Raw genomic sequence first — 113,669 nt, 5'->3', positions numbered from 1 at the left:
CGAACAGGGATGCGGGCAGCTGCAGGAAGTACTGCCGGAACACGAAAACGGCTGTGGAGTTGATCGCGAACGGCAGGATCATGCCGAGGTACGTGTCGGCCAGTCCGTAATCCCGCACGATCAGCACGTAGAGCGGAATGAGCAGCAGCTGGAACGGCACCATCTGGACCAGGAGCATCAGCGCGAAGACCACGCCCCGGCCGCGGAAGTGCATCTGCGCCAACGCGTAGCCAACGGGAATCCCGAAGATCACCGTGCACAGAATCACCCCGCCCGTGAAGATCCCCGAATTGATCAGCCCGCGGAACAGGTTGATCGATTCGTTGATGAGCACATAGTTCTGCCCGGTAATGTTGCCGAAGTTCGGGAAGGCTCCGGCAATCGAGGTATCCGGCTCTGTCTGCAGCGAGCCGATCAGCATGTAGTAGAACGGGAACAGGAAAACGAACGCGCCCAGTGCCAGGAGCAGAAAGCTCAGCGGCTTGAGGCCGTTCTTGCTCTTCTTCCGCCCCGAGGTTCGTGGGGGCGGCGCGGGCGAGCCGGGTGGCGTCGTCGTCGTCGTTTTGGTCATTGTTGGCTGGAAATCCTTGGCCATGTCAGTCTTCCTTCCCGCCGACGAGGCGTCGCTGGATGAGCGCAATGACAAGCACACCAAGTACCAGCACGACCCCGAGAGCGGCCGCCGTATCCGGGTTCCCCTGCAGGATTCCCTCCTGGTACATGAGGAAAACGGGCGAGGTTGATGCGCCGTCCGGTCCGCCGCCGCCGGTGAGCAGGTACGGCTCCGTGAACAGATTCGCGCCGGTGATAGTGGCCAGCAACGTCACCAGGACACTCGCCGACCGCACGCCGGGGACGGTGATGCTGAAGAACTGGCGCACTTTTCCTGCGCCGTCCACCGACGCGGACTCGTAGAGCTCCTCGGGGATGTTCTGCAGCGCCGCTAGGTAGAGCAGGATGAAGAATCCCAACTGCTTCCACGTCACATAGAGCGCGACGGTGGGCATGGCGAGCGTGGAATTGACCAGCCACGATGGATCCGGCGCCAGCGGCCCCAAAAGCGCGTTGACCAGCCCGTTCTGCGAGAACAGGAAAAGCCAGACGCCGACGACGGCGACACTCGCCGTCACGTACGGCACGTAGTAGCTGACGCGGAAGAAGGTCCGCAGCCGTTTCACCCGGTTCAGCGCATTGGCCAGGATCAGGGACAGCGCCACGGTGAGCGGAACGTTGATGATCAGGAAGACGCCGATGTTGAGGAAGGACCGGGCAACGTCGGGATCGCTGAGCACCTGGATGTAGTTCTGCAAGCCGACGAACGGGCGCTCAACCGCCACTCCCGGTGCTGTGAAGAAGAAATCGTGGAATGAAATGTAGACGGCGTAGCCCAGTGGATACGCGAGCACCGCGAGGATGAAGATCACGTACGGTGCGCTGAACGCCAGGCCAAACGGCTGCCGTCCCAGGAATCTCTTGCGCCGCCGGGGAGCGGGATCCGGGGTGGGGCCCGGATCCCGCAGCTTGCCGACGGCGGAATCGGTGGTCACCGTCTACACCTACTTACTCGGAGACCAGGGTGTTGATCTCTTCGGCTGCGCCGCTGAAGGCGTCCTCGATGGACTCGTTGCCGAAGATCACCGATGAGCCCCACGCATCGCGGAAGGTCTGCCAGACCTCAACCGAGTTGGGGACGTTGGGTACCTCGACGGCGCGGCTTGCCTGGTCCGCGAACTCAACGTACGCAGGGTTGGCCTCGAAGTAGTCCGGATAGGTTCCGGTCAGGTCCTGCCTGATGGGCATCTGGCCGGTTGCTTCCAGCAGGGCGCGGTCCTGCTCCTCGCTGGTGGCGAACTTCATGACTTCCCACGCGGTCTGCTTGTTGTCGCAGGCCGAGTAGATGGCCATGTTCTTCGCGTCCGAGAAGGTCGACGTTTCCGCTCCCTCTTCGAGGCCGGGGACCGGAGCTGTGCCCCAGTTGACCTGGTCGCCGTAGACCGGGATGGCCCAGGGACCGGAGATGGCGATCGCAGCCTTCTTGTCCACGAAGGAGTCCCCCGTGTACGCCTCCTGCGAAGACAGACCTTCCTCATACATGGTGCGCCACATCTCGGCGACGGCCAGGCCCTCTTCGGAGGTGAACGTCGCTTCGCCGTCTTCGACAAGCTGGGTGCCGCCGGTAGCTGCTGCATAGAACGGGTAGAAGTCGAACCAGGACTGGAAGAACTCACCGGCAGGCGAGGGCCACATCGCGTACTCCGCAGCACCGGACTCCACCAGCGTGCGGGAAGTTTCCAGCAGCTCATCCTGGGTTCCGAGCGGCGGGTTCTCCGGATCCAGGCCCGCTTCGGTGAACATGTCCTTGTTGTAGTAGAGGACTACGGGGTTGGATTTCCACGGCAACTGGTAGTACTGGCCGTCCGCTGACTTGTACTGCTCCGCTACCTCGCCGCTGCGGGATTCGATGTATTCGACGCCGTCCTCGAAGGTATCCAGCGGAACCAGCCCGCCCATCTGCTGGAACTGGGGTACGGCGACCGGCGCTGTGTTCATCACGATGCACGGAGCGTTGCCGGCGGTGATGGCTGCGGCAATCACCTCCTCGGAACTGGTGCCGGCGGGGATCTCCTGCGCGGTGATCTCCTGGTCCGGGTTGGCTTCATTCCAGGCTGCGACCATGTCCTCGCCCCAGGCGACCTCCTGCTGGTTGTTGGAATACCAGATGGTGATTGGCCCGCTGGTGAGTTCGCCGGCGTCGGTGGTTCCGGCGTCGCCTCCCCCTCCGCAGGCTGCCAGGCCAAGCCCCGTCAGCGCGGTGACTGTGAGAGCCAGGGTGCGTTTTGTGGTTATGCGCCTCATTGCGTTCTCCTCTTGTGATACTTCGGGTGTTTTATGCGGAAGGCTCAGCTGTTGAGCCGCGGACGATGAGCTGGGGTGCCGGAAGGATGACGTCCTCGCCGTCGTGCTTTCCCTCCAGCTGGTTGAGCAGGACCTGCGCCGCTGTGCTGCCCCACAGGAGCGGATCGCTACCGATGCTGGTGAGCGCCGGGTTGAGGTACTGCGCGAATTCGGTGTTGTCGTAGCCGGTGATCGATATGTCCGTAGGGATGCGGAGACCCTGCTGCTGGAGGTAGGACTGGCCGGCTGTGGCCATGATGTCGTTGGCGTAGACGATGGCCGTGGGCCTTTGATCCCGCTCCAGAAGCTGGGCGGTTGCTGCCGTGCCCTGCTGAGCGCCGAAGTCCGCTTCAACGAACATGTCCGTCGGCAGTCCATTGCGTTCAAGCGTCGCTTCCCAGGCAAGCCGACGGCTCAGGCCGTGAATATAGTGCTGGGAGCCGCCGACGTGGGCGATCCGGGTATGCCCCAGGTCAACCAGGTGCTGCACGGCGCTGCTGATTCCCTCGGTGTCGTCCATGCAGACCGCGGGAAACGGAGAGGCCAGCGTGGGCCGGTTGAGTGTCACGGCCGGTAGTCCCAGTTCCAGCAGGAGGGCGATGCGGGCATCATCGGTCCGCATGTCGCTGAGGATCACGCCGTCGACCCGGCCCTCGTGGACCAGGCGCCGGTAGCTTGCTTCCTCCGCGCCCTGCTTCGCAGCGACCGTGAGGACCAGGGAGTAGCCGCGGTCAGCCAGCGTGGTCTCGATTCCCGCAATGAAAGAGGGGAAGAACGGATCCGTACCGAGCAGGCGCGGATTGCGTGCAACTACAAGTCCAAGCGCGTAAGCCTTGGATGAGGAGAGAGACTTCGCGCGGAGGCTCGGGCTCCAGCCCAGATCCTTTGCGGCGGTAAGGATCCGCCGACGCGTTTCCTCGCTTACTCCGGCTTGACCGTTGAGGGCGTAGGATACGGCGCCCTTGCTGACGCCTGCGGCACGGGCAACGTCACTGATGGTTACCGCCATTGGTGTCCTCCTGGTGATACAGCTCACTGAACCGGTTCAGCAAATACTACTAAACCGGTTCAGTTCCGCGCTGTCAAGAGGCATCTCGCACGCCTCCCGCGCGATTCCGTGCAGGTCTGCCGCCCAAGACCCGGCAAACAGCGGCGTGTCGTGAGCAACACGCCGGTGCAGTCCGCCAGACCTGCACGGAATGATCGCGGAGAGCACCCAGCAGCGTCGCGTACCATCCGTCAGGTGGAACTGACAGCGCAGTGGTGGGACCGGATTCTGGCGGGCTTCGCCCGGAGCCAGCCGCCCGAGTTGAGCCTGACCGAGGTGGGAATCATCCTGCTCATCGCGGCGGCGCTGTCGATTCCGCGGGCTACGTGGCGCTATTTCGGCCTCTTCAGCACCGTTGTGCACGAACTTGGCCATGCCTTCGCTGCGCTGATGACCGGCCGCCGGGTGACAGGAATCCGGCTGAACTTCGACCACTCCGGGCTCACGACGTCGTTCGGCCGCCCCGGCTGGCGGACCGCCTGGGCGAGCTTCTGGGGCTACCCGGCGCCCGCCGTCGTCGGCGCCGTTCTTATCTGGGCAGGATTTGCGGGCTGGGCGCCGGCCACGTTATCGGTGGGAGCGCTCGTGCTGCTCGTGTCGCTGCTCTTCATCCGAAACGCGGGCGGAGTGCTGATCCTGCTGGGCGCGGTGGCGGTATCCACGGTCCTCGTGCTGGCAGTGCCTCCGGAATTCACCGGCCACGTTGTCGTGGCCCTTGGGATTGCGCTGCTGGTCGGCTCGGTGCGCGACCTCGGCAAGGTCGCCGCAGTCCACGCACGACGACGGCGGGACCGCGGACAATCAGACGCCCACCTCTTGTACCGCGCCACTGGTATCCCGGCTGCTGCCTGGCTGGTGCTCTTCGCCGTCGTGATTGCGGGGTCCCTCGCGTGGGCGTGGAACTCGGTAGCCGCAGGGCTCGGTCTGTGGCCGTAAGTTGAGATCTACTCCTCGCCGAGCGGCCCCTCCGGCTCAGTGATGAATCCCTGCTCAACCATGAAGTCGAACGCCACGTCAGCAGGCTCCTCGCCCTCTACATCCACCCGGAGGTTCATTTCCCGGAGCGCCTCGTCGGTGAGCGTCGGCGCAATCTGGCCGAACACCTCGGCCAGCTGGGGGTATTCCTCGAGCGTTTCCGTGTAGTACACCGGCGCGGCGTTGTAGGCAGGGAAGAAGCTGCGATCGTCCTCAAGAATGGTCAGGTCGAGGGCGTCAATCCGGCCGTCTGTTGAGAACACCTCGCCGAAGTTGCAGTCGCCGTTGTCCGTGGCGGAGTACACAGCACCGGTGTCGTAGATGCCGATGTTGTCCTCCGGGACACCCGTGGGCGTACCGCGTTCCATGCCGTAATGCGCGAGCATCGGCGTCAGACCGTCAGGCCGTGAGTTGAATTCAGCCTCCACGCAGAACGTCCGCTCTTCCACCGGCAGCTCGGCGATCTCCGAAATGGTGCTGATACCGCCGAGCTCCTCAACGGCCTCACTGCGCACCGCCAGCGCGTACGTGTTGTTCAGCGGAGCGGGTTCGCCCCAGGTCAGCCCGTTGGCGAGGTCCGCCTCGTATACCGCCTGCCACTGCTCCTCCTGGTCAGGGATGCCTTCCTTCTTACCGAGGTAGGTGAGCCAGGCGGTACCGGTGTACTCCCAAGTGACATCCGCCTGGCCGGATAGCATCAATTCGCGCACGGGCTGGCTGCCCGGCACGTTGGTGAGGTCGGTGACGTCGAAGCCAGCCGCCTGTGCTGCGAGAACCGAGATCTTCCCGAGAATGAGCTGCTCCGTGAAGTTCTTCGAGGTGACGGTCAGAGGCGCACCGTCCACCACCTCGGTGATGCTGCCTGGCCCGGCAGCAGGCACATAGGAGGTGGCCGATTGCAGCCCACAGCCCGTTGCCAGGAGACCGGCAGAGAGAACGACGGCGGTTGCCGCGCCTCGGCGGACGGCGCCGGGAAGTGCGGAGAAAAGCATCTAGAGTCCCTTCGGCCGGGCGACGTGTTCGACCACGCGCCCGATCCAGTCGACAAACAGTGCAAGCAGGGCCACCAGAATGGACCCGGCGATCAGGACGGTGGTGAGGCTGAGGTTCACACCCGTGATGATGAGAATCCCCATGCCGCCGCCATTGATGAAGGCCGCCAGCGAGGCGCTACCCACCAGCAGCACCAGGGCGGTCCGGATGCCCGCAAGCATCACCGGTACGGCCAGGGGCAGCTCCACCTTGAACAGCACGGCGGCGGCGCTCATCCCCATCCCGCGACCTGCCTCAACCAGACGCTGGTCGACCTGCGTAATGCCAACCATGGTGTTCCGCAGGACGGGCAGGATCGCATAGAGGACCAGTGCAATCATCGCGGCGGTGAAACCGAATCCAATAGCCATGGCCAGCAGCACAACGAGGCCGATAGCCGGTGCCGCCTGGCCGATATTCGCCACCGCGAGCACGGGGCCTGTGAAGCGTCGAAAGGCCGTGCGCGTGAGCAGGATCCCGAGCGGAATCGCGATCAAAAGCGTGATGAGGGCGGATACAGCGGTCAGAACCAGGTGATCCAGCGCATTTCCGAGCAGGCTGTCCGGTGCAAGGGTGATCAATTCGGTGTCCGACAGATCGGCTGTCAGGAGCCAGACCACCACCGCTGCAAACACCGCGAGGATGCCCAGCAACTGGGAGATGAGCGGACGCCAGGAGGGGCGCTTTACCTCGGAATGGACCTTGGCGGTCTCCTCCGGTGCCTGCGGCGGTGATAGCTGCGTGGTTGTTGTGTCACTCACCCGGGCGCTCCCCCACTGAAGCAGACTGCGCTTGAACGGCGTCGAGCGTGCCGGTGTTGATGCCCACCGGACGCCCGTCGGAGTGCGCCGTCATGGCCTGCTTGTGCGCCCGGGTGATGGCGTCCATGACCGTTTCGACGTCGATCACGCCAAGAAACGCATCGCGTCGGCCGGTCACGAGCGCGGCACCCGCGCTCGAAACCAGCATGGTGTCCAGCGCATCGTTCAGGGTGGCGCGGTCACCGACCACAGGAAGCTTGGCGTCGACGTCGTCGTTCACCCGCTCAAGGCGCGAGAGCTGCCGACGGGTGAGCCACTGGATGGGCCGGCGTCGCGAATCGACGACGACGGCGTGGTCGTGGCCTGCCTCATCGAGGCGGGAGAGCACATCGCTCCCGAGGTCGCCGATATTGGCGACGACCGCGTCGGCCAACTCAACCTCGTTGACCCGTGTGAGGGTGAGCTGCTTCAGGCCAGCGCCGGAACCGATGAAGTTCTCGACGAACTCGTTGGCGGGATCCGCGAGGATCCGCTCCGGCGTGTCGTACTGGACCAGCTGCGCGCCCTCGGTGAAGATGGCGATCCAGTCGCCGAGCTTTACGGCCTCATCGAAGTCGTGGGTGACGCAGACAATTGTCTTCTGCAGCTCTTCCTGGATGTTGAGGAGCTCATCCTGCAGCCGCTGCCGGGTGATCGGGTCAACCGCCCCAAAAGGTTCGTCCATCAGCAGGACCGGAGGGTCCGCTGCTAGCGCGCGGGCTACGCCAATGCGCTGCTGCTGACCTCCCGAGAGTTCTTTCGGGAAGCGGTCGCGGTAGGTGGCGGGGTCAAGGGAGACCAGTTCGAGGAGTTCGTCGACGCGAGCCGCGATCTTCTCCTTGCTCCAGCCCAGCATCTTGGGGACAATCCCGATGTTCGTGGCCACCGTCATGTGCGGGAACAAACCGCCGGCCTGGATGACGTAACCGATGCGCCGGCGGAGCGCGTCGCCGTCGATGTCGGTGACGTCATCCTCGTCAAGGACTATGCGGCCCTCGGTCGGCTCGATCAGCCGGTTGATCATCTTCAGCGTGGTCGTCTTGCCGCAACCGGACGGACCGACCAGCATTACGATCTTGCCCGCCGGGATCTCCATGGTGAGGCCGTCTACGGCGGGCTTTTCCTGGCCGGGGTAGCGTTTGGTCACCTTGTCGAGCAGGATGCTTGCGCCGGTGACGGCATTTCCCGTACTTGCGGGACCTGTGTTGTCGGGCTTCTGGATGGTCTCAGACACGGATACCTCGCGGGGTTGTGATGCGGCCGAGGCCGACGAGTAGAAGGTCAAGGATGAGGGCAAGAATGATCACGGCGACGACGCCGGTGACCACGGATTCGACGGCGTTCGCGCCGCCAAGCCGGGACAGGCCAGAGAAGATGAAGCCGCCGAGTCCCGGGCCCAGCGAGTAGGCGGTGATGGCTGCGATGCCCATGACCATCTGCGCGGAAACCCGGATTCCTGCCAGGATCACGGGCCAGGCCATGGGAAGCTCCACCTGGACCAGCGTGCGGACCCTGCTCATGCCGATACCGCGCGCGGATTCAACGACGCCCTTGTCGATCCCGGTGAGGCCGACGACGGCGTTACGCAGGATCGGCAGTGTGGCGAAGAAGGTCACAACGATCACCGCCGGTGTCACACCGAAACCGAAGGGTGCGATGAGCAGACCAATCAGCGCGAAGGACGGAATGGTTAGCCCGACGGCAGACACACTGTTGGCCAGTGACGTCAAAGCGCCGCTGCGATACACCAGCGCTGCAATTGCCACGGAGAGGACCGTGGCAAGGATGAGGCACTGCACCACCAGGCTCATGTGTTGCCAACTCGAGAACAGGATCTGGTTGAACCTGTCTCCTACAAATTCCAGCACATCAAGACCTTCTTCACAGTGGTTACGTATCGCTGAGCCGTGGCCGCAGGCGGATTTCCCGAACGAAGCCAGCGACCACCATAAGCACACGGAGGTAAAGGTTCCATCACGCAAGGATCACGGAGCGGTCACTATTTGAATCGTCAAACACTGGCGTTCGACAGCGGGACGGACATAGGCTCGAAGTCCAGGCCACAACTTTGCAGGAGGTTTCAGTGATCGCGAGCCACATTCCGCTCCGCTTCAGTACAGGCGCGTTCATCCTCAATTCCGGTTTGACCAAACGGAACATCGACCGTGACAGCGCGGGCTATCTGCAGGGTATGGCGGCCAACGCCTTTCCACAGGTGAAACAGCTGGACCCGGAGAAGTTCGGCAAAGTCCTCTCAGCAGTCGAGACAGGATTGGGTGCGGCTCTCCTGCTCCCGTTTGTTCCGAGCCGGCTCGTGGGACTGGGGCTCGCCGCTTTCTCCGGCGGGCTGCTCGCGATGTACTTCCGCACACCCGAAATGACCGAGGACGACGACGTACGCCCGAGTCAGCAGGGCACACCCGTCGCGAAGGACGTCTGGATGTTCGGCATCGCGCTGGCGCTGATCATCGACGGTGGTCGGCGGAAGTAGGAACCTCCAACCGACCGCGAGACTCTATCTGCCAAGCCCCAATTTCGGCGAGCAGTTCGCGTCGGCGCGCGTCAGTGATGAAGGCTGAGCGCACAGAGTTCCTGGCAAGCTGCGCCAACTGGTTGGCATCGAATGCGAAGGTGCCCTGAAGCTGGTTGAAATTCTCGTCCATATATCCCCCGAAGTACGCAGGATCGTCGGAATTCACCGACACGTTCAAGCCGCGTTCCAGCATTTGGGGCAAAGGGTGATCGGTCAGCGTATCGACCGTCCGAAGCCGCACGTTGGATAAAGGACAGACGGTCAGCGGGGTCTGATCCTCAACCAGTCGCTCCACCAGGTTTTCGTCCTCCAAACAGCGGATGCCGTGGTCTATGCGAGCAACTTTCAATAGGTCGAGTGCTTCGCGGATATATTCCGGCGGGCCCTCCTCTCCCGCATGGGCAATGCATTTGAGGCCGGCCGCATGTGCCCGCTCGTAGAGCGCAACAAAGTCCCGCGGCGGGTTGCCCACTTCGGCTGAATCCAGACCGATGCCGATGATTGGCGCATCCATCGCCAGCAGGTTCTCAAGCACAGCCAACGCCTCCTCGGCCGGCTCATCCCGCAGAAACGCTGCTATCAACTCAGTACTGACGCCGAACTGCTCCTCGCTTGTCGCCAGCGCCGAAGCAACACCATTGACGCAGGTCTCGAGGGTTATTCCACGGGATAGATGCGCCTGCGGATCCATCATGACCTCTGCATGCCGCACTCCGGCCGCGGCTGCCCGCCTGAGGTAGGCGCGCGTCATGTCCGCGAAATCCTGCTCTGTCTGCAGCACAGCCATGTTCTCGTAGTAGAGGTTCAAGAAGGACTGCAGGTCCGTGAATTGGTACTGTGCGCGCAAATCCTCAAGGTTGGCGTATGGCAGTTCGATACCGTTGCGTTCTGCAAGCGCAAGGATCAGCTCAGGCTCCAGCGTTCCTTCAATATGCAGGTGCAATTCGGCAGTGGGCAGCAGTGACATCAAGTTTTCCCATCCGTTGCGTGTGAGGAAGTAAGCGTAATACCCCGCGCTCGTAGGTACGGACGACGGTCGTCACCGCGGCGCGGACCACAATAGTGTTGCAATTATGGAATCGCCGATCGAACGTTACCTGCAGAGGATCCATCAGGAGATTTCAAGCCTCAAGGACGGAAAGCCTTACAGCACCATTCCGGCGATGGCCAACGTCAATCCCGACAACTTCGGCATCTGCCTTACTACGGTGGATGGATACATCTACGAGGTGGGAGACACTCGGGAAGAGTTCAGCATCCAGTCCATCTCTAAGCCGTTCACCTACGGGCTTGCACTGGCGGACCTCGGTCTTGAGGCGGTGGACGAGAAGGTTGACGTAGAGCCGTCCGGGGACTCGTTCAACGAGATGTCGCTGGCCGAGGGTACCGGACGCCCCTCCAACGCGATGATCAATGCGGGGGCACTGACCGCCACCTCGCTCATCAAAGGGTCCGGCGGTAACGCACGCTTCAAACGCGTCCTCAACACGTATTCGGCTTTTGCCGGGCGTCAGCTGACCGTGAACAACGAGATCTTCGAATCGGAGTTGGAGCATGGGCACCGCAACCGGGCCCTTGCCCATCTGTTGAGGTCCTTCAACATCATTGAGGATGACCCCACTCCGGTTCTCGAGGATTACTTCCGCCAATGCTCGGTTTTGGTTAACTGTCTGGACCTGTCGATCATGGCCGCAACACTGGCGAACAGCGGCCGGAACCCGATGACGGACAAACAGGTGATGGAAATAGTGCCTATTGAGCGCGTGCTTTCCGTGATGACCACCTGTGGAATGTACGACGACGCCGGAGCCTGGATCAGCACGGTTGGCATGCCTGCCAAGAGCGGCGTGGGTGGCGGTACGATCGCGGTGCTCCCTGGTCAGGTGGGGCTCGCCGTCTATTCACCGCCGCTGGACGAACATGGCAGCAGCGTGCGCGGCATGGCGACCAGCCAGCGGCTCTCCCGCGACATGGAACTGCACTTTGTGCGTGCTGCCCGCACCGGTAAATCGGCGATCCGTTCCACTTATGACATCACCGCGTCGCCGTCGGGTATCCGCCGCAATGACGAGGCCATGGAGATTCTTCGCAACCATGGCCACCGTGCCAGGGTCATCGAGTTGAACGGTGACCTCCTCTTCGCCGGAACGGAGTCGATGGTCCGCGAGTTGAGCGCGCTGGAAGAAAACGTCGAGCTGGTGATTCTGGACCTCCGCCGGGTGGATGAAGTTGCAGATGTGTCGCTGCGCCTGCTTGCAGAAGCCCGGGAGAATCTGGTTGAGGACGGACGGGAACTCGTCCTGATTGACAGTGAAGGCACCCTTGCCGAAACCTTTGAGGACGTCGACCGCGACGTACCGACCTTCGACACCCGAACCGCCGCCGTCGAGTGGTGTGAGAATCAGCTGATCACCAGATATGGCGACGAACTGAGCCTGCCGAGCCGCGTGGACATCGCCGAATGCCCGGCGCTGAACCCGCTGAGCACCGACGACGTGAGGAAACTGGCCGAGCGGATGGAACCGCGCGAGTACCAGGACGGCGAGGTGGTCCGCCGCATTGGGCAGCGGTTCGGTGGCGTGTTCTTCATCCTGGCCGGAAAAATCACCACCTCCGTGGCAGGTCCAACGGGCCACCGCGTCAAACTCACTACCCTCAGCGCAGGCATGACCTTCGGCGAACTGGCCCTCGGCAGCGATGACCGTCAGGAAACCACGGTGAAGGCCGCCGGCAATGTCGAAGTAATGGTGCTCACAGCGGAGGCGATATCGCGCTTGGAGTCGGAGGACCAGCGGCTTGCACTCGAACTATGGAAGGCCCTCACGCGGGACGCCTACACCCGGGTTGACCTATACCTTCGGGAGACCGCGATACGGATCCGGGACTAAGTCATCGTAGAACGCGGGTCTGCGGCGAGCAGACCCATCATGATGGCATCGATCCACTCGCCGTCCCAGTAGAGCGCGTCCCGCCGGCGGCCCTCCATCCGGAAGCCGCACTTCTCATAAACACGCTGCGCACGTGGATTGAAGGCGTAAACCTCAAGACCGATGCGGTGTACACCAACCACATCGAACGCGTGCATGACGACGGCGCGGGTCGCCTCTGTGCCGTAGCCCCTACCCAGCAGGCTCTCTCCATTGAGGGCAATCCGAAAACCAATTACGCTTCGACCTGCGGCTTGGTGAACTGCTGATGGGTACCGGTGAGCCGCATCGTTTCTGCGTCCTGTAGCGCCGCCCAGGATCCTTCGGAGTGCTCCGGGCCGAGCGGCTCCAGGCGCAGGCGCGCAGTGGTGAGCGTCGCGGGCGGAGTGAAGCAACTCATGGTGCCTGAGGCTACACCCTGTTCCCTATACAGGGTTTTCCGCGCTGGAAAGGCACGGTCCCCCGGCTCGAACCCCGCCGATGTTCACTTTCTGTTTGAGTGAGCGAAAACTGTGGATCTTGTTCAAGTGCAGTTGCTATACCTTTTCACACGGCCGTTCAACGAAGTCGCCGCGTCAGACAAAGGAGTTCGACATGAACCAAACCGCATCCCCATCTTTTTCCCGTCGCCGTCTGCTCGAACTCGGCGCCATCGGCGGCCTGGGCGGGTTGTCGCTCGCCGCAGGCGTTTCGCCCGGCATAGCCTTCGCCTCGCCGGGCAGGACCGCCGGCGGGGTGACCGTCACCGATCTGGGCCCCGCGGTGCTGAACTTCTCGTTGGCGGCCGGCATCCCGGTCGGCAACGACAAGGTCTATGTCGCCTCCCGCAACATCGAACCGATGCGGATTGTCGGTTTTGACCTCACCACCGAGAAGGTCACCAGCATCACGCCGTGCCCCGGGATCAGCACCCAACTGTTGGCGGCAGATCCGGAGGGCCGCTACCTCTACTCCGCCATCCGCGAGTACGACTCCGCACCCGGTCCCGGATTTATCCGACTGGATCTGTCGAAGGCAGGGGCCCCCAAGGAGGATCTCGCCGCTATTCCCGGGCTGGACCCGTATGCGGTCACAATGTCGCCCGATGGGGTGGTCTTCTTCGGTGGCCAGGAAAAAGGCCCCAAGCTGCGGCAGTACGATCCCAAGACGGGACAGCTCACCGTAGTGGCCACTCCGGACCCGAACGTGCCAATGATCCGCAGCCTTGCATCCACGGAGACTACTGTCTACATCGGCACCGGTGCGGTGCAGGGGGTCACCCCGACCAGCACAAAGGCCGGTCTTTTCACCCTGAACCGCGCCACCGGAGAAGTACGCTCCATCCTTCCGCCGCAGTTCGCGAACAAGATCGAAATCCGTGAACTGGAGATTATGGGTGGCGAACTGTGCGTCCACTGCCGGGGCGGGGGCTACGCCGCGCTCGCCTTCATCAACCTGGCTGACCCGACCCAACAGCGGGTTATCGAGGGAACTGGCGGCCGGATGCCGAAGAGGCTCGGCGACAAGATCTACTGGTCCGGCTCGGGTGGCGTTCGGGAGTACTCGCTGACCACAGGCGCGAGCCGGCTGATCACCCCCGCTGGGCTGGATATGGGTGAGCTCTGGGGACTCTGGATCCGTGGCGACAAGGTGGTGGTGGTCTCAGCTTTCGGGCTTGTAATCGAGATAGACCCGGCGACCACCGAGGGCAAGATCTATGACCTGGTTGCTGGTGGCGCGCCGGTCGGTCCGCAGCTGGCGATGTCGGTCGCAGCCGGCGCAAAGTCGGTCTACGTCGGCGGCACCAATGCTGTAGGTCGGCACGACCTCATCACCGGCGAGCAGTCCCGCATCCTTGCCCCGGGCGAGGCGAAGGACACGCTGATTTACAACGGGGTTGCGTTCTTCGCCCAGTACAACTCTGGTGGCATCCTGACCTTCAACCCCGCGGTCGACGACGGGACGGCACGCAAGGTTGCCAGTTCCTACCCGGCCCAGAACCGTCCGCATCAGATCGTCTGGGACGATGTAAATCAGATTGCTGTGGTGGGATTCCGTTCCGACACGCTGGACGGCGGATCGGTAATGACGTTTGATCCGGCGACGAACGCAACTACCAACGCGGTCAATCCGATCGACGCCAAGCAGATGGTCCGAGCCGTCGTCTGCCACGAGGGCATCGCCTATTTGGGCGGTCAGACCACGGACAACCGTGGCGGGACCGTAGTGGCCTGGGACCCGGTTGCGCAGCGCGAGCTGTGGCGGATGACGCCGCAGACCGCGCCCACGGGCGTCACCGGGCTGGCGGTTCGAGGTCGCCACCTCTATGTGATGTGCTTCCGCGGGGACTTCTTCGTGGTTGACCTTGCCACGCGCGAAGTCGTCCATCAAGGCAACCACGGGCCAATGGTGCCAAATTACGGCACGCTCCTGGTCAGTCGCGGTCAGGTCTACGGGGCCTCGAGCAAGGCGTTCTTCCGCTTCGATCCCAAGTCCTTTGCCCGGACCGATCTGGTCCCCGACCTCGACGGCGAGTGGTACGGAATCCCGCGGGCGGCTGTTGACGAGCGTGGACAGTTCTACGCAATCAAGGGCCGCAACCTGGTGCGGATCGCGGTGACTCCCCGAGCATGACCCACACGCTGCGAGCAACTGCCGAAAATTGACCCGGTAGAGCGACGGCAAGTGTCGCCTCGCTACCAAAGCAAACGACGACGTCGGCACCTGACCTGGGTGCCGACGTCGTCGTTTGTTCGTGGTTTCATCTAGGCCATGAGCAACAGGTCCTCCACGGCAACACGGTGGACCAGTTCGCCTCCCTCGGCCACGCGATTCGCTTCCTCGATTGCGGTGACCGCCAGGCGCTGCAGTTCCGTACCCAGCGAACCCGCGGCGTGCGGTGTCAGCAGTACATTCGGAAGGTCATACAGCTGATTGTCGGCCGGCAGATCCCACGGCGTGGTGACATCGAGGATGGCGTACAGGTCTTGCTTGCACAGACGCCGGATGAGGGCATCCTGGTCAACCAGCTCGCCCCGCGCCGTGTTGATGAACGTAGCGCCGGGCTTCATCAACCCGATGACCCGCTCGCTGATCAGGTTGTGCGTTGAGGCCAGGGACGGGGCATGGAGGGAGATGACATCACTCGTGGAAGCCAGTTCGTCCAACTCCACGAGGGTGACCCCCAAATCCCGCGCAACAGCAGCATCAAGGTAAGGATCGGCTACCACCACCTCAAGCGCGTAGGGTTTCAGGAGCTCGATCACGTGCCGGCCGATGCGAGATGCGCCAACCAGACCCACGCGCTTCTCGAAGTTGCCCATCTCCGGGAACATGGCATCCGGATTGATATGACCCCTTGTCGACTTCAGGGCGGCGTTGAGCTGCAGCACCTTCTTGTTCGCCATGAGGATGGCCGCGACGGTGTACTCGGCCACGGGTACGGCGTTGGCGGTAGCAGCCGTGCTCACTTCGATACCCCGGGCCCAGCAGGCGGCATCCAGATGGTGCTTCACTGAACCACCGGCATGGATGACGTACCGCAGCTTCGGTGCCCGGTCCAGCACGGCTTCATCCACCATGGGAGCACCCCAACCCGTGATCAGGACCCCCACCCCGGGCAGCACAGCGTCCGCCAGGGGCGAGCGGAAGGTAGTGAGGGGTTCATCAGCGAGCACCGGGAGGCTGGAGCCGAGATGTGCCCGCCTCTGCGGAGGAAAGATCCGGGCGAAAACATCCTCGCCCATGCTGAACGCGACGTTGAGACTCATTTGATGCTCCCTGCCGAAAGACCGGCTTTCCAGAACCGCTGCAACATGATGAAAGCAGCGATCAGCGGGATGATCGAGAGCAGCGAGCCCGTAATCACCATGGGTACGTAATCAGGTAGAAGCGTTGTATAGCCCTGCCAGGTAGCCATACCCAAACTTACGGGGAAAAGCTCCTGGCTGGACAGCATTACCAGGGGAAGCATGTAGTTATTCCAGACGTTCACGAACTGGAACAACGCAATAGTGATGAAACCCGGCATGATCATCGGCAATGAGATTGAGATGAATGACCGGATGGAACCCGCACCGTCAACGCGGGCGGCTTCGAGAGTTTCGTCCGGAATGTAGGACGCTGAGAACACGCGGGCCAGATAAACGCTGAACGGATTGCAGAGTGCAGGCAGGATCATCGCCCAAATAGTGTTGGTGGCATTCACCGTGGAAGCCAGCAGGTAGAGGGGAAGAACAGTTGCGGTGTTCGGAATCAGCACCCCGACCAGGACGAAGGCAAAGAGCTGGTTCTTGAAACGGAACCGGAACTTATCAAACGCGTAACCGGCCATCACGGAGATGAGCCCGCCGAATACTGCGCCTACTCCGGCGTACAGGAAACTGTTCAGGATCCAGCGGTAAAACAGGCCGTTGTCCTGGGTGGACACGGCAACCACGTTGTCGATGAGTGCGCCGCCGAAGCTGAGCGCGTTCAGACCGTACAGTTCGTCCACGCTCTTGGTGGACGCGAACAGCAGCCAGGTAATGGGCAGGATCATGTAGGCGGACCCAAGGATCAGCAGGGTGTTGACGGTGACCTTGCTGCCCATGGGCTGCCGGGTGGTGGTTTCAACACGCTCCGGCTCAGGACGGCTCTTGCGAGTGGCTGAAGTCTGCGGAGGTCTGGTTAGCGTGCTCATCCCTTGCTGCTCCTGGAACTGAATCGAGTGACGACGAATGAAAGTACAGCGGCCAGCAGGGCGATGATGATGGAGGCTGCAGCGGCGAGGTTCAGGTCCTGCCTGTTGAATGCGGCGTCGTACGCCCACATATTTGGAACGAAGGTGCCGGTCACCGCCGGCGTGGCTTTGGTGAGAATCTGCGGCTCGGTGAAGAGTTGCAGGGTCGCGATCGTGGTGAACAACATGATCACACCGAGCGCGGGGGCAATCAGCGGCAATTTGATGCTGATCGCAGTGCGCAGTTGGGAAGCACCGTCGACGACGGCGGCCTCCAGTACGTCGCGCGGAACAGCCTGCAGGGCGGTGAAGAGAATGATGACGTTATAACCCGTCCACTCCCAGACTCCAATGTTCACCATGGCCCGCAACACCAGCTCGGCGGAGAAGAAGTCGATGGTGATACCACCGTTGGCGAGAGTCGAGACAATAGGACTGACGCCCGGGCTGTAGAGGTAGGTCCAGATCAGTGCGGCGATTGCTCCGGGGACGGCGTGCGGCAGGAACAGGAGTACCTGGAAGGTTTTCTTTGCCCGTGCCACCACCGAGTCCAGCAGGAGTGCCAGGAAAATGGCTCCGCCCAGCATCAATGGGATGTACATCAGGCAGTACAGGCCCAGACGGACGAAGCCGCTGACAAAGGTTTCCGAACCGAGCACATGCTGGTAGTTCTCGAGGCCGACGAACAGTGTTTCCGCGCCGCCGAATCCCAAGCCGCTACTTCTTTCGGAGAAGAAGCTGAGCCCCAGCGAGTAGATCACCGGAGCGATCATCGTAAGGATGAACAGGGCGAAGAAGGGTATGAGGAATATGGAAGCTGTGCGGCCTCCGCCTCCCTTATCGACGTTCTTGCGCGGCTTCCGCGTCAGCGGCTTCGCTTTCGCTGCGCTCACCACGACCGCAGTATCCGGACTGGACATCCCAGATCTCCTTGTAAAGGTTGTCCCTTGCGTCCCGGGCCCAGCTCGAAGCGGGTCCGGGACGCATGTGGGATGTGTACTATTCGGTGACGGAAAGGCCGGACTGCTCGAGACCTTCCACGGTTGCCGCTTGGGCGGTTTCGAAAGCGTCAGCCACTGACGGGCCGTCCGGCGCAACCTTGCTGAAGGCATCCTTCAGGGCGGTGTTGGTGATCTCGTAGTTCGGTCCCCACTGCCAGCCGGAGTTGATCGTTGCTGCTGCGGCGTCGAACACTTCATAGATGTCGTTGCCAAAGAAGGTCGCGTCATAGGCTTCCTTGGCTGCCGCGGTCAGGTCCGGGTCGGCGAAGTAGGCAGAGCCGGTGTCGCCCCGGGCTCCTACAGCCGCCGGATTCGTGGCCGCATACTCAATGAACTTGGCGGCGGCAGCAGCGTTCTTGGAGGACTTCGGAATCACGAAGCTCGATCCACCGAGGAGGGACCCGCCTTCGCTTGGCAGCTGTGCAGCAACCCAGTTGCCTTCCTGGCCCTCAGCGCGTGCACGGATACCGGTTGCACTCCAGCTTCCGCCGAACAAACCTGCGACCTTCGAGTTTGTGATGTCGGCGGTCCATTCGTCGCTGAATGCGTTGACGACCTTCAGGATTCCCTGGTCGATCAGGCCCTGGTAGCGGTCAGCGACCTCGAGGGAGGCGGCGTCAGTAACGCCGACCTTCCAGGTGTCCTCCTCAGCGGCGAACCACTGCGCTCCGTTGGCCCAGGCCTGGCCCGCGAGCATGGGTGCTTCGTTGGGGTTGAAGGAAGCCAGCGCCACTCCGGGGAACTTCTCCTGCACAGCGAGCCCGGCTGCTTCGAATTCCTCCCAACTGGTGGGCACCTCCACGCCGGCTGCCTCCAGCATGTCTGCCCGATACCAAGCAACCATGGGCGGGGTGTCATACGGTGCAGCCCAGGTCTGGTCACCGAGGGTGACCAGGTCCTTGATCGAAGGCTCAATTCCGTCAACCATTTCGGCGGGCAGCACCTCATCCAGCGGAATGACGTTGCCGGACGTTACGAACTGGGGCAGGGATGCGTACTCGACCATTGCGACGTCGGGGGCGTTGCCGGCCTCGATGGCGGTTGTCAGCAGCGCGTTGCCGCCGTTGGCCGTGTTGGCTGCCTCTTCGAAAGTGACGGTGATGCTGTCCTGGCTTTCATTGAACGCTTCTGCCACCTTGTCCATGCCGGCGAGTGCGGACGAGAATCGGATTTCTCCGCTCGCATTGCCTGCAGGTGATGCGTCTTCCCCAGGGGCGCCGGCATCGCCGCCACATGCAGAGAGGAAAAGGGCGCCGACGAGAAGGCCGACGCCGAGGGTTGTTGAACGGGACTTGCGCATTGTGTTTCTCCTCACAACAAAGCTTCTAGTCCCACCATTGAATGTGTTCAGAACTGATCAGGTCAATCACATTGTGTTGAGTTGAACAATATTGAACATAAAGGTTTCGGTACTAGCCGTCTATGGTCACGGCGCTTGTGTGGGCAGCCCCAGTGGACTCGCGGACGATGAGACTTGGCGCAAGATTGACGCTGCGCAATACATGCGAGGCCGCGCCGCTCCCGCGGTGCGACAGCCGCTCCATGCACATGGTCACAGCCGAATATCCGACGTCGCGCTTCGGCGGTGCCACGGCGGTAAGAGGCACGCCGGCCAGTTCAGCCACCTCGTCGTCGTAGGCCACAATCGAGAGGTCCCCCGGAACCTCGAGCCCTGACTCCTGGGCGATGCCCACCAGCGCGATTGCCTCTTCATCGGGGAGCACCAGCACGGCGCGGGTGTCGCTGGCCACGCAGTCGTCGAGAAACGCTCGAAGGACGTCCCGGTTGTTCCCAATGCCCGGACCTGCTCGGGTGAACTCGATGACCGGCGCGTCCGGTTCGAGCCCAAGGCGCTGCACAGCCCTTCCATGGCCCTCTCTCAGCCATGGTGCCGTGGGACTGGTGGCTACGGCCAGACCTATCCTGTTGTGACCAAGGGAGGCCAGATGACGCACGGCAAGTTCCGCCCCGTAGCTGTGGTCGGACATCACCGATTCGAGGCTTGCCCCGGCAAGCTCAGCGCGACCGGAGCGTTCCACGAGCACCACCGGCACTCCCAACCTGGAGAGCAGTTCCAGTGTGGGCGAACCATCATCGGTTGAGCCGGAACTAGCCAGGAGTATCCCGTCCACACCGTTGGCGACGAGCCGCTCCAGTTGGCGGCTCTCCTCCTCAACTGAGTAGTTGCTGACCCCGAGCACGAGCCTGGCGTTGTGGACTCGTGCTGCCGCCTCTGCGCCGCGGATCACGGCGGGAAAGTAATAGCCCGACGTCGGCACGATGAGCCCGAGCGTAGCCACCGGCCGTGCGCGCCGTCCGGCGGCCGCGCCTGCGCGTTCAATACCGGCCGGCACCGCTCCCCCATGGACGCGCTTCAGCAAGCCCTGGTCAGCGAGGTGCGCAAGGTCCCGTCGGATGGTCATCCCCGACAAGCCGGTTCGTGCTGCAAAGTCATTGACCTTCAGCGTCCCCCGGAGCTCCAGTTCCCGGAGGATCTTTTCGTGGCGTTCTTCTCCGAGCACAACTACCCCTCTATCGACCTGCTGCTGTGTTCACTAATGTCCAGATGAGCATATCGCCCCAGAACTGAACATAGAAGTACCTGTTACTGAAACAGCCAAAACCCGCCCGTACCGAAACCTCTTCGGGACGGGCGGGCTTTGAAGGCAAACCCTGAAACCTGATCAGCGACGCGGGTGGTCGTCGATCCTGACCAGGTTTCGGCCGCGCATCGTGTACAGGTAACCGTTCTCGTCGTTTGTGATGTGTGAGCCGCTGTACCATCCGCCCTTAGTGTCAGCCAGCACTGTGCTGACCGCGAAGGTCTTGGGGTCGAAGCGGAAGACAGTCGTGTCCGAGACTCCGTAAACCACACCGCGGTTCGAGACCATTGCGGCGAACCCGTTGCTGACGGAGCGGACGTCCGCTGTGTGGACGATCGTGCGCTTGGGCAGATCGATGACGTATGCGTGCCCCTTGCGCGACAGGCCGTACAGGTAGCGCCCCTGGACCGCGAGCGCTGAGGTGCCGGCTCCAAGCTGCGGATCGATCCTCCACAACTCCTTGCCTGCAACAGGGTCGAAGGCAACGATCGTCCCCGGTCCTCCGGTGCCCGGCAGACTCCCACCCAGGTAGGCAATCCCTTCCCTGGTGGCAACCGCACGGACCAGCTGAACATTATCGATCGGATTAATGAAGGAACGGGATTCTCCGGTGGCGGGATCGTAGGTCCAGAGTGAGCCGCCGCCCTCGGTATCTGCCTGCGCCACAACCAGAACCAACTGGTTCACGTCGTCCCACACCACGTCCAGCGGCCTGTTCTGCGCTGCAGGGAACGTGGCCACCTGATGGATCGGCTTGCCGCTGCCCGGATCGTACTTCCAGATTCCCTGCGAGCTGTACTGGCCGGTGTAGAGAGTGCCGCCGACTACGATGGCGTCTTTCGCTTCGCCGGGCGCCTGCATATTGAGGACCTCGTCGGTGCCCAGTGTGTGCCGGGCAATGACGCCATTGCCGCCCACATAGGCGTACCCGGCGCCCGCGGCGATGCCCATGACCGTCTGCGGATCAGCTGGGGCACCTGCTTCGCCCAGATCCCACGCCACTGATGTTTTCGCAACCGGATCGATTTCGGCAATGAACCCATAGCCGGAGGTGACGAGGAGCTTGCCGTTCCTGCTGTCGACGCCCCAGATTTCACCCAAGGATGGTCCCTCGAACTCGAGCTGCGCGATCGCGTTGGTGGTCAGGGAGTAGACCATCACACCGAACTCGTTGGCGAAGTAGACGTTGTCATCGATGATGGCGAAGTTCTTCGCTGTCTTGCCGATAGAGGTCGCGATTGTGTAGGAGCCAAGGTTTGCAAGGTCGATTGCAGCAACCTTGGACGGTTCCAATGATGACGCCGTACCGACAACGAGCTTGTCGTTGAAGATGGCCAGGTCGCGGATGCTCGGATCCGGCAGCATTTCGGTAGGCGTGATGTTGGTGAATTTCCTGGCCGACCGGTCGTACGCATACAGGCAGGCCCGGCTCGTCTTGCCGCCGCCCGCGATGGTGCTTCCCGCGCCGAAGAACACTGTGGTGTCGGATGCGGCGACACCTCGGGCAAGGGTTGCGCCCGGGTCGGGGACGCCAAGATTCACCACCTGCCCAGTGACCGGTGAGTACTCCCACAGGGCCGGTGCTGTTCCACTGCCTCCACCGACCGCGTAGACCAGCCCATTCGGTGCGACGCTGAGGTCACGCACGTCGCGGTCTCCGATTCGGCCGATCGCCGCAATCGGGGTGCCGAGGGAAAACACGTCCCAGCGGTAGAGGTTCGCCTGGGGGCCGCCTGCGTCCTGAAGGACACCCGCATAGAGATAGCGTCCGCTCGGGTCAGCGGCCAGTGCCTGGATGGTGTGCCCGGTTCCAAGCTCAGTAGTGGCAACAACCGTCTGGGTGGGAATGTGGAACGCAACGATGCGAACCGGGTTCAGGTTACGGGAGCCGACGTAGAGGGTGTCGCCAATGCGCACAGCTGCCATCAGCGAGAACTGAACGACGGCGGGGCCAAGGTCAAGGATCTCAGTGCCCTTGGCTGGTCTGCGGAAGGCGCTGGCCCCAGTTGCTGTTGCTGGAGCTGCCGCTGCAAGACCCAGGGCAGCAGCCAATCCGGCTACGCCGCCAACCTGGATCGCTGCGCGGCGCGTCATTTCATGGTTGTGCATGTTCTTCCTTCTCTCGGACGGAGCCGATGAGACAGGGCGAGGATGCTGTTCTCATAATCGTCATCGGCTGTGATGCGTCCCACCATGCTCTGGCAAGCGTTCGCACGCTGTCCAGCGATTTTGCTCACTTGAACACCAAATGAACATATCTACACAGGTAGAAGGATACGGAAGGTCAGTGGGCGGAAGTGAACGACGGCGCGTCGTCGTCGTGGGCTGGCGACGCAGCGGGTTCGGGAGACGCAGCCGGCACGGCCGGAGAACCGGTTTCAGCAGGAGCTGCCGGCTTCCGCACGAAGAGCGCCGCAACCACAGCGAAGAGGAAGATCACCGCTCCGCACAGGAATGCCATCCGGATTCCGCCGGCGAGGGCCGGTATTTCGGAGGCGCCGCCGGCTGCCAGTGCGCCGCTCTGAATGGCCATCACCGAAACAAACAGGGCAATACCAGCGGCACCGGCCAACTGCTGGACGGTCCCGACCACGGCGCTCGCGTGCGAGTAGAGCTTGGGCTGCACCGACCCGAGCGCGGAGGTGAACAGCGGCGTGAACATTCCGGCGAGGCCCACACTCAACAGCACATGAAGAGCCAGCACCAACGGAACCGGCGTAGATTCACTCACCAGGGTCAGTGACCAGAACACCGCTGCGACGATCACCGCTCCGGGAACAACAAGTACGCGCGGACCATGCCGGTCAAAAATCCGGCCAACCACAGGTCCCAGCAGTCCCATCGCGAGACCGCCCGGCAGCAGCATCAGTCCTGCCTGAGCGGGCTCAAGGCCGAGGACGTCCTGCAGGTAGATCGGTAGCAGGATGATGGTTCCGAAGAGGGCCATCATGCTGATCGACAACACAAGAATGGATACGGTGAACGTGCGTGAACGGAAGGTCCGCAGATCGAGCAGCGCCCGGTCGCGGCGCTGAAGCACCAGTTGACGGCTCACGAAGCCGGCCAACCCAACCAGCCCGACAGCGAGCGGCGCCCAGCCTGGAACGGCGGAGCCGCCGGCCGCCTCACCGAACTGGCTGAGGCCGTAGATGATCCCGCCGAACGCGAAGGCCGACAGGATCACGGAGAGCACATCGATGGGTGCGCGGTGCGGCGTTGTCACGTTCTGGATCCGGCTTCCGCCGAGGACCAGGGAAGCCACAGCGATCGGCAACACGAGCCAGAACATCCATCGCCAGTCCAGCACGCTGAGGATGATTCCCGAGATGGTGGGGCCGATCGCCGGAGCAACCGAGATGACGATCGAAATATTGCCCATCGTCTTTCCGCGCGACGACGGCGGCACGAGGGTCATGACAGTAGTCATGAGCAGCGGCATCATGATGGCCGTACCGCTCGCCTGGATCACGCGGCCAACCAGCAGCATCTCGAAGCCCGGAGCCATCGCAGAAACCAGGGTCCCCAGGCTGAACAGGCTCATCGCTGCAAGGAACACGGGCCTTGTGTTGAAACGCTGGATCAAAAAGCCCGTGATCGGAATGACAACCGCCATGGTGAGCATGAACGCCGTCGTCAGCCATTGGCCGGCGGTGGCCGTGATCTGCAGATCCTCCATCAGGCGCGGGAGCGCAACCCCCATGATCGTCTCGTTCAGAATGACGACAAACGCCGAGACGAGGAGCAAGGAGATAACCAGCCTGTCGCGTGCCGAAATCTCACCGGCGGGTGCGGTGAACTGGTCCGTACTTTGCGACACGGAAATCCCCCTGGGAAAGTTGCTGGTTGGTGTGGGGCGAGAACCGCACAGTGGTTCCAAGCCAGATGTTCCGGAACTTATTCCCGGCACCGGTCCGCGGGCGTACTGTTGCTGCTAAGCGACTGTGCTGCCTGCCCAACCACCCGTCAACGCACGAAAGAGGGTACACGCCATGACCACCCCGCCGCCAAATGAGCCCCACCCGGATCCCTCCCAACCTCGGCCGCCCGGTGAGCCCGCCCCCGAGCCGCAGCCCTCGCCAGCCCCGTACCCGCTGCCCGGTCCCGGCCCGGACTCACCCAATATTCCGCCCGAGCCGGATCCTGGCCCCTCACCGGACAGACCGTTCCCGGAGCCGGGTCCGTCCATTCCTCCCCTGCACTGACATTCCCTCCCGACATAGACGCCCTGGAGTCCAACGCCGAAGTGACTGACCTCGCCGAGATCGCAGCCGACCTGTACTCGAAGCCGCTGGATGACTTCACAGCTTCCCGCAATGAGCGGGCAAAGTCGCTTGCGGACAAGGACCTCGCCAAGGAGGTCAAGGCACTGCGCAAACCCTCGGCGTCGGCCTGGCTACTCAACATGATGAGCCTGCACCGCGGGTCCCAATTGGCTGAAGCGCTGCAATTGGGCACCGCGATGCGCCAGGCGCAGAACGAGCTGGACCGCAGTGAGCTGAAGAAGCTTGGGACGCAGCGCCAGCAGCTGATCGCAGCGCTGGTGAAGGACGGAACGGCGCTGGCCACGGAGCTGGGACACCCGGCGAGTGCTGCCGTGGCCACGGAGGTCGAGCAGACGCTGCGCGCAGCAATGGCCGACGCCGGTGCTGCCGCCGCCGTCGGGACGGCCCGCCTGATCCGACCGCTCGAGGCGTCGGGCTGGGAGGCCGTGGACCTTGCCGGTGCCGTGGGCGGACCGTTCGACGCCGGTCATCCTGCCAACGCGGACGGTCGCGCCAAGGACGGCACCGACGCGGATGAGGAAGCGGACGACACTTCAGCGGAAGCCCGCGCAGAGTTGGAAGACGCCGAAGACCGCGCGGAAGAAACCGATCAGGCACTCGTTCGCGCACAGGGGCGCGTTGAGCAGCTTGGGCGTGACCGGGAGGACCTGGCGAACCGCGTCAAGGATCTCCGCAAGCGGATCCGTGCGCTGGAACAAGACATTGACGCGATCGACGATGACGCCGACGACGCTTCCCGCGAGCGTACGGAAGCTGAACGGGCCGCGAAGGAAGCAGCGCGCGAGGTTGACCGTGTCCGCAAGCTGGTCGGGAAACTCACGCGCAACAGTTGACAGGACGTGTTCCGTCAGCCGTATGGCGGTAACGCGGAAATAACAATCCTTCTGTGGCGCGCATCACAGCGCCGCGACCCGCCGTCGTCGTGGTTCCCCGGAATGATGTGGATCCGCAGTTTCCCCGGAATAGCACCCCGGCGTTTCTCCATCGATCACTCGATCACAGGTCGATCACGCCGGGTTGAAGCGGATGCCAAGCATGCTTAGCGTCAATAGTGCGCGGCGGAAAGCACACAGCAGGAACGCTGCGCACCGAGCAAGGAGTCAACCGAAGAGGAGACCGGTATGAACACGCGCAAGCACATGTCACGGACCCGAACTCTGGCATTGGCGGGCATCATCCCATTGGCCACGCTGAGCCTCGTAGGTTGCAACAGTACCTCCGGCACTGAGGAAGGCGCTGACGTAGAGGACGTGGTGGACGAGGACGAGGAGGTTGCACCCTATAACGGTGCGCTTGATTCCGAGTTCTACGACGCCTACTCCAGCTACATCGGTGAGGAAGTGACCGTATCGGCTGACGTCAACGAGATCGTCTCGGACACCTCCTTCACGATTGCCGGCACCGATGACACCACGGTCGAGGCGCTCCTGGTGGTCACCGAGGGCGAGATGACCGAAGTGGAGCCGGGCCTGACGGTGTCCGTTACGGGCACCGTGATGGAGTCATTCGATCTTCCGACGGTCGAGGAAGAAACCGGACTGGATCTGGAGGACGACGCGTACGCCGACTATGACGGCGAGAACTACATCGTCGCCAGTGAAGTGGACACCTCCGTTGATGCAGACAGCTGACAACGCGGGGTCCTGAGGCCGAGCGAAGCGAGTTTGGGGGATGTTGTGAGCGCTGAGACTGAGAATTCCGTAAGCAGCAAAGGCCGCCGCCTGGCAGATGCTGTCCGGGCGGCGGCCCTGCTGAGCTGTTTCGCCTCAGCCATCTGGTGGGACATCACCGAGATCATCCGGTTCGTGGTGGTGCTTGTCCTGCTGCTGGTGCCGCGCATTGCCCGGGTGCCCGGTGGCTTCGACCTCGCCTTCAGCGCCACTGTCCTCGTAGCTGCGTGGAGCGGCGTCGCGGGCTGGTACGCGCAGATCGCCTGGTGGGACATTCCCGTGCACCTGCTGACTACGGGAGCGTGCGCGGCGATGGCATGCTTCCTGCTTGACCGGGCCGACACTGTTCATCCCATGACCGACGGCAGCGGCCTGCGGAACGGTTGGCGCCTCATCACGCTGACGCTGGCGTTCGGCTTCACCATTGCGGTGCTGTGGGAGTTCCTGGAGTGGTTCGGCAACGCCTTCATTTCCTCGTCCATCCACGTTGGTTATGTGGACACGATCGGCGATATGGCTGCCGGCGGGGTCGGTTCAATGCTCGCCGGCGTATGCGTGATCCTGTGGGCGTCCCGGCGGGCGCAGCGGACGAATGTAACCGAATCGTGAGATCAGTCAGCAGGCTTATCAGTTAAGAATGGGAGATATGAGCGAAATGAGAGCTGACAAGCGAAGGTTCAGCGCTGACGATGCACAGCGGGGACGGAAGGTCCACCGTCGTCGTACGCTGGGCATCATCGCGGCAGGGGTGCTCGCGGCAGCAACACTGGCACTGGGCTGGTTGCAGTTGCAGTCCGTGGAGCGCGCCATCGGAGTCCAGGTTCCGGACACCCTGGTCGGAGGGTACGACGCCGACTACGCCCAGGCGGTCCGTGATCTGTTGAGTGCCCCCATCATTGAGCGCTACCAGAGCGTGCACTACCTATGGGATCTCCTGTTCCCTCTTGCCTTCGCCGCCCTGATCATTCTGCTCGTCCAGCGTTTCAGCGGGGGCAGCGGGCTACGGTGGATCTTCTACGCGGTGGCTGTCCTCTATGCCGCGACGGATATCGCTGAGAACTTCGCAATCGAGGCAATGTTCGCCTCAGTTGAAATGACCGCTTCAGAAGTTTCGCTTGCCAGCTTCCTGACGACGGCGAAGTTCGTGCTCTTCGCCGCCGCCATCCTCGCGTTCGTCCTTTCCTTCATGCTGAACCGCAGCACCTCACGCCGGAGGGCTGGTCAATGAGGATCAGCCCTCCTCTACGGGACGTTCGCCGAGGGTAATTTCGACTTCCACCGTCTCACCCTCACGCAGCACTTCCGCTGTTACGGTTTCGCCCGGGTTGAACCCGCGGAGCGCCGCCAGCAATTGCTCTGAGCTGGCCAGCGGCTCGCCGTCCAGGGAGACCATGATGTCCCCGGTCTCAATGCCGGCTTCCGCTGCGGGGCTACCCTCCTCCACCGCGAGCACTGCCACGCCCTGTTCGACGTCGAGCCCCAACTGTTGGGCGATCTGCGGCGTCACAGTGCGCGGGGCCAGGCCGAGGAACGCGTGCTCGGCGGTACCGTCCTCCAGCAGTTCCTCCGCGACTTCGACGGCGGTACCCGCCGGGATCGCGAAACCGAGGGACACGGCGCCTGCCTGTGGCGGGATATACGCCTCGCTGATGCCGACAACCTGCCCCTCCCCGTTCACCACTGCGCCGCCGGAATTGCCGGGGCTGATCGCGGCGTCGGTCTGGACGAGATCCACCAGGGACTGACTGTTGGTCGCGGATCCCGGGATCTCCCGGTGCAGGCCGGAAATGATGCCTGCTGTTGCGGTGTTCTCGAAGCCGAGCGGGCTGCCGATCACGATCGCCAGCTCCCCCACCTCGGGCAGTTCGGTCTGGAACTCCGCGGCTGGCAGCCCCGTGCGATCCGCCTGTACGAGCGCGAGGTCGGTAACGACGTCGGTCGCCACCACCCTGCCGGTCACGCGCTGGCCGTCGGCGAAAGCCACCTGCACCTCCTCGGCCCCGCGCACCACATGCTCGTTGGTGAGGATGAGCCCGTTCTCGGTATAGATGACGCCGCTGCCGAGGCCGCCGCTCTCCAGGAAGATCGTCACCACTGAGGGCTGGACGTCGTCGATGATTCCGGGGATGTCGGCGACCGTCGCGGCCGGGGTATCGACGGCGTCGCCGCCCGTCTGGCCCGTCTCCGCCGCTGGAGAACTGGATTCTTCGGCAGGCTCATCGGTCGCTGTGCAACCGGTAAGGGCGAGGGACGCGACGACGGCGACTGCCGCGAGGCGGGCCGCCGTGGACCGGGGTGCATGAGGGGTTTCCACGTGGTTCTCCTTCGGAAATTCGGGAAGGTTCTTCCTTCATTCCTACCAACTAAGCAGGCTGACCAAAAGGAGCAGCCCAAGGAGTTATCGGGCTGTGACGTTCTTCAGCTGCACTTCCCCAAGCACGCCGTCCCGCGCAACGGCCGTCAGGTAGGTGCAGTGCGGTTGCCTGCGCCGGTCGGTGGGCGAGCCCGGGTTGAGCAGCCGCATGCCGCCCGGCGTGAGGGTGTCCCACGGGATGTGGCTGTGCCCGAAGACCAGGACGTCGACGTCGTCGAACAAGTCATCCATGCGCTTCTCCCGACCTGTGGCGGAGCCCGTTTCGTGAATGACGGCGAACCGTACGCCGTCCAGCTCTGCCCGCGCGATCTCGGGAAGGCGGGCCCGCAGCTCCGCGCCGTCGTTATTTCCGTAGACGCCGATGACCTTCCGCGTCCGCCGCTCAAGTTCCTCGAGGAGTTCGGTGCTCACCCAGTCGCCGGCATGGATGACGACGTCGGCCACCTCCGCTTTCGCCCAGACCTCCGGAGGCAGCCGGCGGGCGCGCTTGGGCAGGTGGGTGTCCGCGATGATGAGCATTCTAGAGGCCATGGGGCAAGTCTGGCATGCCCGGACTCCTCGGAACCGGGCGCAGTCCGGACCGGGGCCGGGGCGGGAGCAGTCCAGACAAAGGTGAGCGAAATTCCCCTCACCTTTTTCCGCTTTGCTCCATCCGGCGTCCCTTTTGCTCACCCTTCACTCACTTTGAGCTAGCCCTGGTGGCGTTCGTAGCAATCGTCGTCGCGATCGGCCGTCGGAAATCCAACCCCGGTTGATCCTGCCTATGGGAAACTCGGGGATGACCATTCTGATTGCCGGCTGCGGAGATCTCGGCACGCAGGCCGGGCTCACCTTCGCCGCCTCGGGGCACCGCGTGGTCGGGTGGCGGCGCTCCCCGGAGAAGCTTCCCCTTGGGATCGAGGGCGCCGCGGTGGACCTGACGCGTCCCCTGCCCGCGCTCCCGGAGGCGACCGACGTCGTCGTTATCGCCCTGACCGCCGGCGGGCGCACCGAGGCTGCCTACCGCTCGACGTACTACGACGGCACGGTCAACCTGCTGAACGCCTTCGAGCGTGACGGCGTGAAGCCGCGGCGGATCATCTTCGTGTCCTCCACCGCTGTCTACGGGAATGACGACGGCGCGCGGATCGATGAATCGACCCTCCCCTCGCCTGCGACCCCCACCGGCAAGATCCTCCGTGAGACCGAGACGATGCTCATCGACCAGGCTCCGCAGACGGTCCTGCTGCGCCTCTCCGGGATCTACGGGCCGGGCCGCACGCGGCTGATCGACCAGGTACGTTCCGGCGCCGCTCCGAAGTCCGCGCCGCACTGGACCAACCGGATTCACCGCGACGACGCCGCAGCCGCCATCGTGCACCTCGCCGGCCTTGAGCTTCCGGCGCCCGCGTATCTGGGAAGCGACTGCGAACCCGCGGTCCTTACCGACGTTCACAGCTTCCTTGCGGACGAGCTCAGGCTACCTTTCGGGCACGACGGCGCAGCCCCGCAGCCCGCGACCGGCAAGCGGTGCGACAGTTCGCTGCTGCACCGGAGCGGCTTCGAATTCACCTACCCGACGTACCGCGAGGGCTACCGGGCTGTGCTGAGCGGTGTCGGGACGCGGCACCCATAACCCGAGCAGGCCCACACGTTGCACCTTTCCAACGGCACCGTTGACTCTCCGCATACGAAGGTGTGCGGAAACAGCGGCGAACGCGCAGAGGAAACGGATCCGCGGGTTGGGTGCAGCAGTGATGACAGAGCCCCCGGCTAAATAATCAACCGGGGGCTCAGCATCATAGATCCGCGTCAGGCACAGCTGAACTGCGCGTTGCCCCAGTCCGCGTGATCGTCGCCGGCGTCGTCCGCGTTGCGGTCAGCCACAAGCGTCACTTCCTGGACGTCGGTCACGTCCACGTTCAGTGCCTCGATCGGTGACTCCCACGTCAGTACTTCTGTCTCGGCCAGCACTTCACCGTCACCCAGCACCTTGAAGATGACCGAGCCGTTCTCCTTGGGAATCCGCGAATCGTCGATGCCGACATTCGCGGTGAAGGTGCTGCAGTTGCCCCCGAGGAAGAACTTCGCCGCGGCGTCAGCGTGCATACCGAGCCCCTTCTCGAAGACCTCGCCTCGGACCGTCAGCGGGGAGCCGTCGTTCCGGCCCTGCTCCCCGTTGGACTGATCCCGCTCAATGGGTCCCCAGCCGTTGCTTTCGCTCAGGAAGTCCAGATCGCTGGCGAACGCATCACCCGTGGGCACTTCAGGCTCATTCGGATCGATGGGCTCGTCACCGCAGTGGAACTGCGCGTCTGCCCAGTCACCGTGATCATTACCGTTGCCGTCACCAGCGGTAGTGACGATGAGGTTGACGTAGCGGGCACCGGTCAGGTCGACGTCGAGCTCAACAGTCTGGCTGTCCGGACGCATCACCGGAGTCTGCGCGAGGCGCCGCCCGTCCGCCCATACCTCGAACTGGATGGTTCCGCGTGTCGGCTGGGCATCATCGACGCCTACGTCGGCGGTGAACCGGGTGCACTGGCCACCAACGAAGTACTCGATGTCGCTCGCGGCATGCGCTCCGAGCCCCTTCTCGTAGACCGTTCCGTTGAGGGTCAGCGGCGTACCGTCACCCTCGCCCTGCGGGCCGTTGGAAAGGTCCCGCTCAACCGGTCCCCACCCGTTGGATGCGCTGACCCACTGGTGGTCGCTGGCAAAAACGGTTGACGACGGCGGCTGCGGCAGCGTGTACACGCTCACTTCACCGCGTGCCGTGCGTTCCCCGACGGGTTCGCTGGTTGTGGTGTAGGTTGCGTCGGAACCGATGGTGTAGTTTCCGTCGGCACTCGCCGGTGCGGTGACCTGCCACTTCGTGGTCAGCGAAGCGCCCGGTGCCAGAGTGGCGGCGGTATTCGGCGTCTCCGCCTCGGCGGTCCAGCCCTCGGGAAGGTCGAGGTTCACGGCCACGTCGTTGATGACTGCCGGTTCGTCCGACGTGAAGGTCGTGGTGAATTCGTTCTCGGCGTTCTGCGTCACCACATCCGGGACCATGTCAACGGAAAGTTGAGCGCAGGCGGGGATAGACTCGGCCGGACCGAGATCCTCGACGAGCAGGTTGTCCAGGATGAAGTCCGCGCCCGCTGAACCGCCGGATCGTTCCAGGCCAACCCACGCCTCACCGCAGCCGCCGGCAATGATGGTCTGCTCGAACCGCGTGGTCTCAAGCGCCTGTGGAAGCGCCTGCGACTGGGTCTGTACCACGCCGTTCGTCCCGTCGTACCCGCCGACCCAGTTGTACTGGTCAGCCAAGGCGTTCTGATAGTCGAAGGACACCCGGTACTCATGGCCCGGAGTCATCGGCACCGTGTAGTTCGACGTACGGTACACAAGCCCGGGACCGCCGCCGGGACCGCGGTTCTCTTCGTGTGCCTTCAGCGACCACTTGCCCTCGATCACATCGTCAACTGCCTTACCGTTCCAGCCCTTCTGGGTGTACGGAGCGTTCAGTTCGGACAGGTGCGTCCTCGGATCATTCGATCCCCCGGCGTTGCCCTTCACGAAGGGTCCCCAGCCCTGGTCAACGTTCTCGAAGTCCTCGGACAGAACGCCTTCGGTGGGCACCCGCTCAGTCTTGTTCACGCGGATGTCATCCACGCGCACGGGCGCTTCGCCGTCGGCAGCTTGAATAGTGAGCTTGGGAGCTGCACCGCGCTCGGGAACATCGATCAGAACCCGCATGCGCTGGAAGTGGGTGCCATGCTTCTCGTCCGCGGCAATGAAGTTTTCCGCTCCGGAGCTGGTCACCGTATTCGTTGCCGGTTCCACACCGCCGTCGACCGATAGCGTTGCCTCCCGCTCCTGGCCCGGCTCAATCTCCACCCACGCACTCACGGAGTAAGTACCGGCGTCGAGCTTGCCAAGCTTCTGGCTGATCGAGGAAGCACCCGCGCCGAGCACGGCGTAGCGGTGGCCGAGATCGTTGCGTTCGATTTCCACCGAACCCTGCGGGCTCCAGGCGTCCAGGTTTGCGGCGTTGAACCCTGGATCCTGGACCGGCGTACCCTCACCGAATTCAGCATTGCGCGGCAGCACGGGGCGCTTGTCGTGCACCAGCACGTAAGGCTGTCCAGCTTCGGCCTCGATGGTCACTTCACCCTTGGTCACCTTCGGAGCCGCAACCTCAACGCGGCCATTGTCAGTGAGCTTGAACAGTTTGTAGGCACCACTCTGGCGGAAGGTGTCCGGAAGCTGCCACGTGGTGGTGCCGCCGGCCGGGTTGTAGTGGTAAAGCTTCTGCTGCTTCGATTCGTCCCCGTCGCTGGCCCACGGGAGGAGGTAGGTATCTCCGCGGAGCACTTCAGCGCCGCCCACGGTGATGACCCGGTCCTCGGCTGAGGTGCCGGTCACCGAGAGGTCGCCGGTGAGGTCAATCCGGTTCTGCTCCCACTTCAGGATTTCCTCCTGCTGCAGGAACTTGGCCGGCAGGTTCTTCACCCAGATGTTCTCGTAGAACGCCTCGTAATTGTTCTCTCCGGTCCAGCCTTCCCATTCCACGATGTTCGCGTTGCCGAGCAGCGGGTGCGGGTTCCAGGTGTCCTTGTGCGAGTTCTGCACGAACCGGATGATGTTCGAGTTCACGCCCTTGTTGGTGGAACCGCCGTAGTTCTCGTCGGTAGCCCAGTGCGCCCAGGTGTTGTTGCGGAAGAGTTTGTCGGACCACTCGGAGGAGACCCGGAAGCCGTTCTTGATCAGTTCGTCCTGCATCCGGTCGGCGAGCCAGCCGAACTGGTAGAAGACGTCCACGTAGACCCAGTCGAGGTTCTCGTGTGTCTGGTCGCGGAATTTCCCGATCCGCTCTGCAAGGTAGCCCGAGAGGATGTCCTGGCGCTGGTCGATGTAGTAGGACTGGTCCAGCCAGTTCCATCCCTTGGCATTCGGATCGATCATCTCGGTGTCAAAGAACAGGGATTCCGGGTAGGCCTCGGTCTGGTTGATGTGGATACCGAAGGAGGCGTTCCACTTCTCGCCCTCCTCAAGGAGCTTGTTCAGGTCCTCGAGCCCGCCTGCACGGGTGTTGTAGTTGTCGGCGAAGTCGGTGTTCGCGGAGTCGTGGCCCTCACTGCCGAAGCCCTTCAGCAGTGCGCTCTGACCCAGGCCGTCGGTGGCAAGCGCAATACGCTTCGTGTCATCCAGGGTGCGCAGGAACGGGTGCGTGGCCTGCGATGCAAAGTTGAAGGGGATGCGGTGGACCACCTTGTCGGGAACCTGCTCACCCTTGTAGGGCATCACTGCGATGTTGTTCCGCAGGGCGATGGCGCCGTCCTGCCAGTCAACCGCGCCGTCGTCGTTCGCGTCCGGGGTGATCGCGATCCTGGTCCAGGGAAGCTCTTCGGTTTCGGTGGACTCATTGGCGCGGTACAGCCACTGCCCGCTGGAGATGCCCATGCGGACGTTCTCCCCGTCCTGTTCCGCCTGCCGCCAGAAGCGGCCCTGGTCGCGGAAGCCCGGACCGGAGGATGTGTCATACAGCGAGTTGGATTCCAACGCTGCTGCAAGCTCCGATGTGTTGGCGATAGCGAAGGCGGATCCCTTGGGCTGCGCGTCGATCGGGGTTGCGTCAGTGATCGGCGTAAAGGTGTCACCGCTGACACCCCGGTCCACCGAAATGTTGGCCGTGGAAACCTGTGCGCCGCTCTGCGCAGAGGAAACACTCACCAGCTCGTGGCCGGGGATCTGGATGGTGCGGATCTGGGTATCAGTGCCGTCGGTGATTCCGGTGACCTCAAACGTCACAACGCTCTGCTCCACGCTGATTCGCGCGTCGAGTTCAGCGCCCTCGATGCCGGGGAAAGTCAGGGTGTAGTTGACGGCGGCGTCGCCGTCTTCCTGCACGACGACGTCGGCCGGCTGGGCTTCCCCGTTAATGGTCACGGCTTCCAGGGTGTCGGCATTGCCACCCAGGACTGCGTCAGTCGCCAGATGCTCGTAAGAGACCACCTGCGGAAATTCCGAAGAAACGGTTACTGCCAGTTCCTGCGACGTAATGATCTGTGTGTTCCCCGCCTCCTGTGCGACGGCGGGAAGTGCTGCCAGCGGGGTGAGGGCTGACGCCGCCACCACCCCTATCACTGACAGGCTGCCCGCACGCCGCAGGCGCTGTGATGAGCTGCTCATCTTTCTCCTCTTGCTGGTCCGCTGAATTCCTGCCACGCCCATCTTCGGGCTCCCAGAGCGGCAGTGTTATGGATAACATGAATCACTATTCCACTGTTGGACACGTCACACAAGAGGATGCAGCGGGATTGGCGACAGTCAGAACGACTCGATGTACTGTTCGCTCGATCCCAGGTCCGGTTCTTCCCGCAGCTCAGCGTGCGTTCCACATTGCTGAAGCTCCAGGACTACTATGCGGTTGAGTCCGGCCTGCAGCAGCGGGCCTGGGACGTAGTACGTTGCTTGCGGCCCAACCTCCCAGTAGCGTCCGAGCAGGAATCCGTTGATCCAGACGAACCCCTTCACGAACCCCGGAAGCGCGAGGAAGGTGTCCGCGGGATCCGTGCATTCAAAGGAGGTCTCGAAGAAACCGCTGGCGCTGCCGTCAACGGGACCGTCAGCCAGGCTTGCCGGGTCGAATCCCTCAAGGTCAACCGCAATCTGCTCCCAGCCATGAATCAGCCGCCGCCCAACGGTCACCCCCTGCAAGATGCCTTTATGCTCGCCAAGGTACGGCCCGTAGTTGATGCGGCCCTGATTCTCGACCAGGATTTCGAGCGTCACGCGCTTTCCCTGCCCGACGACGGCGAGGCCGCCTTCCCCGGTCCCGCGGTCCAGCACTCCCAGTGGCTCCCCGTCGAGGAAGACCTGGGCCCTGTCGTGCAAGCCCAATACGCTGATACGCGATTCGCCGCGCGGAAGCATTGGCGTGGACCGGTAGAGAACCAGGCCGGCATCAAGGCCCAATTCCTCGAAAGTGAGCGGCGATGCCGAGCGGACGGGCGCCGCGAGTTCTCGCAAGGTCTCAAGCAGGCCTGCCCGGTGGTTCATCGCCAGCCGTGCGGGAGCCAACCGGCGCGCTGCAGCGGGCAGTGCAGCAACGGGCAGCGCGCCGTCGTCGTCGTTCTCGTGACTGTGCAGTGCCGCGCGGATCGTGTGGAACTTCTCAGTGAGTGCGCCGTCTTCGGCGATAGGCGCGTCGGAGTCGTAGCTCTGCACCGTGGGCTGAAGAACCCCGTCGGCATGGTTTGCTCCGGCCCAGAGGCCGAAGTTGCTGCCGCCGTGAGCCATGTAGAGGCTGACGGAGCCGTTCTCGGCGAGGATTTCCGCGACCCCGGACGCCGCGCTTTCGGGCGTGCGTGTGTGGTGTTTTTCGCCCCAGTGGTCAAACCAGCCGTTCCAGAATTCGGCGCACAGGAACGGTTCTGAGTTGCGGCGGGTACGGAGGAGTTCGGCGGCGTCATGCGCACCGCTGCCGAAGGTCGCGGCCGCCATGGTGCCCTCGAGGGTTCCGCCGTCGAGCATGAGTTCGGTTGGACCGTCCGCGGTGTAGATGAGCTCAACGATCCCGCGGGACGTCAGCGCATCGCGCAGCCAGGCGAGGTACGCGGTGTCATCGCCATAGCTGCCGTACTCGTTCTCGAGCTGCACCGCCACCACGGGACCCCCGTGAACAGCCTGCCGTCGTTCAATGATGGGCATCAGCTCATCGAACCACTCGGCTAGGGGCTCAAGGTAGCGCCTGTCACTCGATCGCAGCGAGATCCCGGGAACGCCGGTGAGCCATGCTGGGAATCCGCCGTTATCCCACTCGGCGCAGATGTACGGGCCGGGACGCACAATTGCGTCCAGCCCGAGCTCCGCCGCAAGGTCGATGAACGCCCCGAGGTCCCGCCAGCCCGTGAAGTCCGGAGGCCCGGGCTTGCGCTGATGGAAGTTCCACGCAACGTAGGTGTCCACCGTGTTGAGCCCGAGTGCCTTGATTTTCTCCAGGCGGTCGCGCCATTGGTACGGATGGACGCGGAAGTAGTGAACGGAGCCGGAAAGGATGCGGTGCGGCTGTCCGTGTCGGGCCAGTTGGGAGTCGGCGAACGTCAGCGCGGCACCCGCGGGTTCAGTTCCGGGGCGAAAATCATTCTGAAGCAGGGTCACTCCTCTATGTTACGGATAACACCTGATGACCTCAATGGGGGCATCGCACGCGTCCGGGGGAAGTTACGATGTTACAGACACCATACGTAACATTCGCCCGGAGGAAGTACATGACCATCGAGACCCGCCGATCCCCGTCAATGCGCGAGGTCGCCCAGGCCGCCCAGGTCTCGGCGCAGACGGTTTCGCGCGTACTCAGCGACCATCCGCACGTGCAGCCGGATACCCGCGCACGCGTACTTGCTGCCGCCAACAAGCTCGGTTACCGGAGGAACAACACCGCGCGGGCACTCGTAACCGGGCGAAGCAACACCCTCGGCGTGGTCACCCTCGCCACCAGCTTCTACTCACGCGCTTCTCTCGCCCTGGGGATTGAGCACGAGGCCAGGCGATCCGGCTACACCGTCAATACGTCGACGACGGCGTCGCTCGCCTCCCCCGCGATCGGCGCCTCCATCTCGCGCCTGGTGGATCAGGGCGTGGACGGACTCGTCATCGCGGTTCCGCTCATCGACGTCGACGAGCCGCTGGAGCAGCTGACGCGGCGCGTACCCACAGTGGTGGTGGACGGTTCGCGGACCTCCGCCGCCGACGTCGTCGCTGTTGACCAGGCGATCGCCGCACGCCTGGCAACGGAACACCTCCTGAACCTCGGGCACCGGACGGTGTGGCACCTGGCAGGCCCGTCGGAGTGGTCCGACTCCGCCACCCGGGTGATCGGCTGGAAGCAGGCCCTTGAGGACGCCGGCCGCGACGTTCCGCCCGAGCTTCACGGCGACTGGACACCGGAGGCCGGCTACCGGAACGGCCTGCTCCTCGGGCGGATGCCGGAGGTCACGGCGGTCCTCGTGGCGAGCGACGAGATGGCATTCGGTTTGATCCGCGCGCTCACCGAACTGGGCCGTCGCGTGCCGGAGGACGTCTCCGTGGTGGGCATCGATGACATCGCGCTCGCTGCCTACAGCAACCCCCCGTTGACTACGGTGCGGCAGTCCTTCGAGGAGACAGGGCGGCGGGCGGTTGCGCACCTGCTGCGCCAGATCAGCGACCCTGAACGGGACTCGGCTCCGGAACTGGTACAGCCGGAGTTGATTGTCCGAGCGACAACGTGTGCACCGACCTCCACCTAAAAAAGATAAGTATGCTTCCCATCCGCCTCCTTTGTGCCTACTGTTGAACCGTGCAGTGCGGCGCGGCCCCACACGCTTCGCCGACCGGACAACTTCGTGCAGCCAAGCAAATGGAGGTTCCGATGGAAGAAACACTGAGAAACGGGCTCGCGTCAGTCATAGATTTCGTGCCCAAACTGCTGTTGTTCCTCGTCATACTGATCGTCGGGCTCCTGGTGGCCAAGGCGATCTCCAAGGCGCTGGACAAGCTGCTTGAGCGCGTCGGTTTCGACCGGCTCGTGGAGCGGGGCGGAGTAAAGAAGGCCCTCGCCAAGTCGTCGCTGGATGCCAGTGACATCATCGCCAAAATCGTCTACTACGCGCTGGTCCTGTTCGTCCTCCAGTTTGCTTTCGGAGTGTTCGGGCCCAACCCGGTCAGCGACCTGCTCGAAGGAATCATCGCCTTCCTGCCGAAGATCATCGTTGCGATCATCATCGTGATCATCAGCGCCGCGATCGCCGCAGGAGTCAAGAGCCTGATCCAGGGCTCCCTGGGCGGCCTTTCCTACGGGAAAATCCTGGCGAACATCGCGAGCATCTTCATTCTGGGCATCGGCATCATCGCGGCCCTGAACCAGGTGGAAATTGCGACGACGGTGACCACACCGATCCTCATCGCGGTCCTCACAGCGATTGTCGGCGTCATTGTCGTCGGCGTGGGCGGCGGGCTGATCAAGCCGATGTCGCAGCGCTGGGAGCACTACCTCAACAGGGCCGAGGCGGAAGCGCCGAGGATGAAGGCGGAAGCCCAGTCATCGCCGTCGGCATCTGAACAGCTCAAGGGCGCCACTCATGAGGCGAAAGCACGCACCCAAACCCATGACGCCTCAGGCAGCACGCAGGTAAACCGGCCGGACGAACCGGACGCTCCGCGCTTCCGCTAACCCAACACAACTCCGCTAACCCAACACAACAAGGAGAAACCATGAACATCGACAAGCAGCAGATCATCGACCTCCTGAAGAACCAGGGCGATAACGACAAGGCCGACCAGGCCGACAAGGAGCTCCCCGACCAGGTGGACACCGACCGCGATTCCGGCCTGCTGAGCAAGCTCGGGATCAACCCGCAGGACCTCATGGGCAAGCTGGGCGGCTTCATGGGCTGATTCAGTCCTCATCGAGGGGCCACTTATAACCGTTCTGCCTCGATCTCGCGGTTATATGTGGCCCCTCGATTGCGTCTAAGTTCCATGCGCTGCCGGATGAGAATGTCGTGAGAACTCGGGCGTATGCCTTGAGTAGCAGCGCGGCGTGAGCTTTCATGGAAGTACGACGACGGCGAGCGCTTGAGGAGGTGCCCAATGCAGCTTCCCCCTCCGCCGGGCCGGGCACCGGTCGCGAACTCTTTGCAACCCGGATCCACCGGCATTCCGGGCTTACCCGGAGACGCCCGCGGGCAGATCCTCGGCGACGGCCGTTACGAGGTGGGCGACCTCCTCGGTACCGGTGGGATGGCCGAGGTGCGCCGCTGCCTTGATAAGCTCCTTGGCCGCGAGGTCGCCGTCAAACTTTTCCGCAGTCATTCCGAGGGCCGCCTGTCGGACCGTGAGCGCACCGAAGCCCAGCTTCTTGCGAGCCTGGACCATCCGGGCCTGGTAAAGGTGCACGACGTCGGCCGTTCCGCACAGTTCGGCTGGGTGGTCATGGACCTCATTGACGGGCCGGACCTGCACCACCTGTTGTACGCGGGACCTCTGGCGCTTGGGCAGGCGCGAACCATAGGGCACGATGTCGCCCGCACGCTGGCCTACGTACATGGCCGCAGAATCACCCACCGGGACGTCAAACCCTCCAATATTCTTACCCGTGACGCGGATCCCCATTCCGGCCAGTTCGGCTACGTGCTGACCGATTTCGGGATCGCGCGCCGGGCGGACAGCGCCCGGCTGACGGCCACCGGGGAAACCATCGGTACCGCCGCCTACTTCAGCCCCGAGCAGGCGCGCGGTGACACAGTGAGTCCGGCCAGCGACGTCTACTCCCTCGGCCTGGTGCTCCTGGAGTGTTTGACCGGAGAGGCAGCCTTCCCCGGCCGCGGCCTCGAAACGGCCCTCGCCCGGCTGCACCGCTCCCCCGAGATCCCACCCTCGGTCAACCCCGTCTGGCGGCGCCTGATCACCCGGATGACCGCTAGCGATCCGGTTGAACGCCCGACGTCCGCCGAGGTCGCCCACATGATCGTGGCCGAGCGTGAGCGGCTGCTCTCCGAAGGACGCCCTGCAACCGTGATCGCCCAGCCGGACCCGGAACCGACCCGCCGGAACTTCGTGCTGGGTGTCAACGACGACGACGAACGGTTGGACCCGGCACCAGCCGAACCAGCGGCTCATCCGAGGAAACAGCCGAAACGACAGGCCCCGGCGGCGGCACCGGGACTCACGGACAAGCCGGATCGACGCGCCTCGACGCCGAAGGCTCCCCGCGCGGGCCGCCAGCACCGCGCGCTGCTGGCGGGCGCCGTCGTCGTTGTTCTTGTCCTGGTGGCCGCGGCGGTGGTTCTGGTGAACCTACTTGGCCAGGCTTCGCAACTCGAGCCGTTACCATCCGTGCCGGGAGAGCCCGGCGAGCGTCTGTCCGAACTCTACGAAAGTGTGCAGCCATGAGACCACAACGGTGGGTCCTCCTGCTAGCCATAGCCTTACCTGCTCTCGGCGCCTGCGGAGGCCCGACTTCGATGGAGCCGGACGTTGCGGAGTCGTTCCAGCAACAGGTGCGGACGCTGGCCACCCTCACGCAGGATGGCCAGACGGAGCGGGCGCTGGAAGAGGCCGCGGCGCTGAAGGCGGATGTGCAGGCGGCAGCTGCAGCCGGTACCGTCACGGCGGGCCGTGCGGACAGGATCGAGGCGGGCATCGACTCCTTTGTGGCATCTCTGACGCCCGTGGAACAAACGGAGACTGTGCCCCCGGCACCCGGGCCGTCGTCGTCGGTCGGGCCTGATCCTGCGCCGGTAGACTCCGATCCACCCGTGTCACCCCCGAAGCAGGTCACACCCGATGACCGGGCGGACGGCGAGGAAGAGGACAGCGAGCGCTCCGAGGAGGAGGCCGAAGAAGCGCGGGATCAGGCGGAAGATGAGGCAAAGGAACGCGAGAAGCGCGAGGACGACTAGCTCTGGACCAGACCGATTCCGGCGAGCGCGATAGCGGCGACCAGGAGGGTTGAGGCAGCAGCGAGGATGAACGGGCGCACGCCGACGCGCCGAAGGTTGGCCAGCCGCACTCCGCAGCCCAGCGCGAACATCGCCGCGGACAGCAGGGCGGTCTGAGCCAGGTTTCCGAAAGCCAGTACGGTGCCCGACACGTCGAGGAATGAACGAGCCGCGACCATGACCAGGAATCCGAGGATGAACAGCGGGACAATCGGCGGGCGGGCGGCATGTGAATCCGCAGGCCCGGAGCGGCGCTGACGGACACGCTGCCGGACGCTCAGGACTGTGACCACGGGGGCGAGCAGAAGGACGCGGGCGAGCTTCACCAGGACAGCCGCGCTCAGGGCACCACCGCCGATCAACCCTCCGGTTGCGACCACCTGCGCTACCTCGTGGACGGACGCGCCAGCCCACAACCCGGTGAGTTCCGGTCCCAGGTCGAGCAGCTGTCCAGCCAGCGGAATCAGCGGAATCAGAAGCGTGCCGAAGATGACCACGAGCGCGACGGCGGTGACAACGTCCTCTTCCTCAGCGTCGGTGGCACCTTCAACAGCCGCCACGGCAGCGGCGCCGCAGATGGAGAAGCCGCAGGCGATCAGCAGGACCTGCGCGGGACGCATCCGGAGCAGCCTGCCCATGAGGAGTGTGCCGAAGATTCCACCGAACACAACGCAGACGACAACCGCCAGCATGGGCGCACCGAGTGAGAGGATGTCGTCCAGCACAAGCTGCAGGCCCAGGAACACGATGCCCAGTCGTAGCAACCGCCGGGAAGCGACGGCGAGACCCGGCGCCGTCGACGCCGGAAGCGTGACGGTATTGGTGACGACGATGCCCAGTACGATCGCGACGATCAACGGACTGACGCCCGGCAGTAGCAGCTGCACGCTCAGCGCAATCACCACTGCCGCTGCGCAGAGCAGCAGTCCGGGTGCGTGGCTGCGGAGTCGGCTCGCTTGAGCGTACGTATACATTGCTTCGATGCTTTCATCGGCTGCGCGGGCCCGGTAGCCGTCAATTTCGCATGGAGGCATATGCTTTCCATATGAGTGAGCGGTGGCCGAACCTCAGAGCGCTGGAGCTGTTCGTCGCCGTCGTCGACGAGGGAAGCGTGGGCGCCGGAGCCCGGAAGGTGGGTATCGCGCAGCCCAACGCGAGCCGCCTCGTCGCGGAGCTGGAACTGTCCGCGGGAACGGCGCTCGTCAACCGGAGTCCGCGCGGCTCGACGCCCACGGCAACGGGGCTGCTGTTCGCCGAACAGTCGCGTGCTGTCCTGAATTCCGCGCGCCAATTCAACGACTGGATGCGGGATGCTGGGAGCACTGAGGCACCGGAACTCAAGATCGGTGCCAGCATGACGATCGCGGAGCACCTGCTGCCCGCCTGGCTGACCGGGCTGCGGCGGCGGGTGGGTCCCGTGCGGGTGGACCTGCGCGTCCTCAATTCCGCGCAGGTGCTTGAAGAAGTCCGCAACGGTTCGCTTCAGGTGGGGTTCGTCGAGACGCCGCACGTGCCGGATCGGCTGAACTCGATGGTGGTACAGCAGGACGAACTCGTGGTGGTTGTCGCCCCCGGCCATGAGTGGTCCGGCCGCGCCGGCGGCGTGAGCCTGGAGGAACTGTCTCAGACCGCGCTGGTGGTACGTGAACAAGGCTCAGGAACCCGTGAGGCCCTGCAGGAGATCCTTGCCGGCCTGCATCCGGTTGAGCCCCTGCAGGTGCTGGGCAGCAACGCTGCGGTCAGGGTGGCCGTGGCTTCCGGGGCGGGGCCTGCTGTGCTCAGCAGGCTTGCCCTCGCCGGCCAGCTCGCGAGCGGCGAACTGGTGAGCGTTCCGTTGCAGGATCCGCAGGCCCGGCGTCCCCTCACCGCTGTCTGGCAGGGACCGCGGCGCCTCACCGGGGCTGCGGCGGAGCTTGTGGCTGTGGCCGCACAGCCCAACTCGCCGAACCCCGCCTGAGCTACGCTAGGGCATGCGCACGATCACCGAGAACTGCTACCAACTGCAGCGCTCCAAGGGAGCCAACGGTTACCTGATCCGCGCCGCGGGGCACACCGCCGTCGTCGATCCGGGCCTTGCAAACGGGCACGACGCCGTGCTGCGCGAGTTACGCGATGCCGCGCCTGTTGTCGGGCCGGTCACCCACATCCTGTTGACCCATTACGACGGCGACCACACGCAGTCGGTCCGCCGCCTTCAGCGCGAGCTGGGTGCAACGGTATGGCTCGGCGTCGCGGATGCCGCCATCCTGCGACGTGATGTTCCACCGCCCACCCGGGTGCGCCGCGTCTTGTTCCGCCTGATACCAGCCAGCTTTCCCGGGTCGGTGACCGAGCTCGACGGCGAGCGCGAACTGTTCGAGGGCGTCACCACCTTCCCAACGCCCGGACATACACCGGGTCACGTCGCCTATCGGTTCGGGGATGTCCTGTTCAGCGGGGATGCTGTCCGGGTTGACCGCGACGGCGGTATCAAACGCTTTTTCAGCGCCCTGAACAGCGACAATATGGTCGCAGCACGGACCACGGCTGAACTGCAGCGCCGGATAGACAGCGGCTCAGTGCGCTGGATCTGCCCCGGACACAATCCGCCCGCGCAGGTGCGGTCCCAACCCTGACGCTGGTGGGCGAAGTACCGACTACGCTCTTGTCATGCGCACGCTTCGACGACTGCACCTCTTCGCCCTGACCCGGTCCCTCGTCATGCGGGGTGTCATGGCGTTCGCTGCCGTGCAGGCGCTGGTGATCGCCGCCATCGTGCTGGTGGACTCGGTGCAGAAGAAGTTGCGCAGCAAGCGTCCGGGCTTCCCGCACCCGGGGATTTTCGAATCGGCAGTGGCCCAATCCGCTACCACCGTCTACACCTACGGACACGATCTCTACGAGGAGATGCTCTCCACCATCCGGAACGCCCGGCACACCGTCATGCTGGAGACGTACATCTGGAAGGGCGACGCGATCGGCCGGCAGTTCAAGGATGCCCTGAACGAGGCGGCCGCCCGTGGCGTGAAGGTCTACGTGATTTACGACGGCTTCGCGAACCTGGTGGTCCCGCCGACCTTTTACCGCTTCCACCCGGACGTGGAGGTCTTCCGCTTCCCGGTCATCCGTCCGTCGATCCTGTTCACGAACATCCGCGGAACCGGGTTCGATCACCGCAAGATCATGGTGGTGGACGATTCGATCGGGTTTGTCGGCGGCTACAACATCGGCTCCCTGTACGCCTCGAAGTGGCGGGATACGCACCTGAAAATCGAGGGGCAGTCCGTGTGGGAGCTACGGCAGGCGTTCGCCTCGTTCTGGAACTCGGCTCCCGCCCAGCGTCACCGGCCGCTGCCTGAAACCAGCGCCGAATTCTGGGAGCCGCGGCTCCGCGCGGTCAACAACATCCCCGCGAACCTGGTGTTCCCCATCCGCGGCGTCTACCTCGATGCGATCAACCGGGCGCACAGCCATATCTACATCACCACCGCATATTTCATTCCGGACCAGCAGATTCTAGAGGCACTGCTCCGGGCAAGCAAGCGCGGCGTGGACGTCCGGGTGATCCTTCCGGAAGATTCCAATCACGTGGTCTCCGACTGGCTGTCCCGCGGCTTCTACTCCGCGCTCCTGCGCGATGGGGTGAAGATCCTGCTCTACCAGAACGCTATGATCCACGCGAAAACCGCCACCGTTGACGGCCAATGGTCAACCGTAGGAACCGCGAACATCGACCGGCTCAGCCTGACCGGGAACTACGAGATCAACATCGAGATGTTCGACGAGGACCTCGCCGCCAACATGGAACGCATCTACGAGATCGACAGCAGCAACTGCCGCGAGCTCTCCCTCGAGGAGTGGGAAGGCCGCCACATCGTCGCGCGGGTCAGCGAGGCGATCCTCGCACCCCTGCGTCCGTTCCTCTAGACAGGGTCGGAGGCGAACCGGGACAGGTAGCCCTGGCGCGACTGGTGCACATGGCCGGCCATCAGCTTCTCGGCCTCGGCGGCGTTCCCGGCGTCGATCGCGGCCATGATGCTCCGGTGTTCGGTCCAGGATTCCTTGCCGCGGGTATTCACGTCCGTCGCGTAGAGCCATTCAATCTTCCCCGAGATCTGGCGCAGCAACGCAGTCAGGGAGGAACTTCCACTCAGTTCCGCCACACCCAGGTGGAAGCGCATGTTGAGTTCGGGGAGCAGGTCCAGACGGTTCTGCGCGACGGCGGCGTCCCCCTCATCGAGCACGCCCGCCAGCACCTTCCGGGCCTGCCACCACTCGACGCTCGGTGCACCGGAGTCGAACTGGGCTGCAGCCCGTCGTGCAGCCCGCCGGGCCGTCGCCGATTCCAGGGCCTCACGCACGAAGAAGAGGTCATCGGCGTCGTCGACCGGGATTTTCGACACCGTGGACCCGGCATAGGGCTTGGACTCCACGAAACCCTCAGCCTCCAGCGCCCGCAGCGCCTCCCGGACCGGTACCCGCGAAATCCCGTACTTGGAGGCAAGCGCGGTCTCGGTCACGCGGGTGCCCGGAGGCAGCGCGCCGAGAATGATGTCCTTGCGGATCTCATCCTGGACACGTTGCTTCGGCGGGGCATCCTCGCTAGCGTCCTGCTGCATAACCCTGCACTCCTCGGGGGTTCGCGGCGGCCATGAGGACGCCGGTGGATGGGTCGCTGACAACGCAGGACAGGCGTCCGAGTGCCCAGTCCCCTGCCCGCGTGAGGATGTGTCCGCGCTTCTCGAGGTCCGCGAGGACGTCCTCTCCCAGGCGGTCCTCGACGACGGCGCCGCCGGGCTCCCAGGTACGGGGGAAGAACGAGCCGGGTATCGACGTCGTGTGCAGTGACGGTGCGTCGATGGCCTGCTGTGGGGTGTAACCGCCGACGATCGTGCGCAGGATGTAGAGCAGCTGCCACTGGTCCTGCTGGTCGCCGCCAGGTGAACCGAGCGCAACTACCGGCTTTCCGTCCTTCAGGATCAGGGTTGGCGTGAGGGTGGTGCGCGGGCGCTTCCCCGGTTCCAACGACGACGGCGCCCCCTCCTCGAGCCACGTCATCTGCAGCCGGGAGCCGAGACAGAACCCGAGTTCGGGGATGGTCGGCGAAGACTGCAGCCAACCGCCCGAAGGCGTCGCGGAGACCATGTTCCCCCACTGGTCCACGACGTCGATGTGGCAGGTGTCGCCGCGGGTCTCACCGCTGCGGGAAACTGTGGGCTCCCCCACTCCCGCGAAGCCGTCCTTCCCGGCGAGCGCGGGCGGCGTGTACTCGGTGCGCAGCGGCGGGGTGAACGGCGTGTGGCCAGGGACCGTGCCGGGCCGGAAATCGGTGGATGCCTGATCGCTGATCAGCGCACGGCGTTCGGTGGCATACTCCTCGGACAGCAGATAGTCCATCGGCACGGAGGCGTCGCCGTAGTACGCCTCTCGGTCGGCGATCGCGAGCTTCTGCGCTTCGAGGATGGTGTGCGCGCCGAGCGCGGTGGAGGGATCCAAACGATCGTCGTCGAACCCGTCAAGGATGGCGAGTGTCTGCAGGAGCGCTGGGCCCTGGCCCCACGGGCCGGTCTTGGCAATGGTGTACCCGCGGAACTCGAGGGTGGTGGGTTCCTCGTAACCGGCCTCGAAACCGGCGAAGTCCTCAAGGCTCATCACCCCGGCATGATCCTGTCCAGAAGAGTGCCGGTGCGGGGTCTTGATGAATTCCACGGCGGCCTGGGCAACGAAGCCCGTCCGCCACTCGCGGCGGGCGGCATCGATGCGCTCCTCGCGGGGCGCCGACTGGGATCCCGCCGCGACCAACCGGTCGAGGACGGCGGCGTATGCCTCGTTCTTAACGACCTCCCCGTCAGCCGGGATCCTGCCCTCCGGCATCCATAGGGCCGCCGATGTTGGCCAGTGCTCGCTGAAGAGGTCTTTCACGGCGTTGATCGTTGCACCTACGCGGCCAACGATCGGGTGTCCGTTCCGGGCATAGCCGATCGCGAAAGCGAGAGCATCGCCCAGCTCCCACGTCCCGTGGTCGCGCAGCAGCAGAAGCCAGGCGTCGACGGCGGCGGGAACGGCGGCGGCGAGCGCACCGGCGCCGGGCACCAGTTCCAGGCCCTCGGCGAGGTAGTGTTCGCGGGTTGCGGCAGCCGGTGCCGGACCCTGGCCCATCAGAACAACGGGCTTGGACGGGTTCTCCGCCGTCGCGAAGACGCCGGTCATGTCGCCGCCGGGTCCGTTGAGGTGGGGCTCCACGATGTGAAGTACGAACGCTCCGGCGACCGCGGCATCGAAGGCGTTGCCGCCGCGCTCCAGGACCGCCTGCGCTGACGCCGTTGCCAGCCAGTGGGTCGAGGCGCTCATCCCGAAGGAACCGCGCAGGGTGGGGCGCGTGGTGAAGGAGTCGGGCGTAGTGAAGGGGGTCATCAGTGCAGCTACTTTCGACGGGTGCCAATGGGTTCGAACCGGCGAGTGAGGGGTGGCCCGACGCACAGTTTCGATTGAATACAATTATGAGAAGAAGCCTAGGCTTCGTATACGTTCGATTCAAGTATCGCCCACGAAGGGAACCCGAATGCCAACCGCGCGAGTGCCGACCGACCGCCTCCACCTGGCACTGATGCTGGTGCTCACGTTCTCAACGGGAGTGGTGGACGCCGTCGGGTACTTAGGCCTCGACCGGGTTTTCACGGGCAACATGACCGGCAACGTGGTGCTGTTGGGAATGGCTGTGGCCGGCGGAAACGACCTCCCCGTTCTGCGGCCAGCCCTTGCGCTGCTCTTCTTCATGGTGGGCGCGCTGCTCGCCGGGCGGATGCTGCGGAAGGCGCCCGAAGGATGGTCGGCGCGCACCACGGTGGCGTTCGGGGCGGTGGCGCTGGGCACTGCGGCGATTGCCGTCGTCGTCGGGTTCGTGGATGTCAGTGCTGACGAGGTGCTGGGCAGCACTGTTACCTCAGGGCTCGCAACGGTGATGGGGATTCAGGCCGCCGCCGCGAAGCGATTGAAGGTTGCGGAGATTACCACCGTCGTCGTGACCTCGACCATCACGGGGTTCGCGTCGGATTCGCGGCTCGCAGGCGGGAAGGGGAAGTATTGGGTCCGCCGGGCGCTGGCTATCCTGCTGATCGGTCTCGGTGCTGTGGCGGGCGGATTCGCGCTGCTGATCGACCTGTGGGTGGGCGTAGCAATTTCGGCGGTGCTGACCGTTACGGTGACGCTGCTCGGACATCTGCGCTACCGGCATAATCGGCGCCATGCCGACAGCGATGTGGCGGCGGCAGCGCGTTAGGCGTCGAAATGCGTGGCGGGGCCGACGTCGTTCACAGACGCGACAACCGCCGCGGCAACGGTGTGCAGCTTGACGTTGCGCGCGTTGGATGCGGCCTTGAGGATGCTGGCTGCCTCCCCTTGGCTGCACCGGTTCTGGCCCATGATGATGCCGACGGCGAGGTCGATGGTTGTGCGATTCTCCATAGCGGCGGTCAGGTTGTCGGTGTGCTCCACCAGGGTTGTTACGCGCAACGCGAGCTGCATGGATCGGGATGCCTTGTGCGCGAACTTTTCTGCCGCCTCGATGTGGCCACCATTGAAGACGCGCGCTTCGCGGCAGTAGAGGTCGAGTCCGGCGTTCGCCGCTCCTTCGAGGATGACGGGGACTCCAAGGGCCGAACGAAGCCCGTGCCCGACTATCGCGTCCGTATAATCCCCAAATCGATCCTCAGTCCGGAAATCCTCCACCACCACGGTGTATTGCTCACGTGCGGCGCGGAGACACGGGCCGTCGTCGAACGCGTACTGGATCTCGTCCATGGCTTTCGCCTCGTCGCTGCTGCTAGCGACGGTTGCTTCGTGCTTGGGTCTGAGAAGGGTGACGGCGGCGTAGATGGTCTTGCCGGTTGCTGCGGAAAGCTCGCGTGCAGCGAGCTGCACCATGCCGTCGAGGAACTCCCTGATCCCGGCGCTCTCAAGCACCAGGTCCTGCAGCTCGTGCCGGACCGACTCCTCATCAATAGCGTCTGCCACGTCGATCCACCTCTGCTCGGTATCCGTCCCCCGCTTCAGCGCTGGGGTTGTAGCCGCGGACCGACGCCCGTAGCCTGAGGTAAACAGTCTACTTACTATCTGGAGGGGCCGTGGACAAGAACGAAGACGCACAAGTTTCCAATAACTCCGACGCCGGGCGGTATGAGATCAGCCTCGACGGCAAGCCGGCTGGTTTCGCGGAGTACCGGTTGAAGGACTCGCGGGTCATCTTCACGCACACCGAAGTCGACTCCGCCTTCGAGGGCCGCGGCGCCGGCAGCACGCTCGCGCGGTATGCACTGGACGACGTGCGCTCACGCGGCCTCCAGGCTGCTCCCCTGTGTCCGTTCATTGCTGCGTACATCGAGCGGCATCCCGAGTACCAGGACCTTGTCGCGACGGATTAAACGCATGCTCTGGTAGGACTCTGCCTAGCTCCCTAAGTACGACGACGGCGCCACCACGGTGAGCGCCTCGCCTCCTCCCTCTGGGGTTTCCCCGGGGTCCCGCCCTGGTCTTCCTGGTCCCCCTGCGCATGTTCTCCCTGCGCCGCGTGGACGGCGCGTCGTTCACGCCAGCGTGCGATCTCCGTTTCGACGTCGCGGGTTTTGGTGACCACGGGTGGACCGCCAAGCAGCTGCCTGCGAGCTTCGATGACCTGGCGGTTAAAGTCCTCGAGCAGTTCGCGAACCTTCGCCTCGCTGTACTGGCGGTCGAGCTCCGAATCCAGCTCCCCGTCTTCCCTGCGCAGCCTGAACGGGGCGGGTGCGAGGCCGGAGAGTTGTTCCCGTTCGATCAGACCCTTTACCCACCAGTCCGGATCGAGCGTGGCGCCCAGCCCCGGTATCGGTTTGCCGGCGTACTTGAGGTTGTCGAAGTCGCCGCGGGCGGTGGCTTGCCGGATTTCGAAATCGGCCTTGGCGGCGAAGTCGGTGATGGGAGCGCTGCCCTCTTCGTCGTCGTCGACCTGCTCCTGCGCTTCAGCGGCGTCGCTGCCGGAGCGTCGTGCGGAACGGTATTCGGCCACCCGCTGCATGCGTCGGGTGCGTTCGTTGTCCTCATTCATGGCTACCTGCGCTTCCCTGGTGGTCCCTCCAGTATTCCGAGGGCGCCTGCGGTGGGGCAAGGTCAGCTTTGCGGTTCGCGCTTGTGCTGCTTCCGCTGGACGTCGAAGAGGAACTGCCGTCCGCCGTCGGACAATTTGTCTGGGCTCTCCATGACCTCGACGCTTCTGAACACGTTTAGGCATTCCAAGGTCCGTATGGTGTCGCGAATGAGGATGCGTCCGTCGGTTGCCGAAACAGTTCTGCCGTCAACCCTGAAGCCGCTTGCGTTCAGGATCTCAGCCACAATCTCGGCCCGCTGTTCGCGCGCCGGAGGCTCATGGCCCACCAGCCAGGGTACGACGACGGCGTTCACCAGTTCCGCGGCGTCCCTCCCGGGACGCGCGATGCTCGTGGCGAGGTAGTCCCAGAGGGCGGCGTCGTTGTCGACCAGTTTCCTGCCAAGCGGCGTGCGGACGAGCTTCCCCTTGTACTTGCGCAAAAGCTTCCACTCCTGCACCTGCTCGCGCAGATCCAGGACGGGCAGGGTCTGGCTCTCCCGGTTGAACTTGCCGTACCAGCGGTCTTCCCAGCCCAACTCGGTCATGATCTCCTGCACGACGGCTGGCTTGAGATACCCGTCCTTCGTCAGCTCCATACCCTCCGCCCCAACCCGCTGCAGGAGCCACTGCACCGGGCGAACAACGTCTTTGATTACCCCGGGCGCGACCGGCCGCCGCCAGATCAATTGGGACAGCAGCTCCAGGTTGGCATTGATTCCTGGCAGGTTAACGCGGGCCGGATCGAAAGTAGCGGCAGTCTGTCCGGTCACTGCCTCGTACCACTCCGACGCAGCTAACGCGTCTTCACCGTGGGTTTTTTGCAGCGCCGCCGACAGGTTCATGTACCCGTGGATGCCACCGGAATCCTCTACGGGGCCGCGGTTGTTGCCGGTGGAGCATTCGAGGTGCGCGTACGGAACCGGCTGGTTATCCGCGACGGTGATGAGGTGGTCCCACTGGTCGCCGAAATCGTACTCATAAACGAACCGTTCCTCATTCCCGGCGACTAACTCACCGAGCGTGAAGCGTGATGCGTCTTCGACCTCAAGCTCAAAAGCCGCCTCCACGTCACTGAATGTCCGCTCGCCACGAAAACTGTCGCCGACAACGAACTGGTACAGGTGCCGGTTCTCCCAGCCGAATGCCGCCTGCAGGCACAGGTGCAAGTCGCTCAGCGGGATGCTCGCGGGGACAACGAGGGTGCGTTCGATAGGCGGTTCAGAGTCCGCGAGTTCCACGTGCAGTTGCAGGCCGGGGACTAATTCAGTCATGAGTGCGATTGTGCCATCCCGTGACTTGCACTGTTTGTCTCACTGGTTGGTGCGCACCTTGTTTTCGGGTCGAGCCCCTGCCTTCGTTGGGATCGCAGAAGCTGATCGGGAGGGGCGCTCGGGACGGGTACCCTTTTCGCGGAACGACTGCACTGCTCTCAACGCATGCAATGCGTGCAGCGAAGGCACTTCGAGAAAAGACATATCGCCCCCAGCCGGGGTGGGCTGCAAAAGCTACTCGCAGCCCACCCCGTCGCTGTTACCGTCCAGATGCGGTGCGTACCCAGGCTGGCCATTGGTCCCGGTCGTATCCCGTTTTCGGGGCACGGCCCTTGACCGGCAGTGTTTCGAGCAGGGCGAGCGCCTTTACGCCGTACTTCGGCTGTTCCTGCGGAGCATGCGCGTCGCCGTCGGGCTCGACGATCTCATCGCCTTCAAGAGGTGCGACGTCGGGAGAGGGCTTCGGCTTCGGTGTCGCGGACGCGCTGGGGCTGGCTGTAGCGGATTCGCTGGGCGCGCTCGACGGCTCCGCTTTTTCTGTTTGCTCGGCGGTCGCGGTGGGGACCGTGTCATCGGCGGGCGGCAACAGGGCGCCGCCAACGATCACTGCGACGACGCTCGCCGCCGCGACTATCGATCCCGCCTTACGTCCGGCCAAACGAGCCCACGAAGCGCGCCCAGTCATGAGGGTGTAAAGACCCGTGAACAGGGCAAGCATGGCGGCCATCACGATGGCGCCCCCGGCGCCGCCCGTGATGAGACCCATGACCATGAGGAACAAACCGAACCCGGCAACGACCAATGTTGACGCTTTGGCTTTACCCGGCGGCCGGGTCGATTGCTGTTTTTGGGCAGGCGGTAGCGACTGACGATTCATGTGAGCCCCCGTACGAGTGGTGGTTCCGAAAGCGTACGGGAGCGGTTCATAACACAACAAACGTTTTGTTTCATGGCGACGGGGAAATCTGTGGATAATCCCTTCCGGACTGCAATTCCCCGTTCTTCGGATGCGGGCAGGCGTAATTCCCGCCTAATATCAACTCATGGAGGAATTTTGGGGGCTTCTTCTCACGGGCATCTTTGGCATCTGCTTCGGGCTCGGCATGGTACTTGCACGCCGTAGCGTTGCCCAGCGATTGTCGAGTATGCAAGGGCGTCACGGAACTCCCGGCGCCCGCGCAACCCCCGGAATGACAGCTTTGGTTGGTTGCGGTTTCATGTTCATCGGCGCAATCGCGGTAGTTGGCGCCATCTTCTTCCCTGAAGCGTTCTGAAGCGCAAATGGCCACGAACAACACGGGCGGCATACCATCCCTCGACAAGCCACGCCGTCCCCGACGTAGCTCGCTAATCATTGCGGCTGTCATTTGGGTATTGGTTCTTAATCCCGCTTTAAGCCTTGGTCTGCATCAACTGCAGCTTCATGATGTGGCAGAACAGGCGCTCTTGATCGGCACATTTCTGGCGATCTTCATTCCGCTGAGCATTTCCGCGTGGCGGGAACATCAGCGGCTCCGGGACGCCGGCCTTATACAGAAACGACCGAAACCGACCAGGAACCAGATCATTGCCTTCGCGGTCTTCCTTACAGTCCTGTGGGGCATCACGCTCTGGTACATCATCGGGACCGCCCAGTTCATCTTCCCGTTGATCCCGATCATCGGAACGATCGCACTCATCTACCAGATCCGGAGCTACCGAAACGATAATCGGAAAGCGGCTTAATCCGCGCGACTGACCTCCGATTCTCGCTCAGCCCGCAGTATCCACCTGGTTTGGCTGCCAGGAAAGTAATGACTCCTCCGAGAATGAGCAGGATTAATCCGATGACGGTCGGCGACTCGGACGGCTTTGGCTTCGCCATGATTCTCCAGCGTGAGTAAAGACAGAATACTCAGAGCGTAGGGTACGGCGCCCCATCCACCTCCGTGACACAGCCAAAACAACCCAGAGGAATACCTCCGACGTCATCCGGTTGTACTGCGCATGGATACCAACGTGAAAACCATCGGCTTCATCGGCAGCGGCAACATCGGCTCCCAGTTAGCGCGTCTCGCGGTCCGCAGCGGCTACGACGTCGTCATGAGCAATTCCCGCGGCCCCGAAACTCTGCAGGAGCTGATCAGCGAACTCGGCGACCACGCCCGCGCCGACACCGTGACGGAAGCGGCGGAAGCGGGCGACGTCGTCGTTGTGACTGTCCCCCTTCACGCCATCGGCGACGTGCCGGCCGCTCCGCTGGACGGCAAGATCGTCATCGACACCAACAACTACTACCCGCAGCGTGACGGGCAGATCGCCGGGCTCGACGACGAATCGACGACCACCAGCGAACTCCTCCAACGGCAGCTTCCGGGCGCGCGCATCGTCAAGGCGTTCAACAACATCTACGCCAGCGAGCTGACCAGCCGCCCGACACCCGCCGGCACACCGAACCGCCGCGCCCTGCCGATCGCCGGGGACGACGACGCCAAGCGCCTCGTCACGGCGCTGATCGACGAGTTCGGATTCGATGTTGTCGACGCCGGACCACTCGCCGAAGGCTGGCGTTTCCAGCGCGACACTCCCGGCTACGGCCCCGATTACGACGCCGGCCAGTTGCGGGACGCACTCGCCCAGGCCAAGCGCTATGCAGACATGAGCTGAGCTCCCGCTGAATGGGTCAGGCGGGCAGCGGGCGGGCGGTGCGCATAGTCGTCGCGCCCGCCACAATGAGGAGCACCAGCACACCGGCCGCCCACGCCAGGCCCGAGTAGCCAACCCACGCCAGGACGAAACCGGCGGCTGCGCCGCCGACTGCCCCGGCGAGGTTCATGATGAGGTCGGTGCGGCCCTGGATGCGGGCCCGGGCAGCACCCGTGGCCAGATCAGCAACGAGTGCCGAACCGGATACCGTTGACGCGCTCCAACCGAGCCCGAGGAGAATCAGCCCCACCGTGACCAGCACCGGATCCTCTTCGCCGAAGGCCACAACGGCCAACGAAACAGCGAAGAGTGCCTGCCCTATCAGGATGGTGCCTACGCGTCCCAACCTGTCGCTCAACCAGCCGAAAAGCGGTGACAACGCGAACATCCCGGCGATGTGAAGACTAATTGTGAGGCCGACGATCGTCAGCGTGACGCCGTGGTTGACCAGATGGACCGGCGTCATCGCCATGACCGACACCATCACGGCGTGGCTCGCCGCAATAGAACCGATCGCGAAGATCAACGCTCCCCTGCCGCGGACCCGGCCCGGGGCGGCGTCGCCTTGAGCGTCCGACGGCGCATCGCGGCTCAGCAGGTAGGGATCCGGCCGCAGCCCCACCAGATACACCGCCGCGGCAGCGATCTGCGCGCCGACGGCAATGACGAACGAACCGGTCAGCGGCGGCATATTGAAGGCCTCCGCGATCTCCTCGCCCGGGCCGAACAGGTTCGGACCCAGCACCGCCCCAATGGTGGTGAACCAGACAACGAGTGACAGGTCGCGTCCACGGTGCTCCGGGCTCGCGATGTCGGTGGCTGCGAACCGCGACTGCAGGTTCACGGCGGTGCCGACACCGAGCAGCGCGAATCCGAGCAGCAGCAACGGGAACGAGGACAGGGCGGCCGCGCCGATGGTCACCAACGAGCCGGACGCCGAGAGTACGACGCCGGTAGCCAACGCCGGACGACGACCCAGCCGCTGCGCCAGCCGTGCGAGCGGGATGGCACTGGCCGCCGCACCGAGCGTGCTGAGCGTCGCGGCAGCACCGGAAAGTGCCTCCGAACCAGCGATATTTGCAGCCAGCACAGCGCCGATCGAGAGCGTCGACCCGATGCCGATACCACCAAGCACCTGCCCGAGAATCAGTACGCGGACGGTCCGGCGCTGAATGGCGCGGAGGTCCGGCGTCGTCGTAATTTCAGCGCCGGTGCCGCTACCGCTGGAGGTTCGCATAAGTCGAGCTTACTGACCGAGGGCCCCGCGCCGAGCGTTGTGCGCCATGGTGGGGTTCCGCCCGGCACGCCCTTGTGCTTTGGTGATGGTGTGACTCCCACGAAGAACAGCGCCGAACTCCTCGAGGTTGAAGGGCGTGAGGTGCGCATCAGCAATCCCGGCAAGATCGTGTTTCCAGAGTCCGGCCTCACCAAGTTGGACCTGGTTCACTACTACCTCGCGGTCGCCGACGGTGCGCTGCGCGGTGTTGCCAACAGGCCGATGGTACTGAAGCGTTTCGTGAAGGGGATCGAGGAGGAGGCGTTCTTCCAGAAGCGGGCACCCGAGAAGCGGCCAGAGTGGATCGAGACCGCAACGCTGCACTACGCCTCGGGCAACTCGGCGGAGGAGGTGGTCGTGAATGACGCCGCAGCCCTGGCCTGGGTAGTGAATCTCGGCTGCCTCGACCTCAACCCGCACCCGGTTCGCGCCGATGACCTAGACCATCCCGACGAGCTTCGCATCGACCTCGATCCCATGCCGGGTGTTGACTGGGCGCAGATTGTGGACGTCGCAATGATCGCGCGTGACGTGCTCGACGACGTCGGACTGGCCGGCTGGCCGAAGACCTCGGGTTCGCGCGGCATGCACATCCTCGTGCGCATTGAACCCCGCTGGGACTACCGGCAGGTGCGCCTTGCCGCCGAGACGTTCGCTCGCGAGGTGGAACGCCGTGCGCCCGGGCTCGCCACCGCACGCTGGTGGAAGGAGGAGCGCGGCGAAAGCGTCTTCGTGGACTTTAACCAGAACGCGAAGGATCGCACGGTGGCGTCGGCCTACTCGGTCCGCCCGCTGGCGGACGCACGGGTCTCCACGCCGCTTGACTGGGACGAGGTTCCCCAAGCACGCCCGGAGCAGTTCACTGTGCCGACTGTGCTCGAGCGGTTCGCCCGCCTGGGCGACCCACACGCCGGGATTGACGACGACGCCGGACAACTGGACGCCCTGCTCGCACTCGCCGAGGAGCTGGGTCCGGCCGAGAAACCACCGCGTTCCGGAGACGGGTCAAGCAGACGGCAGTCGACCATGCCGCTCATTGAGATCGCCCGGGCAAAGACAAAGCCCGAAGCACTGGAGGGACTTGAGCGGTGGAAGGGTAGGCATCCGGAGGTGGTCCGGTCGCTGGCTCCGGCGGACGTGCTCGTGGATGGGATGCGTGGGTCGAGTTCGCTCTGGTATCGGGTCCGGGTAAATCTGCAGCACGTGTCTGAGGCTGAGCGGCCCGAGCAGGAACCGCTTGAGGTTGACTACGACCCGTGGGCGACGCGACGCGCCTAGGTGGCGGAAGCGCCGTCGTCGTACTCCACATCATGCATGCGCGCTGTATATGGTAAGCAGCATGACTATCTCGGAATCGGGCGGTCCGGACAGTGCGCACCAGCGGCCCGCCGCGGCATCGGACAAGACGGTTGAGGCGCTGGGAAAGCTCTCGGAAGCCCTTGAAGTCGCGGAGCATGCGCGGGGTTACCTGTACGGGTTTCACCGTTTGACCGGCAAGGCGGACCTCGCCCTCGGTGAGGCTGCGGATCTGCTGCGCGAGGCCGGGCACGCGGAACTGGCGGACGAAGTTGAGCGCGACATCGTTGGGCGGAACGTCATCGAGGGTCGGTGGACGTTCCAGATTGTCGAGGATTACGACGACCACTATTACGACGAGTTCAAGGCCCTCGAAAAGCGTGCGCGGGACCAACTCGTTGAGGGTAAACGCCACCTCTTCGAAGCCGAAATGAAGGAAGACCGACGCACGCATGGCCGTGCCCACCACGAAGCCCTCCCACCCGAAGCCACCTAGCACACCCACTATCGAAGGAGCAGATCATGTCCGATGAAACACTGGGAAGCCCGACGCCGGAGCCGCAGGACGGCTTCACCCGTGACCCTGAGGAGTGGGTCACCGGGGATGAACCGATGACCGATGCGCAGCGGAGCTACCTGGACACCCTTGCGCGCGAAGCCGGCGAAGAGATCCCGGCCGACATCACGAAGGCGCAGGCGTCGGAGCACATTGACCGGTTGCAGAAGTCGAGCGGCCGGGTTTCGGGTGGGTCGGATGAGGCGCAGACGGGCGGCTAGTGAGCGCGCCCTTCTCGCTGGTACCATTGTGGTATGGCCATGAATGTCCGGATACCCGAAGAACTTGATCGGCAATTGGACGAAATTGCCAGTGAAAACCACACGTCGAAGAGTGCGTTGCTCCTTCAGGGCGCTCAACTCATAGTTGAGCGTCATGCCAGGCGCAATATGGTGAACGCCGCTCTTCAGTTTGTAAGTACACACGATGCCGAACTGTTGAAACGCCTAGAAGACGCGTGAGCACCTATGTGGACCTGGAGGATGCGCTCTACGTCGTCCAGCATTTCGGTTTCCATATGCGGGATGTAGGTCTGCTCCAATCCGCTCTCGCACGCCCGGCAACTACGGTGGCGGGCGAGGAAGCCTATTTGGGGCTTCCCCTGAAGGCGGCAACCTTGCTGGAATCCGTGGCGCGCAATCATGCACTGATCGATGGCAACAAGAGGACCGCTTGGACCCTCATGGTCGTCTTTCTTGGACTGAACGGATTTCGACACAACTTCCCCACGGATGCTGCTTTCGACCTCGTCGTAGGCGTCGCAAGCGGATCAATCGGCCTGATCGAGAGCAGCGAGCTCATAGGGGCGCACCTCATTCCGATGTGAGCACCTTGCTGTTCGGCGCAGTTTCCTGCGAAGATGCACACGCAGGAACTACTGATCTAGGGGAATGGACATGCTGTCGACCGCACCGGTCAACGCTGCCATGGTGAGCGAGGTGGCCGCCGTGGCCTGCTGTGAGGAAACCGCTTAGCCGGCTCTCACACCGGGCACTCCCCTGCCCTCATATTCCGGGACGCTCCGTTCCGGACTTGGTAAACAGACCCTTTCCAGACTTCCTGAACGCCCCGTTCCGGACGCTGATGCACGTGTTGAGCCGGCACTTCGCTGCCCCAGACACTCCTCCACCTGCAAAGGCACCACCCCCATGGAAAAAATCAGTGACCGCCAAATCCGTTCGTCGTTCATCAACGCGACCCGCTCCGAGGTTGCCAAGCTCAATATCCCACCGAACTTCGACAGCCTGGACTGGAAGAACCTCGACTTCCTCGGGTGGCGGGATGGGAAGATGCCGCTGCGCGCGTACGTGATCGTCCCGACCGAACGCGGCCTGACCGGTCTCCTGCTCCGCGCACCCGAGGGTGGTGCGAAGAAGAACCGGACCGTGCTGTGCGAGATGTGCCGGGACGTCTTTTCGAAGGAAGACGTGCTGCTCTGGGTCGCGCGGCGCGGCGGCAAGTCCGGGCGCAACGGCAACACAGTCGGAACGCTCATCTGCGCGGACTTCATCTGCTCAGCGAACGTCCGGAGGGAACCGCCGGCCAATGAGATCAACCCGGACCCCGGCGTCGTCGTCACCCGCCAGATAGCCGGTCTGCAAACACGGATCGGCAAGTTCCTGGGCCGGGTCGCGGCGTAGGAGCTATACCTCCTGGCGAAGCACCCTCGCCAGGAGGGCCGGGTCCACTGAACCACCAGAGACGACGGCGGCAACGGTGCCGGTCGAGGGCACGATATTGTGCATCCACGCAGCCGTCGCCACCGCGCCGGACGGTTCGACCACAAGCCGTCCGGCGAGGGTTAGGTGGCGCATCGCGGCGAGAATCTGGTCTTCGGTGACGGTGACGACGTCGTCGACGTAGCGCTTGAAGTGCTCCCACGGATGCAGGCCGAGGGCGGGCGTGCGCAGCCCGTCCGCGACCGTACGGTACGTGAGTTCCTGCTCCCAGGTGATTCGGCGGCCTTCGCGGAAACTCTGCGCGGCGTCCGCGGCGAGTTCGGGCTCGACGGCGATCACCCGGGTTCCGGGCTTCAGGGCCTTCACCGCTGTGGCGACGCCGGAGATCAGCCCGCCACCGGAGACGGGAACCAGAACCGTGTCCACCTCCGGCAACTGCTGCATGATTTCCAGGCCCACGGTTCCCTGCCCGGCGATGATGCGCAGATCATCATAGGGCGGAACATGGACGTAGCCGTGCTGCTCGGCGAGTTCGTGCGCACGAATGTCGCGCAGTGCGGAGGGAACTATTTCGACGTCGGCGCCAAGCGCACGAACGGCGTCGATCTTGGGTAACGGTGCGGCGTCGGGCATGACGATGACGGCGCGCAGCCCAAGCCGGTGCGCCAGCCACGCCACCGCCCGGGCGTGGTTGCCTGAGGATTGCGCCACGATCCCGTTTTCGCGGGCCTGGTCGAGCACCTGGGCAATGGTGTTGTACGCGCCGCGCAGCTTGAAGGCGCTGGTGGGCTGAAGTGACTCGGCCTTGCAGTGCAGTACCTCGTCCGGGTGCTGCGGATGCGGGAGCTGGATGAGCGGCGTTCGCAGGACAAGGTCGCTAATTCGCTCAGCCGCCGCCTCGATGTCAGCGAGTGTGACCAGCTCGGTGCCTTCGGAAGTACCCATGGTTTCGATCCTAGGGTGTCAGCACCGTCAGCGCGATGAGGATCCATCCCGGCAGCACCGCCGCGGAGAGCACGGTCTGGGCTGCGGTGATCTGCGCCATGAGCGCGGCGTCTCCGCCCAGGCGTCGTGCGAACACATAGGAGCTAGTGGCGGTAGGTAGCGACTGGAAGACCACGCAGACCACGGCGGCTGGTCCCGTAAATCCCAGCAGGACGCAAAGCAACAGTGTCGCACCGGGCACCGGAAGGAACCGCAGGAGAAGCGCCGTCGCCACCGGGCGAAGCGACTGTCGGGTGAAGAGTCTGCCTCGCATCCCCGCACCGACGCAGAACAGTCCGGCCGGCAGTGCTGCGCCGCCCAGCAGTCCGAGGACGGTCGCCACCAGTTGCAGGCCGGCGGCAGGTACCGGTGTTTCGAGGAACCCGGAGAGCGCCGGCACCGAACCGAGAAGGTTTGCCGCGAAACCCACGGCGCAGGCCAGGATCAGCGGGTTCAGGAACACTGCCTGGACGACGGCGGTTCCGCGCAGGTTGTGGTGCCCGTAGTGAGCGAGGGCGATAGTGGAGGCAAGGTTGCCAAACGGTATGAGCACTGCGTTGGCCAGCGCGGCTATTGCGATGCCGTCCGCGCCGAAGAGCGCCGCCGCCGTCGTAACGCCGATGTAGGTGTTGAAGCGGACTGTTCCCTGGAACACCGAAGTGAAGGCCGGCCCGTTCCTGCCCGCCGCGGGCCGCCGGGCGAGGTAGGCGAGCAGCGTCGAGAAGGTGGCGGAGGCGGTCAGCACCAGGACCATCGGACCCGGTTCGATGGACGCGAAGTCGGCCTGGGCAAGGCCGGTAACCAGCAGGGACGGCAGCAGCACGAAGTAGGCCAGCTTCTCAAACCCGGACCAAAACTCCGGCGAGAGAAGGACGCGGTGTCGAAGGAAGGTGCCCATACCAATCAGCACGGTCGCTCCCACAAGCGCGATGATCACGTTTACGTCGATGACGTCACATCCGTTTTGACCCCGCTCCGGGAGCCGCTCTCGGCGCTCTTGCTCACGTGAGGAGCCTAGCAATCGCCTACGCCTGATATTACGGAGGCGCTGGCCTGTTTCGGGTGCGCAGACCAGCTTGCTATCTCCCTTGTGCGTTCTCCCCCGTCGACGCAAACATTCGTCCCTCAGGGTCGAGCCTCTTCAAAAGGTCCGCAGCAATAGCCGATAGTTGCTCCACCTGCTCGCTTGTGAGCTGATCGAACACCAGGCCGCGGACGTTTTCCACATGGCCCGGCGCGGACTGAACCACCTTCGCCCAGCCTGTTTCAGTCAGCGTGACGTTCTTCGCTCGGCGGTCCGCGCTGCACGCGCTGCGCTCCACGAGCGCCTTCTTCTCCAAGCCGGTGAGCACACGGGAAAGCCGCGGCAGCGTTGCGTTCGTGAGAGAGGCAAGGGCTGTAATGCGCACCGTGCGCCCCGGAGCCTCGGAGAGAGACGCGAGCACAAAGTATTCGAAGTGCGTCAGATCTTCGTCGCGGGCGAGTTGAGCGTCGAGCGCCCCCGGCAACAGCTCGAGAACAGCCGCCGTCCGCAACCACGCCGTCCGCTCTACTTCCGTCAGCCATTTCGTATCCGCCATAACCACATCATACCCAATAGTTGCACCTACAACTAAACACTGCTAGTGTGTTTGTTGTACCTGCAAGCAAACGACCAGAGGAGTTTCTCATGACTACGTTCACCATCTTCGGCAAGGGCAACATGGGCAGCGCTATCGAGGGAGTTGTCGCAGCAGGCGGCGCGTCCGTCGAGCACATCGACACCTCCAGCACCGGCGCCACCGTCAATGGCGACGTCGTCGTCCTCGCCGTCCCCTACCCCGCGCTGAAGGACATCACCGCGCAGTTCGGTGACCAGCTCGCCGGCAAGATCGTCGTCGACATCACCAACCCGCTGAACTTCGAGACCTTCGACTCCCTCGTGGTGCCGGCCGACAGCTCGGCCGCCGCCGAGCTCGCCGCAGCACTGCCATCGTCAAAGGTCCTCAAGGCGTTCAACACGACCTTCGCGGCAACGCTCGGCTCCAAATCGGTCGGCTCCAACCAGACCACCGTGCTGATCGCCGGTGACGACGCCGACGCCAAGAACACCCTCGCCGAGGCTGTGAAGGCCGGCGGAGTGGACGCCGTCGACGCCGGTTCGCTGGCTCGGGCGCGTGAGCTTGAGTCGCTCGGCTTCCTCCAGCTGACCCTCGCCGCCGGCGAGAAGATCCAGTGGACCAGCGGCTTTGCACTCGTCCGCTAATCGCCCAGTACGACGCCGGTGCCCGCCCGAGTGGGCGCCTGCGTCGAACATTGTTCTCGCCAACTTACCTACGCCGCAGCGGCCTTACTACTGTGGGTAGATGACCTCAACCCTTACCGTATTCCGGAGCGGCCATGTGTTCGACGGCGAACGGTTCCTTTCCGGGCCCACCGACGTCGTCTTCCGCGGTAACACCATCGAGGCGGTGGGTTCAGACGCAGGCAGCTCACCGGACTATGCCGGCGCAACGGTGGTGGACTGTTCAGGGCGAACCGTGCTTCCCGGACTGATCGACCTGCACATTCACGCAACCACCTCCAATCCGGGCTCCATCCAGGCGGTCGCCGAACCGTTTTCGCTGCAGTTCTACGAATCCGTACGCAACCTGGAAGCTACCCTGCGTGCTGGCATCACCACGGCGCGCGACGCCGGCGGGGCAGACCTCGGTGCCGGGCAGGCCATTGAGCGCGGGCTGATCAAGGGACCGCGACTTCGGCTTGCGATCAGCATCATGTCCCAGACGGGCGGGCACGGTGATTTCTGGCTGCCGTCGGGGATCGATTCTCCAGCCCTGGGACCCCACCCCGGACGGCCCAGCGGAATTGCCGACGGCGTCGAGGAGGTCCGCAAAGTCACCCGCCAGCTGCTGCGGGCCGGTGCTGACCAGATCAAGATCTGCTCCACGGGTGGGGTCCTCTCCCCTTCCACTGACCCGCGGCACTCGCAGTTCACTGCGGCTGAGATCGCAGTCATCGTCGAAGAAGCTGAGCTGCAGGGCAAGTATGTGATGGCGCATGCTCAGGGCACAGCGGGAATCGTCAACGCTCTACGGGCAGGCGTACGGAGCATTGAGCACGGCATCTACCTCACCGACGAGGCGATCCAGCTGTTCCTGGACACCAACGCCTACCTGGTACCTACCCTCGCCGCGCCCCGTGCCGTTATCCACAAGGGCGAATCCGGCGCCAGTGGACTTCCTGCGCAGGTGATCGAGAAGGCCAAGCGAGTGGCTGAGGATCATAGCCGCTCCGTGGCGCGCGCCGTCGAAGCCGGCGTGAAGATCGCCATGGGAACCGACTCCGGAGTGGGCGTCCACGGAGAGAACCTCGAGGAACTTCCCCTGATGGCCGACGCCGGGATGAACCTGGACCAGGTACTGGCCGCCACCACGTCCGTCGCGGGCGAGCTTATTGCTCCGGAGAACTCGGTGGGCAGGCTGGCCCCGGGTTACCTCGCCGACGCCGTCGTGCTGGATGGGCTGCTGGAATCAGCCGGGCAGCTGCCGCGGCTTCGCACCATGATCGGGCAGGTCTACAAGGACGGCGAACTGCAGTTCCCTGAGACGGCTCTACACCGGTCTAAGGTGGCCACCCTTGCGGTTCCCGGCGCTGACGGCGTTGAGGGCGGCGATGTATCCGGTTAGCTGCACCGCATCCGTCCTCGCCCCGTCGGTCAACGGCCCAAGTTTTGCCGCGTCAACGTGACCGGCCAACGCAACCTGTAGACGGTCAAGGATCCCTGACCGGTCCAGCCCTTGGGTTTGCAGCCGCTGAGCAGCCTCCCACACCTGTGGCGGATCCTCATGCCAGAGCTGCGAAACCACCAGCTCGCGCAGGGCCCCATGCCAGACGGGTGTGCCATCCGGTTCGGCGCTTCGCGGATATTCCTTCTTACCCACGCCGTGAAGCTCCGGCAGCTCGCCGAGCACCAGCAACCGCAATTCGTCCGATCGGTTCGGGTTGAGCCTCGGATAGTCCTCGCCGCCGATCCGGGTGCCGTAGTAGGGCATTGCGAGCTGCCGACGTGCGATGACCTCGTTCGCGTCGTCGAGGGTTTCGATGTCCACGCCTTCGAGGAAGGCCGCACCGGGTGAAGAAAGGTCCTCGCCGTTCTCGATCGCTTCGTCCACCGCATGAAGTGCGGCGCCAGCCGACTGCAGGATCACCTCCGCGGCAAAATCCGGCAAGTTCTGTTGGATTACGCACCAGTCGACCCACGCGTCAAGGAAATACGGGAGCGCTTCCTTCTCCGCCTCTTCGAGCAGGACCTTCCGGGGAAGAAACCATCCAGCGAAGTTTCTGATCTTTTCGGGACTCACCCGGGTCAACCGGCCGTCGTCGTAATTTCTTCCGTACATGAGCGCAAGGTCAGCGAGCCGGGAGAATGGTTCCTCGATGTCCAGGGACTCCGGATGCGCAGGATTCTGTTGGACATAAGTCATGAACTGGGCAATGAGGCGTTCGTCCTCCGCTTCGATTCTTTCAGTCTCGGCGGCTTCCTCGGCTTCGCTCGGCGTGCGGTAATTGTCGAGTTCGACGACGTCGCCGCCCGGGATCGCGAGCAGCCGGCTCAGGACGAACGCCCTCCGCGAATCGTATTCGGGACCAATATCGGGGTCGCTCGTGACATCCGTTGCCTCGATGGCGGCAATTCCCAGCCGTCGAGCCTCACTCAACAGCAGCGGCTCGACGTGCACCGGCGTACCGAATTCGGTCAGGAAACTTTCGGCGCTCTTCACGAGTCCGCGCGCACTGTCATCGGCACTCAGGTCTGTTGCGTAGCCACCCATATGGTTCGTGTCGATACTGATCCAGATCCCGTGTTTGCGCCGCCCCGTACGGAACTCAATGATCAACTCGACGAAATCGCCGAAAACGTCCGTCAGCTTCCAGGCTTCGGTGGCTTCGAGCTTACGCAGCGGTGCAAGCCATGCGGGAGCTTCGACGCCGGCGTCCTCCAAACGCTGCGCGGCCGCAGCCGCCTCCGCATCCGCCGGTGCGTCGGCAACCTGCGCCATGGCCCACAGCATCGCCGCGGCAGGCCTTTCGCGCTGTCGTTCAACGTAGCGCACCCAGTCACTGAACATGCGGGTGTTGATTCCGGGACCGAGGTTCGTGGATTCATGCATGGCCGAGTAGAGGTCAGAGAGCAACTCCTCGGTCCACCGCGACGACGTGTGGCCAACATACTCTGCGACTCGCGGCGCCATGCTGCGGTACAGCTCGGCCAAGGGGTTGGCAGGAGGACCGCTCTGGCGACGCTTGTCCTTGGCCGCGGACTTGGGCTTTCGTGTTCGGCTCTTCGGACTCATGCTTCGATGATGCCATGTCGTCCCACCCCACCGCCGTCGAATGACACGATGGTCCCATGCCACTCAACCTCACCCAACTGCGCGCAGATACCGGAGGCGCAGGGAAGGTCACCCACTTCAACAACGCCGGCAGCTCCCTGATGCCGCGGCAGGTGACGGACGCCGTCGTCGGGCATCTTCGGCGGGAAGAGGAAATCGGCGGTTACGAGGCAGCGGCGGAGGCTGCGCCGAACCTTGACCGTGTGCGCGTCTCTCTCGCCCAGCTGATCGGGGCAAATCCTGGGGACATTGCCTTGACGGAGAGCGGCTCCAACGCGTGGGCCGCCGCTGTGTCAGCCCTATCGCTAACGGCACCGCGGGTCCTGCTGGCGCGGACGGAGTATGCCGGCAACGTTCTCGCCCTGCGCCGGCTCGCGCGGCATCGCAACCTGCAGTTGGTGGTCCTGGAGGACGACGACGGCGGCAAGCCCAGCGTCGATCACCTCCAGCAGGAGCTGGCCACGGGCGACGTCGGCCTGGTAGCGCTGACGCATGTGCCGATGACCGGAGGACCGGTGAACCCCGCCGCTGAGTTCGGTTCGTTGTGCCGGGACGCGGGGGTGCCGTTGGCGCTGGATGCCTGCCAGTCAGTGGGGCAGATGCCATTGAACGTGGCTGAGCTCGGGTGCGACATCCTCGTCGGCACCGGGCGGAAGTTCCTCCGGGGGCCGCGCGGAACGGCGTTCGCCTACGTGAATCCGGACCTGCATGGGGCAGAAGCAAGGATGCTCGAGAGCCGGGAAGCGAGCATGGCGGGCAGGCTCGGACTGGGGCGGGCCGTGGACTACGCGTTGGAGCTCGGCGTTGAAGCGATCCGGGACAGGATCCTGAAGCTCGCCGGCATCATGCACGCCCGGCTGGCGGAACTTCCCGGAGTCGAACTCCACACCGAGCCCCAGCACGGCATCATGACATTCTCCGTCCGGCATAAGACACCCGCTGAGGTCAAGGAACACCTTGCACGCGAGCGCGTCAACGTCTCGATGGTGCAGCATGCGCCGTCAACGCCCGACGCCGTCCTTTACGCCACGTTGGAGGACGAACCGACAGCCGTCCGGGCCTCGGTGCACTGCTTCAATACTGAGGCGGAGATCGATCGGCTCGTTGAGGTGCTCACGCAACTCCAGCGGACCAATCGCTAGGCATCCCGGTCTGCACAGGCCTGGCTAGACCCCGCTATGAGAAAATGGCCCATGGCTTCACTCGTTGAATTGGCCAGTTCCAAAGCCGTCGAAGACCTTGCAACGCCATCGAACATCCGATTGGGGCGTGAGTTGGCTGAGGACGGCGCGGTGCAGGTGTTTGCTGCCGATGTGGATCGGATTCAAGCCCGAGTCGGCGGTGGCCAAAGCGCAACCCAAAGCCGACGCGTCGACCTCTGGGTCGGTGAGCACGGCCTCTCATGGTCATGCACCTGTACAAAGCGATAGCCAGTTGTTTTGCAAGCACATTGTGGCCGTTGCTCTAACTGCGGCATCCTACGACCATATTGAGGACGGTGACGAACAGTAATGGAGCGTGCTCGATAGCCAGAACGGTGCGTACGACTTGCCTCCGGCTCGTTTCAAGTTCAGCAAGCCGAGGCCAGTAGTCAGTAGTCTGCACGAGCACGACGAGCAGTGCGGTCAGTGTGGGACAGGCTCTGATCAACGGTTCGTGAATCTAGAGGATCCTTCACCGGGACGGCTTCGCGCTACAGCTGTAAGTGCAGTCGCAGAGCATCGTCGAGCTGTGCCATGACGCTGGCCGGAACCTGCCCGAGGGCGGCACCCAGCCGCTCGACCGTGATCGAGCGGACCTGCTCGGCCTGAGCCTTAGAATCCTGCCGCAACCCGGTCGCGACCGCCCGCAACAGAGCCTGAAAGGGAAAGATCCGGTCGGTGTTGCTGGTGATGGGTACGATTGTGACCACCCCGCGGCCGAGCCGAGCAGCGACCGAGTTTGCACGGTCGTTGCTGACGACTACAACGGGGCGTCGCTTGTTGGCTTCGCTTCCGCGGACGGGGTCCAGGTCGGCCAGCCGGATCTCACCGCGCAGCATCGGCGACCCCGTCAGCCGCAGTCGCATCCCACGTCGCGTGATCGCCTGATGCTTCCCAGTCATCCCAAGCGGCCTCATAGTCCCGCTCGAGCTCGGGAAGGCGCAGCATTCCGACGGCGTGATGCAACGCGGCGGATCTCGATGGAAGGCCTGTTGAGCGAGCGAACTCGTCGAGGATTGCCACGTCCTCATCCGGCAGACTGACGCTGAGTTTCATACCTAAATGCTACCGCAGTAGCACCACAGAGTGGTGCCACCTAGAAACGAGACATTGTTCGGATAAGAGCTGCCCCTGTAAGGCGCAGTTCTGCAACTCCTTGGCTTGATTCACAGCGGCCGGACGTCAACACCGTCCGCCGTCGCCGTGAGCACGGAATTGTCCGGCACGCTGTTCCATCCCGGGCCGTCGTCGGACGGTTCGCTGGCCACAAACACCCCGTCCGGTCCGGAGCGCCAGTAGAGCGTGTCCCCCGCGGCAGTCGCCGTGATGGTCCGTCCATCCGTCAGTAGCAGGTTCACCCGTGCCTCGGCATGGGCCAGCACCTTGCGGACGGTTCCGGCGAGCGCCGCGTCCGGATTCTCGCCGGCGGCAAGCGCCTCCAGCACCAGCGCCCAGACCAACGCCGAATCAACATGTGCCTCCATCGTCAGGAGCCGCGAGGCGGGAATGGCGTTGACGAGCGGCTCGACGGCCGACGGCCAGCCGTGAATGCGCCCGTTGTGACTGAAGAGCCACTTACCGTCCGTGTACGGTGCGGAGGCTGATTCGTCCTGGGTTGTTCCCACGGTGGCCGACCGCACCGCCGCGAGTGCCGCCGTCGTCGTCGTGACCCTGGCGATGTCAGCGAAGGAAGGGTCTGCCCACATCGGTACTGCGCGGCGGTAGCGGGCGGGGCGTGGATCGCCCGCCGCATACCAGCCGACACCGAATCCGTCGGCGTTGACTGCTCCGAACCGTTGTTCCCGCGGCGCCCAGGACTGCGTGAGCAGCCCATGCTCGGGGACGAGCAGAAGCGTGGCGAGCGAGGTCGGCGGCCCGAGGAACGCCAGGTGGCGGCACACGCTACGCCGACTCTGACAAAGAGGCGTCGCGTGCGGTCCGGAACCCCGCGAAGATCTGCCGGCGGATGGGATAGTCCCAGTTCCGGAAGGTCGCCCGGGCGGCCGCCGGGTCGGTGGCCCAGGACCCGCCGCGCAGCACCTTGTAGTCGGGGCCGAAGAAGACCTGGCTGTACTCCTCATAGGGGAAGACGTTGAAGCCGGGGTACGGCTCGAAGTCGCTGGATACCCACTCCCACACGTCACCTATGAGCTGTCGGACGCCGCGGGCCGACGCGCCGTCGGGATAGGAACCGGCCGGAGCCGGGCGCAGCGCCGCTCCCCCGAGGTTCGCGTGGTCCGGGGCGGGGTCCTCATCGCCCCACGGGTACCGGCGGGAGCGACCGCTGTCCGGATCGTAGCGCGCGGCCTTCTCCCATTCGGCTTCGGTGGGCAGGCGCCGGCCCGCCCAGCGGGCGTAAGCGTCCGCCTCGTACCAACACACGTGCTGCACGGGCTCGTCTGCCGGAACGGGCTCGACGGCGCCGAACCGCTTCCGGACCCAGTTGCCATCCGTACGGTGCCAGTACTTCGGCGCGTGCAGGCCGGTCTCGTTCCGGTGCTGCCAACCGTCCGGGTGCCACCATGCGGCGTTGTCGTACCCGCCGGCCTCCATGAACTGCTGGTACTCACCATTGGTCACGGGGGTGGTGTCGATCCAGTAGGCCGCGAGGTCCAGCACATGGGCGGGCCGCTCGTTGTCCAGCGCCCAGCGTTCGATCGAGGTGCCCATGGTGAACGGCCCGGCAGGCACCAGCACCTCCGCGGGCAGCTCGGCGAGTCCGCGCGTGTCAGGCAGCGGAGTCTCCGGGAGGATGCGTTCGCCGTCGCGAAGCTGGTGGGTGGCAAGCATCGTCTCGGCGTGCTGCTGCTCGTGCTGGACGATCATGCCGAACGCGAACCCGTTTTCCAGCAGCGGCTTGCCCTCCAGGGGCGTGCGGTCCAGGATGTCCAGTGCCTTGTCGCGGACCTCCGCGATGTACTGCCGCGACTCGGTGGGCGAGAGCAGCGGAAGGCTGGGACGGCTACTCCGGGAGTGCTGGAAGGCGTCGTACATCTCGTCGATGTCGCAGCGCAGCGGCAGCCGCCCGCCGACATCACGCACCAGCCACAACTCCTCCTGGCTGCCCACATGCGCGAGGTCCCAGACCAGCGGCGACATCAGGGGCGAATGCTGCTTCACCAGCTCGCCGTCGTCGTAATCGGTCAGTGCGAGCGTCCGGTTCCGGGCGCGCTCAAGCCGATTGGCCAGTTCCGCGCGGAGATCCCCGCTGCCCAGGGGTTCAGCTGTGGTGGTCATGGAGAGGCTCCTTCCAGGCGCCTTGTGCAAACATCGGCATGTGCCCGGTGCGCCGCCATTCGGCAAGGCAGGCATCGGCCGGGCTGCGACCGCGGGCTGCGTAGCGCTCAATGAATGTGGCGACCCGCGCCCTCGTTTCCGGATCCACGCCGAGCCGCGGCAGGGCGTCCCACACCGCGTCGGCGCATGTAAGTGCAGCTTGGGCAAGGCTGGGATCGGACAATCCGTCGCGGGCCGCTATCCGCAGCGAGGGAAGATCGCGGCACGCCTCCGCTGCCAGGGCAGCAGCCTGCGGGTCCTCCACCAGTGCGACGACGACGGCGGCCACCACTTCCCAATCACCGCCCGCCTGGGCGTCGATCACCCGCACTTCGAGGAACCCGCGCGGACGCACCGGCGGGAACAGGGTGGTGAGGTGGTAATCGAGATCCTCACGCGTCACGGCCCGCGGACCCGCGCCGCGCAGCCAGTCCCGCATCGTGAGGTCCCGGGGTGTGAGCCAGGTGCCGCCGTCGTCGTCGGGTCTAATGCACAGAACCTTTGCGTCGAGCGCGTACCGCGCCCAGTCCTGCCGGGGGTCGTCCGCGAAGCAAACCGGCGCCGTCGTCCGGGTGCTGTCGATGGCGAGCCAGGCGGCCTGGCGAGCGCTGCGCCAGCCGCTCGGGCGGCCGTTCACAAACGGTGAGTTCGCGAACATGGCCGTCAGCAGAGGGGCCAGGGAATGCAGGTGGCGCCAGCGGTGGTAGGCGCTGAGCGGGCCGGTTCCGGGTGAGCCGGCGTCGAGGGAGACCTGGAGGGAGGCGGTGGAACACATCATCGTCCGGCCTGCTGAACCGGTCCGGTTGAACTGCTGCTCCATTGCGGCGTAGCGGGGATGATCGAGCGTTCGTTGCGGGCTGCGGAGCGGGTCCAAGGCGAGGTCGCCGAACCGGAGCCCCGCGTCCTCCAGCAGGCCGGCGGTGAACGCGAGATCCCGGCGGGTGGCCTCGATAACGCCGGGAAGGTCTTCCGCGCAGGCGGAGCTGATTTCAAGCTGGCCGCCCGGTTCGAAGGTGATCACCCCACCGCCGGGGAGCTGTGTGCCCGCGAGTTGCACGGCCTCGCGCACCTGGGACACGGGGACCTGGACCGTTGAGTCGGTCTCGAGGTGGACCGTGCGCTCCACCTCGACCCCTACCTTCCCCGGAGGACCTGTCTTGAAACAGACTGCGGCTACGTAGACTTCTGCGTCCTCTTCGGTCAACGGCGTCTGCACGGCTAGATCGCTTCGGCAAGGGTCACGGCGTACCGGTCCTCGGAGTCACACCACTGCCCCGCGATGCGGAAGCCTGCAGCTTCGAGCTCATCCGCGATGCCGTCCCGTGTGAATTTGGCCGAGATCTCGGTGCGCAGCTCCTCCCCGTCGGAGAAATTCACCTCCAGGTCAACCCCGGGCAGGGTGACGAGCATGGGCCGGGTGGCCCGCAGCCGCATTTCGATCCACCTGTTCTCCGGAACCCAGGCGGCGACGTGTTCGAAGGCTTCGACGTCGAAGTCCGCACCCAGTTCACGGTTCAACACCCGCAGTACGTTCCGGTTGAAGTCGGCTGTGACGCCGGCGTCGTCGTCGTAGGCGGGCACCAGGATGTTGGCTGGCTTGACCAGGTCCGTTCCGAGCAGGAGCGAACCGCCGCCGGAACCCAACAACTCGTGGATGTCTTTCAGAAATTCTGCGCGGTGCTCAGGATCGAGGTTCCCGATCGTGCCGCCCAGGAACGCGACCATGCGCTGCCCGTCCCGCGGCAGGACATGGAGCTGGTGCTCGAAGTCCGCAGCCACCGGGCTCAGCTGAAGGTGTGGGAAGGTCTCGGAGAGGTGGTCCCCGGCGCCCAGCAGCGCGGCGTCGCTCACGTCCACGCTGACGTAGCGCTGGAGGCGGCCCTGCTCCAGGAGTGCCGAGATCAGCAGCGGTGTCTTGCTGGAGGACCCTGAGCCGAGTTCGATCAGCGTGTCCGCCGGCAATTCCGCGGCCATGTCCTCCGCATACCGTTCAAGGATTTCCCGCTCGGCACGTGTGGGGTAATACTCGGGAAGCCCTGTGATGCGTTCAAACAGTGCGCTGCCGCGGTCGTCGTAGAACCACTTCGGGGGCAGCGACTTCGGCGTCGCCGTCAGACCGGCGAGCACGTCCTTGCGCAGGGACGACTCGAGGAAATGCGGCGGCAGGTAATGGGCAATCTCGGCCGGGCCGTGGACGCCGTCGTCGGTGTTGGTGAGCAAGGGGTCTACCTTCCGCCGGTGAAAGCACATCGTTGTATCTACCTAATCCCCGGTAGGAGTGGCCGGTCAAGGGTGGCATGTTCACTTCTAGACTGAATTCATGACTGCAACCCTCGTGGCCAAAGCACTTTTCGGCGGCCACGCCCACCGCACCCTGTTCTCCAATCTGGACCTGACCGTCACGGAGGGCGACGTCGTAGGCGTCGTGGGAGCGAACGGTGCCGGCAAGTCCACGCTGCTGAAGCTGCTGGCCGGCGTCGACGAGCCACTGGCGGGCACGGTGATGACCTCGCCGAAGGACGCCTTCGTCGGCTGGCTCCCGCAGGAGCATGAACGTACCCCCAGAGAAACGGTGGCGCAGTACATATCCCGCCGGACCGGAGCCACCGCGGCTACCGTTGCGATGGAGCGCGCGGCTGAAGAGCTTGGCACAACCGCCAAGGGTGCTGACGACCGCTACGCCGCGGCGCTCGAGCACTGGCTCGCTTCGGGAGCCGCGGATTTGGAGGACCGGCTCCCGGCGGTCCTCGCCGACGTCGCGCCCGGCATCGCCGCCGATTCGCCGGTCACCGGACTCTCCGGCGGGCAGCTTGCCCGGGTTGCCCTGGCCGCGCTGTTGCTGAGCCGGTTCGACGTCGTCCTCCTGGACGAACCCACCAACGATCTGGACCTGGACGGCCTGGCCCGCCTCGAGGCGTTCATGCGCAGCCTCCGCGGCGGCGCAGTACTGGTTTCCCACGACCGCGAGTTCCTGGCGCGCTGCGTCACCACCGTGGTGGAACTGGACCTGGCACAGAACCAGGTGTCGGTGTACGACGGCGGGTACGACGCCTTCCTCGAAGAGCGCGCCGTGGCGAAACGGCATGCCCGCGAAGCGTATGAGGAGTTTGCCGAGAAGAAACAGGACCTTGTTTCACGCGCCCGGACGCAGCGCGAGTGGAGCTCCCAGGGTGTCCGGAATGCGATGAAGAAGAGCCCGGACAGTGACAAGCTGCGCCGCCGTGCCAGCATGGAGTCCTCCGAGAAGCAGGCCCAGAAGGTGCGGCAGATGGAGTCCCGGATTGCCCGGCTGGACGAGGTTCCGGAGCCGCGCAAGGAGTGGCAGCTGCAGTTCAGCATCGGCTCCGCTCCGCGCTCCAGCGCCGTGGTGGCAACGCTCAACGCCGCCGTTGCCCGGCAGGGCGACTTCACGCTGGGGCCGGTGTCAGTGCAGGTCAATGCGGGCGAGCGGATCGGCATCACGGGGCCCAACGGTGCAGGCAAGTCGACGCTGCTGCGCCTGTTGCTGGGGCATCAACAGCCCGACGACGGCGCCGCCTCCCTGGGCGCCAGCGTCGCGATCGGCGAAATCGACCAGGCTCGCGGGCAGCTTGCCGAGGACGCCTCTCTTGCCGCTGCTTTCGAAGCGGCTGTGCCGGTGCTGGCGCAAGCCGAGGTCCGCACCCTGCTGGCGAAGTTCGGGCTCAAGGCGGACCAGACCTCCGCCCGGGTGGGCATGCTCTCCCCCGGTGAACGTACCCGGGCCGGGCTTGCGCTGTTGCAGGCGCGCGGCGTGAACCTCCTGGTGCTGGACGAACCCACCAACCACCTCGACCTCCCCGCCATCGAGCAGCTCGAGAAAGCCCTTGAGGATTACACGGGAGCGCTGCTGCTGGTGACCCACGACCGCCGGATGCTCGCGAACGTGCGCCTCGACGCACGGTGGGACGTCAACAGCGGTCAGGTTCGGGTGCTGTAAGCGGTTCCGTAAGGGGAATTCACCGGGTGCGAGTGCCGTAGCTGACGGCTGCGCTGGTCACTTCCAAAGCGCTGACAGTCTTCTCGTAGCTGCTCTGTGCCACACCGGCGAAGATGCAGTCAACCATGGCAAGCTGGGCGATCCTCGACGCCATGGCACCTGAACGGAAAGCGGTCTCGCGCACCATCGTGAACAAGCAGAGGTCCGCGGTCTTTGCGAGCGGCGAGGACTCGACGTTGGTCACCGCGATGGTGGGTGCCCCGGCTTCCTTGGCCCGCTCGATGAACGCAAGGGTCTCGCCGGTCTGGCCACTGTGGGAGAAGGCGATCGCCACATCGGTGGGGTCCATGAGCGCGGCACCCATGAGGGCGTCATGATGCTGGTTGAAGGCCTGGGCCGTGCGTTGGATCCGGAACAGTTTGTGTTGAAGGTCATCGGCGACAATAGCGCCCGCGCCCAGTCCGTAGACGAGGATGTGCCGTGCGGAGCCGATGGTCTGCACCACCTCCGCCAGCACGTCGAAGTCAATGCTGGAGAGGGTTTCATCGATACCAAGCGTCTCCGCGTACGCAATCTTCGCGACGGTGTCCTGCAGGGAATCCTCCGGGCTGATGTCCGAACCGAAGCGGCGCTGATCTGCCACAGCGGCTTGCTCCCGTCCCAGCTCGGTTGCCATCACCAGGCGGAGTTCGCTATAGCCCGCATACCCAAGAGCCCGGCAGAACCGCACCACCGATGGCTCGGAGGTGCTGCATTTTTCGGCGAGCTGCGAAATGGTGTTTCGCAGGACCACCGTGGGATCAGCCAACATCACTTCCGCAACCCTCCGCGCGGCGGGGGCCAGTGTCGGCAGGTGGGAATGGATCTTCGACTGGATGCTCATGAAACCCTTTCTCGGGCGGCGTCTTCCTGTGCGGCAGTGTGGCTGTCGCGGCTCACTGAGCGAATCTGGGTCAAGCACTGCCGGTCGCGTCATTAAGCTACAACTTATTGATAGGTATCGTAGTCTTTCTACGTAGAAAGGTGACCCGCTGTGACGCGACCATCGACTCCCGCGGTTACCCTTCGCGCCCAGCCCACCACGGTGCCGCTGGTCAGGCCTTTTGTCACCGCCGTCAGACGCGCCACGGTACTGGAAACGGTTTTGGTTCAAGCCACCGACGACGACGGCCGCATCGGCTGGGGCGAGGCCCCCATCAGCGCAGTCACCAAAGCAACCACTGCCGGGGTGATGAGAGCTGTGCACGGCCCGCTTCAGGACCTTGTGGCGCATTCAGACACGGCTGACCATGCGGAGGCCTTGAGGCTCCTTAGCCTTTCTTCCGAATCCGGAGCCGCGAGGATGGCGGTGGACTGTGCGCTCCATGACCTGGCGGCGCAGCGGGCAGGGATGCCGCTCTACCGCTACCTTGGCGGCCGCTCTGCACGGATTTCAACCGATATGACGCTCTCCGTGGGCAATCCTGCGACGTTGTCCCGTGCAACCAACCAACACGTCACCGGCGGATTCGACTGCATCAAGGTCAAACTGGATGCCAATGGCGACCCGTTAGCGCGGATGCGCGCAGTGCGGGAGGCTGCCGGCCCACAGGTCCGGCTAAGGGTGGACGCCAACCAGGCCTTCACCGCCGAAGACGCGGTGCGGATCATCACCACCCTGGAAGACGCGGACCTTGGCATCGAAGTGATCGAGCAGCCGGTGCGCTCCGATTCCCTGGAGGATCTCGCCTATGTCACCCGCCGCGTGGGCATTCCGATCATGGCGGATGAGTCAGTGTGGACCGTCGATGACCTCCACAAACTCATCGACCTGCAGGCTGCGGACCTGGTGAACATCAAGCTGGCCAAATCCGGAGGAATCTTCGTAGCCACTCAGCTGGCGCGGCTGGCCTCGAGCGCTGGCCTTGGCATGCTGGTTGGCTGCATGATCGAGAGCACCGTGGGCATCAGCGCAGCGGCGAGTTTCGCCGCGTCGCTGTCCGGAAACGGAGAGCCCTCGACGGCGGCTGGCACAGCGCCACAGGATCTGGACGGTGGCCTGTGGGTGGGCTCATCGCCGGTAGCCGGCGGTGCCAGGTATGAAGCGAACGTGATCGAACTACCCGACGCACCCGGATTGGGGATCTCCGCGGCACCCGTCGGTCAGGAAACAGCGGTCCGCTGAGCAACAAGTGCGCCCACCAGCTGGGCTACCGCCTCCAGGTCAGGAGCGACGGCGTCCGGCACCAGCTCCGGCGGAAGGTCGCCTCGTTGCGCTGGAGGGTCGATGCGCCGTTCGGCCGCATGCCGAACCCAGAGGTACTCAAGCAACGCACTACGCTTCGCGTCGTCGAACCGTTGAACCACTCCTGAAACCGGTGCGTCCTTCCGCAGCAACATGCTCAGGGCTCCGCTTCGGGCGGACCCTGCAACATCATGGTCCAACCTGTCACCCACATGGATGTGCAGGTCCGCTGTACCCCTGGCAAATTTGAACACTGCTCTTCCCGGCTTGGCCGAACCGGCGTCGTCGGACGTGACGATGCCGTCGATTACCGGCAGCAGACCCGCACCGGCAATGACCGGTTCCTGGAAAGCCCTGCGCCCGTTGGTGAGGATGAGAACCCGCCAGCCCGCCGCCCGCAGACTGTCAAGCACCGCGGCAGTCTCGGGGTGGAGCAGGCGGGTACGTTCCGGCACTTCCTCCAGCCGCTGGACAATGCGCGCTGTGATGGCCTGCTCGTTCCTCTCGAACCCCAGCGTGCGCGCCACGGCTGCAACCATCGAGGACCAGCCGTACGCAGCATATTCGTCCACCAGCAGGAGCTCTTCGTGGCGGCGCAGCACATCCAGGTACAGCTCGTCTGCGGAGGGTCCCGCAATTGCGCTGCACACCTCCCGCAGCACTCCGGCAAACGGGCCCTGAATCAGCGTTCCGTCCAGATCGAAACTGATGGTTCGGACCTGCTGATGGTTTGCGGTCATCTCGCTTCCCACAGATCCCAGGCCATCGTGGAGAGCGCGGTGATTGCCGCCGTCGCGCTCTCTTCCTCACAAGCGCGGGTGCACACGGCGAGGACGTAGCCGTCATCACTGCCGTCGGGCCGGACGAAGGCCACATCATGCCGGATGCCTGTCACCCAGCCCGATTTGCTCCCCCAGTCCGCGCCGGCCGGAAGGACCGGCCCGATGATTCCGTACTCCTGGGCGCGCAGGAATTCCAGCATCAGCCGGGTGCTTTCCGGTCCGGCTGCCCGCCCGGAGACAATCGCGCACACGATGGTGGCCAGGTCCGTAGCGGTAGTTTCCTGGGTGAGACCAGCCTCGAGCCCGGCAAGGTCCCCGAAAAGCCGTTCCATCTTCGAGGAAGCCGCCCCGCATACCTCAAGGGCAGTGTTGACTGACGGCAAACCGACCAGATCCACCGCCATGTTGGTGGCTTCATTGGAGGACACGGTGATCATGCGCCCGAGGACCTCCCGCAGCGGCATGTTCCTGCCAACAGCCGGGAGTCCCTCGTCTATTTCACCGGGTTCGCAGGTGAAAGTACCGGCACCGGGCGCGGCGCTGGGGAAGCTGATCCTGACGGTGACCGGCTGGTCCAGGGAGAGCCTCCCGGCGTCGACCTCCCGCAGCGCAGCTACGAGCACCGCGAGCTTGATGGTGCTTGCCGCATACACAACCGTGTCTGCCTCCCGTTCGGCCAAGGTCTTCCCGCCGAGGGTGGTGAGGTGAAATGAGATGTGCGGGACGCCGTCGCTGTAGTCCGAAGTGACGCTCATGCCTCTGCCCCAACTGCTGCCGCGGCATAGACGGTGTCCGCGACGGCGGAGCGCAGCGGAGCCATCTCGGAGAGAGTGCGGCTGGGATGGACCCGGTTGGTCAGCAGGACCACAGTCAATGAGGCGTCGCGGTCCACCAGAAGCGAGGTCCCGGTGAAGCCGTTATGCCCGCGCGCGCTGATGCCGGAACTCCCCATCCAGTCCAGCTGACCAATCCTCAGTCCGAGTCCATGGCCGTACCCGGGGCCACCCTGCTCAAGGTTGTCCCCAAGTACCCACGGGAGCTGGTCCGACCAGAATTCCTGTGCCAGCGGATCTGAGAGCAGCGACGCCGTATCGGTGCGCAGTATTTCCCCGAACGCCAACAGGCCCTCCGCAGTACCGAAGAGACCGGCGTTTCCGGCGCTCCCACCGAGGGCGCAGGCGCTTTCGTCATGGACCACGCCTCGGACGGCTCCCCTGCCGAGTTCCGGCTGGCACTCGGTCGCGGCGCAGGCGGCCGCGTCCGGGGAGTAGGTCAGTGTCGCCGTTCTCGCATCCAGTGCGCGGAGCCGCTGAAGAACGATCCTGTCCACCAGGTCCGCCCACGACGTTCCGGCAGCTGTTTCGGCGAGCGCCAGCACGGTGTTGAAACCCACGCAGGAATAGTTGAAGGCGGTGCCCGCGGGCGCTGCCAGCGGTGTGGCCAGCAGGTCCTCCAGTAAGTCGCCGCGACCCGCGGAGGGCATCCGCTGCCAGCCCTCCCAGACCCCGGGCAGGCCTGAGGTATGGGTGAGCAGGTGGCGGAGGGTGACCAGGGCCTTGCCCTCCCCCGTGAAGCCTGGAAGCACTTGTCGGACTGGCTCGTCGAGGGCCAGGACGCCGTCGTCGACCAGGCGCAACGCGGTCACTGCAGTGAAAATCTTGGTGACCGAGGCGAGGTCATAGACGGTGTCGGTCGTAGCGGGCACCCGCTGGCCTGCGGGCAGGGGCGCGGCGTCGTCGTCGTACGCCACCGCATCGCCAAAGGCGGCCGGGCCCGCCTGTGTGCCCCGCACGCTGTACGCCAGAACGGCCGACGGCGTTACCCGGCTATGCACGGCGGTTTCGACGATACGCCGGAGGTCGGCGTCGATTTCAGGTGAGGACAAGGTGTGGATTCCCATCCGCGGTAAGGGTTGCGTGGACACCGAGAGGAATGCTGTGGGCACCGGGACCGTGACCGAAGCCGAGCTCCCACACCAGCGGGATCCCGAGCGGCACCAGCAGTTCGGTGACGAGTGCCTTGACCTCGTGCAGCTCACCGCACTTGAGCCACGAGCCGAGGGCGATCCCCGTCAATCCCTCGAACCAGCCGGCGCGCAGCAGTGTATGCAGGAGTGCGTCCAAGCGGTAGATATCCTCGGTGATGTCCTCGAGCAACGCGATCCGGCCGGTGTTATCCGGGACGGGTTTAGCTCCAAGTGTCATTGCCAGGAGACTGAGGTTACCCCCGGTAAGTATGCCGGTTGCCTTGCCTTCCACCAATGATTCGGCGGCGCTCGCGGTATAGCTGCGTCCGGCGTACGGCGTGAACAGCGCTTCCTTGAGCTTTGTCTGCGCCGCCGGGTCCTCCAGCAGAGCGTCGGTGGCTACCATCGGGGTGAACCAGGTGGCGAGCTGGAGGTTATCTGCCCAGTACTCGTGCAGCGCCGTTGCATCTGAGGAACCAATCAGAGGCTTTTGTCGGGCTGCGCGCAGTTTGCCGGCATCCAGGAGGTCCAGGATCCGGACTGAGCCGTATCCGCCGCGGATGCAGAAGACCGCGTCGATGTGATCGTCGCACCACATGTTCTGCAGGTCTTCGGCACGGTGCCGGTCTTCCCCCGCCAGATAAGGCGCGCGGGGGTTTACGTCGCGGACATGGTCTCCTAGCACCGGTTCCAGCCCCCAGCCGCTGAGCAGGGACACTGCCCGGTCCAACCGGTCAGCGGGGGCAGGGCCCGACGGCGCCACCAGGCCAACGCGGTCCCCCGCCTTCAACGGTCCAAGCTCCGGGTGGGCTCCAGTCTCCCTCAACGGGTTCTCCCTCAACGCACGCCGTCCTGAACCTCGTCCTCGAGTGGCTGTTCCTTCAGCGGGACGCTGCTGGTCGCGACAGGCGATTCACGGGTGGGGACCACGCTGAGCAACCGCCGTGTGTACTCGTGCTGGGGATTGAGCAGCACCTCCTCCACCGGCCCTTCCTCCACGATGCGCCCCTGGTACATCACCACCACACGGTCGGCGATGTTCCACGCAAGGCCCAGGTCATGGGTAATGACGAGCGCTCCGAGGCCGAGCTCGCACTTCAGCTTCAGCAGCAGGGCCAGGACGCCGGCACGGACAGAGGCGTCCAGGCTCGCTACCGGTTCGTCCGCAACCAGGAATTCCGGGTCAAGGGCGAGCGCACCGGCAATCACAACCCGCTGGCGCTGGCCCCCGGAGAGCTCCTGCGGGATCGCAGTGAAATACTTCTCCGGCGGGTTCAGCTCCGCCTTGGCCAAAGCCGCGGCAACGATGTCCCGCTCATCGCCGTCGAGCTTGTGCAACCGTGGCCCTTCAGCGACTGCCTCATAGACCGAATGCTTGGGATTCAGCGCAGCCGTTGGATCCTGGAGTACAAACTGCACCGCCCTGCGGTAAGCCTTGAGTGCTTTGCGCTGATGGGACAGCGCCGTGCCTTCGAAGAGGACTTCACCGCCCGTGGGTTTCTGCAGGCCAAGCAGTGTCCGTGCCAGGGTAGTTTTGCCCGAGCCCGATTGCCCCACCAGCGCCACGATCTCACCGGTATTGCACGTCAGGTTGACCGAATCCACTGCCTTGACCGCGCCGGAACCGCGCCCGTTGAACGTCACCGACAGATTGCGGGCTTCCAAGGCAGGACGGCCTTGATGGGCCGCAGCCTGGCGCTCGGCCGGTTCCGCATGCGGGGCATTCGGGGCGGTGTAGGTAGGGAGCTTCAGCCGTGAAGAAAGGTCGCCGATCACGGGAAACGCGGAAGCCAGCGCCTGGGTGTGCGGATGCTGGGGATTGCGCATAATCTCAAGCGACGGTCCCTGCTCCACGATTCTGCCGTCCTGCATCACGACAATGCGCTCGCAGGTGGCCGCCAGGACCGAGAGGTCATGGCTAATCATGATCAGCGACAAGCCACGGTCGCGGACCAGCGCGGTGAGCAGATCAAGGACCTGCGCCTGTACGACGACGTCCAGGGCCGTCGTCGGCTCGTCCGCAATGATCAGGTCCGGCTCGCAGGCCAGCGCCATGGCAATCATGATGCGCTGCTTCTGCCCGCCGGAAAGCTCATGCGGATAGGACAACCCCTTCGCCCGCGGAAGTCCCACCTGCTGCAGGAGCTCATTGACCCGCGTAATCCGGGCGGATTCCTGCTTGTACTTCGCGTCCGCTCCCTTCGCGTGGATGATCAGCGCTTCGGCGATCTGGTCGCGGACCTTGCGCACCGGGTTCAGCGAGTGCATGGCGCCCTGGAACACGATGGAGGCCTCCGTCCAGCGCACGGACCTCAGGCGGCCCCAGGTCAGGTCGGAAACGCTCTCATCGCCGAGCAGGATCTTTCCCTCGACTTTTGCGTTTGCGGGCAGCAGTCGAAGGACAGAAACCGCGAGGGTGGATTTGCCGCAGCCGGATTCACCGGCGAGGCCCACAGTGGAGCCGGGCTCAACAACGAGGCTGACGCCGTCGACCGCTGCGATTTCACCCCGCCCGCTTGCGGTCTGCGTGGTGTAGGTGATCCTGACATCCTGGAACTCAAGCCGCAGCATTAACGTCCTCGCAGGGTGGGATTGATGACGGACTCGAGGGCGCGGCCCACCAGGGTGAAGCAAAGCACCACCACAACAATCGCAATGCCGGGCGGCATCACGTACCACCAGTACCCTCCGGTGGCTGCTCCGGTGTCCAGGGCAGATTTGAGCATGGCGCCCCAGGAGATGCTGCTGGGATCGCCCAGACCCAGGAAGGACAGCGTGGATTCGGCGATGATGGCCGAGCCTACGGTCAGCGTGGTGTTGGCAAGCACCAGCGGCATGACGGCGGGCAGCACGTGCTTGGTGATGACATGGCCGTCCCCGGCACCCAGTGCCCAGGCCCGTTCAATATAGGGGCGGGACTCCACTGTGAGTGTCTGCGAACGCACCAGCCTGGCCGTGCCGGCCCACGAGGTCACGCCGATTGCGACGACGATGGTTGCCACGCCCGGGCCGATCACGCTGGAGAGCACAATCGCCAGCACAAGTCCCGGGACCACGAGGAAGAAGTCGATGATGCGCATCAGGACCGCTTGGGTGACTCCGGTGAAGTGACCCGCGGCCATGCCCACCACGGTGCCGATCACCATGGAGACCAGTGTTGCGGCGAAGCCCACCACCAGGGAGATCCGGGCTCCCCAGATCAGCAGGGCAAGTACTGACCGCCCGGCCGGATCGGTGCCCAGCGGATTCTCGAGGCTGGGGGGATCGTTCTGCGGTGAGGTCACCTGCGTGACATCGAGAACGCTGGGCGGAGCAAACAACGGGATCAGGGCGGCCAGCGCAATCACAAAGATCAGGATGATCAGTCCGGTGAGGCCCGCACGGTTTGAAGCAAATTCCTTCCAGACCTCCACTGCACGCTGACGACGGCGCGCGGCAGCGACGTTGATGCGTTTGCCCTGGGCTGCGGGGGCGCTCATGCGGCACGCAGCCTGGGGTCAAGGACGCGGTAGAGCAGGTCCGCGAAGAAATTCATCAGGATCACGATCGAGGAAAAGACCACAAAGGTTCCTTGCAGCAGCGGGAAGTCAGGGGCTGAGAGTGCCTGGAAGGTGAGATAGCCGAGCCCGGGCCAGGAGAACACGGTCTCCACGGTGACTGCGCCGCCAACCAGCCCGCCGAGAGTGAGGAAGATCAGGGTGACTGTGGGCAGGAGCGCGTTGGGCACTGCGTGTTTGGTGCGGACTTCGTCCTCACGCAGGCCCTTGGCACGCGCCGTCATCAGGTAATCCGAGGTCATTTCTTCCAGCAGCGACGCCCGCATCACCATCAGGTACTGGGCGTACACCACCGCCACCATGGTGATGACCGGAAGCGTCATGTGCCGGATGATGTCCCAGATCAGCGGCAGGCCGGTTTCTGTGGTGCCGGCGGTGACCAGACCGCCGGTGGGGAACCACTGCAGTCCTCCACCGAAGAACAGGAGGAGAAGCAGTCCCAGCCAGAATGTCGGCACCGACCAGAAGACCAGCGCAAGTCCGGTCTGCGTCCGGTCGAAGAGACTCCCCCGGCGCCAGGCAGCCCGCTGTCCCAGCCAGAGGCCAAGAACCACGGAGATGATCGCTGCGGTCCCCGTCAGAAGCACTGTGGGACCGATCCGGGTGGCGATGAGGTTCACCACCGGCTCGTTGTAGGTATAGGAGTACCCCAACTGCCCCTGGAACAGTTCCGTCAGATACCGCCAGAACTGTGCGAGTAGCGGGTCATTCAGGCCAAGTTGCTCACGCAGGATGTCCATTTGCTCAACACTGACCCGGCGCCCGTCCGCGAGGGAGCGGACGGGGTCGCCGGGCAGGATGCGGAATGCGAAGAAACCCAGCAGTACCACCATGATCAGCGAGATCAAGGCCCCGCCGGCTTTCATGACGATGTACTTCAACCATGAGGATGCCCGCGGCGGCTCATCCGTACTGTTGTCTCCCGGGACCAGATCCTGGGTGCTCAACGCATCCGACATGGCGGGTGTTACTCCCGCTCGTCAGCGGTGGAGCGCCTGCGCTTGATCAGGAAGAACGCCAGCAGTCCGCCGATGAGCAGCACACCCGCAATCGGCAGAATGACGGCCGCAGGGTTGGTGGTCGAGGCCGCGCCCTCAGCTTCAATCGAAGCAACGGGAGTTGCACTATAGATTCCCCACGGCCCATTCTGTCCGAGGATTACTCCGCCCTCAGCGGGCTGGGTGACGAACGGTTCGAAGCGGTCCGAGCGGTAGGCCTCAAGGGCGTCGGCGTAGTACAGCACGTTGTTCACTGCGGCGTCGTAGATCAGTTTCTGTGCCTCGATGACAAGTTCGCTTCGGCGTTCCTGGTCCAGTTCGGTGTGCTGGGCTGCGTAGATTTCATCGAACTCCGGCGAGCACCAGTTGGATTCGCTCGTTGCGCCGGTGCCATCGGCATTCGGGCGGGACGAGCACTGGTTGATGGACATCTGGAAGTCCGGGTCCGGGCCGATGCCCCAACCGGTGAAGTACATGTCGTAATTTCCGAGCACCGAATCGTCGTTGACCTGTGCGGGTGCCTTCATCTCGCTGGTAACTGAGATACCGATGTCCGCGAGCCAGGGGATGATGAAGTCGGCCATCTGCTGGTGCGTGGGGTCCGAGTTGCGGCCCATGAGGCGCAGCTCCAGCGGGTTGCCTTCGAGGTCAAGGCGCACGCCGTCGGCGCCCATTTCGTAGCCTGCTTCATCGAGGATCCGGTTGGCTTCCTCAGGGTTGAAGGCGTAGGGAAGTTCCTCCGTATCCCAGTGGTACAGCGGGTAGACGGCTGGGATTTCACCGGTTGCCGGTGTTCCCAGTCCCTCAAGGACCCGTTCCAGCAGGGTATTGGAATCGATGGCCATCACAATGGCTTTACGAAGTTCCACATCCCGCAACGCAGGATTGCCGTTGCCCATGTAGTTTCCATCAATGTCCTTGGTGCCGGAGTTGATGTTCATGGCCTGGTAGCGGCGGCCCGCACCGGAATTGGTGGTGATGTTCTCTTCCGATTCCAATGCCTGGAACTGCGCCGGGGTCAGCCCATTGATCATGTCGATCTCGCCGGTGAGCAATGCCTGCACGGCGGCGTCGCCGTTACGGTAGGGAACGTACGTGACGCCGTCGATCTTGGCCTCGCCCCGCCAGTAGTTGGGGTTCGCCTTCATCGTCACGCCGGAGGTCGGGTTGTAGTCCACTACGGTGAACGGTCCGCTGCCCACGGCGTCGGATGAGTTCTCGAAGGTCGCTGGATCCTCGACTTCGGACCAGATGTGTTCCGGGACCACCGGAAGGACGGAACCCGGGTTGGGTGCCTGCGCCTCATTCAGGGTCAGCACCAGGGTGTAATCATCGACGGCCTCGACGGAGACCACGTTCTCAAGCAGTGAACCATTGGCCTGCTTGAGGGTGTCGTTCTCCTGGATCGCCTGGAAGGTCCATGCGGCGTCGTTGGCGGTCAGCGGTTCACCGTCGGACCAGACGCGATCCTCCGCGAAGGTGTAGGTCCAGGTGATGCCGTCCTCGGACGTCTCCCAGGATTCCGCCATCTCAGGAATGACCTCGTTGTTCTCGGCGCTGTAGCCCACCAGGCCCTCGTACTGCAGTCCAAGGATGTTGGTGCTGGTCGCGAGGATGGCGATGAAAGGGTTCAGCGAGTCAATGTCCCCGGTGAGGGGCAGCTTGAGGGTTGTCCCGGACTCTGCTTCTGTTTCAGCGGCGGAGGCGGCTGGAAGTGCCAGGCCACCGGGCACCAGCCCGATGGCAGCCGTGGTCAATAAGGCTCCGATTTTGCGGAAGAGCGGGATTCTGCGCGCCCCGGGGCGAGTGGAAGTGCGGTTACTGGTCATCATGTCTCTTTCGTTGATGCCGGCGGAAGAACGCCATGTAGTTAAGTTACGCAACTGTTTTGTGTGTCGCAAATCACTTACACTCGTGTCGTGGACCCCGTTGACCTGTGCGCTGAATTGATCCGTTTCGACACCACCAATTGGGGTGAGGGAAAGAGCGAGGGAGAGCGGGAAGCGGCCGAATACCTAGCCGGCCTGCTCACGTCCGCGGGGTATGAGCCCGTTATCCTCGGCCCCACGCCTGAACGCGCGTCGACAGTGGTGCGGGTGCCGGGGCTCGACCGCACACTTCCAGCGCTGCTGATCCACGCCCACCTCGACGTTGTTCCGGCTGAACCGGCGCAGTGGAGCCTGGACCCGTTCGCCGGGGAAATTCGGGACGGCTACGTTTGGGGCCGCGGCGCCAGCGACATGAAGGACATGGTGGCCATGACCTTTTCCACGCTGCTGCGCTGGGCGGAAGACGGCGTGAGGCCGCGCCGCGACGTCGTCGTTGCCTTCGTTGCGGATGAGGAGGACAAGGGTGAGTACGGTGCGCTGTGGCTTGCCGCCGAGCATCCGGAACTGTTTGATGGCGTCGAAGCCGCCATCGGTGAATCGGGCGGCGTTGCACAGTTCCTCACGGCAGAGGACGGTTCCGAGGTTCGCCTGTATCCCGTGGCGGCAGCGGAACGCGGGACACTCCACATGCGCCTGACGGCCACCGGAACGTCCGGTCACGGCTCACGTCCCAACCCGGATAACGCGGTCACTCACCTGATTGGGGCGCTCCACCGGGTGAGCGAATATGCCTGGCCGATTGTCCTGACACCCACCGTTCGTGCGTATCTGCAGCAGACGACGGCGGCTCTCGGCTTTCCCGCAGACCTCACCACGGACGCAGGTGTGGAAGCTGCGGTGGACCGTCTGGGCGATGCCGGCACCGTGGCGCGCACCACCATCCGCTGCTCCGCCACACCCACCGTGCTCGACGCCGGCTACAAGGTCAACGTCATCCCCGGGACGGCGTCCGCCGACCTGGATGTCCGGTGCCTGCCGGGCACCGAAGAGGAGACCCTCGCCGTGATCGACGGGCTGCTCGGCGGGCGGGTGACCCGGACGTTCCTGTCCCACCAGCCACCGGTCCAGGCGCCGGTCGATTCGCACTGGTTCGACGCGATGAAGGCGGCGCTGCTGCGCCACGATCCTGCCGCCGTCGTCGTTCCCCGTTGCATGGGCGGTGGAACCGACGCCAAGGCGTTCGCGCCGCTGGGGATCGATTGCTACGGGTTCTCGCCGCAGGGCGCGGATCCGGAGGGCCGCACCTCTGACGGAGTGCACGGCGTGGATGAGCGCGTGCCCGTGGAGTCACTGCGCAGCGGGCAGCGGATCCTGCAGGACTTCCTCGAGCAGGTCTGAGGTTCGGCCGTCAGTGTCAACGGCCTGGCCGCCTTATGGTCCCGGCGGGAACTGCACCTGGAGAGCGGCGAGCACAGTAGCGGCGTCCTGCGGATTGGTTGGATCGAAGCCGGTCAACTGTTCGAACCGGGCGATCCGGTTGAGCACCGTGTTCCGGTGGCAGTACAGCTCGCCCGCCGTTTCAGACACCGACCCGGAGCGAAGGTACGCCTGGACAGTCTCGATGAGCCGGTCCCTCTCATGGGTGGAAATCGCGGCAAGCGGCCCCAGCACGGTGTTGGCCAACACGGTTCCATACTCCCCCAGCCGGGTGGCGGCGACCTGCCCCCACGTGTCCCGCACCGTGTGCCGGCCAGGCCGGCCGGCAGTCACTACCGGCAACGAGTCCAGCGCAATCCTGAGCATCAGCGGCACCTCCGCCAATGACTGGGCCGGGGGCGCCACGAAGCAGTCGAGCAGGGCAAGCCAGGGACGCGTCCCCTCCGGTTTCCGCCCTGCCCGCGCGGGAACGTCCTCAAGAATGAGGATGAGCACGCCGTCGCGCTCGTGCAGATACTGCTCGACACCGGCGCGGACCGCTTCGGCCCGGAACGCCTTTTGAGCGTCCACAGCCGCAACGGCAACGACGAAACTGCTCTCCAGCTTCACACCGAGTGCGCGGGCAGCCTGCCCCAGCACCTGCGGGTCCTTTCCGTCCGAGCTGACGAGCCGTGACAACAGGAACGCCCGCTGCGTCTCCTTTTCCTGCGCCATGCTGGCCAGCTCGTTGAGATAGCCCGCATGCGCCCGGATGGTGTGGAACTCCACCGCTTCCCAAACCCGCACCGCGTCCTTCGTGAGTTCCGGCAGGGATCCTTCCGGAACCTTCTCCAACATCACGGTCCAGAGCACGCGGAAGTCCATGCGCACTGCACGCAGAAGCGATTCGAGGGGCACGGCCTGCTGTGCACGGCGGTGTCCAAGTGCTTCGGACATTGCGGCCAGCCGTTCGGGAACGGGAAGGTCACCGATCAGGCGCAGTAGCAGTTCCATCGACGCTACAGCTGTTTCCCGCAGATCCTGATCCACGACGGCGGCGCCGCCATAGCCGTCAATCGTCCGCACTTCCTGCAGGTACTCGTCAGCAATGCGGTCTATATCGGCGAGGCAATCGGTCACAACGTCCGCTATGACAGGCCGGGAAACCGGGTTCCGAAGGTCACCGGCTCCACCTGAAACCGCATCGTTGGGCATATGCCCATTGTAGGTGCGCAGCACACTGTGTTCATCCATTGTTTGCCGACGTGATGCAGGCCACCATGGAAGGAGCCGTTGCGTGCGGCCGCGCCTTCTATCCGAAAGACATCCTTCAAAGACCATGCTCGATCTGAAACTTGTCAATGCCAGCATTTTCACCATGGCGGATGCCGCTCCCAAAGCGCACTCCATGGGGGTGCTCCATGGGCGAATCGTAGCGTTCGATGACGACGTCCTGGCACTTCCGGCACGGCGCACGCTCGACTGCGCCGACGCCGTCGTCGTTCCCGGCTTTGGTGATTCCCACAATCACATGGCGTGGTTTGGGCAGTCACTGGCCGAGCTGGACCTGTCCGGTTGCCGGACTTTGGACGAGCTGTACGACGCCGTCTCCGGCTTTGCCCTCAACCTTCCCGAGGGTGCGTGGGTAGTGGGATCGGGTTATGACGACACCGTCATGGACGGGCATCCCCACCGCAAGGACCTGGACCGGGCAGCGCCCGGCCGCCCGGTGTGGCTCAAGCACCGGTCCGGCCACATGTGCACCGTCAACACCGGGGTGCTTGAACAAGCCGGTGTCCTGGACGGATCAGCCAATACTCCTGAAGGTGGCACGATCGTTGAGGATTCAGACGGACCCACAGGGCTGCTCGAGGAGCAAGCCCAGAAGCTGGTCACCGCACTGGTGGTTCCCTACCCGGTGAACGATTTGGCGGACGCTATAGGCGCCGCGAGCGAGGTCTACGCCTCCGAGGGCCTGACGCACGTTGTGGAGGCGGGCATCGGCTCGGGCTGGATCGGCCGCACTCCCGTTGAATTTGCTGCCTATGTAGAGGCCCGACGCCGCGGCCGCCTGTTGACCCGGGTCCAGTTGATGGCGGCCAGCGATGCCCTGCACCCTGTGCAGTCCCATCCGTCAGACGGAATCACCTTCGGACTGGACCTCGGCATTGCTTCCGGATTCGGTGACGATCACATCCGGCTCGGTGCCATGAAGATTTTCATTGACGGATCCCTCATCGGCCGCACCGCTGCCGTGACCGAACCATTCTGCGACCATGACCACGGCACAGGCAGCTTCCAGCTCTCCCTCGAGGAGCTCACTCGGCGGATTGTGGATGCCCACTGTTCGGGATGGGATATCGCGGCCCATGCAATCGGGGATTCGGCGATAGACGTCGCGTTGGATGCGTTTGCCGCCGCGCTGGAATTGCTCCCACGACCCCACGCGAGGCACCGGATCGAGCACGCCGGCATAGTGCGTCCCGACCAGCTTGCCCGATTCGCGTCCCTGAACGTCACGCCGGTTCCACAGCCCCACTTCCTCTATGAGGTGGGCGACACGATGGCCGACGCCGTCGGCACCGAACGCGAACCTTGGGTGTACCGCCACAAGTCCTTCCTTGACCTCGGCGTCCGGGTCCCCGGCAGTTCCGACCGGCCGGTGGCATCCGGGGCGCCCTTGCTCGGTATGCAGTCGATGGTGACCCGACGCACCTCCGGCGGAGCGACGATTGGGCCCCTGGAAAGGGTCGACGCCGAGACCGCCCTGCGCGCGTACACGGTCGACACTGCGTGGACGGCAGGCGACGAAGACCGGCGGGGAACGCTGGAAACCGGGAAACTTGCCGACTTCGTTGTGCTGTCCGACCACCCGGCTGACGTCCCTGCCGAGGAGATCGGCTCAATAACTGTCCTGGCCACCGTGCTCGAAGGCACTTGCATCTACGGGCACGACTACTTCAACAAACTACAGACCACCGTCCCATCCCAGCACCATCCCGAGAGGCAGAAAACTGATCATGCAACCACATGAGACAACCAAGGGAGAGGAAACGGCCGTTCCCGTTGTCAGCGGAGCCGAGGCGGGCAGGATTGCCCGCGCTGCTTTCGTCGGCACCGCCCTCGAATGGTACGACTACTTCCTCTTCGGCACCGCCGCGGCAATCGTGTTCAACCGGCTGTTCTTCACATCCCTCGACCCGACCGCTGCAACGTTGGCGGCTTTCGCGACCTTCGGCGTAGGATTCGCTGCCCGGCCGCTGGGCGCCGTCCTGTTCGGATACATCGGTGACCGCATGGGCCGACGCCCGGCGCTGCTGATCACCATCGTGGCGATCGGCCTGGCCACCGGTCTCATCGGTGTCCTGCCTGACTTCGGCAGCATCGGCCTCGCTGCGCCCGTGATGCTCGCCATCCTGCGCCTGGTGCAGGGCCTCGCGGTGGGCGGCGAGTGGGGAGGTGCCATGACCATCGCGGTGGAGCATGCCCCGATCGAGAAACGCGGACGGTATGCCGCACTGGTGCAGGTTGGCTCACCGGTCGGCACGCTGATGTCCTCCGGTGCATTCGCACTGGTGCTGCTCATGCCCGCTGACGTGTTTGATTCGTGGGGCTGGCGCCTTCCGTTCCTGGCAGCGTTCCCGCTGCTGCTGATCGCCCTGTACATCCGGTTGAAGGTTGAGGAATCACCCATCTTCAACGAGCTGGTCAAGCTCGAAGAGCGCGCCAAGATCCCGGCGGTTGATGTCTTCCGCCAGGCCTGGGGCCGGCTGATCGTCGCTATCGCGGCCGCGTTCCTCGGCGTCGGCGGGTTCTACGTCATGACTACCTTCGTGATCAGCTACGGCACTGCAACCCTGGGCCTGGACCGCCAACTGATGGTGAACGCAACCCTGGTTGCCGCCGTCGTGCAGATTGGAATCATCCTTGTGATCGGCCGCATCAGCGAGAAAATCGGGCCCGGGAAGATGACCTTCATCGGCGGTCTTGTGACCGCAGCCGCAGCCTTCCCGCTCTTCTGGATGATCGACACGCGCAACCCGGCCGCCATCATCCTCGCCGTCACGCTCGGCATTGCGCTGCTCTCGGTCGCCTACTCGGTCACCGGTGCCCTGCTGACAGAATTGTTCCCGCCGAGGCTGCGGTACAGCGGTGTGGCGCTGGGCTACAACCTGGCCGGTGCGCTGAGCGGGTTCCTGCCGCTGATCGCCGTCGCGCTGCTGGAGGTGTCGGACGGCTCGTCCTGGACGGCTTCGCTGCTGCTGATCGTGGTATCGCTGATCACCGCTGCCGGCGGATTCTTCGGCGAGCGCCTCCGCGTCAAAGACAAAGCGATCGTCCGGTAGGGAGACCCATGTTGAATCCAGGAACCGCGCGCCGGATTACCGACGCCGTCGATACAGCCTTCGACCGCCAGCTCGAGTTCACCGCAGAACTGGTCCGGCATCCCTCGCTGCGGGCGGCCGAGTCCAGCGCGCAGGACCTCATGTTCACTGAGCTTGAATCCCGCGGGCTTGCAATGGACCGCTGGGCGCTCGACGGCGATGCACTGGCCGGGCATGTGGGCTACGGTCCCAGCACTGTAGCCTTCGAAGACCTCACCAACGTGGTGGGTACCTACACCCCGCAAGAATCCAAAGGACGTTCCCTCATCCTGAACGGGCACATCGATGTGGTGCCCACGGGACCCGAGGACACCTGGGAGCGCAGCCCCTGGGATGCCGAGATCAAGGACGGCTGGATGTACGGCCGGGGTTCCGGTGACATGAAGGCGGGGCTGGCGGCCAACCTTTTCGCGTTCGATGCCATCCGCGCTGCCGGGCTTGAACCGGCAGCAACCATCCACTTCCAGTCAGTTGTGGAGGAGGAGTGCACCGGCAACGGCTCGCTGGCCGCGCTGCAGCGGGGCTACACGGCAGACGCCGTCGTCATACCGGAACCGGAAGAGAACATGTTGGTGCGTGCCAACGTGGGGGTCATCTGGTTCCGCGTCCGTGTCTCCGGCAAACCCACCCATGTGCGGGAGATGTCATCCGGCTTCAATGCCATCGACGCGGCTTACCCGGTCATGGGCGCTCTCCGGGAACTCGAAGCCAAGTGGAACGCGGATCAGGGCAGCCACCGGTACTTCGAGGACGTACATCATCCGATCAACTTCAATATCGGCATGATTTCCGGCGGTGACTGGCCCTCAAGTGTGCCGTCCTGGTGCGAGTTCGACGTCCGTGCCGCGCTGTATCCGGGAATCGCCGCAGCTGACGCCTGGGGTGAAATTGAGGAGTGTCTCCGGAACACCGGTTCGGAGGCCAACGTCTCGGCCGAGCGGACAGGGTTCTTCTCGGAGGGCTATGTATTGGAGGAAGGCTCGGATGCCGAGGCAGTACTGGCGTCCGCACACGAGGGCGTCTTCGGCTCAGCGCTGCGAAGCTTCACAACGCCGGGCTACCTCGACGGGCGGGTCTTCACCCTGTACGGCGGGATCCCCGCGCTGACGTACGGGCCCGTGTCGGAAGCGATTCACGGTTTCGATGAGCGGGTACACATCGAGTCCGTGCGCAACGTAACGAAGACTATTGCCCTGTTCATCGCTGACTGGTGCGGTGTGGACGAGTCAGCATAAGGACTTGCTGTTATACAGACGGAGGGAGTCCGGCCGATTGGCCGGGCTCCCTCCGTCTGTAGGTGGGGCTTAGCTGTCGAGCTCGCCAAGGCAGAGGCTACGGACGACGTCGGTCAGCACGTGCAGGCCGCTGATGATGTCCTGGTCGGTGGTGTACTCGTGCTCGTTGTGGGAGATGCCCTCCACTGAGGGTACGAACAGCATCACGGTGGGAACGATGTCCTTCAAGTTGGTGGAGTCGTGTCCGGCCAGCGTCTTGACCCGTTTGTAGGTCAGCCCGCAGTTTGCTGCGGTCTTTTCCGCCAGGGCCACTCCCTCGGGCTGATACGGAGTGACCGGCCAGCAATGGGATCCGGTCTTGCGAATCTCCACCCGGGCAGCCTTTTCGATCTGCCCGATGCGGTCATGAAGCATATGGTCCGCTTGGGCGAGGATTTCCTCGTCGGCGGACCTCAGGTCAAGGAGGAGGTTGACCAGTGACGGGACAACCACGGGAGAGTTGGGGTAGACGTCCAGCTGCCCCACGGAGGTGTGGAGGGCGCCGTCGGGAAAGTGATCTGCGATCTCCCTGGCAGCAACCACGAGCATCGATGCTCCGAGAAGCGCATCGCGCCGGTCAGCGATCACGGTTGAGCCGGTGTGCCCCTGTTCCCCGTGGACCTCGAACTCGTACTTGTTGGCCGCCCAGTTGGAGTCGACAACGCCGATAGTGATGCCATCGCGCTCCATGCTGCGGCCTTGCTCGATATGGATCTCGGCGGCGTAAGCGGCCTTCGGTCCGGGTCCCTGCCCCAGTGAGGCGGTTGCGTCGAGCGCTTCACGGACGGTGATGCCCGCGGGATCCGTGATGTCGAGTACAACCTCGGGCGTCATCTTCCCGGTGTAGACGGAGCTGCCCATCATGGACGGTTTGAAGCGGGCGCCCTCTTCGTTGAACCAGTTCACCACTGCCAGGTTGTAACGGGGAGCCGTTCCGTCTGCTTTCCATTGTGCTGCGAGCCGGAAGGCGGCGTGCGCGGCAGCGAGGACACCGTACGCGCCGTCGTACCGTCCAGCGGTCGGCTGGGAGTCGAGGTGGGAGCCGACCAGCACGAACGGTGCGCCGGGCTGCAACTCCAGCAAGCCGAACTGGTTACCCACCTGGTCGAAGGAGACCGTGAACCCGTTGCCCTGGAGGAGTTCGGTCAGCCAGGCCCGCTGTTCTCCGTCTGCCGGTGAGCCCGCTTGCCGTTCCACTCCCCCTCCCGGGGTAGCGCCAAATGTGCACAGGGCGGCGAAGTCCCGCAGGAATGCGGCGTCTGCTCCGGTGAAGTTGGTGGGATCGGGATTCGGCACAGCACCGTTGCTCATGATTGGAAGTCCTTTGTCTAATCGATGGTTCGACCATCGTTTCAGGACAACGCGCGGCGGTCAGTGGCGCGGGACAACCGGTTCAGGCGAGTGGATTGTGATTCTGCACATCCGGCGATCAGTTTTCGCAGCCGACCCCGTCACCATCGTTTCCGTCGAGATCGTAAATATCAGTGCCGACAATCGTTACCGGACCCTGTACATAGGATGGCCCGTTGCCGCTGCCGCTCGCGCAATCGACGTCGCTGTCAATCGGCACGCAGTCACCCGCGTAGTTCGGATCGCAGTTTCCGGCGGGTATTGCAGCCTCGACCGGGGGCGGCGGCGCAATCTCTGCGGGCTTTGAGCCGATTCCGATCACTTCAGTCACCGGTGCAATGCGAACTTCCTCGCCCGCCGCAACCCGTGCGGTCTCAACTCCGTCCGTGAACGTCACTTCGTACCGAGTCGCTTTCACTCCGGCAACTCCCGCCACGAGCAGGGCCTCGCTGCCGAGCTCCGCATTCGGATCGTCCTGCCGAACCGACTCAAACGGTATATCGGACTCGATCCACTCTTCAGTGACGGTTACCTCGGGCGTGGGAGTGGCGCTTGGAGTCGGCTTTGGTGATGGAGTGGAGCTGGGTGTGGAGCTCGGGCTAGCCGTCGCCGTCGGAATCGAATCCGGGTCCGCCACGGCGGAGTCGGTACTTCCGCAACCGGTGAGGGCCAAAAGCCCAACTCCCAGAATGGCTAAGCAGAGTTTGGCTTTGACACGGATGGTCATAGACACAGTTATCCCCAGATTCATGAATGCGGTTGCAATGCATTCAGTATGGAGGTACGGCATCCGGCAAACACGAAGCTTCGACGCAGGATTCACTGTGGAGTTGCCGCGGTGCACGCCGGGCCAGAAAACGACGCCGGCGCTGACCCGCCAGCCTTACCTCGGGTATCCCGGAGCGCGAGAAAGCTCCCCATCTCTGCAGCTACTTCTCAAGCGAACTGGGAGCCCTGACAAGATCACTGATGAAATTCACGAGATCGAATCTCCTGCTGTCAGCGGAGGAACGCGGCGGCCACGCCGGCGTCGACCGGCACGTGCAGGCCGGTGGTGTGCGAGAGCTCGGCGGAGGTGAGTACGACGGCGGCATTCGCCACATGTTCGGGCAGTACCTCGCGCTTGAGGAGGGTGCGCTGGGCGTAGTACTCGCCGAGCTTCTCCTCGTCCACACCGTAGACAGCGGCGCGTTTGGCGCCCCAGCCGCCGGCGAAGATACCGGAGCCGCGGACAACGCCGTCGGGGTTGATGCCGTTGACGCGCACGCCGTGCTCGCCGAGTTCAGCCGCAAGCAGGCGCACCTGGTGCGCCTGGTCGGCTTTGGTGGCGGAGTAGGCGATGTTGTTCGGGCCTGCGAAGACCGAGTTCTTCGACGAGATGTAGATGATGTCGCCGCCCATTTCCTGGTCGATCAGGACCTTCGCGGCGGCCTTGGAGACCAGGAAGGATCCCTTGGCCATGACGTTGTGCTGCAGGTCCCAGTCCTTTTCGGAGGTTTCCAGCAGCGGCTTGGAGATCGAGAGGCCGGCGTTGTTGACCACGAGGTCCAGCCCGCCGAAGGCCAGCACCGCGGCGTCGACTGCCTGCTGTACTTGCGCGGGGTCGGTGACGTCGGCCTGGACGCCGAGAGCGACGTCGGACCCGCCCAGTTCATCGGCGACGGCTTGAGCGTTCTCCAGGTTCAGGTCGGCGATGACCACGCACGCGCCCTCCGCGGCGAGGCGGGTGGCGATGGCCTTGCCAATGCCCGACGCAGCACCGGTCACCAGCGCAATACGGGTTGCGTGGGACTTGGGTTTGGGCATCCGTGCGAGCTTCGCTTCCTCCAAAGCCCAATACTCGATGCGGAACTTCTCCGACTCATCAATGGGTGCGTAGGTGGAAATCGCCTCGGCGCCGCGCATCACGTTGATCGCGTTGATGTAGAACTCACCGGCCACACGCGCGGTCTGCTTGTTCGCACCGTAGGAGAACATGCCGACGCCGGGAACCAGAACAATCGCCGGGTCAGCCCCGCGCATAGCCGGGGACTCCCCATCCGCGTGGCGCTCGTAATACGCCGCATAGTCCTCGCGGTACTCCTTATGGAGTTCCTTGAGACGTTTGATGGAGTCCTCGATGGGCGCACCCGCCGGCAGGTCAAGGACCAGCGGCTTGACCTTGGTGCGCAGGAAGTGATCCGGGCAGGACGTCCCCAAAGCCGCCAGGCGCGGGTGCTCCGAAGCGCTCAGGAAACCCAGGACGGCGTCGTCGTCCGAGTAGTGCCCAACCTGCGCCCGGTCGGTCGAGGCAAGCCCGCGAATCACGGGTGCAAGGGCTGCCGCCTTGGCACGGCGCTCCTCGGAGGACAGCGGCGCATAACCGTCCAGCGGCTCGCCGAAGGGATTCGGGGCGCCGTTCTCGGCGATATACCGCTCAGCGGTCTCGATCATCCACAGCGAGTTGTTCTCCGCCTCCTCGGAGGTATCGCCCCACGCGGTGATGCCGTGACCGCCGAGGATCGTGCCGACCGCCTGCGGGTTCTCGGCCTTGATCGCGGCGATGTCCAAGCCGAGCTGGAAGCCGGGACGACGCCAGGGGACCCACACCACCTTGTCGCCGAAGATCTTCTCAGTGAGTGCTTCGCCGTCGACCGCCGTCGCGATCGCGATACCCGAGTCCGGGTGCAAGTGATCAACGTGTGCGGCGTCGACCAGGCCGTGCATGGCCGTGTCGATCGAGGGGGCAGCTCCGCCCTTGCCATGCAGCGTGTAATCAAACGCGGCAACCATCTCATCCTCGCGGTCCACACCCGGGTACACATTCGTCAGCGAACGCAACCGATCCAGGCGGAGGACAGCGAGATTCCCGGCCTTGAGCGTGCCAAGGTCACCGCCGGAGCCCTTAACCCAGAGGAGCTCGACGTTCTCGCCCGTCACCGGGTCAGTGTCCGTGCCCTTCGCAGACGTGTTACCGCCCGCGTAATTCGTGTTCCGCTTATCCGCGCCAAGCCGGTTGGAGCGCTCAATGAGGTCCTGGACCACTGAGGTCATCGTCGACATCCCATGTTAGAAGTTGTTAGGTATGAGAGAATCTAACAACTTCTAACTGAATGACACAAGCCTTCGCGTTTGTGCGGGCTGCAGGCGGTTGACCCCATAGAATGAGCCGAATGAACTCTCTCGCTGCTGAGGAGCGCCGCTCCTGGCTTCTGGAGCACCTGCGTGCATCCAAAACGATCACCCTCACCGAAGCTGCAGATGCTCTCGGCGTCAGCGAGATGACGGTACGGCGAGACCTCAATAGCCTTGAACGCAACGGCACCGCGCGTCGGGTTCGGGGCGGGGCTGTATATAGCGGTCCAGTGCGGTTTCACGGCCGCGAGCGTTCACACGTGGACGAGAAGCAGAAGGTCGCGGAGAAACTGCTCCCCCTTGTGCCATCCCAGGGAGTGATTGCGTTGGACTCCTCTACGACCATGCACCGGTTGGCGCAGATGATTTCCCCCAGTGAGGACCTCGTAGTTGTCACCAACGGGTTGGTTACCTTCCAGGTTCTACAGGACCGCCCCAACGTCACCGCCATATTGACCGGCGGCGCTGCGGACAGGCGTTCTGATTCGCTGATCGGTCCCGTTGCCACCGCGTGCATCGAGGGAATGCGGTTCTCGCAGCTCTTCGCTTCTGCAGCGGCGCTCGATCAACGTGCCTGCTATGAAGATACGCTCGAGGAAGCTGAAATCAAGCGGGCTTTTGCCCGTTCGTCTGCCCAGGTGATCATCGGAGTGCACTCCGACAAGCTAGGCGATAATGCAACCGCTATCGCAATCACACTGAACGGGATTGACGTCCTCGCCACTGAACGTGACCCATCGGACCCCGACCTCCAGCCTTACCGGTCTCTCGCGGGCGACCTTCGCTGAGGAACGCTTACGTACAGAATATGAACTAAATCACGTCAATAGTTGACAGCTTCTAACATGATGTAACAGAATCAGTGTTAGCTTTCGCGCACCGAAGCGCTGAAGCAGGCTTCAACGAACAAGGACGTGAGATGAAGGAAAAAGCATCGACCTCTCATCACGCGGGAGGTTGGCGATGATGAGCTCAGACGTAATCTCGACACCTCGCGCGGCAAACGTGCTGCTCAGCGTCAACTCCGTCTTCAAACAGTATCCAGGCGTCACCGCGCTCGACGACGTCAGCCTCGATCTCCGAGAAGGTGAAGTTCATGCGATCGTCGGTGAGAACGGCGCCGGCAAATCCACTCTCATCAAGATCCTCGCGGGGGCTATTGAACCCACCGGCGGAACCATAACCATCGGGGACTCAGAATATCCCTCGCTGACTCCGCAGCTCGCACGGAAGCTGGGCGTAGCCGTTATCTACCAGGAGTTCACTCTCGTAACCACTCTGAGCGCTGCCGACAATGTCTTCCTCGGTGAATACATCGCCAGGGGACCAGTACTCGACAAGAAGACGATGCGAGCGAAATCCGCTGAGCTGTTCAAAAGGCTGGGCGTCGACATCAACCCAGACTCACTCGTTGAGAATCTCACCACGGGTTATCAACAGATCGTCGAGATCGCAAAAGCCATCTCGAAGGAAGCCCGCCTGCTCATCATGGATGAACCCTCCGCGCCGCTGACAGCGTCCGAGGTGGAGGCTATGTACCGCGTAGTGGACGTACTCAAGAGTCACGGCATCACCATTGTCTACATCTCCCACCGCATGGATGAGATTTTCCGCCTCTCCGACCGCGTCTCCGTACTCCGCGATGGCAAGTACATCGGAACCCGAAAGACCAGCGAGACAACGCGGAACGAACTGATCAACCTGATGGTGGGGCGTGAGCTCAGTGAAGGATATCCGATGCGGGAATCGTCGATCGGTGAGATCTCTCTCGCCGCTGAGAATGTGAGCGGGAATGGCGTCCGCGGGATCACCTTTGACGCACACCGCGGGGAGATACTCGGGTTCGCCGGCCTGATTGGTGCCGGCAGGACAGAACTCATGGAGGTTATTTTCGGGAGCAAGCCTGCACAGTCTGGTCGCATTACCTTGCACGGCAAGTCCGTGCTCTCCAGAAACCCCATCCAGGCGATCAATCATGGGATAGCCCTGGTCCCCGAAGATCGCAAACGGCACGGTGCGATACTCAACTTTTCCATAAGGGACAACATCTCCCTGCCCTTGCTGAAAGGGATGTCCAGATTTGGGGTTATCCCGCAACAGCGAGTAGCAAAGCTCGCCAACAATTACATGCAGAACCTGGACATCAAGGCTCCTGGAAGTTCCTCGAAGGTGGCAAATCTCAGTGGCGGGAACCAGCAGAAAGTCGTTCTCGCCAAGTGGTTGGCAACCCAGCCAGAAGTGCTCATTTTCGATGAGCCCACACGCGGGATCGACGTCGGCGCCCGGGCCGAGATTTACCTGATCATGAATCGGCTCGCTGCGGAAGGAAAAACGATCCTCATGATCTCTTCCGACATGGAGGAATTGATTGGGATGGCAGATCGGATCGTCGTTCTCCGCGAAGGTGAGCAACAGGGAATTTTGGAAAAGCGAGACATTACGCAAGAGGCAGTGCTGGCTTTGGCTGCTGAAGGGAAAATCGGATGATTACAAAGTTTGCACCGAGGATGAATGAACTCGGCATCCTCCTGGTTCTGATCGTGCTGGTGATCGGGTTCAGCCTGCTCACTCCGAATTTCCTCGATCCGAACAATCTGTTCAATATCTCCCGCCAAGTCGCTACCCTCGGGATTGTTGCCGTGGGATTTGCTTTCATCCTTATCACCGGCGGCATTGACCTGTCTGTCGGTTATCAGATCTCACTGAATATCGTGGTGTGCGGGCTCCTCATGTCCCAGTACGGCCTGCCCTGGTATATCGCCATCGTCGCGGTGCTCGTGCTCGGTACTACGATCGGCCTGATCAACGGGCTGATCATCACGCTGACGGGGGTCGCTCCGCTCATCGTCACCCTCGCAATGATGACGATTCTGAACGGCGTTAGCTACCTGCTTTCAGACGGCCTGCCGATTTTCGGCTTTCCGACCGAGTTCTCGTTCCTTGGACAGGGAGCCCTTGCAGGTGTTCCTGTATCGCTCATAGTCATGATTCTGGTCTGGGCGGCAGGGATATTCCTACTCAACAAGACGTACATCGGGCGCTATTTCTATGCCATCGGAAACAACGTTGAAGCGGCACGGCTCTCGGGTGTAAACACCAGCCGGACCTTGATCTTCGTCTACGCGCTTGGAGGTTTCTTCACCGCAATTGGGGCGGTGCTGTTACTTTCCCGCTTGAACTCGGCACAGTCATCAACCGGTGCGGGCTTTGAATTCGACGTCCTCACCGCCTGTGTGCTTGGCGGAGTGAGCGTCATGGGAGGGCGCGGTCATCTGTTCGGAGCATTCGTCGGTGTTCTCATTGTTGGAGTTCTCGACAATGGCCTCGTTCTGATGAACGTCAGCGAATACGTCCAACTGGTCCTCAAGGGCGCCATCCTCCTCATTGCCGTGATTTACGACGCGCGGTCCAAGTCCTCATCCGGACGTCGCAAGCAAATTGGTGGCGTTGCCCTGACCAAGCCTTCAAACCGCGTCACCGTCTAATTCCTCAAATCACCAAGCCCTCGAAACAACTCTTGACATCGAGGTCGAGATGTCAGCAATCCGAAAGGGAAATACCAATGAAAAAAGTCGGTACCTTTATAGCGGCGTCAGCAGCAGCACTGTTGGCCATGACTGGTTGCTCCACCCCCGGCGCAACCACTCCGGCCGCGGGCAACAACGATAGCGACAGTTACTCCGTGGGTGTTACGTTCTCGGACCTCAGCAACCCGGTATGGGCGGAGCTCGTTCAGGAAGCACAGGAGTACGGCGCGGAAGAGGGGCTGGAGGTCAACTACGTCGATGCCCAGAATAGCGCCGGGCAGCAGGTAACGCAGATCGAAAACTTCATCCAGCAGGGTGTAGACGCCATTATCATCTGTGCCGTTGAGTCCAACGCGCTTACTGATGTCACTCTGAGGGCACAGGAGGCTGGAATCGAAGTAGTTGGATACACCCAAGTGCTTGAGAATTACGATGCTCAATATCTTGTCAACGCCTATGACACGGGATACGCAAACGGTGAAGCCGCCGCTGCCTGGATAAACGAGAACTACCCCGACGAACCAGTTGAGTGGGGTTTGATGGATCTGCCCCGGTTCCCGGAGATCATCGAGCGAGCCAACGGAATCAAGGAAGCAATAGCAGAGCTCGCTCCAAATGCGGAACTCGTTGCCACTGCTCCAGCACTCACTGCGGAGGAAGGCGTGACTAATGCCGAAAACTTCCTCCAGGCCAATCCGGACATGAAAGTCATTGCAACGATCGGTGGAGGCGGGGCTGTCGGAGCGAATGAAGGCGTCAAGTCCGCTGGCATTTCGGACTACGACTCCTTCGGGCTGTTCGGCATTGACGCTACTGAGCAGGAGATCCAGAACATCATCAACGGAGAACCCCAGAAAACCTCGATCAGCCTTGGGGGCGGTAAGGCTCACGGCCGCACGCTGATTGACATGACGTCTGCCCTCCTGAACGGGGAAGAAGTTGAGAAGGACCAGTACATGCCAGTCGAGGTAATCGACGAGTCAAATGCGCAGGAGTACTACGACGAGGTGTACGGCGGCTGATTCAGCCGGCTGCCTGTGCCCGTCCCGCTCAGAGCGTGGCGGGCACAGGTAGCGCACCGCGCTGTGGACCAATGTGACCGATACGGCCGTCCGTCGTACCCGAATGATTTGAATGCCGCGACTGATTTCACGGCGGAAAGGACTGCACCTCATGACTCGAGTGCTTGCAGCCGGCGACCGATTCATACGATCCGCGCTCCTACGCGAATCCCTGGAGCGCGCTCTAGGCGATCGTGCTCAGATTCGAGAGATCGAATTCGGCTGGCCTGATGAGCCGTTCGGCCGAGTTGGGGAAGTGGACGAAGCCTCAGGGACCGAAGATCAGCTAATTGCTGCCCTGCAGGGAATGTCAGCAATTGTCACCCAGCTCGCGCCCTTGACGGAGCGCGTGCTGGACGCCTCACCTGATCTGAAATTGATCGCGGTTTCGCGCGGCGGTCCGACAAACGTCAATGTAGAAGCCGCTCGCAAGCGTGGCGTCCGGGTCGCCAACGTGCCGGGACGGAATGGAATCGCCACCGCAGAGATGACTATCGGCCTGGCTCTGGCGTTGCTGAGGCGAATTCCGCTTGCACACTCGAGTTTGATGCGTTCCGAGTGGCGCGGTGACCTCTATAGAGACGATGCAGTGGGCAGCGAGGTGTCGGGATCAACCGTCGGATTGCTTGGCGCGGGTGCAGTCGGGGCGCATGTCGCCCGCGTATTCCATGCGATGGGTGCGCACGTGGTCGTGTTCGACCCCTATCTCCCTGCTGGTCTTCTGGACGATGCCATTGAGCAGGTCTCCTCGCCTGAGGAGGTCTTTCGTCGAAGCGGCCTTGTCTCGGTACACGCGCGTCTGACGGCGGAGAGCCGTTCCATGGTGAATGCAGATCGAATCGCGCTGATGCGTCCGGGCTCGCTTCTGGTGAACGCCGCCCGCGGTGGGCTCGTCGATTACGACGCCGTCGCCACCGCCATCGAGAGCGGTCACCTCGGCGGAGCCGCCTTCGACGTCTTCCCTGAAGAGCCAGTTGATTTCAGCCACCGGTTGTTCTCGCTCGCCCATGAGGGACATGATGTGGTGGTGACCCCGCACATCGCTGGTGCAAGCAAGCAAACCGCCCAACGCGCCGCCGCTGGTGTCGCAGAGGAGGTCCGGCGATACGTTCAAGGCGAACCGGCATTGAACCCACTATGGGAGCCAGCGCCTCCTCAGGTGGCGGGATTGGCACTTCCATGACATCAGGCCTGCTGATCGGCATTGACGTCGGCACAAGCTCGGTGAAAGTTGTAGCAACAGATACGTGCGGTCAGCGTATTGCGGATTGCTCAGTCCGCTATCCCACTGCGACGGACGGCGCAGGAGCAGAGCAGGATGCCCGATCGTGGTGGGCTGCGGTGGCCCGTGCTGCTACCACTGTCATCGGCAGCTCACCGGTGACGGCAGTCGCCGTCACTTCGCAAGCTCCCACCCTGGTTCCCATTGACGCGGACGGCACGCCAACAGCTCCAGCTCTGACTTGGCTGGATCGACGAGCTGTGAATGAGGCTAACCGCATTGCGGATGTTGTGCCGGAGTCAAGGAACGGACCAGACCCGTTCTTCGGAACTGCCAAGCTTCCCTGGTTGGCGAGTCATCGATCAAGCGCCATGGACAAGACCACACACGTTTTATCGGCAAACGGCTTTATAGTGCAGCAACTTACCGGCGTTGCTGTCCTCGACGACACGACCGCGTCGCTAATGCAGGGTTTCAACGACCAAGAGACCTCCTTCGACGAACGACTACTCAAAGCCGAACCCTCCATGCGGTACCTCCCACGAATCGTTCCCTCGTCGGCCGTCGTCGGCTGGGTAACGGCGGAAGCTGCCCGGGTGACTGGCATTCCGGTCGGGACTCCCGTGGTCGCCGGCGGTATCGACTCTGTGGGCTCGGCGCTCGAAGCAGGCACACTGGAGGTCGGTGATCCCCTCGTAGATATGACTGGATTCTCCAGCGTCACGATCCTGGCTGTGCCTCGCGGGACCTACGTCCCTGGTTTTATCCATTCCCGCCATTGTGTGCCCGACGTCGATCTCTTGATTACTGCGCAGGTCACCGCCGGCGCAACCGTCGACTGGATCAACAACCTGGACACTACGAGAGACCTGCGTGACGACGATGCGATCCTCTCCCGAGACCGCCCTGGCAGGCTCACCATGGTGCCAAGTCTTGCCGGGGAGCGCACACCATCCTGGAATCAGAGCGCACGAGGAATCATCGATGGAATCGATCTCGCGATTGACGGCACCGATCTTATGCTTGCCGCCATGGAAGGCAATGCGTTAGCCCTTGCTCAAGACGTGGCGGCTTTGAGGGACCATGGTTTCGCTGTTGATCGCGCCATAAGCACAGGTGGAGGTGCCTCATCCCGCGCATGGCTCGCTATCAAGAGCGACGTGCTGGGAATACCCATCGTGCGGCCTGCCAGCGGACACGGAGCTGCCCAGGGTGCAGCAGCGTTGGCGGGTCTCGCGGTGGGCGTGTACGGATCCACCGATGTGCTCCGCCAACTGGCTGGCGCTGTTGAAGCGAGTTATCAACCCGATCCAGCTCTCACTAAGAAGTACGCGGAACGGCTACCGCGTTACACACAGCTGACGGGGATGAATTCCTCTCGTTCTCAGTCGCACGGCGTCTCGGACCCATTCAGTTCCTTGGCATAAGACTTCGGTAGAACCATGGTGAACGCAGTCAGCGGCGCCGGGTTCAGAGCGTCTGCGGGTTCCAGATCCTTCCTTCGGAGCCCTCAGCCCTAGAGTAATCCGGCCACGCCAGCCCAACCGGCGCCACAAAATCAGCGGGAAGCAGCGGCCCGGTTGGGTCCTCAGCTTTACGACGCCGGAACTCATCGCCCGCTTCGGCGAGCAGTTGGGAGTTCGTCAACAGATCCACAAACGTACCGGCAATCGTCTTTCCGGCAACCTCGATGGTGGGATCGATAGCCGCCGGAATGCCGCCGAGTGCGTTCATCACCCAGCCTGGGTAGGCGCCGCCGTCGGGGTTTGGTTTCAGCGCGGGTCGTGAGACGTAGAACCGGACCGTCGGCGCGTAGTGCGTCATTTCCACGTAGTCATCACTAGTCCAGTTCTTCTGCCACGGCGCCAGGTGCTCGCGCAGCGCACGTTCGGCGTCCTGCGGCGTAATCAGGGATTCACACTCGTCCAGGAACGGCTTCTCCATCGGCAAAATGCCCAGACCGGACTGGATCGCCTGGGCGGCGGCGACGGAGTCGTCGTTATAAACAGGCGCTCCCACCTGCTCGAGGTTCGCATACAGCGCCTCGGCCAGCACGTGATTCGTGATGCCGGGGCGGTTGCGGGCAACCCACGTCTCCTCGACGCGGCAGTGCGCCATGGCGGCGGCGTGCGTAGCGTTGCGGTCCAGGACGGACAGCACATGCTCAGCCATCTCCAGCGTGGGGCAACGCCAGGAGTACTGGATCTGCGCGATCCGCGCGGGCAGGTTATCCGCCGTGGCCTGCCCGGAGCCGAGGATCGCATCCGACAGGCTCCACCCTCCGAACGAGGGCAGCATCGCATCCTGCATCACCCGCGAACTGGTGTACATCTGCATCAGCGCCACGTTTGCGCCCGGTGCCCGGGCTGCCGAGTGGGACGCCGGGATGGGCGAGTTCGGGTTGGACGAGAGCTGCCAGGTCTCCGGCTCGTCACAGATGAACGAGTACACCTTGGAGTAGTAACTGCCGCACTGAGTGTCCCAGCGGGCGGTGTTGCACAGCGGCAGCATGTAGAACGGGTGAAAGCTGACGATCGCGTCCACGCCGTCGTAATAGCCGCGCAGCCCGTGCACCACCTTGGAGCCCTGCACCTTCTCGGCGGGCTCGCCGGTGTAGCGCAGGGTGCCGTCGATGCCGTGGACCTCCATTGCATGCTTGGCGCCCAGCAGTCCGGCCAACGTGGAAATCCCAAGCGCCGAATGCGGATCGGTGTGTCCGGGCGCGAAAGGGCTCAGGCCCTCCCGCGGGGCTTCCGAGGTGGTGGCGGCCTGGCAGTTGCCGGGCACGGCGTCGTACTCGGCGTAGGTCAGCAGCACCGGACCGCCCGTCCCGGACGTCCACTCGGCGTTGAAGGCGGTAGGCATGCCGCCGCTGCCAACCTCCACGTCGAAGCCCTCGGACCGCAGCCGCTCCACGTACCAGGCGGCCGAGCGATATTCACGCCACGCCGGCTCGGCCAGCTCCCAGATGTGCCGGTGCCATTCGGAGAGCCGGGCCATGTTGGCGTCGATCCACTTGCTGGCGGTGGCCTTGACGTCGACGGCGAGCGCCGCGGGGGCTTCCTGCATTACGTGGTCCCTTTCTTGGTGCGTTGAGTGAACTGCTCAGGCCTGCTCGAACAACACCGTGGGCACGTGCAGCAACTGCACTCCCCCTGCGTTGATGGCTTCGGCGAGCACGGGAGCGAGTTGCTCCACAGCGGTGATCCGTTGGCCGTGGCCACCGAAGGCGGTTGCGAGGGCAGCCCAGTCCGGCTGGACCAGCTCGACGCCGATGGGTGGGATTCCGCGATCAATCTCGTTCTGCCGAATCTCGCCGTAACCGCCGTTGTCCGCGCAGACCACCACGAGGTCCAGCCGCTGCTCCACCGCAGTTGCCAGTTCCTGCACGGCGAACATCAGAGCGCCATCGCCGAGCACGCAGACCACAGGCCGATCCGGCGCCGCCACCTTCGCGCCGATCGACGCCGGCAGGCCGTAGCCCAGCGTTGCGTATGCCGGCGTGTAGAGGAACGAGTGCGCCCGCTCCTGCGGCACAAAACTCGCCGTTCCGAGGTATGTCACCTGGGACGAATCGCCGCCGAGGATCGTGTCGGGCGGCAGCACGGAAGCTACGGCTTCGGCGAGCGCGGCCAGCGGCGGTGCGAGTTCCCGTGCGGCATCGAGCAGCACGGGACGCAGCCGGCCCGCGCGGTCGGTGCCGCTCTCCGCTCGGGGCGCGGCGCCGTCGTCGTACTTGTCCTTCAGCTCGGCGAGCAGTTGGGGTACGACGGCGGCGCTGTCGCCAACCAGCGCAACGTCGGCGTGGATGTTCTTGACCATTTGGGACGCCAGGATGTCCGCGCGGATCACGGTCCCCGCCGGTTGCAGTTTGCGGAACCAGAGTTCGGCGTCACCCACTTTGGAGCCAAGGATCAGGAGCACATCGGCGTCTTCGCATAGCTGCTGCGCGGCGGGCAGCCGGATGTCCGAGCCGAGCGAGAGCGGATGCGTTTCGGGAATGGCGCCCTTGCCGTTGAGGGTGGTGATCACCGGCGCGTCCAGCATTTCCGCGAGCCGCAGCAGGTCCGCGCCGGCGCGGAGTGACCCGCCGCCGGCCAACAGCACCGGACGGCGGGCTTCGGTAAGCAGCCGGGCGGCGAGCTCGAGATCCTGCTGGTTCGCGCCCGCCGGGTTCCGTCGCGGTGCGGGTTGAAGCAGCTCGGCCGGGCAATCGCTTGGCCCTTCGAGGACGTTCAGCGGAACCTCGATGTGCACGGGGCGCGGTCGGGAGTACCGGAACAGCTCGAAGGCATTGTGTATCGCCTGCGCGGCCTCGGTGCCGCTGTGCACGCGCCGGGACCACTCCACGATCGCGCCGGCAGCTCCCGTGGCGTCCTTGGTTTCGTGCAGGGCACCGATGTCCGCGAACTCCTCGCCCTCCGGCACGCCCGGGGAGAGGATGATCAGCGGGCGCGACTCGCAGTAGGCAGTTCCCGCCGCGGACAGCGCGTTGAGCAGACCCGGCCCGGAGGTGGTGATGACGACCCCGGGGAGGCCGGTCTGCTGCGCCCAGCCGTCGGCCCCGTACCCGGCGCCCTGTTCATGCCGGGTGGTCACCGCGCGGATGCCGAGCGGCCCAACGTGCCGGTAGAACTCGAGGTTGTGCGTGCCGGGGATGCCGAAGATGGCGTCTATTCCGTAGCCGCGCAGGAGGGTCATCACGGTGCCGCCAACGTTGTCGGTGACGACGCCGTCGGGCAGTTGAGCCTCTTCCATCAGTTCAGTTTCAGGCACCGGTAACTCCTGCCAGCGCGGGCTCTGAGCCGGCCCGCACGAACTGCTGCTTGCCACCCACCCAGGTCTGCAGCACGTCGATCTCCGCGATGGTCTCCGGTTCAACGGATAGCGGATCGGCTGAGAGCACGGCGAAGTCGGCGCGCTTGCCCACGGAGAGGGAGCCGAGGTCGTCCTCGCGTCCGAGTGCCCGTGCGCCGTTGAGTGTGTGGCCTTGCAACGCCTGCGCGGCGGTGATCCGCAGCGTGTCCGAGCCCAGCTGATGCCCACGCCGGGTCACCCGGGTGACGGCGGCCTGGATCGCTTCGAGAGGGCGCGGCTCGGCTACCGGGGCGTCCGAACTCAGTGTCACCGGCACACCGGCTTTCACGAATTCGCCGAGCGGGTTGAAGCGTTCACCCGGGGTCCCGACGGCGGCGGTCACCCCTTCGCCCCAGTTGTAGTAGTGCTGCGGCTGGTTCACCGGATAGATTCCCGCGGCGGCCATCCGGTGGATCTGCTCCGGCGTGGGCAGGCCGCAGTGTTCGATGCGGTGCCGGGCATCGGAATCCGGGAACTCCGCCTGCGCCGCCTCGATCGCGGAGATCACCATCTCCAGCGCCGTTGGCGACTGCGCGTGCGTCGCCGTCTGCAGACCGGCAGCGTGAGCTTTGAGGATGAGCGCGGCGTAATCCGCCGGGTCGTGGTAGAGCTGGCCGGTCCGGCAAGGGTCCCCCACGTACCCGTCCGGGAAGTACGCGGTCCACCCGCCGAGCGTGCCGTCAGCGTAGAACTTGAACCCGGCGAAGCTCAGGTGCGCGTTACCGAACGCACCGGTCATGCCGATCTCCAAGCCCTCCTCCAGCAGGTGCGAGAGAAAGTACATGCTGAACCGCAGCTTGAGCTGATCCGCATCGGCCAGCCGCAGGTACATGTCGAACTCACGCCGCGAGACCTGGCAGTCGCCCACCGTCGTGACGCCGCCTGCAAGGAACTCCTGCTGCGCGGCGGCCAGCTGGCGCAGATGTTCTTCGGGTGCGTCGGCGAGGTGGAAGTTGGGACCGTGGTGGCCCACCTTCACGCCTTCCAGCCCGGTCAGGATGTTGCACGCGGCGTCGGAGAGCTCGCCGGTCAGATCGCCGTCGGCGTCGCGGAAGAACTCACCGCCGGCCGGGTTCGGGGTGTCCCGGGTGACGCCGTTCAGGTCCAGAGTGTAGCTGTTCACCACGCCGCCATGGCCGGAGGCGTTCATGAGATAGACCTCACGATCGGAGGCAACCTGGTCCAGTTCCTGCCGGGTTGGGTGGCGGCCTTCAGCCAGGTTGCGGTGCTCGTACCCGTAGCCGCGGATCGGGGTTCCGGCCGGTGCGCTCTGCACGGCGTCCTGAAGCAGGGCCACGATCTCCGGGATGCTGCCCGCCTTGTCCGGCCCGCAGTCCACCCAGGTTTTCATCTGCCCGTACATCAGCGGATGTGCGTGCGGGTCCACGAACCCGGGCACCACTGTCGCGTCGCCAAGGTCGTGACGCTCCGGTTCGCCCAGTCCGAGTCCGACGGCGGCCGCTCGGCACTCTGCCTCGGTCCCGACTGCGGCGACCCGCCCTGCAGCGATGAGCATCGCCGTCGCGCCCGGTCCGGTGGCGGCCGCCGCGCCTGGTGACGCGCCCTCTGAAGCTGTTTCCAGCGTGTGGATGGTCCCGGCGGTGACCAGCAGCGGCTGGAAGTCCGCGCCGTCGTCGTACGTTTTCAGCTTCCTCATGACTGGGAGCTCTCCTTCTGCTGGGCGGAGGTGGCGGCGTCGTCGTCATCGGCGAAGATGTCGTCGTCGCGGTGTTGTGGGGCCAGCGCCAGGCAGATGATGCCGAGGATGCCCATCGCGATGAAGAGGGCGATCACGCTCCAGACTGTGCCGGTCTGATCGAACAGCCAGAGGGCGGCGATCGGGGACAGTCCGGCCCAGACGGCGGCGGCCACACCATAGGACAGTGAGATGGAGGTGTAGCGGGCCTGCGGGCGGAACAGCTGGGACAGGATGGTGGCGACCGGCGCGTAGGTGAAGTTCATGGCCACGCGGACGGCGGCGAAGGCTACGAAGATCATCCATTCGGATCCGCCGGTCATCAGCAGGAACTGCGGGATGATGAGCACCATTGAACCCACCAGGCCGATGAACATGATCCGTTTGCGGCCGAATTTGTCGCCAAGCCAGGCGATGAACAGGCACGTGATCAGCTCGCAGAGGGAGGCGATGGACATTGCGTTGAGGATGAAGGTTGCGTCGAGGCCAACGGATGGGTCCGTGCCGTAGGCGGTGGTGAAGGTGGTGGCGAGGTAGTAGCCGCCGGTAGAGATGGGCAGCAGGCCGATGCCGAGGAGGATTGGCTTCCAGTTGTTGCGCAGCGCGTAGGAGAGGGGGATGGACTGATTCTGGCCTTCCACTTCCTTTTCGAAGACCGGCGATTCCTCCACCCGGTAGCGGACCCAGAAGCCGACGGCGATCAGCACCACCGAGAGCAGGAACGGGATGCGCCAGCCGCCGTCGATCAGGAAGGTCTCACCCTGTGCGGACAGCCAGGCGAAGATCGCGGTGGCGCCGAGTGCGCCCGCCGGGTTGCCCAGCTGCGGGAAGCCGCCGTAGAAGGTCTTGTGTTTCTCCGGGGCGTGTTCAACGGCCATCAGCACGGCGCCGCCCCATTCACCGCCGACGGCGAGGCCCTGCAACGCGCGCAGGATCACCAGCATCACGGCGGCCCAGGCGCCGATGCTCTCGTAAGTGGGAAGCAGGCCGACAAACATGGTGGACAGGCCCATGATCAGCAGCGTGATGACCAGCGATGGGCGGCGGCCGAACTTGTCGCCGATGTGCCCGAAGATGATTCCACCCAGCGGCCGGACCAGGAATCCGACGGCGTAAGTGGCGAAGGCCAGCGCGATTCCGGCGAGCCGGTCCTGCTCCGGGAAGAAGAGTGGGCCGAAGACCAGGGCAGCGGCCGTGGCGTAGATGTAGAAGTCGTACCATTCGATGGCTGTGCCGACGAAGGCCGCGAACCCGGCCCGGCGGGCGCGGGCGTGGCTGAACTGCGGCCGGGTTGCTGGTGTGTGTGACATGGTTTCCACCTCAATGTGGGTCTGCCGGTGTGATCTATGCAACCGTAGGCCCCGAATTGACGTGCGGCAAGAGCAGAAAATTTGCAGTTTCAGTGGTTTACTTCAGTTATGCTCCAGCCAGTTGTCACTACATGCGTACATGTATTGCTTATGGAACTTCTGCTTGATACTTGATCAGCTCCGCGCACACATAAAAGGTTGAAAAACTTTGGCTGAAACTCCCGAAATCATCGACACCCAGCTCATTCGAGCGCTGCAGCGTGAGGGCCGCGCGAGTTATCAGGACCTCGCGCGCGAGTTGCGGCTGCCGCGCGCCACTGTTTCCGCGCGCTTACGGTCGCTGCTGGAGAACTCCACGGTCCGGGTGGTGGCAGCTGTTGATCCGGCGTTCCTCGGGCAGCACGTCATCGCGCACGTGTCAGTTGTGGCGTCCGGCCCTGTCGGCCACATCGCCGGGGAGATTGCGCATTGGTCCGAGGCCGTGCTGGTGTCTGCGATCGGCGGCACCCATGACCTCATCGCGGAGATCAGGGTGGCGTCCCATGACGAGCTGCATGCCCTGCTCACCCAATTGCGCGAGCATCCCAACGTCGCCTATATCGACACACTGATCTACACGGGCGTGGTCAAGGGTTTCTTCATCTCGCAGTATGCGGGAGAGGTGAGCATTGACGACGTCGACACCCAACTCATCGAAATCCTCCAGAAGGACGGGCGCGCCAGCTATCGGGACCTGGCCGCCGCCGTCGGGCTCTCCCCCACAGCGGCGCGGACACGTGTGCAGCGCCTGTTGGATGCCCGCATCATCAAGATCAGTGCGGTCGAAGCCCGGGGTGCCGGCGGGCGGCAGCTGTCCATGGGCGTCGGGATGAACCTGGCCGGCGATAACGACGCCGTCCTGGATCTCCTGCGCCGCTCATCCCACGTGGAGTTCGTTGCCCAGACGGTGGGGCGGTTCGACGCCGTCGCCACTCTTGCGGCCTCCTCTCCCCGGGAGCTCCTGGATCAGCTGGAGCAGATCCGCAGCCTCCCGGGCGTGAGCCGCATTGACTCCTGGCTCCACCTGGAGGTGGTGAAGGAGGACTATGCGCGGCGGATCGTCTGACCGCCCGTAGCTTCGTGTAGCACACACAGCTACACTTGGGACATGATGAAGACAATCGCACAACGAGAGTTGCGCAATGACAACGCGAAAGTAATTGACGCAGTGGCGGGAGGCGAATCCTTCATAATCACACGCAACGGTGAACCTGTTGCCGAGTTGCGTCCTGTACGAGCCAGCCGCAGCACTTTCGTATCCCGCGAGGAGCTCGCTGCGTTGGCGGTTGCCGGTGTGCGAATCGATCGGCATCAGTTCCGATCCGATCTGGATCAGCTGATCGATCAAAGCCTGTGACCAGCGCTCGAGGGCTCCTGGATACCTCGGTGGTCATCGATTGGCATGACCCCGCGGTGGTCGCCGCGTTGCCTGAGGAGATGGCGGTCTCCGCCGTCACTGTGTCTGAGCTTGCAGCCGGGCCTCATCTCGCTGTCACACCAAGCGAGGCGGCAAGGCGGCAAGCGCGACTTCAGGAGGCCGTGGCGATGTTTGACCCGATCCCCTTCGATGGTGCGGCCGCCCGCAGTTACGGGCTGATTGTCGCTGCCGTCGCCGGGGAAGGACGGAAGCCGCGTAGCCGAGTCGCGGATCTGCTGATTGCAGCGACTGCCCGCGCAAACGGCCTCGACCTCTACACGCGCAACGGAGATGACTTCGTGGGGCTTGAGGATCTGGTCCGCGTCATCACAATCTGACTTCAAGGCATTGACAGTGGCTCCCAATCGAGGACGATCAGAGGTACACACCGATCAAGGGGACACCATGGCAGCGAACGACGACGACGGCACCAACCTCCCGATCCAGGTCGAGCTGGTCCCAGATTCCGTTGACCCCGCATTGCGCATCCCGGGTGCGGTCGCGGCTGCAGCGATTGCACCGAGCGCGGCGCTTGCGTTCTTCGCACCCGACGACGGCGCCTCACCCTACGCCGATCCGTCAGCTTTGCGTGCCGGCGGCTCGGGCGAGACCTACGCGGAGGTTGCCGAAGCCGGACCTGAGGCCGACTACGCCGGGTCCTTCGACGCCGGCGCAGCGGATGGCGGAGCAGGCGGCGAGTAGGTGCCGTCGACCGTTGGGTTTACTTACGCGTCCATGGGAGGACAATCAGTACAGTGCGTGGGTTTTCAGGAAATCGCGCACTGTCTGCTGGAAAAGCTCCGGTTCGTCTGATGGCGGTGAGTGCCCGGACTCCTCGAAGATGGCAAGTTGTGAATCCGGAATCAGTTCGGCGATCCGCTCGCTGCAGGAGACCGGCGTGATCCAGTCTGTCCGCCCGACAGTCACCAGCGCGGGACAGCTGACGCTGGGAAGCATCGGCTTCACGTCGTAATGGTTCAGGTTCTGCGAGAAGGCCGCGTTGTGGGTGGCGTAGTGGTAGTCGGTGCTGTTGACCCGTTCCTCCACCACCGCGGGGTCGAACGTGAATCCGTACAGCGGCAGCAGTTCACGCCAGGAGTCCTTGAAGTCCTGATTGTCGCGGATCCGGCCCTCCATCATGCGCATCAGCATGTCCTCATCGATATCAACCCGGTCAGATGAGCGGGCGTTGGCGATCGCGAGGTCGTTGTGCTCGTGGTCTGCAGAGGTGTCCCGCAGCACCAGGGCCCGCAGCCGCTCCGGATGCGCAATGGCGTACTCCATGGCGATGAATCCGCCGTAGGATCCGCCAGCCATCACAAACGTTTCGGCGCCGGCCCACTCGCGGAGCGCATCGACGTCGGCCACCCATTGCTCATGTGTGAACGGCCCGGTGTCGCCGCTCTTGCCGCTTCCGCGCGCGTCGAAGACGAGTACCCGGAACAGGTCCGAAAGCGGCCCGAAGGCCATGCGCGGCTCGCTCTTCGAACCCAGGCCGGGAGCGCCGTGGTGTGCAATGAGCAATGGTGCGTCGGGATCGTCGCCCAACAGTTCGACGTCGAGCGGGTTGCCGTTGATGGTCAGGATCATGGGGTGCCTTTCACAGTTTGATAATGACGTCGTCGAGGTCGCGCGGGTAGCAGGTGAGGCGTTCGGCGCCGTCGTCGGTAATCAGGACGGTGTCCGAGATCCGGTAGCCGG

At 63.9% G+C, this 113,669-nt stretch carries 106 protein-coding genes (2 of these 106 running past the window's edge); 47 read left to right on the top strand and 59 right to left on the bottom strand.

Annotated elements, in window-relative coordinates; translation table 11 throughout:
- From BJ994_RS03550 to BJ994_RS03535, 4 genes are all read right to left on the bottom strand, one after another.
- Positions 1–421: the 5' portion of a carbohydrate ABC transporter permease gene (locus BJ994_RS03550; RefSeq protein WP_245192385.1), read on the bottom strand. It extends 335 nt beyond the left edge of the window; only the first 421 of its 756 coding nucleotides appear in the window; it begins with the start codon at positions 419–421; its stop codon lies beyond the left edge, outside the window.
- 175 nt (positions 422–596) lie between these two features.
- A complete protein-coding gene (locus tag BJ994_RS03545) occupies positions 597–1,547 on the bottom strand; it encodes a carbohydrate ABC transporter permease (RefSeq protein WP_167991548.1) in 951 nt (316 codons plus the stop codon).
- 13 nt (positions 1,548–1,560) lie between these two features.
- Positions 1,561–2,856, bottom strand: coding sequence for an extracellular solute-binding protein (locus tag BJ994_RS03540; RefSeq protein ID WP_167991547.1), 1,296 nt, complete (start codon positions 2,854–2,856; stop codon positions 1,561–1,563).
- Between the two features lie 31 nt (positions 2,857–2,887).
- Entirely contained in the window at positions 2,888–3,904 is a 1,017-nt protein-coding gene (locus BJ994_RS03535; protein ID WP_167991546.1) for a LacI family DNA-binding transcriptional regulator, read from the bottom strand.
- A gap of 234 nt (positions 3,905–4,138) precedes the next feature.
- Here BJ994_RS03535 and BJ994_RS03530 point away from each other — a divergent pair, with 234 nt between their 5' ends.
- Entirely contained in the window at positions 4,139–4,879 is a 741-nt protein-coding gene (locus BJ994_RS03530; protein WP_342450265.1) for a M50 family metallopeptidase, read from the top strand.
- Between the two features lie 8 nt (positions 4,880–4,887).
- Here BJ994_RS03530 and BJ994_RS03525 read toward each other — a convergent pair whose 3' ends face one another.
- The 4 genes from BJ994_RS03525 to BJ994_RS03510 form a co-directional block, all read right to left on the bottom strand.
- Entirely contained in the window at positions 4,888–5,910 is a 1,023-nt protein-coding gene (locus tag BJ994_RS03525) for a glycine betaine ABC transporter substrate-binding protein (protein ID WP_167991545.1), read from the bottom strand.
- Positions 5,911–6,612, bottom strand: coding sequence for an ABC transporter permease (locus tag BJ994_RS03520; protein ID WP_342450438.1), 702 nt, complete (start codon positions 6,610–6,612; stop codon positions 5,911–5,913).
- 91 nt (positions 6,613–6,703) lie between these two features.
- Entirely contained in the window at positions 6,704–7,984 is a 1,281-nt protein-coding gene (locus tag BJ994_RS03515; protein WP_167991542.1) for an ATP-binding cassette domain-containing protein, read from the bottom strand.
- Positions 7,977–8,561 (bottom strand): ABC transporter permease, encoded by a 585-nt coding sequence (locus tag BJ994_RS03510; protein WP_209067344.1) that lies wholly within the window; start codon positions 8,559–8,561, stop codon positions 7,977–7,979. Before BJ994_RS03510 ends, BJ994_RS03515 begins: the two co-directional genes overlap by 8 nt.
- A gap of 272 nt (positions 8,562–8,833) precedes the next feature.
- Between BJ994_RS03510 and BJ994_RS03505 the strand changes: the two genes are divergently transcribed.
- On the top strand, positions 8,834–9,241 hold the full coding sequence (locus BJ994_RS03505) for a hypothetical protein (RefSeq protein ID WP_167991537.1): 408 nt from the start codon (positions 8,834–8,836) through the stop codon (positions 9,239–9,241).
- Here the strand turns inward: BJ994_RS03505 and BJ994_RS03500 are convergent.
- Positions 9,216–10,250 carry an adenosine deaminase gene (locus BJ994_RS03500; RefSeq protein WP_167991534.1) on the bottom strand — a complete coding sequence of 345 codons (1,035 nt, stop codon included), beginning with the start codon at positions 10,248–10,250 and terminating at the stop codon, positions 9,216–9,218. The two genes, BJ994_RS03505 and BJ994_RS03500, sit on opposite strands and share 26 nt — an antisense overlap.
- A 106-nt stretch (positions 10,251–10,356) precedes the next feature.
- Here BJ994_RS03500 and glsA point away from each other — a divergent pair, with 106 nt between their 5' ends.
- Entirely contained in the window at positions 10,357–12,171 is a 1,815-nt protein-coding gene (gene glsA, locus BJ994_RS03495) for a glutaminase A (protein WP_167991532.1), read from the top strand.
- Here the strand turns inward: glsA and BJ994_RS18075 are convergent.
- Together BJ994_RS18075 and BJ994_RS18070 are read right to left on the bottom strand one after the other, a co-directional pair.
- Positions 12,168–12,410: a GNAT family N-acetyltransferase gene (locus BJ994_RS18075; RefSeq protein ID WP_425339399.1), complete on the bottom strand. Its 243-nt coding sequence runs from the start codon at positions 12,408–12,410 to the stop codon at positions 12,168–12,170. The two genes, glsA and BJ994_RS18075, sit on opposite strands and share 4 nt — an antisense overlap.
- 35 nt (positions 12,411–12,445) lie before the next feature.
- On the bottom strand, positions 12,446–12,610 hold the full coding sequence (locus tag BJ994_RS18070) for a GNAT family N-acetyltransferase (protein ID WP_245192660.1): 165 nt from the start codon (positions 12,608–12,610) through the stop codon (positions 12,446–12,448).
- A gap of 194 nt (positions 12,611–12,804) precedes the next feature.
- Here BJ994_RS18070 and BJ994_RS03485 point away from each other — a divergent pair, with 194 nt between their 5' ends.
- Positions 12,805–14,823 carry an NHL repeat-containing protein gene (locus BJ994_RS03485; RefSeq protein WP_167991530.1) on the top strand — a complete coding sequence of 673 codons (2,019 nt, stop codon included), beginning with the start codon at positions 12,805–12,807 and terminating at the stop codon, positions 14,821–14,823.
- 131 nt (positions 14,824–14,954) lie between these two features.
- Here the strand turns inward: BJ994_RS03485 and BJ994_RS03480 are convergent, their stop codons facing one another.
- The 7 genes from BJ994_RS03480 to BJ994_RS03450 all read right to left on the bottom strand — a co-directional run bounded on the left by BJ994_RS03480 (position 14,955) and on the right by BJ994_RS03450 (position 24,330).
- Complete coding sequence (locus BJ994_RS03480) at positions 14,955–15,959, bottom strand: hydroxyacid dehydrogenase (RefSeq protein WP_167991527.1); 1,005 nt, start codon at positions 15,957–15,959, stop codon at positions 14,955–14,957.
- A complete protein-coding gene (locus BJ994_RS03475) occupies positions 15,956–16,870 on the bottom strand; it encodes a carbohydrate ABC transporter permease (protein WP_167991525.1) in 915 nt (304 codons plus the stop codon). The genes BJ994_RS03480 and BJ994_RS03475 overlap by 4 nt, the downstream gene beginning before the upstream one ends.
- On the bottom strand, positions 16,867–17,829 hold the full coding sequence (locus BJ994_RS03470) for a carbohydrate ABC transporter permease (RefSeq protein WP_167991523.1): 963 nt from the start codon (positions 17,827–17,829) through the stop codon (positions 16,867–16,869). The genes BJ994_RS03475 and BJ994_RS03470 overlap by 4 nt, the downstream gene beginning before the upstream one ends.
- A gap of 79 nt (positions 17,830–17,908) precedes the next feature.
- Complete coding sequence (locus tag BJ994_RS03465) at positions 17,909–19,210, bottom strand: ABC transporter substrate-binding protein (RefSeq protein WP_167991520.1); 1,302 nt, start codon at positions 19,208–19,210, stop codon at positions 17,909–17,911.
- 112 nt (positions 19,211–19,322) lie between these two features.
- Positions 19,323–20,432 (bottom strand): substrate-binding domain-containing protein, encoded by a 1,110-nt coding sequence (locus BJ994_RS03460; RefSeq protein ID WP_167991518.1) that lies wholly within the window; start codon positions 20,430–20,432, stop codon positions 19,323–19,325.
- A gap of 162 nt (positions 20,433–20,594) precedes the next feature.
- Positions 20,595–22,622: an outer membrane protein assembly factor BamB family protein gene (locus tag BJ994_RS03455; protein WP_167991515.1), complete on the bottom strand. Its 2,028-nt coding sequence runs from the start codon at positions 22,620–22,622 to the stop codon at positions 20,595–20,597.
- Between the two features lie 175 nt (positions 22,623–22,797).
- Entirely contained in the window at positions 22,798–24,330 is a 1,533-nt protein-coding gene (locus BJ994_RS03450) for an MDR family MFS transporter (protein WP_342450262.1), read from the bottom strand.
- Positions 24,331–24,756: 426 nt separating this feature from the next.
- Between BJ994_RS03450 and BJ994_RS03445 the strand changes: the two genes are divergently transcribed.
- The 4 genes from BJ994_RS03445 to BJ994_RS03430 all read left to right on the top strand — a co-directional run bounded on the left by BJ994_RS03445 (position 24,757) and on the right by BJ994_RS03430 (position 27,694).
- Positions 24,757–25,629 (top strand): transposase, encoded by an 873-nt coding sequence (locus BJ994_RS03445; protein WP_167991513.1) that lies wholly within the window; start codon positions 24,757–24,759, stop codon positions 25,627–25,629.
- Between the two features lie 288 nt (positions 25,630–25,917).
- Positions 25,918–26,427 carry a hypothetical protein gene (locus BJ994_RS03440; RefSeq protein WP_167991511.1) on the top strand — a complete coding sequence of 170 codons (510 nt, stop codon included), beginning with the start codon at positions 25,918–25,920 and terminating at the stop codon, positions 26,425–26,427.
- A gap of 45 nt (positions 26,428–26,472) precedes the next feature.
- Entirely contained in the window at positions 26,473–27,075 is a 603-nt protein-coding gene (locus BJ994_RS03435; RefSeq protein WP_167991509.1) for a DUF2238 domain-containing protein, read from the top strand.
- 37 nt (positions 27,076–27,112) lie between these two features.
- Complete coding sequence (locus BJ994_RS03430; RefSeq protein ID WP_167991506.1) at positions 27,113–27,694, top strand: hypothetical protein; 582 nt, start codon at positions 27,113–27,115, stop codon at positions 27,692–27,694.
- Between the two features lie 3 nt (positions 27,695–27,697).
- Here the strand turns inward: BJ994_RS03430 and BJ994_RS03425 are convergent, their stop codons facing one another.
- Positions 27,698–28,780, bottom strand: a complete 1,083-nt coding sequence (locus BJ994_RS03425; RefSeq protein ID WP_167991503.1) for a trypsin-like peptidase domain-containing protein — start codon at positions 28,778–28,780, stop codon at positions 27,698–27,700.
- A gap of 84 nt (positions 28,781–28,864) precedes the next feature.
- Positions 28,865–29,371 (bottom strand): metallophosphoesterase family protein, encoded by a 507-nt coding sequence (locus BJ994_RS03420; RefSeq protein ID WP_167991501.1) that lies wholly within the window; start codon positions 29,369–29,371, stop codon positions 28,865–28,867.
- Positions 29,372–29,618: 247 nt separating this feature from the next.
- Between BJ994_RS03420 and BJ994_RS03415 the strand changes: the two genes are divergently transcribed.
- Complete coding sequence (locus tag BJ994_RS03415) at positions 29,619–30,455, top strand: NAD-dependent epimerase/dehydratase family protein (RefSeq protein ID WP_167991499.1); 837 nt, start codon at positions 29,619–29,621, stop codon at positions 30,453–30,455.
- Positions 30,456–30,631: 176 nt separating this feature from the next.
- On the opposite strand, the gene BJ994_RS03410 is transcribed toward BJ994_RS03415, so the two are convergent.
- The gene (locus tag BJ994_RS03410) at positions 30,632–34,996 is read right to left on the bottom strand and encodes an endo-alpha-N-acetylgalactosaminidase family protein (RefSeq protein ID WP_167991496.1); all 4,365 of its coding nucleotides are present in this window, start codon (positions 34,994–34,996) and stop codon (positions 30,632–30,634) included.
- A 138-nt stretch (positions 34,997–35,134) separates the two neighbouring features.
- The gene (locus tag BJ994_RS03405) at positions 35,135–36,967 is read right to left on the bottom strand and encodes a glycoside hydrolase family 35 protein (protein ID WP_342450261.1); all 1,833 of its coding nucleotides are present in this window, start codon (positions 36,965–36,967) and stop codon (positions 35,135–35,137) included.
- Between the two features lie 110 nt (positions 36,968–37,077).
- Here BJ994_RS03405 and BJ994_RS03400 point away from each other — a divergent pair, with 110 nt between their 5' ends.
- The 5 genes from BJ994_RS03400 to BJ994_RS03380 all read left to right on the top strand — a co-directional run bounded on the left by BJ994_RS03400 (position 37,078) and on the right by BJ994_RS03380 (position 41,250).
- Complete coding sequence (locus tag BJ994_RS03400) at positions 37,078–38,097, top strand: LacI family DNA-binding transcriptional regulator (RefSeq protein WP_245192240.1); 1,020 nt, start codon at positions 37,078–37,080, stop codon at positions 38,095–38,097.
- A 122-nt stretch (positions 38,098–38,219) separates the two neighbouring features.
- Positions 38,220–39,020 (top strand): mechanosensitive ion channel family protein, encoded by an 801-nt coding sequence (locus BJ994_RS03395; RefSeq protein WP_167991494.1) that lies wholly within the window; start codon positions 38,220–38,222, stop codon positions 39,018–39,020.
- 41 nt (positions 39,021–39,061) lie between these two features.
- Positions 39,062–39,244 (top strand): hypothetical protein, encoded by a 183-nt coding sequence (locus BJ994_RS03390; protein ID WP_167991491.1) that lies wholly within the window; start codon positions 39,062–39,064, stop codon positions 39,242–39,244.
- A 195-nt stretch (positions 39,245–39,439) separates the two neighbouring features.
- Entirely contained in the window at positions 39,440–40,741 is a 1,302-nt protein-coding gene (locus BJ994_RS03385; protein WP_167991489.1) for a serine/threonine-protein kinase, read from the top strand.
- 71 nt (positions 40,742–40,812) lie between these two features.
- On the top strand, positions 40,813–41,250 hold the full coding sequence (locus tag BJ994_RS03380) for a hypothetical protein (protein WP_167991486.1): 438 nt from the start codon (positions 40,813–40,815) through the stop codon (positions 41,248–41,250).
- Here the strand turns inward: BJ994_RS03380 and BJ994_RS03375 are convergent.
- Entirely contained in the window at positions 41,247–42,323 is a 1,077-nt protein-coding gene (locus BJ994_RS03375; protein WP_245192239.1) for a YeiH family protein, read from the bottom strand. The two genes, BJ994_RS03380 and BJ994_RS03375, sit on opposite strands and share 4 nt — an antisense overlap.
- An 11-nt stretch (positions 42,324–42,334) precedes the next feature.
- Between BJ994_RS03375 and BJ994_RS03370 the strand changes: the two genes are divergently transcribed.
- The 3 genes from BJ994_RS03370 to BJ994_RS03360 are packed head-to-tail and all read left to right on the top strand — an operon-like array spanning position 42,335 to position 45,195.
- Positions 42,335–43,246, top strand: a complete 912-nt coding sequence (locus tag BJ994_RS03370; RefSeq protein WP_167991483.1) for a LysR substrate-binding domain-containing protein — start codon at positions 42,335–42,337, stop codon at positions 43,244–43,246.
- Between the two features lie 13 nt (positions 43,247–43,259).
- Complete coding sequence (locus BJ994_RS03365) at positions 43,260–43,904, top strand: MBL fold metallo-hydrolase (protein WP_167991481.1); 645 nt, start codon at positions 43,260–43,262, stop codon at positions 43,902–43,904.
- 34 nt (positions 43,905–43,938) lie between these two features.
- On the top strand, positions 43,939–45,195 hold the full coding sequence (locus BJ994_RS03360; RefSeq protein ID WP_342450260.1) for a phospholipase D-like domain-containing protein: 1,257 nt from the start codon (positions 43,939–43,941) through the stop codon (positions 45,193–45,195).
- Here BJ994_RS03360 and BJ994_RS03355 read toward each other — a convergent pair.
- Positions 45,192–45,887: a GntR family transcriptional regulator gene (locus tag BJ994_RS03355; RefSeq protein ID WP_167991478.1), complete on the bottom strand. Its 696-nt coding sequence runs from the start codon at positions 45,885–45,887 to the stop codon at positions 45,192–45,194. The genes BJ994_RS03360 and BJ994_RS03355 overlap by 4 nt on opposite strands.
- Positions 45,871–47,682 carry a gamma-glutamyltransferase family protein gene (locus BJ994_RS03350; protein WP_167991476.1) on the bottom strand — a complete coding sequence of 604 codons (1,812 nt, stop codon included), beginning with the start codon at positions 47,680–47,682 and terminating at the stop codon, positions 45,871–45,873. The genes BJ994_RS03355 and BJ994_RS03350 overlap by 17 nt, the downstream gene beginning before the upstream one ends.
- Before the next feature lie 148 nt (positions 47,683–47,830).
- Here BJ994_RS03350 and BJ994_RS03345 point away from each other — a divergent pair, with 148 nt between their 5' ends.
- Positions 47,831–48,547, top strand: a complete 717-nt coding sequence (locus BJ994_RS03345) for a YoaK family protein (protein ID WP_167991475.1) — start codon at positions 47,831–47,833, stop codon at positions 48,545–48,547.
- Here BJ994_RS03345 and BJ994_RS03340 read toward each other — a convergent pair.
- Positions 48,544–49,281 (bottom strand): GAF and ANTAR domain-containing protein, encoded by a 738-nt coding sequence (locus BJ994_RS03340; protein WP_342450259.1) that lies wholly within the window; start codon positions 49,279–49,281, stop codon positions 48,544–48,546. The two genes, BJ994_RS03345 and BJ994_RS03340, sit on opposite strands and share 4 nt — an antisense overlap.
- 110 nt (positions 49,282–49,391) lie before the next feature.
- Between BJ994_RS03340 and BJ994_RS03335 the strand changes: the two genes are divergently transcribed.
- Positions 49,392–49,688, top strand: a complete 297-nt coding sequence (locus BJ994_RS03335; RefSeq protein ID WP_167991474.1) for a GNAT family N-acetyltransferase — start codon at positions 49,392–49,394, stop codon at positions 49,686–49,688.
- Between the two features lie 32 nt (positions 49,689–49,720).
- On the opposite strand, the gene BJ994_RS03330 is transcribed toward BJ994_RS03335, so the two are convergent.
- From BJ994_RS03330 to BJ994_RS18065, 3 genes are all read right to left on the bottom strand, one after another.
- A complete protein-coding gene (locus tag BJ994_RS03330) occupies positions 49,721–50,347 on the bottom strand; it encodes a DnaJ family domain-containing protein (protein WP_245192238.1) in 627 nt (208 codons plus the stop codon).
- A 62-nt stretch (positions 50,348–50,409) separates the two neighbouring features.
- Positions 50,410–51,657: a plasmid pRiA4b ORF-3 family protein gene (locus BJ994_RS03325; RefSeq protein ID WP_167991473.1), complete on the bottom strand. Its 1,248-nt coding sequence runs from the start codon at positions 51,655–51,657 to the stop codon at positions 50,410–50,412.
- Between the two features lie 259 nt (positions 51,658–51,916).
- Entirely contained in the window at positions 51,917–52,423 is a 507-nt protein-coding gene (locus BJ994_RS18065) for a hypothetical protein (RefSeq protein WP_245192237.1), read from the bottom strand.
- 277 nt (positions 52,424–52,700) lie between these two features.
- Here BJ994_RS18065 and BJ994_RS03315 point away from each other — a divergent pair, with 277 nt between their 5' ends.
- From BJ994_RS03315 to BJ994_RS03305, 3 genes are all read left to right on the top strand, one after another.
- A complete protein-coding gene (locus tag BJ994_RS03315) occupies positions 52,701–52,931 on the top strand; it encodes a hypothetical protein (RefSeq protein WP_167991471.1) in 231 nt (76 codons plus the stop codon).
- A gap of 154 nt (positions 52,932–53,085) precedes the next feature.
- A complete protein-coding gene (locus BJ994_RS03310) occupies positions 53,086–53,382 on the top strand; it encodes a hypothetical protein (RefSeq protein WP_209066573.1) in 297 nt (98 codons plus the stop codon).
- 261 nt (positions 53,383–53,643) lie between these two features.
- On the top strand, positions 53,644–54,303 hold the full coding sequence (locus tag BJ994_RS03305; protein ID WP_209066566.1) for an NADPH-dependent F420 reductase: 660 nt from the start codon (positions 53,644–53,646) through the stop codon (positions 54,301–54,303).
- 16 nt (positions 54,304–54,319) lie between these two features.
- Here BJ994_RS03305 and BJ994_RS03300 read toward each other — a convergent pair whose 3' ends face one another.
- The gene (locus tag BJ994_RS03300) at positions 54,320–55,579 is read right to left on the bottom strand and encodes an MFS transporter (RefSeq protein ID WP_167991466.1); all 1,260 of its coding nucleotides are present in this window, start codon (positions 55,577–55,579) and stop codon (positions 54,320–54,322) included.
- Between the two features lie 90 nt (positions 55,580–55,669).
- On the opposite strand from BJ994_RS03300, the gene ligD reads away from it, so the two are divergent.
- The 6 genes from ligD to BJ994_RS03270 all read left to right on the top strand — a co-directional run bounded on the left by ligD (position 55,670) and on the right by BJ994_RS03270 (position 59,110).
- Entirely contained in the window at positions 55,670–56,896 is a 1,227-nt protein-coding gene (gene ligD, locus BJ994_RS03295; protein ID WP_167991463.1) for a non-homologous end-joining DNA ligase, read from the top strand.
- Positions 56,897–56,957: 61 nt separating this feature from the next.
- Complete coding sequence (locus BJ994_RS03290) at positions 56,958–57,410, top strand: hypothetical protein (protein ID WP_167991461.1); 453 nt, start codon at positions 56,958–56,960, stop codon at positions 57,408–57,410.
- 26 nt (positions 57,411–57,436) lie between these two features.
- Positions 57,437–57,691 (top strand): DUF3072 domain-containing protein, encoded by a 255-nt coding sequence (locus tag BJ994_RS03285; RefSeq protein WP_167991458.1) that lies wholly within the window; start codon positions 57,437–57,439, stop codon positions 57,689–57,691.
- A gap of 33 nt (positions 57,692–57,724) precedes the next feature.
- Positions 57,725–57,931 (top strand): hypothetical protein, encoded by a 207-nt coding sequence (locus BJ994_RS03280; protein ID WP_245192236.1) that lies wholly within the window; start codon positions 57,725–57,727, stop codon positions 57,929–57,931.
- Positions 57,928–58,296, top strand: a complete 369-nt coding sequence (locus tag BJ994_RS03275; protein ID WP_167991456.1) for a type II toxin-antitoxin system death-on-curing family toxin — start codon at positions 57,928–57,930, stop codon at positions 58,294–58,296. Before BJ994_RS03280 ends, BJ994_RS03275 begins: the two co-directional genes overlap by 4 nt.
- A gap of 322 nt (positions 58,297–58,618) precedes the next feature.
- Complete coding sequence (locus BJ994_RS03270) at positions 58,619–59,110, top strand: FBP domain-containing protein (protein WP_167991454.1); 492 nt, start codon at positions 58,619–58,621, stop codon at positions 59,108–59,110.
- Positions 59,111–59,113: 3 nt separating this feature from the next.
- Here BJ994_RS03270 and BJ994_RS03265 read toward each other — a convergent pair whose 3' ends face one another.
- From BJ994_RS03265 to BJ994_RS03255, 3 genes are all read right to left on the bottom strand, one after another.
- Positions 59,114–60,094 (bottom strand): threonine ammonia-lyase, encoded by a 981-nt coding sequence (locus BJ994_RS03265; protein ID WP_167991451.1) that lies wholly within the window; start codon positions 60,092–60,094, stop codon positions 59,114–59,116.
- Between the two features lie 10 nt (positions 60,095–60,104).
- Positions 60,105–61,070: an AEC family transporter gene (locus BJ994_RS03260; RefSeq protein WP_167991449.1), complete on the bottom strand. Its 966-nt coding sequence runs from the start codon at positions 61,068–61,070 to the stop codon at positions 60,105–60,107.
- A 142-nt stretch (positions 61,071–61,212) separates the two neighbouring features.
- Positions 61,213–61,713 carry a MarR family winged helix-turn-helix transcriptional regulator gene (locus BJ994_RS03255; protein WP_167991446.1) on the bottom strand — a complete coding sequence of 167 codons (501 nt, stop codon included), beginning with the start codon at positions 61,711–61,713 and terminating at the stop codon, positions 61,213–61,215.
- An 89-nt stretch (positions 61,714–61,802) separates the two neighbouring features.
- Between BJ994_RS03255 and BJ994_RS03250 the strand changes: the two genes are divergently transcribed.
- Complete coding sequence (locus BJ994_RS03250; protein WP_167991444.1) at positions 61,803–62,378, top strand: NADPH-dependent F420 reductase; 576 nt, start codon at positions 61,803–61,805, stop codon at positions 62,376–62,378.
- Positions 62,379–62,478: 100 nt separating this feature from the next.
- Positions 62,479–63,801: a metal-dependent hydrolase family protein gene (locus BJ994_RS03245; RefSeq protein WP_167991441.1), complete on the top strand. Its 1,323-nt coding sequence runs from the start codon at positions 62,479–62,481 to the stop codon at positions 63,799–63,801.
- Here BJ994_RS03245 and BJ994_RS03240 read toward each other — a convergent pair.
- Positions 63,727–65,469: a hypothetical protein gene (locus BJ994_RS03240; RefSeq protein WP_167991436.1), complete on the bottom strand. Its 1,743-nt coding sequence runs from the start codon at positions 65,467–65,469 to the stop codon at positions 63,727–63,729. The genes BJ994_RS03245 and BJ994_RS03240 overlap by 75 nt on opposite strands.
- 56 nt (positions 65,470–65,525) lie before the next feature.
- Here BJ994_RS03240 and BJ994_RS03235 point away from each other — a divergent pair, with 56 nt between their 5' ends.
- The gene (locus BJ994_RS03235) at positions 65,526–66,650 is read left to right on the top strand and encodes an aminotransferase class V-fold PLP-dependent enzyme (RefSeq protein WP_167991433.1); all 1,125 of its coding nucleotides are present in this window, start codon (positions 65,526–65,528) and stop codon (positions 66,648–66,650) included.
- A gap of 551 nt (positions 66,651–67,201) precedes the next feature.
- Here BJ994_RS03235 and BJ994_RS03230 read toward each other — a convergent pair.
- The 6 genes from BJ994_RS03230 to egtD form a co-directional block, all read right to left on the bottom strand.
- Positions 67,202–67,549, bottom strand: a complete 348-nt coding sequence (locus tag BJ994_RS03230) for a type II toxin-antitoxin system PemK/MazF family toxin (RefSeq protein ID WP_167991430.1) — start codon at positions 67,547–67,549, stop codon at positions 67,202–67,204.
- Positions 67,536–67,766, bottom strand: a complete 231-nt coding sequence (locus tag BJ994_RS03225; RefSeq protein WP_167991428.1) for a ribbon-helix-helix domain-containing protein — start codon at positions 67,764–67,766, stop codon at positions 67,536–67,538. The genes BJ994_RS03230 and BJ994_RS03225 overlap by 14 nt, the downstream gene beginning before the upstream one ends.
- A gap of 110 nt (positions 67,767–67,876) precedes the next feature.
- Positions 67,877–68,611 (bottom strand): ergothioneine biosynthesis protein EgtC, encoded by a 735-nt coding sequence (egtC, locus tag BJ994_RS03220; protein ID WP_167991425.1) that lies wholly within the window; start codon positions 68,609–68,611, stop codon positions 67,877–67,879.
- A 1-nt stretch (position 68,612) separates the two neighbouring features.
- Positions 68,613–69,947: an ergothioneine biosynthesis protein EgtB gene (gene egtB / locus BJ994_RS03215; RefSeq protein ID WP_167991423.1), complete on the bottom strand. Its 1,335-nt coding sequence runs from the start codon at positions 69,945–69,947 to the stop codon at positions 68,613–68,615.
- On the bottom strand, positions 69,931–71,202 hold the full coding sequence (gene egtA / locus BJ994_RS03210) for an ergothioneine biosynthesis glutamate--cysteine ligase EgtA (RefSeq protein WP_167991420.1): 1,272 nt from the start codon (positions 71,200–71,202) through the stop codon (positions 69,931–69,933). The genes egtB and egtA overlap by 17 nt, the downstream gene beginning before the upstream one ends.
- 2 nt (positions 71,203–71,204) lie before the next feature.
- Positions 71,205–72,206: an L-histidine N(alpha)-methyltransferase gene (gene egtD, locus BJ994_RS03205; protein ID WP_245192235.1), complete on the bottom strand. Its 1,002-nt coding sequence runs from the start codon at positions 72,204–72,206 to the stop codon at positions 71,205–71,207.
- A gap of 100 nt (positions 72,207–72,306) precedes the next feature.
- Here egtD and BJ994_RS03200 point away from each other — a divergent pair, with 100 nt between their 5' ends.
- A complete protein-coding gene (locus BJ994_RS03200; protein ID WP_167991415.1) occupies positions 72,307–73,944 on the top strand; it encodes an ABC-F family ATP-binding cassette domain-containing protein in 1,638 nt (545 codons plus the stop codon).
- 19 nt (positions 73,945–73,963) lie between these two features.
- Here the strand turns inward: BJ994_RS03200 and BJ994_RS03195 are convergent, their stop codons facing one another.
- Positions 73,964–74,827, bottom strand: a complete 864-nt coding sequence (locus tag BJ994_RS03195; RefSeq protein ID WP_167991413.1) for a MurR/RpiR family transcriptional regulator — start codon at positions 74,825–74,827, stop codon at positions 73,964–73,966.
- A 150-nt stretch (positions 74,828–74,977) separates the two neighbouring features.
- On the opposite strand from BJ994_RS03195, the gene BJ994_RS03190 reads away from it, so the two are divergent.
- Positions 74,978–76,108, top strand: coding sequence for an enolase C-terminal domain-like protein (locus tag BJ994_RS03190; RefSeq protein WP_167991410.1), 1,131 nt, complete (start codon positions 74,978–74,980; stop codon positions 76,106–76,108).
- Here BJ994_RS03190 and BJ994_RS03185 read toward each other — a convergent pair.
- Genes BJ994_RS03185 through BJ994_RS03150 form a run of 8 tightly spaced genes read right to left on the bottom strand, consistent with a single transcriptional unit; the run spans position 76,087 to position 85,228 of the window.
- Entirely contained in the window at positions 76,087–76,908 is an 822-nt protein-coding gene (locus BJ994_RS03185; protein ID WP_167991408.1) for an HAD family hydrolase, read from the bottom strand. The genes BJ994_RS03190 and BJ994_RS03185 overlap by 22 nt on opposite strands.
- Entirely contained in the window at positions 76,905–77,705 is an 801-nt protein-coding gene (locus tag BJ994_RS03180) for a serine hydrolase (protein WP_167991405.1), read from the bottom strand. Before BJ994_RS03180 ends, BJ994_RS03185 begins: the two co-directional genes overlap by 4 nt.
- Positions 77,702–78,850 (bottom strand): serine hydrolase domain-containing protein, encoded by a 1,149-nt coding sequence (locus tag BJ994_RS03175; protein WP_167991403.1) that lies wholly within the window; start codon positions 78,848–78,850, stop codon positions 77,702–77,704. The genes BJ994_RS03180 and BJ994_RS03175 overlap by 4 nt, the downstream gene beginning before the upstream one ends.
- Positions 78,822–79,742 (bottom strand): S66 peptidase family protein, encoded by a 921-nt coding sequence (locus tag BJ994_RS03170; protein ID WP_167991401.1) that lies wholly within the window; start codon positions 79,740–79,742, stop codon positions 78,822–78,824. Before BJ994_RS03170 ends, BJ994_RS03175 begins: the two co-directional genes overlap by 29 nt.
- An 11-nt stretch (positions 79,743–79,753) precedes the next feature.
- Complete coding sequence (locus BJ994_RS03165; protein WP_167991399.1) at positions 79,754–81,487, bottom strand: ABC transporter ATP-binding protein; 1,734 nt, start codon at positions 81,485–81,487, stop codon at positions 79,754–79,756.
- Positions 81,487–82,395 carry an ABC transporter permease gene (locus tag BJ994_RS03160; RefSeq protein WP_167991397.1) on the bottom strand — a complete coding sequence of 303 codons (909 nt, stop codon included), beginning with the start codon at positions 82,393–82,395 and terminating at the stop codon, positions 81,487–81,489. The genes BJ994_RS03165 and BJ994_RS03160 overlap by 1 nt, the downstream gene beginning before the upstream one ends.
- Entirely contained in the window at positions 82,392–83,432 is a 1,041-nt protein-coding gene (locus BJ994_RS03155) for an ABC transporter permease (RefSeq protein WP_167991395.1), read from the bottom strand. The genes BJ994_RS03160 and BJ994_RS03155 overlap by 4 nt, the downstream gene beginning before the upstream one ends.
- A gap of 8 nt (positions 83,433–83,440) precedes the next feature.
- Positions 83,441–85,228, bottom strand: a complete 1,788-nt coding sequence (locus tag BJ994_RS03150) for an ABC transporter substrate-binding protein (protein ID WP_167991393.1) — start codon at positions 85,226–85,228, stop codon at positions 83,441–83,443.
- Between the two features lie 162 nt (positions 85,229–85,390).
- Here BJ994_RS03150 and BJ994_RS03145 point away from each other — a divergent pair, with 162 nt between their 5' ends.
- Positions 85,391–86,698: a M20/M25/M40 family metallo-hydrolase gene (locus BJ994_RS03145; RefSeq protein ID WP_167991390.1), complete on the top strand. Its 1,308-nt coding sequence runs from the start codon at positions 85,391–85,393 to the stop codon at positions 86,696–86,698.
- Positions 86,699–86,731: 33 nt separating this feature from the next.
- On the opposite strand, the gene BJ994_RS03140 is transcribed toward BJ994_RS03145, so the two are convergent.
- Complete coding sequence (locus tag BJ994_RS03140) at positions 86,732–87,931, bottom strand: PucR family transcriptional regulator (RefSeq protein ID WP_167991388.1); 1,200 nt, start codon at positions 87,929–87,931, stop codon at positions 86,732–86,734.
- A 124-nt stretch (positions 87,932–88,055) separates the two neighbouring features.
- Here BJ994_RS03140 and BJ994_RS03135 point away from each other — a divergent pair, with 124 nt between their 5' ends.
- From BJ994_RS03135 to BJ994_RS03125, 3 genes are read left to right on the top strand one after another with little or no spacing between them, the layout of a single operon-like run.
- A complete protein-coding gene (locus BJ994_RS03135; protein WP_167991385.1) occupies positions 88,056–89,750 on the top strand; it encodes an amidohydrolase in 1,695 nt (564 codons plus the stop codon).
- Positions 89,737–91,062 carry an MFS transporter gene (locus BJ994_RS03130; protein WP_167991383.1) on the top strand — a complete coding sequence of 442 codons (1,326 nt, stop codon included), beginning with the start codon at positions 89,737–89,739 and terminating at the stop codon, positions 91,060–91,062. Before BJ994_RS03135 ends, BJ994_RS03130 begins: the two co-directional genes overlap by 14 nt.
- Before the next feature lie 8 nt (positions 91,063–91,070).
- Positions 91,071–92,336 carry an ArgE/DapE family deacylase gene (locus BJ994_RS03125; RefSeq protein ID WP_167991381.1) on the top strand — a complete coding sequence of 422 codons (1,266 nt, stop codon included), beginning with the start codon at positions 91,071–91,073 and terminating at the stop codon, positions 92,334–92,336.
- 69 nt (positions 92,337–92,405) lie between these two features.
- Here BJ994_RS03125 and BJ994_RS03120 read toward each other — a convergent pair whose 3' ends face one another.
- The 3 genes from BJ994_RS03120 to BJ994_RS03110 all read right to left on the bottom strand — a co-directional run bounded on the left by BJ994_RS03120 (position 92,406) and on the right by BJ994_RS03110 (position 96,758).
- Entirely contained in the window at positions 92,406–93,686 is a 1,281-nt protein-coding gene (locus tag BJ994_RS03120; protein ID WP_167991379.1) for a M20 family metallo-hydrolase, read from the bottom strand.
- Positions 93,687–93,804: 118 nt separating this feature from the next.
- Positions 93,805–94,452 (bottom strand): G5 domain-containing protein, encoded by a 648-nt coding sequence (locus BJ994_RS03115; RefSeq protein WP_167991377.1) that lies wholly within the window; start codon positions 94,450–94,452, stop codon positions 93,805–93,807.
- A 272-nt stretch (positions 94,453–94,724) separates the two neighbouring features.
- A complete protein-coding gene (locus tag BJ994_RS03110; RefSeq protein ID WP_167991374.1) occupies positions 94,725–96,758 on the bottom strand; it encodes a bifunctional aldolase/short-chain dehydrogenase in 2,034 nt (677 codons plus the stop codon).
- 119 nt (positions 96,759–96,877) lie between these two features.
- Here BJ994_RS03110 and BJ994_RS03105 point away from each other — a divergent pair, with 119 nt between their 5' ends.
- From BJ994_RS03105 to BJ994_RS03080, 6 genes are all read left to right on the top strand, one after another.
- Positions 96,878–97,627 carry a DeoR/GlpR family DNA-binding transcription regulator gene (locus BJ994_RS03105; RefSeq protein ID WP_167991372.1) on the top strand — a complete coding sequence of 250 codons (750 nt, stop codon included), beginning with the start codon at positions 96,878–96,880 and terminating at the stop codon, positions 97,625–97,627.
- Positions 97,628–97,805: 178 nt separating this feature from the next.
- Positions 97,806–99,326, top strand: coding sequence for a sugar ABC transporter ATP-binding protein (locus BJ994_RS03100; RefSeq protein WP_167991370.1), 1,521 nt, complete (start codon positions 97,806–97,808; stop codon positions 99,324–99,326).
- A gap of 53 nt (positions 99,327–99,379) precedes the next feature.
- On the top strand, positions 99,380–100,324 hold the full coding sequence (locus BJ994_RS03095; RefSeq protein ID WP_209066562.1) for an ABC transporter permease: 945 nt from the start codon (positions 99,380–99,382) through the stop codon (positions 100,322–100,324).
- A 77-nt stretch (positions 100,325–100,401) separates the two neighbouring features.
- Positions 100,402–101,388, top strand: coding sequence for a sugar ABC transporter substrate-binding protein (locus BJ994_RS03090; RefSeq protein WP_167991365.1), 987 nt, complete (start codon positions 100,402–100,404; stop codon positions 101,386–101,388).
- Between the two features lie 151 nt (positions 101,389–101,539).
- Positions 101,540–102,610: a 2-hydroxyacid dehydrogenase gene (locus BJ994_RS03085; protein ID WP_167991363.1), complete on the top strand. Its 1,071-nt coding sequence runs from the start codon at positions 101,540–101,542 to the stop codon at positions 102,608–102,610.
- Positions 102,607–104,076, top strand: coding sequence for a xylulokinase (locus BJ994_RS03080; protein WP_167991362.1), 1,470 nt, complete (start codon positions 102,607–102,609; stop codon positions 104,074–104,076). The genes BJ994_RS03085 and BJ994_RS03080 overlap by 4 nt, the downstream gene beginning before the upstream one ends.
- Positions 104,077–104,119: 43 nt before the next feature.
- Here BJ994_RS03080 and BJ994_RS03075 read toward each other — a convergent pair whose 3' ends face one another.
- The 4 genes from BJ994_RS03075 to BJ994_RS03060 are packed head-to-tail and all read right to left on the bottom strand — an operon-like array spanning position 104,120 to position 110,512.
- On the bottom strand, positions 104,120–105,718 hold the full coding sequence (locus BJ994_RS03075; RefSeq protein WP_167991361.1) for an amidohydrolase: 1,599 nt from the start codon (positions 105,716–105,718) through the stop codon (positions 104,120–104,122).
- A gap of 36 nt (positions 105,719–105,754) precedes the next feature.
- On the bottom strand, positions 105,755–107,425 hold the full coding sequence (locus BJ994_RS03070) for a thiamine pyrophosphate-binding protein (RefSeq protein ID WP_342450257.1): 1,671 nt from the start codon (positions 107,423–107,425) through the stop codon (positions 105,755–105,757).
- Positions 107,418–109,163: an amidohydrolase gene (locus BJ994_RS03065; protein WP_167991360.1), complete on the bottom strand. Its 1,746-nt coding sequence runs from the start codon at positions 109,161–109,163 to the stop codon at positions 107,418–107,420. Before BJ994_RS03065 ends, BJ994_RS03070 begins: the two co-directional genes overlap by 8 nt.
- The gene (locus BJ994_RS03060; RefSeq protein WP_167991359.1) at positions 109,160–110,512 is read right to left on the bottom strand and encodes an MFS transporter; all 1,353 of its coding nucleotides are present in this window, start codon (positions 110,510–110,512) and stop codon (positions 109,160–109,162) included. The genes BJ994_RS03065 and BJ994_RS03060 overlap by 4 nt, the downstream gene beginning before the upstream one ends.
- 208 nt (positions 110,513–110,720) lie before the next feature.
- Here BJ994_RS03060 and BJ994_RS03055 point away from each other — a divergent pair, with 208 nt between their 5' ends.
- The 4 genes from BJ994_RS03055 (at position 110,721) to BJ994_RS03040 (ending at position 112,670) form a co-directional block, all read left to right on the top strand.
- Entirely contained in the window at positions 110,721–111,617 is an 897-nt protein-coding gene (locus tag BJ994_RS03055) for an Lrp/AsnC family transcriptional regulator (protein WP_209066560.1), read from the top strand.
- Positions 111,618–111,659: 42 nt separating this feature from the next.
- The gene (locus BJ994_RS03050; RefSeq protein WP_167991357.1) at positions 111,660–111,908 is read left to right on the top strand and encodes a type II toxin-antitoxin system Phd/YefM family antitoxin; all 249 of its coding nucleotides are present in this window, start codon (positions 111,660–111,662) and stop codon (positions 111,906–111,908) included.
- Complete coding sequence (locus tag BJ994_RS03045; protein ID WP_167991355.1) at positions 111,905–112,306, top strand: PIN domain-containing protein; 402 nt, start codon at positions 111,905–111,907, stop codon at positions 112,304–112,306. The genes BJ994_RS03050 and BJ994_RS03045 overlap by 4 nt, the downstream gene beginning before the upstream one ends.
- A gap of 67 nt (positions 112,307–112,373) precedes the next feature.
- On the top strand, positions 112,374–112,670 hold the full coding sequence (locus tag BJ994_RS03040) for a hypothetical protein (protein WP_167991353.1): 297 nt from the start codon (positions 112,374–112,376) through the stop codon (positions 112,668–112,670).
- A gap of 45 nt (positions 112,671–112,715) precedes the next feature.
- Here the strand turns inward: BJ994_RS03040 and BJ994_RS03035 are convergent, their stop codons facing one another.
- Both BJ994_RS03035 and BJ994_RS03030 read right to left on the bottom strand, forming a co-directional pair.
- Positions 112,716–113,558 carry an alpha/beta fold hydrolase gene (locus tag BJ994_RS03035; protein ID WP_167991351.1) on the bottom strand — a complete coding sequence of 281 codons (843 nt, stop codon included), beginning with the start codon at positions 113,556–113,558 and terminating at the stop codon, positions 112,716–112,718.
- 10 nt (positions 113,559–113,568) lie between these two features.
- Positions 113,569–113,669, bottom strand: partial view of a M24 family metallopeptidase gene (locus BJ994_RS03030; protein WP_342450256.1) — the final stretch only. It continues 1,075 nt past the right edge of the window; only the last 101 of its 1,176 coding nucleotides appear in the window; its start codon lies off the right edge, out of view — the gene reads right to left on this strand; the stop codon is at positions 113,569–113,571.

This window comes from Arthrobacter pigmenti (assembly GCF_011927905.1).
GTDB lineage: Bacteria > Actinomycetota > Actinomycetes > Actinomycetales > Micrococcaceae > Arthrobacter_D > Arthrobacter_D pigmenti.
This window is presented reverse-complemented; position numbering and strand designations above follow the sequence as displayed.

Excerpts from the sequence above, each read along its gene's own strand:
- BJ994_RS03540 (WP_167991547.1), bottom strand. The coding sequence starts at position 2,856 with ATGAGGCGCATAACCACAAAACGCACCCTGGCTCTCACAGTCACCGCG.
- BJ994_RS03535 (WP_167991546.1), bottom strand. The coding sequence starts at position 3,904 with ATGGCGGTAACCATCAGTGACGTTGCCCGTGCCGCAGGCGTCAGCAAG.
- BJ994_RS03525 (WP_167991545.1), bottom strand. The coding sequence starts at position 5,910 with ATGCTTTTCTCCGCACTTCCCGGCGCCGTCCGCCGAGGCGCGGCAACC.
- BJ994_RS03510 (WP_209067344.1), bottom strand. The coding sequence starts at position 8,561 with ATGAGCCTGGTGGTGCAGTGCCTCATCCTTGCCACGGTCCTCTCCGTG.
- BJ994_RS03500 (WP_167991534.1), bottom strand. The coding sequence starts at position 10,250 with ATGTCACTGCTGCCCACTGCCGAATTGCACCTGCATATTGAAGGAACG.
- glsA (WP_167991532.1), top strand. The coding sequence starts at position 10,357 with ATGGAATCGCCGATCGAACGTTACCTGCAGAGGATCCATCAGGAGATT.
- BJ994_RS18070 (WP_245192660.1), bottom strand. The coding sequence starts at position 12,610 with ATGAGTTGCTTCACTCCGCCCGCGACGCTCACCACTGCGCGCCTGCGC.
- BJ994_RS03485 (WP_167991530.1), top strand. The coding sequence starts at position 12,805 with ATGAACCAAACCGCATCCCCATCTTTTTCCCGTCGCCGTCTGCTCGAA.
- BJ994_RS03480 (WP_167991527.1), bottom strand. The coding sequence starts at position 15,959 with ATGAGTCTCAACGTCGCGTTCAGCATGGGCGAGGATGTTTTCGCCCGG.
- BJ994_RS03475 (WP_167991525.1), bottom strand. The coding sequence starts at position 16,870 with ATGAGCACGCTAACCAGACCTCCGCAGACTTCAGCCACTCGCAAGAGC.
- BJ994_RS03470 (WP_167991523.1), bottom strand. The coding sequence starts at position 17,829 with ATGTCCAGTCCGGATACTGCGGTCGTGGTGAGCGCAGCGAAAGCGAAG.
- BJ994_RS03465 (WP_167991520.1), bottom strand. The coding sequence starts at position 19,210 with ATGCGCAAGTCCCGTTCAACAACCCTCGGCGTCGGCCTTCTCGTCGGC.
- BJ994_RS03455 (WP_167991515.1), bottom strand. The coding sequence starts at position 22,622 with ATGCACAACCATGAAATGACGCGCCGCGCAGCGATCCAGGTTGGCGGC.
- BJ994_RS03440 (WP_167991511.1), top strand. The coding sequence starts at position 25,918 with ATGAACACGCGCAAGCACATGTCACGGACCCGAACTCTGGCATTGGCG.
- BJ994_RS03430 (WP_167991506.1), top strand. The coding sequence starts at position 27,113 with ATGAGCGAAATGAGAGCTGACAAGCGAAGGTTCAGCGCTGACGATGCA.
- BJ994_RS03420 (WP_167991501.1), bottom strand. The coding sequence starts at position 29,371 with ATGGCCTCTAGAATGCTCATCATCGCGGACACCCACCTGCCCAAGCGC.
- BJ994_RS03415 (WP_167991499.1), top strand. The coding sequence starts at position 29,619 with ATGACCATTCTGATTGCCGGCTGCGGAGATCTCGGCACGCAGGCCGGG.
- BJ994_RS03410 (WP_167991496.1), bottom strand. The coding sequence starts at position 34,996 with ATGAGCAGCTCATCACAGCGCCTGCGGCGTGCGGGCAGCCTGTCAGTG.
- BJ994_RS03400 (WP_245192240.1), top strand. The coding sequence starts at position 37,078 with ATGACCATCGAGACCCGCCGATCCCCGTCAATGCGCGAGGTCGCCCAG.
- BJ994_RS03395 (WP_167991494.1), top strand. The coding sequence starts at position 38,220 with ATGGAAGAAACACTGAGAAACGGGCTCGCGTCAGTCATAGATTTCGTG.
- BJ994_RS03390 (WP_167991491.1), top strand. The coding sequence starts at position 39,062 with ATGAACATCGACAAGCAGCAGATCATCGACCTCCTGAAGAACCAGGGC.
- BJ994_RS03385 (WP_167991489.1), top strand. The coding sequence starts at position 39,440 with ATGCAGCTTCCCCCTCCGCCGGGCCGGGCACCGGTCGCGAACTCTTTG.
- BJ994_RS03380 (WP_167991486.1), top strand. The coding sequence starts at position 40,813 with ATGGAGCCGGACGTTGCGGAGTCGTTCCAGCAACAGGTGCGGACGCTG.
- BJ994_RS03375 (WP_245192239.1), bottom strand. The coding sequence starts at position 42,323 with ATGCCTCCATGCGAAATTGACGGCTACCGGGCCCGCGCAGCCGATGAA.
- BJ994_RS03370 (WP_167991483.1), top strand. The coding sequence starts at position 42,335 with ATGAGTGAGCGGTGGCCGAACCTCAGAGCGCTGGAGCTGTTCGTCGCC.
- BJ994_RS03365 (WP_167991481.1), top strand. The coding sequence starts at position 43,260 with ATGCGCACGATCACCGAGAACTGCTACCAACTGCAGCGCTCCAAGGGA.
- BJ994_RS03360 (WP_342450260.1), top strand. The coding sequence starts at position 43,939 with ATGCGCACGCTTCGACGACTGCACCTCTTCGCCCTGACCCGGTCCCTC.
- BJ994_RS03355 (WP_167991478.1), bottom strand. The coding sequence starts at position 45,887 with ATGCAGCAGGACGCTAGCGAGGATGCCCCGCCGAAGCAACGTGTCCAG.
- BJ994_RS03350 (WP_167991476.1), bottom strand. The coding sequence starts at position 47,682 with ATGACCCCCTTCACTACGCCCGACTCCTTCACCACGCGCCCCACCCTG.
- BJ994_RS03345 (WP_167991475.1), top strand. The coding sequence starts at position 47,831 with ATGCCAACCGCGCGAGTGCCGACCGACCGCCTCCACCTGGCACTGATG.
- BJ994_RS03330 (WP_245192238.1), bottom strand. The coding sequence starts at position 50,347 with ATGAATGAGGACAACGAACGCACCCGACGCATGCAGCGGGTGGCCGAA.
- BJ994_RS03325 (WP_167991473.1), bottom strand. The coding sequence starts at position 51,657 with ATGACTGAATTAGTCCCCGGCCTGCAACTGCACGTGGAACTCGCGGAC.
- BJ994_RS18065 (WP_245192237.1), bottom strand. The coding sequence starts at position 52,423 with ATGGGTCTCATCACGGGCGGCGCCGGGGGCGCCATCGTGATGGCCGCC.
- BJ994_RS03315 (WP_167991471.1), top strand. The coding sequence starts at position 52,701 with ATGGAGGAATTTTGGGGGCTTCTTCTCACGGGCATCTTTGGCATCTGC.
- BJ994_RS03305 (WP_209066566.1), top strand. The coding sequence starts at position 53,644 with ATGGATACCAACGTGAAAACCATCGGCTTCATCGGCAGCGGCAACATC.
- BJ994_RS03300 (WP_167991466.1), bottom strand. The coding sequence starts at position 55,579 with ATGCGAACCTCCAGCGGTAGCGGCACCGGCGCTGAAATTACGACGACG.
- BJ994_RS03290 (WP_167991461.1), top strand. The coding sequence starts at position 56,958 with ATGACTATCTCGGAATCGGGCGGTCCGGACAGTGCGCACCAGCGGCCC.
- BJ994_RS03285 (WP_167991458.1), top strand. The coding sequence starts at position 57,437 with ATGTCCGATGAAACACTGGGAAGCCCGACGCCGGAGCCGCAGGACGGC.
- BJ994_RS03280 (WP_245192236.1), top strand. The coding sequence starts at position 57,725 with ATGGCCATGAATGTCCGGATACCCGAAGAACTTGATCGGCAATTGGAC.
- BJ994_RS03270 (WP_167991454.1), top strand. The coding sequence starts at position 58,619 with ATGGAAAAAATCAGTGACCGCCAAATCCGTTCGTCGTTCATCAACGCG.
- BJ994_RS03265 (WP_167991451.1), bottom strand. The coding sequence starts at position 60,094 with ATGGGTACTTCCGAAGGCACCGAGCTGGTCACACTCGCTGACATCGAG.
- BJ994_RS03255 (WP_167991446.1), bottom strand. The coding sequence starts at position 61,713 with ATGGCGGATACGAAATGGCTGACGGAAGTAGAGCGGACGGCGTGGTTG.
- BJ994_RS03250 (WP_167991444.1), top strand. The coding sequence starts at position 61,803 with ATGACTACGTTCACCATCTTCGGCAAGGGCAACATGGGCAGCGCTATC.
- BJ994_RS03245 (WP_167991441.1), top strand. The coding sequence starts at position 62,479 with ATGACCTCAACCCTTACCGTATTCCGGAGCGGCCATGTGTTCGACGGC.
- BJ994_RS03240 (WP_167991436.1), bottom strand. The coding sequence starts at position 65,469 with ATGAGTCCGAAGAGCCGAACACGAAAGCCCAAGTCCGCGGCCAAGGAC.
- BJ994_RS03235 (WP_167991433.1), top strand. The coding sequence starts at position 65,526 with ATGCCACTCAACCTCACCCAACTGCGCGCAGATACCGGAGGCGCAGGG.
- BJ994_RS03230 (WP_167991430.1), bottom strand. The coding sequence starts at position 67,549 with ATGCTGCGCGGTGAGATCCGGCTGGCCGACCTGGACCCCGTCCGCGGA.
- BJ994_RS03225 (WP_167991428.1), bottom strand. The coding sequence starts at position 67,766 with ATGAAACTCAGCGTCAGTCTGCCGGATGAGGACGTGGCAATCCTCGAC.
- egtB (WP_167991423.1), bottom strand. The coding sequence starts at position 69,947 with ATGACCACCACAGCTGAACCCCTGGGCAGCGGGGATCTCCGCGCGGAA.
- BJ994_RS03200 (WP_167991415.1), top strand. The coding sequence starts at position 72,307 with ATGACTGCAACCCTCGTGGCCAAAGCACTTTTCGGCGGCCACGCCCAC.
- BJ994_RS03195 (WP_167991413.1), bottom strand. The coding sequence starts at position 74,827 with ATGAGCATCCAGTCGAAGATCCATTCCCACCTGCCGACACTGGCCCCC.
- BJ994_RS03185 (WP_167991408.1), bottom strand. The coding sequence starts at position 76,908 with ATGACCGCAAACCATCAGCAGGTCCGAACCATCAGTTTCGATCTGGAC.
- BJ994_RS03180 (WP_167991405.1), bottom strand. The coding sequence starts at position 77,705 with ATGAGCGTCACTTCGGACTACAGCGACGGCGTCCCGCACATCTCATTT.
- BJ994_RS03175 (WP_167991403.1), bottom strand. The coding sequence starts at position 78,850 with ATGGGAATCCACACCTTGTCCTCACCTGAAATCGACGCCGACCTCCGG.
- BJ994_RS03165 (WP_167991399.1), bottom strand. The coding sequence starts at position 81,487 with ATGCTGCGGCTTGAGTTCCAGGATGTCAGGATCACCTACACCACGCAG.
- BJ994_RS03160 (WP_167991397.1), bottom strand. The coding sequence starts at position 82,395 with ATGAGCGCCCCCGCAGCCCAGGGCAAACGCATCAACGTCGCTGCCGCG.
- BJ994_RS03155 (WP_167991395.1), bottom strand. The coding sequence starts at position 83,432 with ATGTCGGATGCGTTGAGCACCCAGGATCTGGTCCCGGGAGACAACAGT.
- BJ994_RS03140 (WP_167991388.1), bottom strand. The coding sequence starts at position 87,931 with ATGCCCAACGATGCGGTTTCAGGTGGAGCCGGTGACCTTCGGAACCCG.
- BJ994_RS03135 (WP_167991385.1), top strand. The coding sequence starts at position 88,056 with ATGCTCGATCTGAAACTTGTCAATGCCAGCATTTTCACCATGGCGGAT.
- BJ994_RS03130 (WP_167991383.1), top strand. The coding sequence starts at position 89,737 with ATGCAACCACATGAGACAACCAAGGGAGAGGAAACGGCCGTTCCCGTT.
- BJ994_RS03125 (WP_167991381.1), top strand. The coding sequence starts at position 91,071 with ATGTTGAATCCAGGAACCGCGCGCCGGATTACCGACGCCGTCGATACA.
- BJ994_RS03120 (WP_167991379.1), bottom strand. The coding sequence starts at position 93,686 with ATGAGCAACGGTGCTGTGCCGAATCCCGATCCCACCAACTTCACCGGA.
- BJ994_RS03115 (WP_167991377.1), bottom strand. The coding sequence starts at position 94,452 with ATGACCATCCGTGTCAAAGCCAAACTCTGCTTAGCCATTCTGGGAGTT.
- BJ994_RS03110 (WP_167991374.1), bottom strand. The coding sequence starts at position 96,758 with ATGACCTCAGTGGTCCAGGACCTCATTGAGCGCTCCAACCGGCTTGGC.
- BJ994_RS03105 (WP_167991372.1), top strand. The coding sequence starts at position 96,878 with ATGAACTCTCTCGCTGCTGAGGAGCGCCGCTCCTGGCTTCTGGAGCAC.
- BJ994_RS03100 (WP_167991370.1), top strand. The coding sequence starts at position 97,806 with ATGAGCTCAGACGTAATCTCGACACCTCGCGCGGCAAACGTGCTGCTC.
- BJ994_RS03090 (WP_167991365.1), top strand. The coding sequence starts at position 100,402 with ATGAAAAAAGTCGGTACCTTTATAGCGGCGTCAGCAGCAGCACTGTTG.
- BJ994_RS03085 (WP_167991363.1), top strand. The coding sequence starts at position 101,540 with ATGACTCGAGTGCTTGCAGCCGGCGACCGATTCATACGATCCGCGCTC.
- BJ994_RS03080 (WP_167991362.1), top strand. The coding sequence starts at position 102,607 with ATGACATCAGGCCTGCTGATCGGCATTGACGTCGGCACAAGCTCGGTG.
- BJ994_RS03075 (WP_167991361.1), bottom strand. The coding sequence starts at position 105,718 with ATGCAGGAAGCCCCCGCGGCGCTCGCCGTCGACGTCAAGGCCACCGCC.
- BJ994_RS03065 (WP_167991360.1), bottom strand. The coding sequence starts at position 109,163 with ATGAGGAAGCTGAAAACGTACGACGACGGCGCGGACTTCCAGCCGCTG.
- BJ994_RS03060 (WP_167991359.1), bottom strand. The coding sequence starts at position 110,512 with ATGTCACACACACCAGCAACCCGGCCGCAGTTCAGCCACGCCCGCGCC.
- BJ994_RS03050 (WP_167991357.1), top strand. The coding sequence starts at position 111,660 with ATGATGAAGACAATCGCACAACGAGAGTTGCGCAATGACAACGCGAAA.
- BJ994_RS03040 (WP_167991353.1), top strand. The coding sequence starts at position 112,374 with ATGGCAGCGAACGACGACGACGGCACCAACCTCCCGATCCAGGTCGAG.
- BJ994_RS03035 (WP_167991351.1), bottom strand. The coding sequence starts at position 113,558 with ATGATCCTGACCATCAACGGCAACCCGCTCGACGTCGAACTGTTGGGC.